This is a genomic window from Tenacibaculum caenipelagi (assembly GCF_004363005.1).
GTDB lineage: Bacteria > Bacteroidota > Bacteroidia > Flavobacteriales > Flavobacteriaceae > Polaribacter > Polaribacter caenipelagi.
Genome location: NZ_SNYH01000005.1, coordinates 115,109 through 230,451 on the forward strand (window position 1 = coordinate 115,109; position 115,343 = coordinate 230,451).

Below are 115,343 nucleotides of genomic sequence, written 5' to 3' on the forward strand. Positions count from 1 at the left end.
TAAGAAATTTCTTAGCGTTTTTTTATACATTCAATAATTTGAAACTTCTTATTCTGTTTTACAATACTTACAGATTCAAACAATAAGCTTAAATGCGTACTATAATTTAAATGTGAGTTAGCTACTAACAAAAATCTACCATTTGTTTTTAAACAGTTTTTCACATCTCTAAAAAGGTTTAGTGCTATTTCTATATTATTTTCATGTTCAAAATGAAAAGGCGGATTTGACACCACTAAATCGAAAGAATTTTCTTTCAGATTTTCTAGAGTATCATCACATAAAAATTCTGCTTTTTTCTCTTGTAAATTAATTTTAGACGATTCTATTGCTAAATTAAAATCGTCCAATAAAGTTACTTCCGCTTGCTGGTTTTGCTCCGCTACTTCATAAGCTATAATTCCATTCCCAGAAGCTACATCTAGTACTTTTAACTCTTCTGGTTTAACTATTAAATCCTCTAAAAAGAATTGCGTTCCAATATCAACACTCCCTGATGAAAACACCCCATAGTATTGTTGCAAAAACTTTTCTTTCCATTGAATTGTATTGATGAATTCTTTTTTCGGAAATGATTCTTTAGGTGATTTTAAAATAAGTAATCGTGCTTTCTTCCATGCTTTTGATTGTGTAACCTCATCAAAATATTGTTCAGCTACTTTTACAAAAGAAGGTGAAAAGTATTTGGTCATGAATCCACAAACCACTTCAGTATCCTTATTGGAAGCTTTATGAATTTGTTGTAAAAACAGCTCGAACAATTCAATAGACTTTGGAATTTTTATCACGGCTAACTCAACTTTTCTCAAATCATCTAGCGGAGTTTTATAGTCAACCTTAACCGGTAACTTATTCAACTCTAAATTTTGACGAATGGCTTTCTGCTGGCTAGCATAGGTCCAAACTGTGGTAAGTTTTTCATTTTGTAATGTACAATTCCACACCCCAAAACGATCATTAAACAAATGTAAATGTTCAATATTTTTACCTGTTATATATTCTAATACCAACAACTCGGCATTACTCCATGCACGCAGACTTTTATCAAAAGTCTTTGGGTAACGCTCTAACTGATATGTCTTTGAATTAATCTCTACAGTAGTTTCCAATCGGCTTGTCTTTATCTTATAAATAGATTTCTTCCTACGTTCTAAATGACTTAGAATTAAATTCTAAATTAACACTTCTTCTTGAACATCATAAATTTTATCTAAAGATGTAATTTCTCCATCTTTTCCTCTTCTAAAAATATGCTTAGACTCAACCTCTGTAATCGATTCTTTTCCCATGGCTGCTATCATTTCTTTAACAGCACTAATAGTTTTGTTATGATAATTTCTTACACGTACATTTTTGTATTCAACCACCAAAGCCTTAACTAAATCTTTATCTTGAGTTGCCACACCAACAGGACAGGTATCTAAATTACATTCACGTGCTTGTATACATCCTAAACTCAACATAAAACTACGTGCCATACCAATAGCGTCTGCACCCAGAGCCAAATATTTCACTACATCAAACGCGTCAATAGCTTTACCACTAGCGATAATTTTAATTTGATTCTTTAATCCATATTTTTTCAACATTCCGTTCACAAACGACAATCCTTCTAATAACGGGGTTCCAATATAGTTTGAAAACTCTAATGGTGCAGAACCTGTACCTCCTTCTCCTCCATCAACAGCAATATAATCTGGGTAATTATTCGCATCCGCAAAAGCTTTAATCATTTCTTCTACTTCGTTATTATCTCCAACACAAAATTTAATTCCAATAGGTTTACCTCCTGATAATTCTCTTAACCTTTGAATAAAGTCAATCATTTCTTCAAAATTAGAAAAGGCATCGTGACTCGGTGGTGAGTCTACTCTAGTAAACGGTTCTACAGAACGAATCTCTGCTATCTCTTTTGTGTTCTTTTTAGCTGGAAGAATTCCCCCGTGACCAGGTTTAGCTCCTTGAGAAAATTTAATTTCTACCATCTTTACTTCTGGACGAGCCGCATTCTTTTTAAAAATTTCTGCATCAAAAACACGCTTACCATTCACACTTTTTCCTGCCCCAAAATATCCAGTTCCTACTTGAAAAATCAAATCCCCACCTTGTAAATGATATGGAGAAATCCCTCCTTCACCAGTGTTATGAGCAAAACCTCCCATCTTTGCTCCTTGATTTAGAGCCATTATTGCATTTTTACTCAAAGAACCAAAAGACATTGCTGAAATATTGATAATTGAAGCATCATATTTTTGCTTGCACTTATCAGAACCAATCAAGACTCTTTCTCCTGTAATTTGATGATGATCTTTAGGAAATAATGAGTGTTTTACAAACTCATAGCCTTTTTTATACACATTGTGTTGCGTACCAAAAGGCACCGTTTCTATTTCTTTTTTTGAACGTTGATAAACAATACTTCTCTTTTCACGATTAATTGGCTTCCCATTTAAATCATCTTCAATAAAGTATTGCTGAATTTTTTCTCGTTCATCTTCAAAAATCCATCGTAAACGAGCCACAACAGGAAACGCTCTCATTAGCGAGTGTTCTTTTTGAATAAAAGCATCATAAATAGCTAACAAGGTTACTGCAGAAGCTATGGTTAATAAAATAACATTCCCCATATCTGGAATAAAATAAACCAGTACCCCACACAAAACGTTAATAACAATAATTATCGACAAAATAGTATCTCTCATCTCTTGTGTTTTTTACAAACTAAAATAAAGGTTTTAAACAAAAAAAACTCTGACGTATAGCCAGAGCTTTTATAATATATTATAAAATACTTAAAATTATTTTTTGAATTTCGCGTATTTGTTTTTGAACTTATCAATACGTCCTGCAGTATCTACTAACTTAGACTTACCAGTGTAGAAAGGATGTGAAGTTCTTGAAATTTCTAATTTGATTAATGGATATTCAACTCCGTCTACTTCTAAAGTTTCTTTTGTATTAGCAGTTGAACGCGTTAAAAAAACATCTCCGTTAGACATATCTTTAAACGCCACCATTCTATAATTTTCTGGATGTATACCTTTTTTCATCTCTTGTAAATTTAAAATCTTTTATTTTTGCTGAAAAATATAAAGTTGGTAAATCTTTATAATCATTTCATTATTCAAAAACCTGCAATGGCTATTTGAGGGTGCAAATTTAACCCTTTTTTTTAATTTGCAAACAAATAATTTGCTTTAATTTGTAGAACAACATTGTTAACTACAAAAATAATATTACATATATGCGTTTTCATAACCTTTTTACTTTAGGATTAGCTACCACTTTATTAGTAACCTCTTGTAGCGAAACTAATTACAAATTTAAACTAAACACTACAAAAAAGACTACTTTAGGAGAAAAAGCTGCTATAAAATTTGAACAACTTAAAGGTGAACAAATAGACTCAGTACAACTATATGTTGATAATAAACGTGTAAACACAAACGAAACAAGTGTTACTATTAATACTGCCGATTTTGGAGTTGGAAAACACGCAGTTACTGCTTTGGCTTTTTACCCAAATAAGTCTAAAAAACTGAATAATTCTATTGAAGTATTAGCTAAAGAAGCTCCAGCAGTATATTCCTACAAAATTATAAATACTTACCCTCACGATAAAGATGCCTATACACAAGGTTTGGAGTACAAAAATGGATACTTATATGAAACTACTGGTCGTAGAGGTCAATCTACTTTAAGAAAAGTAGAACTAAAAACTGGAGAAGTACTTCAAAAATTAGATTTAGACAAAAAATATTTTGGAGAAGGAATGACTATCTTTAATAATAAAATATTTTGGTTAACATGGCAAGCTCGTAAAGGTTTTATCTATGATTTTGAATCTTTCAAACAAGTTGGAAGTTTCAATTACACAAATAGTAACGAAGGTTGGGGATTAACACACAACAGTTCTGAGCTTATTAAAACAGATGGAACAAACAAAGTTTGGTTTTTAGACGCCAATACTCAGAAAGAAAAAAGAAGTATTCAAGTTTATACCAACAAATACCCTGTTGACAACTTAAATGAGATTGAACTTATCAATGGAAAGATTTATGCTAACAAATGGCAACAAAACTCCATAGTAATTATCAATCCAGAAACTGGTGTGGTTGAAGGTGTTGCTAACTTAAATGGACTAAGAGATATTGTTGCTAAAGATCAAACTTTAGAACCTCAAGATGACGTATTAAATGGAATTGCTTACGACGCAGATGCTAATCGTTTATTTGTTACAGGAAAACACTGGGGTAAATTATTCGAAATAGAACTTACTAAAGAATAAACAACCTGTTAAAAAACTAAAAAGCCACTTTCTTACTGTAGAAAGTGGCTTTTTAGTTTCCTTTATTTTTTATAAACCTCACCGTTTTTCATTACAAAAACTACATTTTCCATCGTATGAATATTTTGTCTCGGATCTTCATCTACAGCAATAATATCTGCTAAAAAACCTTTCTTTACTTGCCCCAATTCCTTTTCCATATTTAGCAACTTGGCATTGGTTATCGTCGCAGATTGAATTGCTTCCATAACTGGCATTCCAGCTTCAACCATATACCCAAATTCTTTTCCGTTCTTTCCGTGTTCAAATACTCCTGCATCGGTACCAAATGCAATCTTTACTCCTTTTTTATACGCTTTGCTAAAAGTTCCTTGTATTTGTGGCCCTACCGCTAAAGCTTTAGGTACCACTATTTCAGGATAAAAACCTTTAACCTTCGCTTTCTCTTCCACTTCTTTACCTGCTGTAATTGTTGGTACTAAATACGCATCATACTTTTTCATCAACTCCATAGTTTCATCACTCATATACGTTCCATGTTCAATAGTTTTCACTCCTCCTATAATTGCTCGTTGCATCCCTTCATCTCCATGAGCATGAGCCGCAACATGCATTCCATAATCTTTCGCTGTTTCGCAAATAGCTTTTATCTCTTCAATAGTAAATTGCGGATTGTCTCCTGACTTTGCCACACTCAGCACCCCACCTGTAGCTGTAATTTTAATACAATCAGCTCCATTTTTATAACGTTGTCTAACTGCCTTTCGGGCATCTTCTACCGAATTTACTACTCCTTCTTTTGGACCAGGGTTCCCTATAAGTTCTCTTCTACTTCCATTTGTAGGATCTGCATGTCCTCCTGTTGTTGCTAAAGATTTTCCGGCTGTAAACACTCTTGGACCCACAATTTTACCACCCTTAATTGCTTTTGCTAAAGAAATATTCACCCCTGTTCCTCCTAAATCTCTTACAGTAGTAAAACCATTTAATAAAGTCGTTTTAGCAAAGCTTACAGAATTATAAGCTCTATCTGCATCATTTAAAATATATTTTTCTAACCTTGTTTTGGGACTATGTTCACTTTCAATATGCACGTGCATATCAATCAATCCAGGAATGACTACTTTATCTTTTAAATCTATTATTTCATCATCGGAATTTTCTGGATTAACATAACCTTTCAAAACATCAACAATTTTATTTCCTTTTACAACGATAGTTTGTTCTTCTTTAATTTTACCTTTTTCTGTATCTATTAATTTCCCGCAGAATATGTAAGAACTTTGACTAAATGCTATTGCAGAAATGAATAAAGTCAAGGTTAAAAAAAATCTATTTTTCATAATAATTTAAATACGATTAGGTAATAAATGTAGTGATTTTTATGTAGCTTGCCTTTTTAATTTTACCTATTTTAGATGAAACACATTGTTATTACAGGAACTAGTAGAGGCATTGGTTTTGAATTAGCTCAACAATTTGCTAATCAAGGACATCAAGTACTCGCTTTATCAAGAAACACTAAGCCTTTAGAACAAATAAACCACCCTAACATTACAACTATTTCAATTGATTTATCTAACGAAAATGATGTAAAAAAAGCGGTTGATTTTGTTTCAACTGAATGGAAAAAAGTAGATATTCTTGTTAATAACGCAGGAAAATTGGTTAATAAACCTTTTGAACAATTAACTACGCAAGATTTTGAAGAGGTTTATAAAGTGAATGTTTTTGCAGTTGCTGAATTGACTAAAAACCTCTTACCGTTTATGCAACAAGGGAGTCATGTAGTAACAGTGAGTAGTATGGGTGGAATACAAGGAAGTATGAAGTTTCCTGGTTTAGCTGCTTATAGTTCTGCCAAAGGTGCTGTAATTACCTTATCTGAATTGTTAGCTGAAGAGTACAAAGAACAACAAATAGCTTTTAACGTTTTAGCATTAGGTGCTGTACAAACAGAGATGTTAGAAGAAGCTTTCCCTGGTTATATCGCTCCATTATCAGCTAAAGAAATGGCAAATTATATTTTTGATTTTGCGTTAACAGGCAATAAATATTATAACGGAAAAGTATTGCAAGTTTCTAGTTCTACTCCATAGAGAAATAACGACTGTCACTTCAAGTGATTTTCGTTCAACATAGTTGAAAAGAAAATTGTATTGAGAAGTATTAGCTAGTTCTCGATACAATTTTTATTTTTCCATTTTATTTCAAAATAAAAACCACTCGAACTGACTTTTGAAAAAAACACTGATTAAATACATCCCTGAAGAAGCTATTCCGTTAGTTGAATATTTAATTATTGAGCATAAAATCAACTTAAAAATAGTAAGTGAACGTCAAACCAAACATGGTGATTTTCGTCGCTTACCAAATGGTCACATGCAAATTACGGTGAATAACAACTTGAATCCATATCAGTTTTTATTAACCTTAATTCATGAAATAGCTCATCATGTTACCTATCAAAAATTTGGAAGGGTACAACCTCATGGTAAAGAATGGAAAACCGTATTTCAACATTTAATGTTGCCTTTTTTACAGCCAGAAATCTATCCGAAAGATATGCTACCATATTTAGCCAACTACCTAAAAAATCCGAAAGCCAGTACCGATGCCGATGTAAATTTATCACTAGCTTTACGAAGAGGTGAATCTGAAGACGGAAAGAATTTTATCTTTGAAATTCCAAATGGTAGTGTTTTTCAATTTAAAGACACACTATACAAAAGAGGTAGCAAACGAAGAACACGTTACGAATGCTTAAATTTGAGTAACAAACGTGTGTATTTGTTCAATCAAAACGCAGAAGTAGAGCTAGTAGCTTTAAATAATTAACATATCATTCCGAAGTAAATTCGGAACATCATCAAAATAACCAATATGAATAGCAATTATTATGCAGTAATTATGGCGGGAGGTGTAGGTTCTCGTCTTTGGCCGGTAAGCACCGAAAAGTATCCAAAACAATTTCACGACCTATTAGGAACTGGTGAATCTTTACTGCAAAGAACTTTTAGTAGAATTAATCAATTAGTTCCTTCTGAAAATATTTTAATTGCTACGAATAAGCGTTATGAAGAGTTAGTATTAGAACAACTTCCTAAAATCAGCAGTAAACAAGTGCTACTTGAACCTACAATGCGCAACACTGCTCCTTGTATTTTATATGCTGCATTAAAAATTCGTCAGCAAAATGAAAATGCTGTGATATTGGTAGCTCCATCAGATCACTGGATAGAAAATGAAGCGGAATTTATTAAGAATATTGAGACTTCTTTTAACGCTTGTTCTCAAGAAGATATATTAATGACTCTAGGAATACAACCGAGTCATCCAAATACAGGTTATGGCTATATTCAGTTTGAAGAAAATTCTTCTGAAATAAAAAAAGTAAAAACATTTACCGAAAAACCAAACCTAGAAAAAGCTACTCAGTTTTTAGCGAGTGGTGACTATCTTTGGAATGCAGGGATTTTTGTTTGGTCTGTTTCTAGCATTTTAGATTCCTTTAAAAAACATCTTCCTGAAATGGTAAACATTTTAGAAACCGAAGACAACGTGTACAACACCAATTTTGAAGATGATTTTATTAAACGTAACTATGAAAAATGTGAAAACATTTCTATCGACTTCGGAATCATGGAGCGTTCTGAAAAAGTACATGTACTCCCTGTAGATTTTGGTTGGGATGATTTGGGTACCTGGGGTTCTTTATATAACAAACTAGGTAAAGACACTCATCAAAACGCAACAGTTGGAGCCACAACTATTTTTAAAGATGCCAACGGAAATATGGTCAGCACTAAAAACGGTAAAAAAGTAGTGGTCCAAGGGTTACAAGATTTCATTATTGTAGAAAAAGATGATGTTTTGGTAATTTGTCCACGTAAAGACGAACAAGACATTAAACAACTACGAACTGAAGCAAAAGAGAAATTTTAACAAACTACCTCTCTCTTTATAAGATATTATTGATTAATGGAATATTCTAACATTCTTAACATAGGAATTTTAGCACATGTCGATGCTGGTAAAACTACTTTAACCGAACATTTATTATACCATACAGGAGCTATAAGAAATATCGGAAGTGTAGATAAAGGTTCTACCGTTACTGACAGTTTAGCGCTAGAAAAAGAACGTGGAATTTCCATAAAAGCAGCAACCACTTCTTTTATTTGGAATAACACCAAAGTCAATCTAATAGACACACCAGGACACGTAGATTTTTCTAGTGAAGTTGCAAGAACATTATGTGTCGTAGATGCTGTTGTTTTAGTTGTTTCAGCAGTTGAAGGTGTACAAGCTCACACCTTAACTATTGCTGATGCTTTGCAAAAGCTAAAAATTCCTACGATAATTTTTATCAATAAAATTGACCGACAAGGAGCAGATACTGAAAGTGTTTTAGAACAAATAAAAGATGAGCTTCAAATTAAAACTGTGTCTATCTATACCAGTCATCATGAAGGATTAGATGCTGCTTGTATTAGTCCTGTTTTTCACGATAGTCCCCTGAACAAAGAACAAAAAGAAGCCATAACAGAAGAACTGATTGAAACTGATGAAAGTCTGTTAGAGCAATACTTAAACGGTGTTACTATAACTGATGAGACCTATATAAAATCTATTGTAAAAAACACCTCAAAAGCTTTAATTTCTCCTGTATTTGTTGGAATTGCTAAAAACAACATTGGTGTAAAGGAACTATTAGATGGATTAACAAGTTTCATCAAACCAGATAAGAATATTGCCACACAAGAAACTTCTGCTTATGTATACAAGTTGGAACATCATAAAACTCATGGTGTTATGGCACATGTAAAAGTTTTTTCGGGTGAGCTATCTTCTAAGTCGGTTATTTATAATCATACACAAGCTGTAGAAACTAAAATAAACCAATCGAAGGTTTTTCATCATACCAAACATATTGACACTACTATTAAAACTGGTGATATCGGAATTATTACAGGTGTTGTTGATACAAAAACAGGAGACATTCTTGGCAACCCCGAAGGAATTCCAAAACTACCCGAATTAAACACGCCTGTTTTGAGTGTACAAGTAATACCTGATAACGATAAAGATTACAATGCTTTAGCGCAGGCTTTACAAATCATAGACAGAGAAGATCCAACACTACAATTTAAATGGCATAAACCCGAAAAAGAATTATTATTGTTACTAATGGGAGATATGCAAATTGAAGTGCTTACACATGTTTTATTAGAGCGATTTTCAATACCAGCTACTTTTACAGAGCCTCAAATTGTTTATAAAGAAACCATAAGCAAAGCCGCAGAAGGTTATGTTCGTTATTGGATGCCTAAACCTTGTTGGGCAATCATGACTTTTTTAATTGAACCCGCTCCTCTAAATTCTGGTGTTAGTTACCAATCTATTGTTTCTAAAAATGATATTCATAACAAATATCAAAACGAAATAGCCAGAACGATTCCTAAAGCTTTAGAACAAGGTTTACTTGGCTGGGAAGTAACCGATGTAAAAATAACATTGATTAAAGGAGAGGATCATAATGTGCATTCAAGACCTGGTGATTTTAACTTAGCTACTCCAATGGGAGTCATGAAAGGTTTACAAGCTGGTGGAACACATTTGCTGGAACCTTTAGTTCGCTTTGAAATAAAAACCAATGAAGAGTTTTTAAGTAAAATTATTTCAGAACTTACGACGAGAAGAGCTACTATCAACTCTCCTACTTTTCAAAATGAAATGATGCATCTTACAGGAACGATTCCTGTTGCTACTTCTTTAGATTTAAGTATTAAATTAAATACTCTTTGCAGCGGTCGTATACGTTTGCGAATGGTTTTTCATGGTTATGACGTATGTCCTGAAGGAGAAGGAAAATCAAGATCTTTTAAAGGAGTTAATCCATTAGACGAAGCTCAATGGATTTTACATCGACGAGGTGCTTATAAAGCTGACGAACGAGTGATTTAGTTTATCTTATTTATTTCACCCAACACCAAAGAATTAAAAACTTTCTCTTCACTTATAAAATGACTTTTTATAGAAATATAATAAAGAGGATCAACCTTTCCTTCTAAACGCATATAATCTTTTTCGGTGGTTAGTATGATTTTTTGCTGAGAAGTTAATGTTTCATATGATTTCTTGATATTCTCAATATCTTGATTCGTAAAATTATGATGGTCAGGAAAGTTTAGATGTTTGAAATGTACTTTCTTTTCTTTCAAAAAACTCAATAAAGGAGTCGGATTCGCAATTCCCGTCACTAACAACATTTCTTTATCCTGCAAATCATCAATTGTTAACTCATTTGTTCCTTTTAAATTCTCATCGTAAGCTATTGTTGTAAAAAATACTTTTTGATACGGCTTCAGGTTAAGTTTTCTCACTATTTTTTCTTGCACTACTTCAGATAAATTTTCAGGACATTTCGTAACCACAATCGCCTTTGCTCGTTTAGCCCCTCTCCTACTTTCTCGCAAATTTCCTGTAGGTAATAAAAAATCATCTACAAATAAATCGTTATACTTTGTTAGTAAAATATAACTACTCGCCGTTACTTTTCTATGCTGATAAGCATCATCTAACAATACAATTTCTGGCGGATTATTACGCTGTAACAACTGCTGAATTCCATTCGTTCTATCAGCATCCACAGCTACGGTAACATCTTTTTTAAACTTCTTATAAAACTGTAAAGGTTCATCACCTACATCTTCTGCAGTATGTGTGTCATTTACTAACTGAAATCCTTCTGTTTTACGTTTATATCCACGACTTAAAACAGCAATGTTATAATCATCTTTCAGTAATCGTATCAAATATTCAATTTGTGGAGATTTTCCTGTTCCACCTACACTCAAATTCCCAACAGCAATTACAGGAATATCAAAAGAAGTAGATTTTAAGATACCTATATCGAAAAACCAATTACGAATCCTCGTAATCACATCGTATAAAACAGCAAATGGAAATAATAAAAATCGAAGTAACTTCATTACATCAAAAGTAATAATTAAGCATTAATTAAGCATTAATATAGGAAGATACTTTTATTTTCATTTTTCTACTTTGTAACTTTGCTATATTAATACTTTGAAACTTACTCAAATGCAAATAAAAGACGTTACCAACTATATAGAACAATTAGCTCCACTTTCATATGCTGAAGATTTTGATAATGTTGGCTTATTAATAGGAAACTATAACACTGAAGTAACTGGAGTTTTAGTCACACTAGACACTCTTGAAGAAACTGTAGATGAAGCAATTGCTAACAACTGCAATCTTATTGTAAGCTTTCATCCAATTGTTTTTAGCGGGTTGAAAAAAATTAATGGTAGCAATTATGTGGAACGCGTCGTATTAAAAGCTATTCAACATAACATTGCTATTTATGCTACACATACAGCTTTAGATAATGTTAACAATGGAGTTTCAGCTAAAATGGGAGAAATTTTAGGATTGGAAAATATGAAAACCTTAATTCCTAAAAAAGGAATCATCAAAAAACTAACTACTTATATTCCATTTGCAGAGGCTAACAATCTTCGCAAAAAATTATTTGAAGCTGGTGCTGGCAACATAGGAAACTACGATCATTGTTCTTTTAATGTAGAAGGAAAAGGAAGTTATCGAGGAAATGAAAACTCAAATCCTACCGTAGGAGAAAAAGGAACTTTAATGTTTGAAGAAGAAACCTGTATAACCGTTACCTTCGATTCTTATTTAGAAAGAAAAATACTTGCTGCTCTTTTTAAAAATCATCCGTATGAAGAAGTTGCTTACGAAGTCATTACCTTAGATAACCAAAACCAAAATGTAGGAATGGGAATGATTGGTGAACTTCCTTCGGCGATGAATGAAAAAGACTTTTTGCTGTTTGTAAAAGATACTTTTAAAACAGGATGTGTACGACATTCTGAGTTACTTGGCAAACCTATTAAAAAAGTCGCCGTACTAGGAGGCTCAGGTAGTTTTGCTATTAAAAATGCTATCCGAGCAAATGCTGATGCTTACATAAGTGCAGATTTTAAGTACCATGAATTTTTTAAAGCGGAAAAAAACATCTTACTTACCGATGTTGGACATTATGAAAGCGAACAATTTACAAAAAATCTTTTAGTTGATTATCTTAGCAAAAAATTTAGTACTTTTGCAATTATTTTAAGCGAAAAGAGTACAAATCCAATACACTATATTTAACAGATGGCAAAAAAAGAAGTAACGGTAGAAGAAAAATTAAGAGCGTTATACGATTTACAGTTAATCGATTCTAGAATTGACGAAATTAGAAACGTTCGCGGTGAATTACCTTTAGAAGTTGAAGATTTAGAAGATGAAGTTGCCGGATTAAACACTAGACTTTCTAATTTAGCTGAGGATGTTAAAAATTTAGAAACTGATATTAGTAACAAAAAATTAGCTATTGATGAGTCTAAAACATTAATTGCTAAGTACGAAGAACAACAAAAAAATGTTCGTAATAACCGTGAATTTGATTCTTTAACCAAAGAAGTTGAATATCAAGAACTAGAAATTCAATTATCTGAAAAGAGAATCAAAGAATACAAAGCCAAAATCGCTCAAAAGAACGAGGTTATTGAAAATACTAAAGAGAAATTAGCTCAACAAGAAAGTCATTTAGCTCACAAGAAAAGTGAATTAGACGCTATCTTAAAAGAAACTGAAAAAGAAGAGCAGTTATTAAAAGAAAAATCTGAAGAATTTTCTCAATCTATCGACGATCATTTATTAGCAGCTTATAATAGAATTAGAACTAAAGTAAGAAACGGATTAGCTGTTGTAGCTATTGAACGTGGAGCTGCTGGTGGTTCTTTCTTTACTATTCCACCACAAGTTCAATTAGAAATTGCTAATCGTAAGAAAATTACAATTGATGAGCACAGTGGACGTATTTTAGTAGATGCTGCTTTAGCACAAGAAGAAAAAGAAAAAATTGATAGCTTATTCGCTTAATATTTTTTCTAAAATATATATGTTAAGCCCTCTTTTTAGAGGGCTTTTTTTATCCCTTTAAATTCATATTACTAGTATTTCAAGAAAACTAAACTTTATATGCATGTTACATTTTCGTATCTTGCATTTTGCTTATGATACAATTTATATTAAATAACCAAGTAGTTAAAACATCTGCAAATGTGGGGATGACCCTACTTGATTTCATTCGAGAACATCAACAATTAAAAGGAACTAAAATAGGGTGTCGTGAAGGCGATTGTGGTGCCTGTACCGTATTAGTCGGAGAATTACTAGAGAATAAAATAACTTACCAAAGTATTACTTCGTGTATTTCTCCTTTAGGGAATGCTAACGGAAAACACATCGTTACGGTAGAAGGTATCAATTTACCAAAAGAACTGAATACCGTTCAAAAAGCAATGACCGATAATTATGCGACACAATGTGGTTTTTGTACACCAGGATTTGTGGTATCTATGACTGGTTATGCTCTTGACAGTAAACAAACAACTTCTTGTAACGATGCTGTCAGCGGAAACATTTGTCGTTGTACAGGGTATAAATCGATTGAAAAAGCTGGTTTTGAAATAGAACAAAAACTACAACAAAAAGATAAAAACCATCAAATTGACTGGTTAATCAAAGAAAGGTTTATTCCTAATTATTTTGAAACAATCCCTGAAAAATTAGCACAAATACAACCAAAAGTATTTGAAAAAACAGGAATAAAAGTAGCTAACGGAACAGATATTTATGTACAATATGCTGATAAAATGGCGGAAGAAGATGTACATTTATTAACCGATAAAAATGCTTTAAAAGAAATTTCTTTTACTGAAGGTTTTTGCACACTAGGTGCTAATACAACAGTCACCGAAATAGCAGAAAGTAAACAATTACAAACTCTCTTTCCTAAACTAAAACAATTTTTGAAACTCGTTTCTTCTGAACAAATTAGAAACATGGGAACCATCGGTGGTAACTTTGTAAACGCCTCTCCTATTGGCGATATGTCTATTTTCTTTTTAGCATTAAATTCAATAGTAACCATTCAAAAAGAAGATGGAAACACGCGACAAATTCCATTTCAAGAGTTTCATCAAGACTATAAAAAATACGATTTACAAGAAGGTGAAATCTTACAATCAATACAGTTCAAAGTTCCACAAGCAGAAGACTTTTTTAATTTTGAAAAAGTAAGCAAACGAACACATTTAGATATTGCTAGTGTAAATTCCGCTGGAAAAATTTCTATAGAAAACAATACAATTACGGGTGCTCATTTTTCTTTAGGAGGTGTAGCAGCTATTCCTAAATATTTATCAAATACCAATGCCTTTTTAATAGGAAAAACAATCAGTTCAGAAACTATAAAAAAAGCAGAAGCTGTTTTACAATCAGAAATTTCACCTATTAGCGATGTTCGAGGAACTGCCGAATACAAGCGTTTGCTAGCACGACAATTATTTTTTGCTCACTTTTTAGAGCTTTTCCCTAATCAAGTAGAACTTAAAAAATTGATTGCCTAATGAAAACGATGAAGAACATAGACAGTTATACTCATGTAAGAGGAGAATCGTTATTTGTTGACGATTTAATGCTGAGACAGAACACCTTATTCGGATTGGTTTTTGACTCGCCAAAAGCGCATGGAAAAATTAAATCAGTAGACTATTCAAAAGCCGAAGCACTAGAAGGTGTAGTAAAAATATTCACCTATAAAGATGTCTTAGGAGAAAATCAAATTGGAGGTATCATTCCTGATGAACCTTTATGGGCTGAAGATGAAGTCCATTTTTGGGGACAACCGATTGCCTTTATCGTTGCAAAAAGTGAAGCTATTGCAAAAAAAGCTAGAACTTTAATTACCATAGATATTGAAGAACTTCCTGTAATCACAACCGCTAAAGAAGCTAAAGAAAAAGGAAGTTTTATTAATGCTCCTCGTTCATTTAACTTAGGAAATACTCAAAATACTTTTACCGAATGTGAATATGTATTTGAAGGTGAAACTTTTTCGAACGGACAAGAGCATTTGTACCTCGAAACACAAGGTTGTTATGCGGTTCCTCAAGAAAACGGGAATATAAAAATTACCTCATCAACTCAAGGCCCTACCGCTGTTCAAAAAACAACAGCCAAGGTTTTAGGCATCCCAATGCATAAAATTGAAGTAGATGTAATCCGTTTAGGAGGTGGTTTTGGAGGTAAAGAAGATCAAGCAACTCCTTGGGCTGTTATGGCTGCTGTAGCAGTGCAACACTTAAACCGCCCAGTTAAATACATGCTGAATCGTCATGACGATTTACGCATGACTGGGAAACGTCATCCCTATTCATCATTTTATAAAATAGGACTCACCAAAGACTTTAAAATAAAAGCTTTTGAAGCTGAGTTTTTACAAAATTCTGGTGCTGCCGCTGACTTATCACCTGCTATTGCTGAGAGAACTTTGTTTCATGCTACCAATAGTTATTTTGTTCCAAACGTACATACTACAGTATATAGCTGTAAAACCAACTTACCCCCTAATACCGCTTTTCGTGGTTTTGGTGGTCCGCAAGGAATGTTTGTTATTGAAAGTGCTATTGCAGATGCCGCTGATAAAATCGGAATCAATAAAAGATTAATTCAAGAAGCTAATCTATTAGCTGAAAATGATGAGTTTTCTTACGGACAAATAGCTACCGAAGTACAAGCACAAAATTCGTGGTTTAATGCAAAGGAACAATATCAACTTGAACAGCTAGAACAAGAAGTAGCTGACTTCAATAATAAGAACGACCACTACAAAAAAGGGATTTCATTAATGCCTATTGCTTTTGGTATTTCGTTTACCAATACTCCAATGAACCATGCACGTGCTTTGGTACATATTTATCAAGATGGAAGTGTTGGTGTCTCAACAGGTGCTGTAGAAATGGGACAAAGTGTAAACACCAAAATATTACAAGTAGCACAAAGTGTTTTAGGAATTTCTCCAGATAAGGTTAAACTGGAAACCACGAATACTACACGTGTTGCCAATACCTCACCTTCTGCAGCAAGTTCAACTGCCGACCTTAACGGAAAAGCAACTGAAATGGCTTGTAATTCATTAGTTGAACGACTAACAGAAGTTGCCGCTGACATGCTCTCTACAGAAAAAGAAAATATCTCTTTTCAAGAAGGTGCTGTTTTTGTAAGTGGTAAAAAATCAGATCTAACATGGGAAGCTTTAATTGCTGAAGCTATGCTACGTCGTGTAGCACTCTCTGAAAACGCACATTACGCTACACCTATTATTCATTTTGATAAAACCAAAGAAAAAGGACATCCGTTTGCCTACCATGTGTATGGTACTGCTATAACAACAGTTACTGTAGATTGTATTCGTGGTAATTATGAAATTGACAGCGTAAAAATTGTACACGACTTTGGTAAAAGTATGAATATGGGTATTGATTTAGGACAAGTTGAAGGTGCTTTGGCACAAGGAATTGGTTGGATGACTATGGAAGAAATCTCCTATAACAATGAAGGAAGATTATTATCGAATGCTTTGTCTACCTACAAGGTGCCTGATATTTTTTCAGCTCCCAAAACTGTGGAGACTATTCCTTTAAAAACTGAAGGAAATCAAATGGCAATTAAAAAATCGAAAGCGGTTGGTGAGCCTCCATTAATGTACGGAATTGGAGCTTATTTTGCCATCCAGCAAGCGGTGAAAGCTTTCAACCCTAATTATAAATTAAAATTCCACGCTCCTTTTACACCTGAAAAAGTGTTGATGGGATTGTATGAAAAATAGAAGACCTATCAAACTACAATACACCAAACAGAATATATTTAGGGGTGCGTTAATTTATAGCATTGGAGATACCATTGCATCCTTTTTACTAAACGAGTTTTCAATATATAGACTTCTCGGAATGGTACTTATTGGTGCTACTGTTTATGCTTTTGAAATCCCTAATTATTTTAATTGGATAGAAAAAAAGACAGCCAACAATAGCGGACTCAAAAGAACTATAGCAAAAACAATATTAGCGATTGCGTACTTTAATCCACTTTGGATTTTTAGACATTTGCTGTTTATCAAGTTATTTTCTGGGAATTTTGAACAAATAACCAGTAACTTATTCATTGTTGCTTGTTGGTCGTTTTTAGTGAACATTCCTATTTCATTTATCGCTAATTTTATCATTCAAAATAAAGTAAAACTCGATTGGCGTTTTTTAGCTAGTGCAATCTTTTCTGCACTAATGGCTATTTATTATGCCCTAAGCGAAACCATTTTTAACTAAGCTTTTATGGAATTTTGGCAACAGTTACATACAAAACTTCAAAACAAACAGAAGGTATACCTCCTAACAGTAATTGAAAACCTTGGCAGTTCTCCAGGTCGAAAAGGCTTTAAAATGTTAATTGCTGAAGATGGTTTTATTTTCGGTTCTGTAGGTGGTGGTGTTATGGAGTTTGCGCTCGTTGAAGAAGCAAAACAATTGTTGCAACAAGAGAATCCGCCAACATTCATCAAAAAACAAATTCATAAAGGAAATATCAAAGATGGTTCGGGTATGATTTGTTCTGGTGAACAAACTGTAGCCTTTCATTGCTTAGATGCTAAGCATATTTCAATAATTTCAACTATTATTTCTTCTTTACAACACGGTAAAAAAGGAACATTACATTTATCTCCTATCCAATTTGATTTTACTTCTCATACTCTAGAAAATCAATTTGAATATAACATCAACTCAAAAGAAGATTGGTACTTTAAAGAACATATCGGCTTTAAAGAAACCTTGTACATTGTTGGTGGTGGACATGTAGGCGTTGCAGTTTCTGAACTCTTTGTTAAACTTGGTTTCTATGTAGTTGTTTTTGACAATCGAGAAAACCTCAACACTTTAGAAAATAATCAAACCGCTCATAAAAAACAGGTTATTGATTATAACAATATTGAAAACTACATAGAAAGATCTTCTTCAAGCTATGTAGCCATTATGACCAATAAATACACTGACGACAAATTGGTATTAAGTAAACTCCTTAAAAATAATTATCCCTTTTTAGGCGTTTTAGGCAGCAAAGCAAAACTACAAACGATGTGGGAAGTTTTACAAAATGAAGGATTTACTCAAGAAGAATTAAACAAAGTTCACGCACCTATAGGGCTTTCTATAAAAAGTGAAACCCCTGAGGAAATAGCGGTAAGTATAGCGGCACAGATTATTCAAATTAAAAACACCTAAACGAATAATGAATCAACCTAATGAACATAAAGCCTTTTTAACAAGCGTTTTTAATCGTTATGCTACGGTAAGCGACGACTCCATTTCTTCTTTGTTTTCAGCTGCAAAAATTCATGATTTAAAAAAGGGAACCACCCTATTACCTTTCGGTAAAATATCAAAACACGTTCATGTTCTTTACAAAGGAGCTGTAGTTTCGTGTTTTTTACATAAAAACGGTACGGTATATCATAAAAACATCTTTTTATCAGGTAGTTTTATAGGTTCTGTAGTATCGTCACTTACTAATACACCTTCTCAGTTTTCTTTAGAAGTTATAGAAGACTCAACAGTTATTAGCTTTCCGTATGATGTATACAGACAACTTATTAAGGATAACCAAGATTTACAAAACTTTTACATCGCTTATCTTGAAAAGAACTGGGTAATTGATAAAGAAAAACGAGAAATTGATATTGTTTTAAAAGAAGCTAAAGAACGGTATCTCGATTTTGTAAACGCTAACCCAAACATAGAAAATAGAATACCATTACACTATATTGCCTCTCACTTAGGCATCACTCCCACTCAATTAAGCCGAATTCGTAAGAGCATTAAAAAAACTGTATAGCAATCAACATATGTAAAGTAAAAGATCTTATTTCCTTTTCATCTTTGCAGTATGAAAATATTCTTTTTATACTTTTTGGCCTTTATTGGAGGCGTTTCACTAGCTGTTCAAGCAGGATTCAACACACAATTAGGTGCTATTGTAAAGCAACCTGTTATTGCTGTTATAGCTACCTCTATAGCTAGTGCTGTTTTTGGATGCTTATTCATCTTGCTATTCAAAGAAGAAAGTATTCAATTAACTACAGCACAACAAGTACCTTGGTATTTATGGTTTATTGGCGGACTTTTTAGCATGATTGGTATTTCTCTTTATTTTTACACCATACCAAAGCTAGGGATTTCAAAAATGATTGCTTTTGGCTTATGTGGTCAATTGATTTTTTCGTTATTCGCAGGAAAATTTGGTTGGTTAAACCTGCCTGTTGAGCCTATAACTACCCAAAAATGTATTGGAATTGTTTTCATGGCAATTAGTATTCTTTTAATCAACTCAAAATGAAAAAAATAATATCAAATATTAATAATTTAGCTTCTTTGTGGAAAACTGCTGCGACTCCATATCAAGGCTATCATAAAGAAACATCTTTTGAAAGCGCTTATATTGAAAATGCTCAATGGCCTAATAGAATCTGGACCAACCTCTCTCCTTCTGAAAACCAACTAAAAGAAGTACAGCAACAAATGTTAGAAGAAGGTAACCATTTTACATTTTCTTTATTTACACTACCCAATCAAGAAAACAGTATTAAACTTGACGCTAAAATTCAGTTAAAGTCAACACAATACGGAATGAGTTTAGAGCTAAACGAAAAGTTCGAAACTCAAAGACAGATCAATTTTAAAAGAGTAGAAAACACAGAAGAAGCTGACATTTGGAGCAACGCTTTTTTTAAAGCCTTTAATTACGAAATAAGCACAGCAACCATTTTAAAAACCAAAGAAACCGTGCCCTACTATCTTGTTTATTTTGAACAAGAACTTATAGGCACCGTAATTTTATACACTACTAATACTATTGCTGGCTTGCATAGTTTAGGTATTATTCCTGAAAAAAGGAAACAAGGTTTTGCTACCGAAATTATGCGCCATACATTGAATAAAGCTATTGACCAGAATTTATCGTTAGCTACACTACAAGCCTCAGAAATGGCTAAAGAAATGTATTTAAAACTAGGGTTTTCTTTAGACTTTTTAATGAAAAATTATAGTGTTATCAATCCTTCTTAAAAACACAGCATATTAACATGCATAACTTTTGAACTTAGTAAAAAAATAGTAGGTTTGAAGCTACTAATGAGAGAGGATGAATTATAAAGAAGTCTTTAAAACGATTGAGGAAACTTACACTCCACTATCTACTGAGTGTCAACAAGAATTAATTGCTAGTTCAAAAGTTTGTGTATATAAAAAAGGAGACATTGTTGTACGAGAAGGTCAATTCTCTAAAAAAGTCTTTTTTATTGTACAAGGATGTTCAAGAGCATATTACTTAAAAGATGGTAAAGACATTTCTGATTGGTTTACTTTCGAAAATCAGTTTATGGCTTCCATAGTTAGCTTTTTTAGTAACGAACCAAGTCCACACTATGTTGAATTTATTGAAGATTCAACCGTTTTGGAATTTTCTAAAGATACTGTTGATAAGCTTTCTCAAAAGCATCACGACTTTGAACGCTTAATTAGTAAAATAGTCACTGAGACCATGTTGGGGCTTTGCGAGCGATTATACACCATTCAATTCAACAAAGCAGAAGAAAGGTATAAACACCTGCTAAGTATTTATCCTTTTATAACCAACAGAATTCCCCTTACACATATTGCTTCTTATTTAGGAATAACTCTTGAAACGTTGAGCAGGATAAGAAACCCCAAAAAACGAATTTGATTTATATCAAATGATAAGCCTTCCATTTACAGCAATTTTGCTAACAAATACAATAACAATGGAAGACAACAACAAACAACAACTAAAGTCAATTTGGGGAAAATGGTGGGAACCTATTAGAAAGTGGTTTTATCCTGCTTGGTTAATCTATGAAACCTCAATTCGATTTTATGAATATGCCTTATCGGTTCATATTTACTTTAAGAATCCGCAAAACAATATCACTTCTTATATAGGAGAAGCTAGCACCCAAATTTTAGGCATTTTTTGTAGCCTCAGCACTTTTGTAATTTGTACTGCCTTTTTAACAATACCTACCTGTTTTATACTGTATAAGTTTTTTAAAACAAAAAACTTAACAGGTTCTCAATTTGAAGCAACAATTAAACCTATTTTTTAAGATAAATGAAGAAAATACTCATTATAAACGGACATCCAGATAAGGAAAGTTTTAATTATGCTCTTTCTGAAGCTTATAAAATAGGCGCTAAGAAATCGACTGCTGAAATACAAGAAATAAACATCCGAGAATTGAATTTTAACCCCAACCTTCAATTTGGCTACCGAAAGCGAACAGAACTTGAACCTGACTTATTAGAAGCGCAAGAAAAACTAAAATGGGCAGACCACTTAGTATTGGTATATCCTATTTGGTGGGGCTCTGTACCTGCAATTATGAAAGGTTTTTTAGATCGAGTTTTACTCCCTGGTTTTGCTTTTAAAAAAAGAGAAAAGTCTTTATGGTGGGATAAATGTTTTACAGGAAAAACAGCCAGAATAATTTGCACCTTAGACCAACCTGCTTGGTACTATAAGTGGATATATAGAAGCCCAAGCCATAATGCAATGAAAAAACTAACATTAAACTACATAGGAGTAAAAAAAGTGCGAATTACTACTATTGGTCCTATAAGACTCTCAAAAGAAAAGTTTAGAACTAAATGGTTGAAAAAAGTAGCAACTCTTGGAACAATAAACAAATAATAATACCTCTATTATGTATTCAATATGCTAACTAACATTTTTCTACACAATACGATATGTAATCTTTTTATTGTTTGGTCTCACTCCCCTTAGGCTTCGTGTGTTGACCCGATAAAAAAGTTACACTTTTTTATCTTACTTTTTTTATATTTGAGAGTGTTAATAAAATTGCTAAAAGTTCCACTTATACTATCGTAAAAGGAATATATAAGTAATTTTATTGCGTATATAAACTAGTTACCTGTAATCCCTCTCATCAGTAATAATATTAATTCCTAAGCTAATGAATGGTGTATTGAAGTCTGTAAAAAATAGAATCAAACTTAGTCAATATTAGAAAAATTATGATTTTAGAAAATAGCATTATCGTATTTGACACTAATTCATATAGGAATTTTGTAAAAGATAAAACTACACAAGAGGTCATAGAATCCACATTAAAATTAAAAAAAATAGAAAAAGAACTAAACATTGAATCAAACGCTCCTATTATAGTAATTTTCGAAATGTTAGCTAATTTAGATAACGAAACAACTAATGATAACTTTACAGAGTGTTTAAAAGGTCTTATTTCTGCATCTTATCATTGCTTTAATCGAAATAATTATAGTGTAATTCCTTATTCTGTTCCATTGTTTTGTCATTTTTTACACCAAAAAGTACCTCAAAATATTGAAAACAATATACGAGGGATGTTAGGTGTTTTAGATTTCATAAAAAAAGACACTGAAAAAGCAATTGAAACACATAAAGAAGATTTCAAAAATTACAAGGAATATATATCTGAAATCGAAAGTAATTATTCAAAATTACTAAAATCATTCTTAGAACAAATTAATGATTATATAGAAAAGAAATTCCCTAAACTTCAAAATAAACAAAAACGAATTAAAAAATTAGAATATTTAGATAGTGAAATTTTTCAAAATGATTTTTCATATGGAGTTATAGAATTGATGAACTCTAAATTAGGGAAAACAGTTAAAAAAGAAGAATTAGACAGAATGGTTATTGAGTTTAATTTAACATTTCCTTTTTCAAATAAATTCTATAAGTATGTATTAAATGAATTAATAAGTAAGAACATTAACCTTGACTCGAAAACTTCACTGAAGAAAAGATTAAATTGGATATGGGATTACAACATTGGGATAGTTATAACTAATTCAACTATTAGAGATAAAAAGACCTTTGTGGTAACTCAAGATAAAGACTTATCAGAGGTAATTAAAAATATAGAAGATTCAAGAGTTATGACTTTATACGAATATTACTCTACTATTGGATATAACGAATAATCAAGCAAGTACTTAAATTTAAGTATAAAAACAACTACAGGTAACAATATATAATCGCAATTGCGACAGACTCAATCACGTCCAACTCCACTCAATCAACTCAATAAAAAGATATTAACTACATTACATTTATCAATCAAAACAAGTGAAAATAGACACCGATACACTACCTAAATGCTCATTAGAAGAGAAGAAATTTTCTTGGGGAGAGCCATATTTAGTTGTAACCCCAATATTTGACATGGTAATACCACAAGAATTTTCTGATATTGAATTTTCTGTTGAAATATTTATAAAAAATAACTTCAGGAATCAACTATTAGAATTTTACAATGTTTTGATTAATTATGAAGAAAACAATCGGATTGAAAATTTCGAAGACACCATACCAGAACAGCTTCGTAAAGAAGTGTTAGCAAAAATCAAAAGCTTTCTTGACTCAGAAAAGAAATTAACCCCTTGGGAGAAATACGATGAATATGGAAAAGAACTAGATTTTTTGTATAAGTTTGAAGAAGAGTTTAACCGAAAAATATTATTTATCAACCCGAAATAGAGCCACTTACTGTAATTATTATAAGTAATTCACTAACTCTCGCCTACTTTTTATCCTTTTGAACAATAATATACTATGCTAAAAAAACTCTTCTCTAAATGGAAACACCTCAAATGACACAAGAACTATATCAAAAAGCAATAAAGTTTGCTGGAGAAAAACATAAAGATCAAAAAGTTCCTGGAACAAACTCTAACTATTTGCTACACATCTCTAACGTTGCTATGGAAATAATCATAGCATATAATGCAAATAACAATTTCGATTTGAATTACGCTGTTCAATTAGCGCTACTCCACGATACATTAGAAGATACTGATACCGACTTTTCGGATTTATTGAACATGTTTGGTGAAAAAGTTGCTAATGGAGTTCAAGCATTAACTAAAAATAAAAACATAAGCTCTAAAAAAGAGAAAATGATAGACAGCTTGAACCGAATAAATAAACTTGAAAAAGAAGTTGGAATGGTAAAATTAGCAGATAGAATTACAAACCTTCAAGAACCACCAAAACATTGGAAAAAAGATAAAATTCAAAACTATTTATCTGAAGCTATCGTAATTAATCAAACACTAAATAACAAGAATGAATATTTAAATAAAAGGTTAGAAAATAAAATTGCTGAATACAAAAAGTATATTGAATAAAAACTGCTATAAGTACTTACTTGCTCTCACTACTTCTAAAAATTCTCATAATAAAATGATATAATAATCTGGCGCAACCATAACAATACTTTTGCATCTACATAGTAAATCATTCAAATATTGAGCTATGAAAATTAGAATATCAACTTTACTATTGCTTTTAAGCGCAACGCTTTTTATAAACTGTAATAGCGACAATGAAATACCACAAGCTGAAACTATAAACGGAACTTGGAGCTTAAAAAATGTTAATGGAGGCTTTACTGGTGTTGATGTAACCTATGAAAATGAAACCGTTACTTGGCAGTTTAATGCCAAAACAGAAACCCTTACCGTTAAAAGCACACTAATAAATAACGGTCCGCAAAGCACCTACTTACCTTTACAAAGCGGAACCTACAACTATTATCTTTCGGAAGCTAATGGAAACACTTTTGTTCATATTAAAGACTTTGGAATTCATACAAATGACGAGTACGGAAGCTATAGTATACAAGATGGAGTTTTAATTATTAACCAAGGTGAAAGCTATGAAGGCAGTGCCGTAGATACTTTTGTACTAACTTTTAATTAAAAGCAGTAACCATATTTTAAAAACCATTAAAACAAGCTCTTTAAAAACTACAACACTTCACAAACATTTTTCTACAGGGTAGCCCCATTCCCCTATAAAAACAGCTCCCATTACTGTGGGAGAGTCATTCCCCTTAGACAGGGAGTCTCGCTCCCATTATTATGGGAGTGTCGCTCTCCTTATGCAAAGAGTATCATTTTCCTTACCGCTGAGGTGTCGTCCCGATAATAATTACACATTATTTTTTTACGCTATAAAACAACAAACAAAACTATCCTTTCACACAAAAACACTGTAAAAGAACACATTACTAATACCTTTTAGCCAAACCACTCATAAAAAGTGTATTTTTTTTCATATCTTCTCATGGTGTAACCACTTAATAATAAGCCTTAAACGTAAAAGCCATGAGGAACAAACTAAAAAAAGACTTAGGATTATTTGATGTTTTTGCCATAAGTACTGGAGCTATGTTTAGTTCTGGTTTCTTTTTATTACCAGGAATCGCCTCACATTACACAGGTCCGTCTGTGTTTTTAGCGTATTTACTTGCAGGTGTATTAATACTACCCACCATGTTTAGCATTGCTGAAATATCAACAGCCCTACCGCGATCAGGAGGTGCCTACTTTTTTTTAGATAGAAGCCTAGGTCCACTCATGGGAACCATTGGCGGACTAGGTACTTACTTCGCTTTAATGCTAAAAACGGCCTTTGCTATTATTGGTATTGGTGCTTATGCCGCTATATTTTGGGAAGTTCCTACCAAGATAGTTGCTATCGTAGCCACTCTTTTTTTTATGGCGTTAAACTTAGTAGGTGCTAAAAAAACCTCCGCCTTTCAAAAGGTGTTTGTCATATTTCTATTAGTCATTTTAGTTGGTTTTATTGCGGACGGTCTTTTTTCCATATTCACCTCAGATACTATAACTAACGAATCTATTAACAAACAGTTTACTCCTTTCTTTTCAAATGGATTTGGAGGGATGTTTACAACCATAGGTTTTGTTTTTGTTTCGTATTTAGGGCTTACCCAAATAGTAAGTGTTGCAGAAGAAATTAAAAAACCCGAAAGAAATATTCCTTTAGGAATGATACTCTCATTAGTCGTTACTGGATTAATTTATGGTTTAGGTGTTTTTATTATGGTAACTCTTATTGAGCCTACTGCCTTTGCTAACGAATTGGCACCAGCTGCTACAGCCGCAGAACAACTTTTTAAATGGTTACCCGATAATGTAGGGGTACTATTAATGTCGGTAGCAGCACTTGCCGCTTTTGCTTCTACAGGGAATGCAGGACTATTATCTGCATCACGATACCCTTTTGCCATGGGACGCGATAAACTATTTCCTGCTATTCTAGCTAGAATTGGTAAAAAAGGAAGTCCTGTAGTGGCTATATTTTTAACCACAGCACTAATTATTGTATTCATTCTAGTACTATCAGAAGAAGGTATTGTAAAGCTTGCGAGTACCTTCCAGTTATTAATTTTTATCTTTATTAACTTCTCTGTTATTGTTTTTAGAAAAAGTAAAATAGAATCATACGACCCAGGGTATTTATCTCCACTATATCCGTTTATGCAAGTTATCGGAATTACTATTTCCTTCATTCTTATTATTTATTTAGGATGGATGCCAATACTTTTTACCTCTGGTATTATTGTTATTGGTTTACTTTGGTATCATTTTTATTCCAAAGGAAAAGTAAAACGAGAAGGAGCAATTTTTCATTGGTTTGCGCTTTTAGGGAGACATCAATACGATGAATTGGAAAATGAATTAATGACCATTTTAAAAGAAAAAGGACTTCGTGAAGGTGACCCTTTTGATGAAACCGTTATTAAATCGAAAATAAAAATAATAAAGGATACTACTAACTTTGATGAAATATTAAATAAGGTATCTGATTACTTTTGCAAAGAGTTAGACCTTAACAAAGAAGGAATACTACACAAATTTTTCCAGTCTATACCTGATGAGTCAGTCATAGCTTTACCTGGTATTTTAGTTTTTCATGCTAAGTTCAAGAATCTTTTGCATCCTTCCATGAAAATTGTTATTTCTAAAACCCCTATTAACGGAACACTTCCGTATGATGATTATGAATTTAAAAAACCAATTCAAATCTGTGCTTTTCTTATCAATTCTGATGAAAACCCCAAGCAACAACTACGTATGTTATCAAGGCTTCTTGATATTTTAGAAAGAGAGCAAATTGTAAAAACGTTGCTTAAAATGAATAGCCACAGAGAAATTAAAGAGTTTTTACTACAAAACGAGCGATTTGTAAGCATCAAATTACTAGAAGGAACCCCGCAAGACATCATGATTGGGCAGCAGTTAAAAGATATTCAATTGCCAAAAGATGTTTTAGTAGCCTTGATTGAAAGAAATGATAAAACTTTTACCCCCAACGGTTCAACAGTTTTATTAACGGATGATGTACTCACCATACTTGGAGAAACTAAATCTATAGCAAAATTATACAAGGAATATATGAGTTATGAAATTGAAAAATTAGATACTAAAACATAATTTGCCAAATTCACTCAAAATGAATACCACTTTTCTTAGCCTAAAAATAGTAACTTTAACCCCGTAAAGAATAACTTATAAAAAGCTTTAAGCAACGTTAAATTCAAAGTAGATGGATAAATGTATTTTTTGCGACATCATAAACAACGAATCATCGAACCACAAAATATGGAAAAATAAAGAGCAGGTGGCATTTTCATCAATATTCCCAAATACAGAAGAATCTACTGTTCTCAACAACAACTATAAGTAGTTGCATATTCTCACCTATTCTGAAAAAGAAAACATGTTTCAATTTGATAAAAATTTTGGTCTTTTTGTTGGTGATTTAACCACTAACGAATTTCACAAGCACTACGCTTTACAGATAAGTGTTTCTAAAGAATCTAGTATGAATTTGACCTTAAAAAATGAAACAGAAAAATCAGGAGACTCATTTTTTATTTCATCAAGAATTGAACACAAACTCCTAAGTCCAAAAACTCAACTAACCATTCTAATCAATCCTTTAAGTTCTTTAGGGCACCAACTTTATATAAATTATGGAAAGTTGAAAGTTTCAACACTTGAAACTGGTTTTAAAAATAAGTTGGTTGGTATCCTTTCCAAATTCAATACCTCCGAAATTAATTTTAAAGAGCTTTGTGCATTAGTTACCGATGTTTTAAATGAATACCAATGTTCTTGTAAAATTGAAAACCACTCAAAAGACGATAGAATTATAAAAGCTTTGGAGTTTTTTGATGGTAATTTCGAAAAAGTATACAGTTTAGAGGAGGTTGCTGAAATCTGTTGTTTATCCCCTTCTCGTTTCCTTCATCTATTTAAAGAAAAAACAGGACTCAATTTTAGAAGGTATCAACTTTGGAATAAAATGATAAAATCTTTACCATATTTATCTGTAAACTCTATTACCGACACTGCCCACATGTTTGGGTTTACTGACAGTTCTCATTACACAAGAACATTTAAAGAAACATTTGGACTAACCCCTAAATTTATGGTTCAAAAGAATAGCCAGTTTATACAAGTTTAAGTTTGCTCCTCTTACCAACTTTGCATTGTAATTAAATAACAAGCAAACTAAAAAAGTATGGATAATTATTTAAAGGAAACTAAAATTTTAAACTACTCTGACAATTCCATCCAAAAACTAATAAATGACCGTAATTGGAAACAATTAGATACCATAGAAAGAGTCAAAGCTATTTACAACTATGTTAGAGATGAAATAAAATTTGGATACAATATATCTGATGATATCCCTGCAACCGAAGTTTTGAAAGATGGATACGGGCAATGTAACACGAAAGCTACCTTATTAATGGCACTTTTAAGAGCTACAGGAATCCCTAATAGAATTCACGGATTTACTATTGACAAAGCACTACAAAAAGGAGCTATTAGTGGAATTTGGTATACAATATCTCCTCAAAACATTTTACATAGCTGGGTAGAAATTTATATAAATGATACATGGTATTTTTTGGAAGGTGTTATTCTTGACAAGGAATATTTGAAAAGACTTCAAGAAAAGAACAAAGACTGCAAAACTACATTTTGTGGTTATGGAGCCTATACCGATAACTTTGAAAATCCACCTATTGAATGGAATTTAAATAATACATTTATACAAGACAAAGGGATAAACCAAGATTTCGGACTCTTTGACACGCCTGATGAATTTTACGCTAAACACCAACAAAAGCTAGGCGCTTTTAAAAAGTTTATTTTCCGTAATATTGTTAGACAAAGTATGAACAAGAATGTTAATAAGATAAGAAACAATAAGTAAAATGTATCCTGAGTACTTATCCTTAAAAACTTCCATACTACATTCTAAAATGAACTATGCTATAAAAGTGTCATTTACTTTTACACTCCAATAATCAACAATTAATTTAAAAGTAACTATGAACGCTATCAAAATTATACTATTAAACTTTTCAGAAACAAGAAGAAGAAGTATCAAGTTATGGGAAAACATTCCATACGAGTTTTTAAATTGGAAACCAGATCAAAAAGCTTTCTCCATTATTGAAATGATACGACACACTCTTGAAGGTGAGCATTTATTTCATACGATTATTAAAAACAGAGGTGATTTAGGTAATTATGTATCTCCTTGGGAAAATTTAGCGTACTCAGATTTAAAAAATGAGCTTAATTTTGCTGAAAAATATCGAAACAGTTTTATGGATATGATAAAAACACTTGATGAAACTGATTTAGAGAGCATACGAATAGAACGAAAAGAAGTGGGACAAAGTAAAAAGCTAGGAGATTATTTAAACAGAATTGCTTATCATGAATCAGTTCATACAGGACAAATGTTAGGTTATTTAAGAACACTAGGAGTAAAACGAGCCCAAATATGGGATTAGAAAACTATAAAAAGTTACTATCATCGAAGAATTAGAAAATCAGTTTAGTAAAATCGCTGCTATTTTAGGAGATAAATCTCGCTCTATCATCTTATGGAATTTATTAGATGGTAGAGCATATACCGCTACAGAATTGGCTGCAAGCGCCAATATTTCTTTACAGTCGGCAAGTAATCATTTAAAAAAAATGACTTCAGCTAATCTTTTAACTGTAGAAAAACAAGGAAGACATCGATACTTTAAACTTGCCAACAATGAAGTAGCTCAGGTAATAGAATCCATGGCTAGTTTAATTTCTGTAGACAAAGACTACAAAAAAATTAAATCTCCTCAATTAAACGATTTTACGTATGCCAGAACTTGCTATGACCATTTAGCAGGTAAACTTGGGGTTAAATTAACAACGTCTTTATTAGACAACGAGATAATTAAAATCTCAGGAAAAGATTACAAGGTTACTGAATCAGGACAAGAATGGTTTCAAAAAATCGGAGTAGACATCCATACTATCCAACAGAAAAAACGCTCTTTTGCTCACCAATGTTTAGATTGGAGTGAAAGGAAACACCATATTGCTGGAGCATTGGGTGCTTCACTTCTTCAACTCATGATTGAAAAAGACTGGATTCGTAAAAAAGCCAATTCTAGAGAAGTATTTATTACGTCGGCTGGAAAAATAGAGCTAAAAAATAGATTGAATTTAGAAATATAAAACTACTTTAAACCTACTCTTTATCAAACAACAAACATGTTAACGATCATCTTCTTTACAAATTAAGCAAGATATTACAGAATTATATTATTTGATTTTCATAATTTTATCAAATGAAATTAAAAGAAACAATAGACGACTTTTACGCGCAACACAATCAAAATAATAAAACTAGAGGTCAGTTCAATATATACAAACGTGAAGAATTTGCTTGTGATTCAACTTCACTTCCTACAAACAGAAGAGATTTTTACAAAATCTCGTTAATCTTAAATGGTGAAGGCACTATCTCTTCTGCCGGAAAATCTATAAACATAAAAGGCAATACTATAACTTTTATGAATCCTTTAATTCCGTATTCTTGGGAGCCTACATCCACAAACCAAACAGGTTATTTTTGCCTTTTTACTGAAGATTTTGTAACCCAAAACCTCAAAAGTGAAAGCCTTTCACAATCCCCTTTATTTAAAGTGGGTGGGAATTTTGTTTTTTGCCCAGATGAAAAAAGTATAAATCTATTAGTCGGAATTTTTGAAAGCATATTTAGAGAAATACAGTCCGATTACCCCAATAAATATGATTTGATACGTAGTTATGTTCAAATTATTATGCACGAAGCATTAAGAATGCAACCTCCAGAAACTTTCTATAAACCAACTAACGCTTCTGAAAGAATTTGCTCTTTGTTTATACAATTATTGGAAAGGCAGTTTCCTATTGATTCTCCTAATCAAATTATCAAATTAAAAAACGCCAACGAATTTGCAACCCAACTTAATGTTCATACAAATCATCTTAACCGATCATTAAAAAATATTACCGGAAAAACTACAAGTCAATGGATTTCTGAACGAACGGTTAAAGAAGCAAAAGCACTTTTGCTGAATAGCGATTGGGATATTGCTGAAATAGGCTATTCTTTAGGTTTTGAGCATCCTTCAAACTTTAATATTTTTTTCAAAAATCAAACAGGAAACACTCCTAACACTTTCCGTAAACAAGAGGTTTCTTTTTCATAATACATAGTTTGATTCTCATAATTTAGACCAAAATCAAGATTCTAATTTTGCTTCATAAAACAAAAGATATGAAAGCAATACAATTAGAACAGTTTGGTATAGACCATTTAGAATTAGTAAACATCCCTTTACCAACCATAAATGAAAACGAAGTGCTGGTAAAAACCTCAGCAGTTTCACTTCAGTATTTAGATTTGATAATGGTAGAAGGAAACATAATGCCTAACTTAAATTTTCCTCATATACCTGTTTCAGAAGGTATGGGAATCGTTGAAGAAGTTGGAAAGAATGTAACTCGTTGGAAAAAAGGAGACCGCGTACTTATTCCTTTTATTCCGAGATGGGAATCTGGGAAAATGACATCCTACAATAATGAACTTCGTACTGGAATGCAGTTACCAGGAACACTATCTGAATTTACAGTTCAACCAGAAAACACTTTAGTTTCTGCCCCTCGAAACCTTACCGACGAAGAATCTGCATCACTCTCTGTAGCAGGACTTACTGCTTGGTCTAATTTAGTATCATTAGCAAACATCAAAGCAGGACAAACAATTTTAATTCAAGGTAGCGGAGGAGTTTCGTTATTTGCTCTGCAAATTGCTAAAGCCTTTGGACTTAAAGTCATCGCCACCACAGGTAGTAAAGAAAAAGAAGCTAAGTTAAAAGCTTTAGGGGCTGATGAAGTTATCAACTACAATGAAATAAAAGAATGGAGCAGCGAGGTAATACGATTAAATGATGGAATCGGAGTTGATCTTACTTTAGATGTCGCAGGCAATCAAACTATTAAACAAAGTATTCTTTCTTGTAAAGAAAATGCTTATGTAGGTTTAGTAGGCTTTATGTCGGGAGGTGAAGCAAGCATCGATATTTTCCCTTTGATTATGAATTACATAAGACTTCAAGGGTATTCAGTTGGTAATGCACAAGAATTAACCGAATTGGTACACGCAATTGAGAAAAACAACCTAAAACCTGTGATTGATAGCGTTTTCCCTATAGAAAAAACTAAAGAAGCCTTCTTAAAATTAAAATCAGGGAAATCTTTCGGGAAAATTATCATCAAATTCTAAAAAATGAAAGTAAAACATATTATTACCCTTACCTTCTTACTACTCTGGAAGGTAAGCTTTTCACAACAAATAACTAATGGCTTTTCAATGCCTGAAAGTATAATTTCTAATGGTAAACGATTTTTTGTTTCCAATCAGGGTCAAGATTTTATCAAAAAAGATGCTGATGGTTTTATCAGTGAAATTTCAGCAGAGGGTACAATTTTAACTAAAAAGTTTCTCCCATTAAAAGGTGTATTAAATGCACCAAAAGGAATGACTATTGTAAATAACGTACTCTTTGTTGCTGATTTGGAGAGAATTGTTGGTTTTAATATAAACAATAGAAAAACTGTTTTTGAACTTACAATTCCTGAAGCAAAGCTCTTAAACGACATCTGTCAATTGGAAAACGGTTTTATAGCAGTAACAGAAACCCTTTCTGGTAATATTTATAAAATAGACATCACTAAAAAGACATATGCTATCATTGGAAATATTCCTACGGTTAATGGTATAACATACAACCAAAAAACAAAAGAGTTATTAGTATGTAGTAATGGTAAAAATTATGGAGATGGCAATGTTTATTTGAAATCTGAAAATTCAGAATTTAAAAAACTTCCTAACATTAGCAATGGCTTTTTCGATGGTATCGAATGGATAGACAATGATCACTTATTAATCTCTGACTGGATAACTTTTCCAACAAATGGTTCTGGAAAACTTTGGATTTATGACCTTAAAAATCAACAAGCCGAGTTCAAATTCACAGGAGAAAGTATTGCAGATATCTATTACGACCAAAAAAGTTCAAGTATATATATGCCTCAAATGTTTCATAACCGTGTACTAATTTCTGATTGGAAACAATTAAACAAAAAACAACAAGGTGTCAACAACCTGTACAACTATGGTATTATTGACGGCTTTGTTGGCGGACTTTATCGCGGTACGCTTCCTATTAAAAATTTAAAACTAAAAGGAGATTTTGGAATAGGAGCTCCAGATATGTTAAATGGTGAGATGACTTTAATTAACGGAAAAGCTTACCAAACAAAGTCAACAGGAGAAACAACAGAACTTGATAATAGTCACCTAACATCATTTGCCTCTGTTACATTCTTCAAGTCTGACACTTCTTTTATTCAAACTTCATTAACTGATAAAAATAATTTATTAAGTACTATTAAAAATGTGCTGCCGAGTTCAAATAAAATGTATGCCATAAAAATTTCAGGCACGTTTGATTATATGAAAACTAGAGCCTTTTCTCCTGTTGAAAAAGAACCTTTTCCAAAATTGACAAACATGCTCAATCAACAACATTTTTTTGAATATAAAAACACCGAGGGGACATTGGTTGGTTTTCTATTACCTAATTATTTAGACGGTATCAATGTTAGTGGTTTTCATTTTCACTTTCTATCTAAAAATACGAAACAAGGCGGACATACTTTAGATTTTAAAGGAAATAACCTTAAAATTGAAATTGCTGTTTTAAAAACCTTCGAAATGGATACTCCAAACAATTCTGATTTTCAAAATTTTGAATTCCAAAAAAGTGAGAAAGCAGAACTAAAAATAGTTGAACATGGTAAATAACACACCAAAAACTCTTTATTAATAGTCATTTATAAATACAGTTTTGATACCTAATCAAAACTGTATTTATTTTTCTTTTATATTTACATTTAGCATGAAATTAGAGGTAACAATTATTTCTGTTGAAAAATAGATTGAGGTTAGAAGCTTAAAAATTGTTATTTTTAGCTAGATTAAATGTAATTGCTTTTTGGTTGCTAGTGAAAATTCTTAAAACTTCGTACAACTAAAAAAAACGTGCTATAAATAATACATTTTGGTTAAAAAAACACAGTATAGATGATAAGTGTAGAAAACCTAGAATTAAAAAAACTCAATCAAGATGGTGTAAATACCCTAGTAGATTGGGCAAAAAATGAAGGATGGAATCCTGGGGAAAACGATTCTACCGTGTTTTGGAAAACAGATCCTGATGGTTTTTACGGATTTTATAATGATAAGGAATTAATCGCTGGTGGTGCTGTTGTTTCCTACAACCAAGAGTTTGGTTTTATGGGATTATTCATTGTACACCCTGATTTAAGAGAACAAGGAATTGGAAAGAAACTGTGGTATTTAAGAAGGGATCTTCTTATCAAAAGACTTCATAACAATGCATCTATAGGAATGGATGGTGTTGTTGCCATGCAGCCTTTCTATGAAAAAGGAGGCTTTAACATAGCCTTTCGAGATGAAAGGTATGAGTGCATAGGTAAGAAAATGGATGTCAGTACTAACATATCTCCTATTGAAACAGAAGATTTAGAAAAACTTTTCGAATATGATATTGCTTGTTTTGGTTACAAAAGACAAGAGTTTTTAAAAAGTTGGTTTTCAATGCCACAAAGCAACACTTTTAAATATTCAGAAAATAATGAGGTTTTAGGCTACGCAGTTATTAGAAAAGTTGATAAAGGCTATAAAATAGGTCCTCTATTTGCTAACAACAATCAAATTGCCGAAGAATTGTATAAATCTTGTTTAAACACCGCTTCTGGAGATTCGGTATATCTCGATATTCCTACCATAAATACAAAAGCGGTTGATTTGGTGAACAAATACGACGCAAAATATGTTTTTGAATGTGCAAGAATGTATTATGGTCAAGCCCCTAAGGTAGCTATTGATAAAATATACGGAATTACAACCTTTGAGTTAGGTTAAAGCTAGTTAACAACGAAAAATCTTAATACAAATTAATATGAGCGAAAAAGACAAAATAAGACAATCAATTATAGATTTTGTAAAAGGTGGTGATGACAGCGATGTTGAACTTTTAGACAAAGTGTTACACAAAGATTTCAGAGTCACCAATAACGGGTTTATGGGGACTTCTGGAGTTACCGTTATTGATAAACAAGAGTATTTAAATAATATTCAAAATGGCATTTTTGGGGGGCTACCCAGAAAAATGGTTATCGAAGGAATTGACCATAGTGGAATTATCGCTTCTGTAAAACTGAGAATTGAAAGTGCTGAAAATAATTTTCTTTCTTACAACTCCCTCATTTTGGATATTGATAACAAATGGAAAATCGTCAATAATCTAGCAATTGTAAAAGCTAAAGAATGACAAAAATTGATCCTATCATAGCCGTTAAAGATGTAAACAAAAGCTCACAATGGTATCAAGCTGCTTTTGAGTGTAAAAGAACACACGAAGGAGATAATTTTGCTGTACTGGTTGATAAAAACAATGAAGTCTTACTCTGTCTTCATGTATGGGGAGAACATGAACACCCTACAATGATAAATTCCGATATCACCCCTGGAAATGGACTGATTCTCTATTTTAAAACAGACGACTTACAGGGAATTCGACAAAATATTGAGAAAATGGGCTACCCTATTGAAGAGGATATTAACTTAAACCCAAATTCTATGAAAAAAGAATTTTCATTAAGAGACATCGACGGGTATTTTTGGATTATTACCGAATTCCACAAATACGAAGGCTAACCTCCCTAAGCAGTAAAAACTTACACTTAAAAACAAGGAGTTTTCCTTTTCTAAGAACAGCATTGAAACAAGTAAATTTCAAAAAAAAAATAAATAAAAAAAGTAGATTTATTTTTTTAGTTAGGATTCCTTACTATATTTGTACCGCAATAATGCATCAACTAAAAAATATTAAAAAAATGAACAAATCAATTTTCTATCACGCAGGATGTCCAGTATGTGTAAGCGCAGAACAAGACATTGTTAGTTTAATCGGAGAGCAAAATGTTGAAATTGTAAACATTGGTGAAGACAAAGCTCGTATTTCAGAAGCTGAAAATGCTGGTGTACAATCGGTACCTGCTCTTGTTACCCCAAATGGTAATGCATTGCACATAAACTTTGGTGCTTCCATCTCAGACGTAAAAGGGTAAATCTTTATTTAAAGTAGTTAGGATTCCTATCTTAACTACTTTAATAACTAAAACACAAAAAAATGAAATTAATATTATCTTCAGTAATTATACTTTTAAGCATAACAACATTTTATGCACAAACCAATACGTATAAAAATGATGACTTTTCAATTAAGAAAGTCAACGTAACTCACAAAGCTAAATTAGGAGTAACTGTTTGGGAAATTACCGTTAAAGGAAAAGCAGGAAAAACCACTCCTACAAAAGCAGGAAAATTAGATGGTGCTCCTGTTTTAGGTTATGTTTTTCCAACAAACTTAAAACCTACTGATGTTGGCTTTAACAACACTGAAGGAATTGTTGCACTTGCTTTGACTTCACATCCAGATTTTGATGATACTCCGTTATGGGATGAAAATAACGACAAAATCTATGATAATGATGGTATAATTTGGCATCCACATTGGGTAGTGCTTCATAAAGATGAAAGAGTTGCTGGTGGACTCTCTGTAAAACAATTTAAAAAAGCAGATGAAACGGTAGTATTACCTCCTACAAATCCGGGAATGCCAATGTATATGGACTCTCCAGGTTACCCAGTGACTACCAAAGAAAATAAAATCAAAGTAGTAGTTCCTGATTATAGAATAAACAACCGAACTGATTTTAACTACGATGGAGTAGCCGCTTTTATGAAAGTGAATACAAGTAACAAAGACCTTCCTATGTTAGGAGTTTATGAGGTATTTAGTGTTGCTAGCGGAAATTTATCATTACCTTATAAAGTTAAATAGATGAAAGTAGCAGTTTGGGACACCTATGTAAAAAGAGACGATGGTAAAATAATGCATTTTGATGTTCTTGTACCTAGCGATGTTAAAGAAGAAAACTTTGTGTTTGGTTTTGCTAAACAGTACCTTCAAAAAAAGCCTTTCAAAACCAATCAAATATCTTCTAACGAATGTAAGTTTTGTCATATTGAACAAGCTACACAAGAAATGCTAATCAACATTAAGGCAAATGGTTATTCAATAATTGAAATGGAAAACTGTAATTAAATTAATTAGGATTACTAACTTTGCCTGTCGACCTATTTCGACAGGCTTTTTTTATGAAGGACAGCACATTTAACCCAGAACAACAGCAAAAAGATATTTCAAGTAAAATTGTTGCAGGATTAGAACGCGTTTCTGAAGTATTTAAAATCTTATTGTGGGAAAAAGCAAAATTGGTGGGTTTGAGTCCTATTCAAATTCAAATCCTAATTTTTGTTGCTTTTCATAAAGACAATTTGTGTAATGTTAGTCATTTGGCTAAAGAGTTTAATGTTACAAAACCAACCATAAGTGATGCCATTCGAGTTTTGGATAAAAAAGGAATGATTGAAAAAGATTTTTCATCTTCAGATAATCGTAGTTATTCCATAAAAATTTCAGAACTTGGAAATGATATCATAGCACAAACCTATAACTTCTCAACTCCCTTAAAAAAACAAGTCGATAACTTGTCTCAACCTCAATTAGAAAGTTTATTTGGTACGTTGAGTCAGCTAATATTCAAGCTGCATCAAAGTGGTATCTTAAGCGTACAACGAACTTGCTATGGCTGTAAATTTTATCAAAAAAACCAAGATTCTGATTATTGTAATTTATTGCAACAAGAACTCTTACAACAAGATATCCGTTTAGATTGCCCTGAATATGAAGAAAAACCTAAAGGCTAATTCTATGAAAAAACTCCCTTACTTATTACTATTGATAAGTCTTTCTGTTCAATCTCAAAACATTTTATTTGTAGGGAATAGTTTAACCTACACTAACGATATGCCGAAAATGTTAGAACAAATAGGCAAGCAAAACGATTTGAAAATCAAGACTACTAGTTTATGCTATCCTAACTATGCTATTATAGATCATATAAATGAGGGAAAACTTCAAAAACTACTTCAGAAAAAACAATTCGATTATGTCATTATTCAACAAGGTCCGTCCTCGCAAGAAGAAGGAAAAAGAATGTTGGTCAATGATGGTGCAACCATCAAAGCTCTTTGTGAGCAGTACAATATTCAACTGGGGTATTTTATGGTATGGCCTTCAAAACACTACTATAATACCTTTGATAAAGTTATAGCCAATCATGAATTTGCTGCCAAACAAAATAATGCCTTGTTATTTCCTGTAGGAAAAATTTGGAAACAATATAACGAACATGAAAGTAACACTTCTTCTTTGTATAGTTCTGATAATTTTCATCCCTCAACGGCAGGAAGCTTTTTAGCAGCCTTAACCATTTTTCATCAATTGCACCCTACAAAAAACATCGAGCAGCTTCCGTTTAAAAAATACCAAAAATGGGTAGCTGATAAAGGCTCTTTTGATTTTCTAGTACAACTGGTACAAAAGCAATAACTAGTTAAAACCTCCCCTACTCTTTACCTTTTAGCAAGAAAAATAACAATGTCTTAACAGACCGTTTACGCTCTCTTCACTCATAAAAACAATTAGTTTATAAATTTGATAGTTAATCAATTAACTATTTCTGTAGACTAGATTCTATAAGAATTTATACACCATTAAACTAATTTAACCCCCATGAGAAAAACTATTCTTTTTACCTGCTTCTTATTAGTAGGAAGCCTTATCAAATTACACGCGCAAAGTGTAAACCCTTCAAAAACCACTTATGCTCCTAACGAAACTATTACTATCAATTTTTCTAACGGTCCTGGCAATGCAAAAGACTGGATTGGTATTTACCACCAAGGAGATACTCCTGGTCTTGTAAGTTCTATTGATTGGTTGTATGTAAACGGACAAAAAAGCGCCACCAAAAAACTTAAAAATGGTACGGTTACCTTTTCAGCTGGTTTGCCAAATACAGGAACTTATAAAGTGTACTTTTTACAGAATGACGGATACACGATATTAGCCTCTTCAAGTTTTACGATAGGTACAGAAACTCCAACCTGTACCCCTATTCCACAATCTGGATGGAGTTTACAGTATGTAGACAGTCAGGAAACATCAGGAGAAAATGGAGTAGCTACCAATGCCTTTGATGGCGATACTTCAACTATTTGGCATACCGAATGGAATGCTAGTCAACCTACACACCCGCATGAAATTCAAATTAACTTAAACGGTGTCTACGATGTTTGTGAGCTAAAATACTTACCTCGCCAAACAGGAACCAATGGTACAATTGCCGATTATCAAATTTATGTAAGTGATACCCCTTCTAATTGGGGAACAGCCGTTGCGACTGGAACCTTTGCTTCCAATCAAACAGAAAAAACAGTTGGTTTTCCTAAAAAACAAGGACAATATGTGCGTTTAGTTGCTACTTCTGATATCAACGGTGGAAATTATACCTCTGCTGCGGAGATTAATATTGGAGGAACTTTAATTCAAGCAGGAGCTCCAGTAGCTAACTTCACTTCAAACACCACTTCTATTATTTCAGGACAACAAATTTCTTTTACAGATAGTTCTACGAACAATCCTACCTCTTGGAATTGGGCATTTGAAGGAGGAACGCCTGCTACAAGTACAGCTCAAAATCCAGTAGTAACCTATACTACCGAAGGAACTTATAATGTTACTTTAACAGCAAGCAATACTACGGGTAGCCATACCATTACTAAAACAGGCTATGTTACCGTACGTAACACCAATAGCCTTAAAGTATTGCAATTTAATATTTGGCAAGAAGGAACTTCAGTACCTAACGGAATGACCTACATTAGAGATGTTATTGCCAACGTGAATCCAGATATTGTATGTTTTAGTGAAGTAAGAAACTATACAGGTGATTGGACCACTAAAATTGTAAACAACCTTGCAGCTATTGGCTTAAACTATCACAGAGGTTATGCTTATGGTGATGTTTCTATCATTAGTAAATACCCTATCACCTCATCGGGTACGAACCTTGGAGCAATTTCGATTTTTGAGGTAGATGTTAACGGACAAAGTGTGGTGGTAGCAACTGCACACTTAGATTACACCTATTACGCTAACTATCTTCCAAGAGGATACAACTGTGGAGGTTCTTCACCTTACAGCGGATGGAGTAAAATAGGTGCTGCTAACCAAGATCCGCAACCCGTTACGGATCCTGCTATCATTGCAGAACAAAATTTAGGTTCACGAAGAGATGAGCAAATTGCTGCCTTTATCAATCATGTAAAAAATGAAACTCGCCCAGTAATTTTAGTGGGGGATTTTAACGAACCTTCACACTTAGACTGGACAGCAAGACAAGCCAATATGTTTGACCACCATGGAGTGGTATTTCCTTGGCATACGACCAAAACTTTAGAAAACAACGGTTTTGTAGATGCTTTTAGAGAAGTATATCCTGATGAAGTTGCCAATCCTGGTATCACGTGGCCTTCGGTAGCAACAGGGGTTGGAAGCACTAGCTGGACACCAGAAGCTGACGAAAGAGATCGTATTGACTATATTTTTTACCGAGGAGCTACCCTTTCTGCAACCAGTGCTGCTCTTGTAGGTCCAAAAGCTTCCTATGTTAACAATGTATCGAGTACCGCAAACACCCAAAACGATACCTTTGAAGCTGATCTATTATCGTGGCCTTCTGACCATAAAGGAGTAAGTGCTGTAATTAACCTATCTGCAAATACTGCTGCTAGAACGTTTGAAACAACCGATAACACTTCACAAACCAATAATACCTTTAGCATATATCCAAACCCAACAAAAGGTATGGTGAATATCAAGTGTGAAGACTGTGCTCCTTTTTCGTATACAGTACGAAACTTTTTAGGAGAAACAATTTTACAGCAAACTGCCACACAAAACAACATGAGCATTAACCTAAAATCGGTGCCTAAAGGTTTGTATTTTGTTGCTATAAAAACGAAAGAAAAAACAGTTACCTATAAAATTATAAAAGAATAAAACGTCCCCAAGAAGCTACTACAGAAATAGATTAACATTGATACCATAAAATCCCAAGTTATTGACTTGGGATTTTTTAGTTCATATATAAACAAGTTAGCTCTTATTGGAGAAAAAAATTGTTCTAAAGTTGAACGAATACGGAAACCCGCAAATTCTTTTTTTGAGAAAAGTATAGATTACAACTTTTAAACAAAAAAGGAAAACTATGGTAGGAATTTTAGGATTATTAAACTTTGCTCTATTTATAGCATTAATTGTTGGACTAGTAAAACCATCATTAATATTACGTTGGACAAATAAACCTACTCGACTAAAAGTTCTTGGATATTGGTTTTTAAGTACCATCGTTATAGGGATTCTAGGAGTAACATTTATTGACGACACAATAGATACAAAAGCAAGTATTGAAAATGCGAATAAATTTATAGAGCAACGAAATTATTCAAACGCTATTACAACATTAGAAAGAATAAAAGAAACTGACACTTTATATAATAAAGCTCAATTATTAATAAAAAAGGCTGACAGCTTAAACAATTTATCTGACGAAGAAAAGCTAATAGCACAAAAACTAAAAGAAGAAAACGCTAAAAAGGAAGGACTTTTAAGACAAAAAGAACTACTTGAAAGGGAAATTAAATCAATAGATAAGGGAATAAAATTTGCTAACGGAAACACAATTGATGAACTTCAAATGGATATTGTTCTTTTCGCTACTTGGTCAAAAATAATCAAAGAAGCTGAAGAATCGGAAGAATCGGAGATTAAGGATTTAGGAAAAAAACTTAAATCAAAAGTTTCTCAAATACAAATTAGAGAATTTCCTAATTTAAGGAAACAATATGCGAAAATTGTTGCAAATAAAATGTGGGAAAACGACATTGAAGTCTATGCTAATGGAACAGGAAAAAAATATATAAATTTTACAGGAGGGATTTTTGCTGCTAATAAAAATAAAAAGGATTTTCAAATTCAAGTTCAAGAAATTTTGAAAATTTTTAGGTTTAAACAAGCAAGGTATCGTTGGTACAAAGGAGAAGATGAATATACTTATTACACAATCTACCAAGGAAAAGACTCTGAACCAGTAACATTTTAAGATATAAAAATGTTTGTTAACACCGTATTTATTATAAACTTAACCAAAAGTCATTTCAGTTTTGTTACGCTTAATTATTCTACGGAACTCTCTAACAAACGAAACTATAAACCAGCACCTTAGGAATTTTTACTATATTTAATTCGCAAAAATGAAAAAAGAATATAATTGCTATAACTTCCACTTAGTCTACTGTAAAAAAAGTAATAGTAAGTTTATTCTGCATATAAAAAATTAAGAATATTTGATAGATTCCTTGATTTAAAATTAAAAACTAAACTAAATGAATGGATATGATATAATATATAATAATAAAATTGATGACCATATTACATTTATTCGAATCAACCCTACTGATATAAAAGTAACATTAAGGGAAATTTTTAATTCAATTTCTAATATTGCTTGGATAAGTTCTTTCGATGAAGATTATATTAAGGATGGTTTTAAAGTTAGAGCAGAAGCAACTATTGACTATATATCCAAAAATATAATAAGATCAAATGAAGATGAAGTGACTAAGAATTCTGGAGAATGCCTTGTTTCTGAATTAGCAAGAAAGACGGTTGTTAGTGAAATGAAATATTTAGATATCCCTTTGGGTGAATTAATAAAAGAGAAAGATTTTGGTAATCATGGTTTTGATTTTTTTTCAAAAAACAATGATAACATTTTACTCTTTGGAGAAGCTAAATATGTGGCTGCTCAGAATGCTTATGGTAAAGCTTTGAAGCAAATTGTAAAGTTTATTGGTAAAAAAGATAAATCGGATGTAATAGCTATAGATAAATTTTGTTGTGAAGACTCAAAGCGAAATTTTGCTTCAGGAAATAAAGGATTTATGGCTGCTTTTGCAGCTAAATCTACATCTACAAAAAAAATTATAAAAGGCATTCAAGAAAATACTGATTTTCAGGAGTTAATCAAGTATAATGAGTTAATTTGTATTGCTGTTAATATATGAAGGATATAATAAAGAAAATATTAACAGACAAAGATATTGAAGCTATTTTTGAGTATGTTATAGACCGCCTCTATAAAAATGGACCTGTATCCGTTTGTGATATGGAGATTCTATCTCTTTTGAAACTGTATCACAATGATGTTTTTAAAGAATTTAAAAACTCAATTTTGAACTACATGGCTCTTTTTTATAAGGATATTAAAAGTAACACCTTAAAAGAGGTTGTATTTGGTCAGTACAAAAAGTATTTAGAAGCTAAATATTCAAAGCATTACACGCCTGTACAAGCAAATATTGTAAAAGGTATAGAAAATAATAATTGTTTTAGTTTTTCAGCTCCAACAAGTACAGGAAAATCATTCGTATTTATGAATAAGATTCAAGAAACAAAAAATGATGTAGTTGTAGTTGTTCCATCTCGTGCATTAATTAATGAATACTATTTAAAATTAAACGACAGCATTAAAGACAAGTCTGTCAATGTCTTAACCTTCATAGATAAGATAAACACACGATTTGCCAAGAGAAATGTTTTTATTGTCACTCCAGAAAGGTGCCGTGAACTATTTAAGTTAAAGAATGATTTTAATGTTGACTTATTTCTTTTTGATGAAGCTCAACTTAGTGATGAAAACTCGAAGAGAGGGCTTTATTTTGATAGTATAGTACGTAGATGTTATAAAGCTTTTCCCCAATCAAAATTTGTGTTTGCTCACCCATTCGTCAAAAACCCTGAATCTCAAATTGAAAAAAATCATTTTAAATCGGATAACCTGCATGCAGTTCAGTTTAACCAAAAAAGTGTAGGACAACTGTTTTTATGTACTGATGATTTATGGAATTATTATCATTTTGGGATTGACAAAACAATTATGGGAAAGCAAAAACATCCTTGTCCGTTTGACCCAATTGAACAAACAATCAAAAATAAAGGTTCTGTTTTGTTTTATGTTTCAAAAGCAAAAATCTACAATAAAAAATTTATTAATAGGTTTAGTAAATACATTAATTTGTGTGAAGACATTAAAGACCCTAAAGCAGATTACTATATAGAACAAATTAAAGAATACACTGGCGGTGATACAAACTCCTTAAGAAGCCATTATTCACAGTTAATTTCATTCTTAAAAAAGGGAATTGTTATACATCATGGTTCCTTGCCTCTTCAAATCAGATTACTAATTGAACAATTTACAAAAGATGGTTTATGTCGATTATGCTTTGCTACTTCTACATTAGAGCAAGGAATTAATATGCCTTTTGATGTTGTATTTCTAGATAGGTTAGATGGAAGTAAGCCTTTAGCCGTTAAAAATCTTATTGGACGTGCAGGTCGTTCATCTCTTGATAAAGAGTTTGATTTTGGTTATGTTATTGTAAGTTCTCCAGGTAGAATGTCGAAATTTAGAGAAATAATACAATCAGATGAGATATTAGATAATGTATCCTTATTAGAAAAAGAAGAAACGCAAGATGATGATTACAATGATTTCAAAGAGGCTATTATTAACGATACATATTCTGATGAGTATAACCTTACTGAAAAAGATCTACAAAAGTTAAGTAATAATGCTGTAGATCCTGTTATTAAAGATATCCTTAATTCTGTATTTCACAATGATACTCTAATTCCATTAAAAATTTTAACAAGTACTTCTCAAAATCGTTTGGAATTATATGCCCATTTTCAGAAGTTATATAGCATTTATCTTGGTAGAAATCTTGAACGAGGTGAGCAGAATGTATTTAATACAGCAATTAAAATAATTCTATGGCAAGTACATGGAAAAACATTCAAAAACATATGTTGGTATCGATATGCATATGCAAGTAAATCACATGAGAGAGATATTCAAAAGAAGTTGGGGCAAAACACCGACCGATTAGAAGCTGCATTCTTTACTGAATACAAAGATTTACCTGACAAAAGGATTAATGTATATAATAAACTTGATGGTGTTAAAGCTAAAAATGTAGACTATGATTTAATTATGTTTGATACTTATGATTATATAGATAAATTAATTGGTTTTAAACTGAGTGATATTTTATATGCTACTTTCTATAAATATTATGAACGTAAAACTGATTCAAGAGCATTAAAATTAGCTAAATTTATTAAATACGGAACAGATAATGAAAAGCATATCTGGATGTTGAGATATGGAATGTCCTTTGAAGATATTGAACTTTTAGAAAAATATATTGACGATATTAATTCAACACAGATTGTTTTTAAAAATTCTATTTATACTATACCTGATGAAGATAAGAAATCGATTTTGAGATTCCTAAACTAAGAGAATAGTTTGAATACCAAACTCTAGCAACAATCATTACCCACAACAATGTATAATGTCGATTATGGCAGATTCGCCTATTTCTCCCCCTTTGATTCTTTCCTTTTTTAGTAAATAGTTGTTTAAACGACAACTACTCTTATATAAATTATACCAACAAACTCAAAAAGATCTCTTTTAAAACCTACCTCACCTAAAAGGATATTACTTTTTCAAAACAAAACGCAGTTAACTGCGTTTTTTATCTATCTTTGACCAAAATAGTCAAATGAACAATGATTTAGTAAGAGAAATGGGATATATCGCTTTAGCAACACGACTAAAGCGAATTAGTGATAAAATGACCCATAGTACACGGTTAATGTATCGAAACTTAAATATTGATATAGAACCTAACTGGTATTTAGTTTTAATAATAGTACAACAAAACCCAAACATTTCAGTAATGGAGATTGCAGAAAGCTTAGGGTTTACGCATCAGTCGGTAATTACAATGACCAACAAAATGATAAAAAAAGAGTACTTACAAGCTTCTAAAGACGAAAAAGATAAAAGAAAAACAGTTTTCAACTTAAACCAAAAAGCGATCGAAATTCTACCTAAAATAGAACAAATATGGGGCTATGGTAAAGAAGTAATCTATGAGTTACTCAATGAAGATATATCCATTATTGAGCATTTAGAGGTATTAGAATCCAATCTCGAAAAAGCATCCTTTGGCGAAAGAATACTAGAAAAAAACAACTAACAATTCATATGAAAAAACACAACTACCAAATAAAAGTTGAATGGACAGGAAATGAAGGTAACGGAACCTTAAATTATAAGTCGTATAATAGAAACCATAAAATTATAGCACCCGGAAAATATGACGAAATAAAGGGTTCATCTGATCCTTCCTTTTTAGGAGACCAAACAAGATATAACCCAGAAGACCTTTTTTTATCTTCCTTATCTGCTTGTCATATGCTTTGGTATTTGCACTTATGTTCTGTTCACAAAATCACCGTAACTGACTATGTAGATAATGCTACAGGAATTATGGAAGAAACTGAAAATGGAAGTGGAAAATTCACGGAAGTTACCCTCAATCCAATCGTGAAAATCATTGACGAAAATATGATTCCTAAAGCGAACGAACTACACAAAGAAGCAAATAAAATGTGTTTTATTGCTAATTCTTGTAACTTCAAAATAGGACATAATCCAAACACATTGGTGGGATAAAAACCAACTAGTAACAATGTATAACTGTAATTCCGAATAGATTCGACCACGTCCGAATTTATTCGGAATTTTTATACTAGCACCAAACCAAAAATTAAAGTATCTTTAATCCGCTAACTGAAGTTATATGAAATCGCTATCATAAAAAGAAAAAGCAACCTTATGAACACGCCTATTTTAATCGCTAATATCCTAACCTTATTGGCTTTTCTAATCCATACTTTTATGGGTGACAGAGAATTGAAAATAATTGAGCCCGAAGACGATCCAAAACATTTAAAACGAGAAAAATGGACCATGGCGAGAAGTGGTTGGCATTGGATTTCGTTTGATTTATTGTTTGCCTCAATTGGGCTTGGATTTATCAATTTTACCGACTATTTAGAAAATGAAACGCAGTTACTTCAACTATTAGCCATTTACTTTTTTGGATATGGGATTGCTTGGTTGATTGGAATAACAATTTCTAAAAAGTTTCCAAAGAACTATTTAAAATTAGGGCAATGGATGTTGTTGTGGCTAATAAGCGGACTCATTTATTGGGGAATACACTAAATAGCTACGCTAAGTTCAGCAGATATATAAACTTGTCATTAAAACTTCAAAAAAGACATTAAATAAAAATTATGAAAAAAGTAATTCTATTTCTCTCATTAATAACTATTGTTTCTCTCACTAACGCTGTTACCGCACAAGAAATCAATTCCTCTGAAATTGACGCGCTTGTAAATAGAGCATTAACATCAACTCCTTCAGTAGGAATTGCAGTCGCTGTGGTGAAAGATGGAAAAGTGATTCATTCAAAAGGATATGGGGTTAAATCCGTCGAAAACAAAGAAAAGGTAGATGAAAACACTTTATTTGCCATTGCTTCAAACTCAAAAGCATTTACAGCTGCTACTCTAGCAATATTGGTTGATGAAGGAAAACTAAAATGGGAAGACAAAGTAATTACGTACATTCCTGAGTTTAAAATGTACAACGATTATGTAACCGCTAATTTTACTATTCTCGATCTTTTAACTCACAGAAGTGGTTTAGGACTGGGCGCAGGAGATTTAATGTTTTTTCCTGATGGTTCCAATTTCACAATCAAAGATGTAGTAAGTAGTTTTCAATATCAAAAACCAGTTTCTGCATTCCGTACTAAATACGATTACGACAATCTTCTGTATATAGTAGCTGGTGAAGTCGTAGCACGAGTTAGTGGTATGAGTTGGGCAGATTTTGTACAGTCAAGAATATTTAATCCGTTAGGAATGAAAAATTCTGCTCCTGTAAGTTCTAAATTATCTAAAAATGCAAACCTAGCATTCCCGCATGATTCCGAAGGTGAAAAAATAAAACAATTGGCTACTTACGATAACGATTTGATTGCAGCTGCTGGTGGTATTTATACAAGTGTACATGATTTAACCCAATGGATGCTCGTGCAACTAAACAATGGGAAATATGGCAAAGAGTTATCCAATAAATTGTTTTCTGAGAAACAGCAAAGACAAATGTGGAAGCCTCATACGAACTTAGGATTCTCCACGAAACCTAACCCTAGAACCCAGCAACATTTTGCTGCTTATGGTTTAGGGTGGTTTATTGCAGATAAGCAAGGAAAAATTGTCATTAGTCATACAGGTGGTTTACCAGGTATGCTATCAAAAACGGTGTTAGTTCCTGAACTTAACTTGGGAATTGTGGTTTTGACAAACTCCTTACCTGGAGGAAAAGCATACAGTGCTATTCCTGAAACAATCCTTGATTCATATTTAAAGATTGAAGAACGAGATTGGGTTAAAATATTAGCAGATCAAGCAAAAGCTACTGGGCAAAAGTCAGATTCTGTTACTACCAAAGTTTGGAAAACTGTTAAAAAAAACAAATCGTCAATCATAAATACCAATAACTACCTTGGAACCTATAAAGATGATTGGTTTGGTGAGGTAACAATATCTTTAAAGAATGAAAAGCTTTGGTTTACTTCTAAACGTTCACCTAAGTTGAATGGACAGATGTTCTACTACAAAGCGACTACTTTTGCAATTAAATGGGAATATACAGATATGAATGCCGATGCGTTTGCTACATTTAATTTAGATGAAGAAGGTAAAGCAATGGGTATAAAAATGAAAGGCATATCTCCTAACATTGATTTCAGTTTTGACTTTCAAGATTTAAACTTAAAACGAGTTGAGAAATAACTAGTTTTTACCTACCCCCTATAAAAGCCCCCCGATTACTATGAAAAACAATAGATCAACTAAGCTAGACCAAACCTTTTTAACGGAGTATAAATTATCTACTGCTCCTCCACCAACAGATACTTTGTTCTGGAAAATGTGGAATGCCTGCCAAGACATTGCTAATGAAACGTTGAATACTCAATTTATTCAAGAGATTAAATCGGGAACGCTCAACCCTGTACATTATGGAGGGTTTAATATTAGTGACGCCTACTACTGTTTTAAAGGAGCGCAAGATTATCTAAATGCAATGGACAGAGCTTCAAATCCAACTCTTAAGGCATTTTTACACAAAAAATACAATAGCTATCAAAAATACAATGATACGTTTCCAAAAACATGGCGTATTAAAGATGCGGAGGGGATTATACCTAGTGAGGTTTGTAAATTGTATTCTAAATTTGAGTCTATGGTAGCCTCTCATCAAGATCCCATTTACGCGCTTATAGTCATGATACCTTGTGAATATTTATGGGCTTGGTTAGCCGCACAGCTATCTCCTACTTCTTCAAAAAATCTTTATGCTCCATGGATTACTGGCAACAATGACCCTAATGGTGCTTATGCGATGGGGAACTTTTTAGAGGAGTACCAGAAAGAAAATCCTGTAGATGAAAAATTAGCAACACAGCTCTATACCCAAGCAATAACCTACGAATATCAAAATTTTAATACTGCATTAAGCAGTTAAAAAAAACTTCCTTACTAAATAGTAAGGAAGTTTTTTGAAAACAGATATCTCTTTATCTAGACACTATTTAAGTAAATTTTAATATCAATACTCTTCAAATTCCGTAACAAAAAAGTAATCGGCATCTTTATTATTTACAAAGTAAATACCTTCACCAAAAATATACTCCACATATTTTTTGTTAACTTCCACGTTAAACCCTCTCTTTGTAGGTTTAAGTTTAAAGCTATCATTTGGGTCTTTTTTGTATCTTAAAACAATGTAAGTATCATAAATATTATCAACATCTTTATCAACATAAATTAGCTTTGTTACATATTGTGGACTATAAGCTCTAGCTTGATTAAGCTTCATTTTATCTTTTGATGCAAATTTTATTCTAGATCTTCTAGTTTCGTTTACTCTAATTTTATAAGGAATGGTCTTTCCATCCATGGTTTCAACATTTACGATATAAACATTAGTTGTTTCCATTCTTTGCTTATTTTCTTGTGCATTTATGCTCGTTACTATTAAAAACGGCAACAGCATTACCGCTATTTTAATTGCTTTACTAATTGATGTAAAGCATGTTGGAAGTAAATTTTTCATCTTTATTGTTTTTAAAGTTAATTATTATTAAAACTGGTATCTAATACCAATTGCTATATCAAAGTCTAAATCATTGTTATCATAAATCTCATTACCAAAACCTATTTCAGGTCTAAAATCTAATGAAAGCAATAGTGGAATATCAAAATTATATTCAATCCCTATATCACCTGCTGCAAACACAAAAGTGTCTGTAAAATCATTCCCATTGTTATTATTAAAGCTATAGGATCCTAAACCACCACCAAGACCAACATACCAATTAAAACCTGCATCAATATTCCAAACCCATTGATATAAACCAGCTAGCTTAAATCCATCATAATTTTTACCATCTCTCCAACCTAAGTCAAACTCCAATCGATTGTTTTCACTTAAACCTCTTTGATAAGATACTTCTGCTCCAAAACCATCACTATCTCCTAATCTTAATCCTAAAGCATTTTTTGAAATATCTTGAGCATTCATGGTGAATCCAATTATCAACATTATACTAGCAATTATTGTATTTTTCATGTTCTTCTAATTTATATTATTGTTTTGTTTTCGCTTTTTTTTGATTTTGTCCCCATTCTATTTAGGGCGTACATAGGTGCAAACTTTTGTTTTAATCTAGCTAACTCTTCAAATTTTTGAGTTGCTTCTTCTATATCTCTTTTTTAAGATTCTTTAAGTTTTGTTGGCAGTATTTTGGGAGTCGTGTAAGGTTTTCAATATTTTCCAATTAGAATTGGCTCGTGCAAAATCTAAATTAGACATCAAATCTACATAGCTTGTATATTCATCTACGTTTTGTTTGGCTACTTCCCTTTTTTCATCTCTACAAGATGTGAATAGTAAACTTAATATGCATATGAGGACTTTAATTTTATTGTTCTCATGATTTTAATCTTTAATCTCTTTTATTATTAAATTCTTTTCCCTCCTATTAATCTAAACAGAACTGCTATGACTGCTATGACTAATAAAATGTGTATTATTTCGCCAGCATTATATACAAAAAAACCTAATAACCAACCTATTACAAGTATAACTGCAATGATGTATAATAAATTTCTCATTTCTTTATGTTTTTAATTGTTAAAATCTTAACCTACTTTTTATAGAGATATTAAAAAGCAGACTTAATAAGTCTGCTCTATACAGCCAAATAATATTATTCATCTGGAACCAAACCCATATAACTCACTTAAAAACAAATAGTTAATCATATAAAGATAGTTAATTAAACAGCTATTTACTTACATAATGTTGAATTAGATTTACATATATCACAGGTTCTCTAAATTTGCTTTTCTTTTTCGTTTATACTTTTACGAAAGGAAGGAGATTATCCCCTTACTTTTTTTGAATTGATTGGACGAACCTTACATATTTTTGAAGATTGTCTATATTCTTTTTTCTTTCTGATTTTTAATGCTAAAGTAGGGTACTTAATCAACGTAAAAAATCTTATACGAACCGTTACCAAACATTAAAAACCTTGGTAGTTTACAAAAATTCAGCGCTATACCAACACCGCCAAATCGTAAGATTACTCTTGCGGGGTAATCTTACGATTTGGCTTTTAGGAATAACTAAATTAAAACAAACTACTTTCTACTGCCCTACTTTTCTATACCTTTAATCCGAAACAGAAGTTGTATGTAATTTAAGGATTCATACACTTTTTTAGCACCCCTTCCGCTCTTTGTACATTAAACTTTGGGTAAAATTTTTCAGTTATTTTCTCTTCTTTTCCTAACTCAATTGCCTTCTTGATATTATTACAAAAAGGTTCTGTAGACTGACCAAAAAAACGAGCGGCTCCCATATCTGACTCTGCTTTACTTAACACAACTCTTGGATTGTTAGGAGCTAATTTTAATGCTTTCTCATACAATGTTGCATTTTTCATGGACATGGTCATTCCATATTTTTGACCATCAAAAACCATATAAGCGATGTTTAATAAAGCCTGCGTAATTAAAATTTCTGGATTCTCTGGAGATATTGACTTCGCCGTATCTAAAAACCCTTGTGCCTTGGTTAACTTCGTAGTCAACGTTGCCTCGTCTTTAATTTGAAAACTCTCTATAATTTCAATAGTAGCTGCATAATACGGAGGTAACCAGTTGTTCTTTTCAGCTTTTGATATTCTTTCAAACAACTGAGCTGCTTCGGTTGTTTTGTTGGTTTTCCATAGCTCAAATGCTTTGGTCATTCCTTTTTCGTATTGACTTTGTGCTGATACATTTATAGCGAATACTATTGCTAAAAGGGTAATAATTTTTTTCATTTTTGATTGATTTTAATTGATAGTTCAAATATCTTATGATTGTTATTGTTTATATAAAATACTATACCGAGTTGTTATTTTTTATGACTGAATTGTTATAAAGAGCAGATTTCTCACTATGTTCGAAATGACAAGCTATGTCTACATCCGTCATTTCGAAAGAATGAGGAACGAGTGATGAGAAATCTAACTAAATGTATCCTTATACTTTTTTAAAAACTCTTATAAATTGTTTAGTTGGTTATCTTTTTTATTATCGCTAATCGTCCAAAAGAACCCGACAAAAAAGAAACGATCTGCTGAAGGCGTAACTGCTTGTCGCTCGTAAACACCTGTTGAATTTGGAGTGTTTTTATAATCATATCCAAATACATTTTGGGTGCCTAACACATTGTTTACCGAGAAATACAAGATTTTTTGTTGACTGATTAAATACGCCCAGTTCACACTTACAGAATTGTAGTTTTTAGTTTTTTTATTTAAAAATCCGCTGGTATTAGGATTGGTATAACTTCTTCCCGAAGCAAAAGTATAGCTCATTCCTACTTGACTTTTCCAATCGGTTATCCAATGCTTTGCTACTACCGATACATTGTGTTTTGAAGCGAAGTTAGGTGTCGCCTTTGTTGTGTAATTTTTATAATCTCTTTTGGTATCTAAAAACGAATACGACACCCAATAATCTGTATTTTTTATGTTCTTGTTATCTCTCCAAAAAACATCAATCCCTTTAGAAAAACCTTCCCCTAAATTTGAATAATTCGAATTGGGTTCGGTAAAATCAGTATCGTACTTTACCAAATCTTGATATTTTTTATAGTAGCCTTCTATTCTTAAAATCTGCTTGTCTTTTACATATTGATAATTGGCAATAAAATGCGACGTATTCTCTGCTTTAAATTCCGTGTTGAATTTTAAATACTCATTCTTCGGATTTTGATAAAAGCGTCCATACGCTAATGAAAACTGAGCATTGTCTCCAGATTTATATGCTATCGATGCTCTAGGAGATACCGTAAACTCATTTAATAACTCAGAATACTCACCACGAACTCCTACTTTAGATCCTAGCTTTTTAGAGAAGAAAATATCCACTTCGGCAAAACCTCCTAAAATGTTATTGTTAAATTCGTAAGTGGCATTCCCGTTGGTTTCATTTTGATAATCTTCAGTGAAATTGGTTACAAAATATTCTGTCCCAAAATTGAGTTTAAATCGATTAGATAATCGCTTTTTCAAAACCACTTTAAAGTGCGCTGAATTTTCATCGTCATTAATCTTACTTTCAGAAATTCCTACCTTAGAATGGTCGTTAGCAAATGATACTCCACCAGAAACAGTCCAATTGTTTGCTAAATGTCGTTTATACGATCCGTTGAAATACAGGTTTCTATTCTGTAAAGCAAAGTGAAAACCATTTTCGTAATTGATATTATCTTGAATCATATCAAAGTCTGTATAGCTATAAGCTCCATATAATTTTAATAGTGATTCATCGTCAAACTTAAATCGATACACAGCTTCTCCACTTAACGATTGTACTGGCTTATTCCACTCATTTCTATCTGGAAACAATTTTTGATACGGTGCTAAATTGATATACGATGCATTCACACTTAATGAACTTTTGCCAAACACTTGTGTATTACCCACTCCCAAACCTACCGTCATCAGCGATATATCTGTTTTTTCTTTTACTGACTCATCATTCGTATTTAACAACAAAACACTTGACAATGCTTGTCCATACTCTGCCGAATACCCTCCTGTAGAGAATGTAATTCCTTTAAACAAAAATGGAGAAAAGCGACCACGTGTTGGAATATTTGGAGCGGTAGGCGTATACGGAGAAAACACACGCATTCCATCAACAAAAATTTGTGTTTCATCAGCTTCACCACCACGCACAAACAAACGTCCATCCTCACTCACCGATGATGTTCCTGGTAAGGTTTGTAAGGCTCCAACAAAATCTCCCAAAGCACTTGCTGTTGTTACTACATCTAAAGGTTTTAATGCAGTTACTTTTGCATTATCTCCCGCTTCAAAAGTCCCTGCATTAATCGTTACGGCATCTAAAGTGGTTACATCTTCACGAAGAACAATTTTCATGTTTATGAATGTGGAAACATCTCCAGTTTTAATACAAGTTTCAAAAGAAATAAAAGATACAACCAACGTTTGCTTTCCTGTTTCAGAAGTAGTAAACGAAAAATTCCCTTTTGCATTAGACGAAGTTCCGTCATAGGTTCCATCTAAATATACATTCGCTCCTTCTATTGGGTTTCCTTGCTTATCTGTTATTTTTCCTGAAATAGTGGTTTGAGCAATTAATATTACATGAACAAAAAGACATATAATAAGTAAAAAGTGTTTCATTGTTTTTTATTTTTTTGATGCTACAAAACTGCTCCCTTTTTCTTTTTTTGCACAAAAAGAAATACTCAACTGTATAATTTTGCTGACGAACTGTTTTGAATACCAAAACTAGCATTGAATAGCTCTTTCAAATTTTACCTTTCTTGCTTTTAATTATTCAAATCTTGCTAAATTTTAAAGTATAAAAGCAATGATGCATTTGATAAAATTGTACTTTTACCTAGCATAAATTAACAGTAATGGCACACGATTTAAGTGACTATAGAAAATCTTACGAAAAGAGAGAATTACTAGAAAGTAATTGCCCAGAAAATCCAATTGAGTTATTTAGAGATTGGTTTTTTGTTGCCGATGAATCAGAAATGGTAGATGAAGCCAATGCTATGACTATAGCCTCTATAGGATTAGATGGTTTTCCAAAAAGTAGAGTGGTTTTATTAAAAAGATATACTTGGGAAGGATTTATTTTTTACACCAATTACAATTCAGAAAAAGGAAAGGCTATTTTAAATAATAACCGCGTGTGTTTATCTTTCTTTTGGTCTGGTTTAGAACAACAAATAATTATTAAAGGTACTGCTGAAAAATTAGCAGAAAATCTTTCTGATGGTTATTTTGAATCGAGACCTGATGGCAGTAAATTAGGGGCTTGGGCTTCTGAACAAAGTGAAGTGATTACTTCACGAGAAGAGCTAGACCAAAGATTAGCTTCCTTTGAAAAACAATTTGAAAATAAAGAAATCCCAAGACCAAAACACTGGGGTGGTTTTATCGTAAAACCTGTTTCAATTGAGTTTTGGCAGGGGCGTCCAAATCGTATGCACGACCGCATTCGATACACTTTGCAAAAAGATTTTTCTTGGAAACTTGAACGTTTAGCTCCTTAGTTTTATATTTACATAGTATTTATATTTGAATGAAAACACTATATATCGTTCGTCACGCTAAATCATCTTGGGAATATGATAGCGTTAAAGATATTGATAGACCATTAAAAGAACGTGGTATTAACGATGCCCATCTTTTGTCTAAATACCTAGCTAAAGAAATAAAAAAACCTGATGTTTTTCTTTCTAGTAGTGCCAATAGGGCATTGCATACAGCAGTTATTTTTTGTGAGAATTTTGGATACCCATTGTCCAACCTCAAAATAAAACGTCAACTATATAATTTTAGCGATGGCTATTTGGTAAAAACAGTAAAAGCACTTGATGATAGTTTTGACAGTGCTATTGTATTTAGTCATGACCACGGTATTAATAGTTTTGTAAATAAATTTGGAAGCAAACCAATTGCCCATGTAACTACCTGTGGAGTTATAGGAATTCGGTTTGATATAAAACATTGGAAGGATATTAAAAAAGGAAATACAATATTGGTAGAATTTCCTAAAAACCATAGATAAATCTATATATTTTGAAGATAAAGAAGTACGGCGCTATTGATATTGGATCTAATGCAGTAAGGTTATTAGTAGCTAACGTTATTGAAGAAAGAGATAGAGAACCACAATTTAAAAAATCATCATTAGTTCGTGTACCTATTCGTTTAGGAGCTGATACTTTCGTTTCTGGACGCATTTCTGAAGCAAATACACAACGAATGATTGATGCTATGCAGGCTTTTAAGCTTATCATGAAAATTCATGGAGTAGAACGATATAAAGCTTGTGCTACCTCAGCAATGAGAGAAGCTGGAAATGGTGAAGAAGTAGCTAATTCTATTTTACAAGGCACTGATATTGAAATTGATATTATTGATGGTAAAAAAGAAGCTGCCATTATTTTTTCTACAGATTTAAACCAATTAATAGAATCTGACTCAACTTATCTGTATGTAGATGTAGGTGGTGGTAGTACTGAGTTTACTTTGTTTTCAAAAGGAAAAATAATCAACTCTAAATCCTTTAAAATAGGAACCGTACGTTTACTAAACAATAAAAAATCAGAAAATAAACTTCTTTTTAAAAAAGTACAAAACTGGATTGAAGAAAACACCAGCGAATATAAACGCATTTCTTTAATTGGATCGGGAGGTAACATTAACAAGATCTTTAAAATGTCTGGTAGAGATCTGGGTAAGCCAATCTCTTATATTTACCTAAATGCGCAATATCAGTTCTTAAAAAAAATGAGTTATCAAGAACGAATTTCAGAATTGGGGTTAAACCCTGATAGAGCCGATGTTATTGTTCCTGCTACAAAAATTTACTTATCTGCTATGAAGTGGAGCGGTGCTAGAAAAATTTATGTTCCAAAGATTGGACTTTCTGACGGAATTATTAAAAGCTTGTATTTTAATAAGCTTTAAACAATATTAAGATATAATCAAAAATAAAAACCGAGGAATTTCCTCGGTTTTTATTTTACATATGATTTTAAATTTTCAGCACTCATTAATGGCGTAAACTCAGTTAAACTATATTCTGCTACTCCTTCAACTATTAATGGGTCTTTTTTCAAAACTTCGATAATTTCTTCTTTCTTTTTCATGTCAGAAATTACAATACCTCCGCTTCTTGGTTCTAGTGGACCTCCTATTATAAATCTTCCCTCTTCATATTGTTTTGCTACATAGTTTCTATGTTGCTCGGTATATCTATTGACTTCTTCAATAGGTTTTATAAAATTGAAATTGATAATAAACATATGCTATTTTTTAATTAAACTTTTTTGACCACTCCCTCGACCAGTTTCTTAAAGGTTCAAACAATAGAAATAATTCCTCTCCTATTTCTGTTAATTGATACCCTCCTACTATTTTCTCTATAATAAAGGTTTTTTGAAGTTCTTTTAATCTTGTATTTAGCGTAGTTGGCGATATATCATCACAAAGCTTTTCTAAATCACTAAATGATTTTGGCGAATCATTCAAATGCCAAATGATACTCATTGTCCAACTACGTCCTAACAAATCAAAAAGTGCCATAATTGGTTTTCCTGATTTTGAACCTCTAACTGATTTTCCTGGGGTTGGTATATTCATAATAACACAAAACTACAATTTTTGTAGTTAACTACAAAAATTGTAGTAATTTATTTAAAATAAAAGCTGATTAAATATTTTTATCAGCTTTTATCATTATTTATTTCCTTCTAATTTGAAGATTTGTTGTTTTTAACTCCTTTTCTATCCAACTTTTAAGTTCTTTCTCGTTTTTTACAACAATAGAATCGGCTAATTTTTTATTCCATTTAATAGAAATCACAGTAGAAGTATCTGTTTTAATAAAATCACTAGACGATAATACTTTTGCTAAACTTATTTCTTTGATATCATTATACCTGATTTTTGCCTCTTTACTAATTTTGTTAAAAGGTATCGAGTTCTTATCTTTATCTAATGCATCTTTCTCTATTCGTTGATTTAAACTAGCTATCGTTTTCTTCAAATCATCAATTTCCATATGTAATCCTTTAATGATATTATCTTTTTCATCTAACTCCGATACAGCCCTATCATATGCATCTACTACCCTATCAACACTTCGTGCTTTATTTTCATTAATTACAAGATGATACGAATCTATTCTCGAAAAACTTTTCAATTCATTCTTTAAAAAGGACTCTGTTGCATCACTCACATCCCCATTAAAAAACAAGTTTATTGTTTTCTCTTTAACATTAATATTCTCGCGCTGTAACCATAAATTAGGGTTATCATACACCTTTGTCTTTAAGAACTTTTTATAGTTTGCATCGACAACACTTTCATTATACACACCTACAAAAGTAAATACAGCTGGTACCATTACTAAAAAAGCTATAGAAGATGCTATTTGAGCTATTCTTTTACGTTTGGCAGAATTTACATAGCGAATCATCGTAAACCCTAATAACTTCAACACTAAAAAAGTTGCTAAAGCAATAAAAATAGTGTTGATTGTAAATAAATACATTGCGCCTAAGAAATAATCAAAATTTCCTATAGCTAAACCATATCCCGCTGTACACAATGGAGGCATTAAAGCCGTTGCAATAGCTACCCCAAATATTACAGACGCAATAGTACCTTTTTTGGTTCGAGCGATAATCAATGCCAAACCACCAAAAAAAGCGATTAATACATCACGTATATCGGGTCTAACCCTACCTAACAGTTCTGAAGTTTCTTCACGAAGTGGAAATAAAAAGAAAAATAAAAAAGCCGTTAATAAACTAAGCACAATCATTGTTGCTAAGTTGGTTAACGATTTTCTTAAAGTATCAATATCATTAATAGCTATCGACATTCCTACCCCCAAAATAGGCCCCATTAAAGGAGATATTAACATGGCTCCAATTACTACTGCCGTTGAATTTGCGTTTAATCCAATAGATGCTACAAATATAGAACACACTAAAATCCATGCGGTGGCTCCTTTAATAGAAATATCACTTTTTATTGCTTCAATTGTAGCACTATGATCTGTATCATCTCTAAAATCTAGTAACTCTAGTATAAATTTTTTAATCTTTTCCCATAAGCCTTTCGCATCTTCTTGTATTGCTTGCTTTGATTGCTCTACAACTTCTTCATGCTTATTTTCTTCCATACACTTTGTTTTTGTTATCTCGGGAAAGATACAAATTTCTCTAAATAGGCAGAAAATAAAAAGCTTGAAGTCTACAACCTCAAGCTTTTTATAATTTCTAAACTCTTTTTATTAAATATTTAATTTCTTTTTTAATGACGATGATAAAGCATCCTTATGTAATAAAACTGAAATTGTTTTCAGCTTAAAATAAGGAACTGACATGTATACATATCCTTTATTTCCTTGGTTAGCTCCCCATGAATTCTTTACCTTAAAATAGGCATTTCCTTTTTGATCTTTAACCAAACCAACAATATGCATCAAATGATCATCGGTAGTATTAAAGTTCTCAAATTCTGCTTGACGTAAACTTGGTGTTATCTTTCTTTCTTGAACAATTTCGGTTAATGCCTTTTGGTTTTCTGAACTACTCGCAGGAATTACTGCTACTCCCGATTTTGACGAAAATGTTTTTTCTGACACATCACAATCTAATTCTACTGTATATCCATTTTTAATAGCATTCTCTGTTGTCGAAACTAATTCGTCTAACGAAACATTATAAAACGCTCCATTTGAAAAGTTATCAGGAATATTTAAAATAAATTTATCATATTTCTTAGCATGCTCAAACGAAGTTATCGTTACATAATTTGATGGGTTTATCTTTACATGTTCTCTAAACGTTTTTGGAGTATATGTTTTTCCTTCAAAAACAAATTCTTCTTTATTCTTTCCTAAATAAACATCTAAAACACCTTCTGTTGCTTGTTTCCATTTCGGACTCAATTCTCCTGCTGGATTCTTAATATAAGCGTCTAACATTGATTTTAACACCGAAACCATTTCAGCATGATTATGTTTATCCTGTCCTAAATCTAACCCCGTAAAAACCTGCTCTGGTACTAAACCGTACTTCGCTACAGAATTGATAACATCATGTGCTAAACCTCCCTCACTAAACTGTGCTTTTCCTTGGCGGTATAAATAATTATTTGCTTTATCTGAATACGTATTCCTTACAGTATACATTTCTGATAAATCAATATTCTTACCAGTTAATCTAATAATTTCAGATTCTAAAAAAGAAGTAGTAGAAAAACTCCAACAGGTTCCTGTTCTTCCTTGACTTTTTACTTCAGTATCTTCAATATCTTTTACTGTTTTAAACTGATATTCTTGCGCAATAATGGAGTTCATAGCAAAAAAGCTAAATGCTGCACCTATTAGGAATTTCTTCATTTTATTGAATCTTTTATAAATTAAACGAGCAATTTACTCTTTTTAATAAGACTACTAAAATTGAATGTCGTTAAATATTGACAAAAGCTTGTTCTACTTTTTAACAACAAAAAAACCTCAATCGTTATGATTGAGGTTTTTTGTGGGGAGAGCAGGATTCGAACCTGCGAAGTCGTAAGACAACGGAGTTACAGTCCGTCCCATTTGGCCGCTCTGGAATCTCCCCAAAGCTTTTAAAAAAAGCTTCTCTTTTATCGAGAAGCTTTACTAGTGACCGGGCTGGGGCTCGAACCCAGGACCCTCTCCTTAAAAGGGAGATGCTCTACCAACTGAGCTACCCGGTCATTTTATCGCTTTTGCTTTTCTGCGTTTGCGGGTGCAAATATAGAAGGTTTTATTGTTTCAGCAAACATTTTTTTGAATTTATTTTCAAAAAAAAACAACCTTTTTCATTACTCATTAAAACACAGAAAGTTACCTAAATATCATTTAAGTAAGCCTGCCTAACTTTTTTAAATAAGTTAGATGAATACACAAAATCTACTACTGCTTCGTTATCAGTTTTGAAGATTTCTTTGTGTGACCCCTCCCAAGCTTTTACTCCGTTTTTAAGAAAAACTATCTTATCTCCTATTTCCATCACCGAATTCATATCGTGTGTATTGATTACCGTGGTTATTTTATATTCATCGGTAATCTCTTTAATTAAGTTGTCGATAACAATAGCAGTTTGCGGATCTAATCCTGAATTTGGCTCATCACAAAACAAAAATTTTGGATTCATTACAATAGCACGTGCTATAGCAACACGCTTTTGCATTCCTCCTGATAATTCTGCTGGAAATTTTTTATTAGAATTTTCTAAGTTTACTCTATTTAAAACAAAGTTCACTCTATCTAACATTTCGTCTTCTGGCTTTTTGGTGAACATTTTTAGCGGAAACATCACATTTTCTTCAACTGTTTGTGAATCAAACAAAGCACTTCCTTGAAAAACCATTCCTAATTCTTGACGGAATTGACGTCTATCTTCTATCGTCATATCTACATTTGCTAATCCATCATATACAATCGTTCCTTCTTCAGGAGTATGCAAACCTATCAATGATTTTAAAAATACTGTTTTACCTGAACCACTTTGACCAATAATCAAACTTGTTTCCCCTGGTTTAAACGAAGTGGTTATTCCTTTTAAAATCTCAACACCGTTAAATCCTTTACGTAAATTATTTACTTCTATCATTAGGTTAATAACATTTGAGTTAAGAAATAATTGGCTATTACAATAAGCACAGTAGTCCACACTACCGATTGGGTACTTGCTTTACCTACTTCTAGCGACCCTCCTTTTACATAATATCCGTGGTACGAAGGTACAGTAGCAATTAAGAAAGCAAAAACCACTGTTTTTATTAAGGCATAGGTAATCAAAAACGGATCAAAATCCATTTGAACACCAGTAACAAAATCCATCCCTGAAAATAATCCTGAGATAACACCAGCTATCCATCCTCCAAAAATTCCTAAAAACATTCCTAGTATTATTAAGAACGGATAAAAAAACACGGTTGCAATTATTTTAGGTAATACTAAATAGTTTAAAGAATTGATTCCCATTACCTCTAACGCATCAATTTGCTCTGTAACCCTCATAGTACCTATACTTGAGGTTATATATGAACCAACCTTTCCTGCTAAAATAATAGAACAAAAAGTAGGTGCAAACTCTAAAATTACTGAACGCTTAGCCGCAAAACCAATTAAAGATTTGGGTATAAACGGACTTTCTAAATTTAAGGCTGTTTGTAATGCGATTACTCCTCCAATAAAAAATGAAATAAAAGCTATAATTCCAATTGATTTATGCCCCAACTCATCAATTTCTCTAAATAAGGCTTCACGAAATACTCTGGCTCTTTGAGGTTTAGTAAAAACCTGTTTAAGCATTGTAACGTATTTACCTATATGCTCAATGTAGTTCATTAAATGAATTCTATTTTCTTTTTTGCTAAAGTATTAAAAAACCATTAACTCATCATCCTATTTATAAGTTTTAGCTTCCTTTTTATGTACCTTTGACATTAAATTTTTTAAAATTTAACATGAAAAAAATAGCATTTTTAGCAGCTATAATATACTTAACTAGCTGTGTTACTAATACAAAAACTAAGGCTCAAAAACCGAAACTAATGGTTGGAGTTGTTGTTGACCAAATGCGCTACGACTACCTCATTCGCTTTGCTAATAAGTATGGAAACGATGGCTTTAAACGTTTATTAAATAATGGATTTTCTTTAGAAAATGCTCACTATAACTATATTCCTACTTACACTGCTGTTGGACATACTTCAATATACACTGGTACAACTCCAACCAACCACGGAATAATTAGTAATCATTGGTATGATAAATATGAAAAGAAGACTATTTATTGTGTAGATGACAACAACTATAAAACTGTAGGAAATGATGGTGAGGGAGGTAAAAAGTCTCCTTATAGAATGATGACAACTACGATGACCGATCAATTAAGATTAGCGCAAAATATGAATGGAAAAACTATTGGTATTGCACTTAAAGATCGTTCTGCAATTTTACCTACTGGTCATACTGCAAATGCTGCATATTGGTTCGATGGAGGTGAAAAAGGGCAATGGGTTTCTTCATCTTTTTACTTGAATGAATTACCTGCTTGGGTACAAGATTTTAATAAATCTGGTAAAGTGGATGAATATTTAAATAAACCTTGGGAAACATTGTACGACATTAATACTTATACAGAAAGTATTGAGGATGATAACAATTTTGAAGTTACATTTGAAGGAGAAGAAAGACCTGTTTTCCCTCACGATATTCCTTCTTTAAGAAGCAAGAATAACAACTATAGTATTATTAAAGCTACACCTGCAGGAAACTCACTTACAACCGATTTTGCTAAAGCAGCTATTGTTAATGAAAAACTAGGAAAATCTGAGTATACTGATTTTATCGCTATCAGTTATTCTTCTACTGATTATGTGGGACATCAATTTGGAGTTGCATCTAAAGAAATTGAAGACACTTATTTACGTTTAGATCAAGATTTAGCTGATTTATTTAAATTTTTAGACACACAACTAGGAAAAGACAACTACACATTGTTCTTAACTGCTGATCATGCTGCGGTTCAGGTTCCTTCCTATTTACAGTCGATAAAAATTCCTGCAAACTACATTAAACCTGTTGCTTTTAAAAACTTTTTAAATGAGGTTACTTTAAAATATTTCAAGTCTGATGAAATCATTGAAAATGTTTCTAATTTTCAAGTTTTCTTAGCTAAAGATAAAATTCAAGATTTAAAACTTGACTATGAAACCGTAGCACAAACCATTGCTGATGAAGCCATCAATTATAAAGGAATTTATAAGGCTGTTACTGCTAAAACTTTACAAACTACCACATTTACCAATGGAGTATTAAACTCTTTACAAAACGGTTATAATCAAAAGTTTTCTGGAGATGTTATGTTAATCCCTACTCCATCAACAATTAGTAGCAGTTCTAAAAAAGGAACCACACATGGTTCAGGATATACATATGACACCCATATTCCTATGATTTTTTACGGAAACGGAATCAAACAAGGTTCTTCAAAAAAGAAATATGAAATTGTAGATATTGCTCCTACAATCTCTAATTTATTACAAATTCAGTTTCCAAATGGATGTTCTGGTAAAATTATAGATGAAGTATTTAAGTAGAGAATTTAGAAAAGAAATACTAGATTATAGAAAAACTCCAATTTGATAAAATCAAGTTGGAGTTTTTTAATTAATTCATTTTCAAATTACCGAATTACCACATTGCTTATTTAGGATTATTCAGTATCACTAATGCTCCAATAACTCCTGGCACCCATCCGCAAAGGGTCAATAAAAATACAATCACCACCGACCCACATCCTTTTCCTAGTACTGCCAAAGGAGGAAAGAAAATTGCTAATAAAACTCTTAGTAAACTCATAGTCTTTTTTTGGTTAATACACTTAAAAGACGATTTTCACTGAAAAATGTTACAGTTGCTCCATTATTACTAAAGTTTTTTATTTCTATTTTTTTCCTACATCAACTTTCCAAAGAAAATTGCATTCATCAATAACTTGTTAGTTCCATACCAAAAAGCTCTAAAATTAGTATTATCAGTGAAAATGATTACTCTCCCGCTTCCTAATTTTTCTGCTTTAAATGGAACCGTATTTTTTAATGCTTTTAAATTTTCTTTTGAGATATAACCACTCAATAGCGGGTTACTTGTATATTGAATAGGATTATTATAACTCTTAGCATCTGGCTGTATAAACTGTTTGGTGTTTCTAAACAAAGCTATTCTGTCGTTTTTATAACCAAAGTTAATTGGATGTGAACGGTCTAACTTTGCTTCAAAAATGGCTCCTCCAATTACTTGCGCTCCCGATTGTAATGAACGATTTTCAAACGATACATTGCTAATCGTATCTATTTTTACCTTATTAAATTTTACATCAATAAATCCTTTGTTTGATAACCAATCCACTGCATTTCGGTATCCGATTAACATTCCTCCATTACGTACCCATACTTTTAACTTTTCTTCCAAATTCTTATCAATAGGTTGACTATTGGGAACAATAATCGCTGTGTATTTTGCTAAATTTATTCTTGAAGCATAATCTGTATCTAGCTTTGTTACTTTCATATTATAACGTTGATCAAACAAATGCCAAATCTCTCCAGCATCACTACTTGTAATCTTGTTTCCTACCAACATCGCTACTTTTTGTTTCTTGATAGCTTCAAAATTTCTACTTCCTAAATCAATTCCTTCATTTAAACCTGTAGCTACTCCTTTAATCTCTATATGATTTTCATTTGCAACTTTACCCAAGAAGTCAAATAGTTCACTTCCGTTTAATTCTTGATTTTGAGCTGGAATGAAAATGGTTCCGTAATCGTAAGAATCGTTACCATTTACAAAGTTCTTCATCGCAACTTTTGCGCGCAATCCTTTTTCTAAAATAGCATTCAATGCTCTTGGTGTATTATACTCATTCCAAGAAAATAAATATCCTACACTACTTTTCTGCTGAATTGTTCCTAGCTTTGATCCTAATTCAGTTACCTCTACTCCAGCTTTTGACAACGATACGTTATCAACAAAATCAACTCCAAACGCATAATTAAAAGTCCAAGCAGACACATCATAAAACAAGCTATCTTTAAACGTAGTTCGTACGTCAAACATTGCTTTTATCAATCGATGATTTTTCTGATTCATTGGCACTACATAACTATATCCTTTTTTGAAATTTTTCCCTTTAGAAGTAAAATTTTCTTTTAGCTCGTGAAGTTTAATTTGATGACGTTGCAAAACCTCTGCCAAACGATTTGTTTTTGTTGCATCCTTTTCATCCCCAAAAACGATGGCTTTATTAGTTGTTGTATTTCTTGAATTTTTATAAAAATCTTGTTGATATTGCAAAATTTTAGTTCTCATTTTTTTAGCAGCATCCAAAGTTGATAAAGCTGCAGTAAACTGATTACGAATTGTAAACGGAAAAGTTAACACCCCATTCTCACTTTCTTGTGCATGTCCGCGAGAACTTCCTTGCTCAAACAAAATCCCAATACCTCCATTAATATCTGGAAAAGTTGAACCTTTTCCGTAATAAAAATCATCAAAACTTTCTTCTGAATAATAAGTCGAACCAATTTTATCTAGCGCTTTTGCATGGTAGGCAGCAATTTCTTTCGTCAATTCCTGATTCATTTTTGGTGTAAATGGATTGGTTCTACTAGGAATTCCCGGTTGAAAAAAGAACGTTGAATTGGTTCCCATTTCATGATGATCGGTTAAAATATTTGGTAACCAATGGTGAAATGTTTTAATTCTCGCTTTGCTTTCAGGTAATTGAACTGGTAACCAATCACGATTCATATCAAACCAATAGTGATTTGTTCTTCCCCCAGGCCAGACCTCATGATACTCTCTATCATTTGGATCAGGGTTGATGTTATTTGCTTTATTCGTGTTTACCCAATAGGCAAATCGCTGTAAACCATCTGGATTCAACGACGGGTCAAATAAAATCACTGTCTTCTCTAATAATTTTTCTATTTTCTCTCCTTCTCCTGCCGCTAAGTAATATGCTACAGCTAAAGCTGCGTTAGATCCACTAGCCTCATTACCGTGAATTGAAAACCCTTGATATACCACAATCGGACTATTAGTTATATTAACCGAAGCATCTTCCGTTGCTTTGATGTGATTTTTTCTTATTAGTTCTAAATTCTGGTGATTTTTAGGTGATGTAATTGTCAATAATAATAAAGGTCTTCCTTCATATGTTCTCCCTCTATTTTCAAGTGTTACTCTATCTGAAAATTTTGCTAAAGCCTTCATGTACTCCACTAATTTATCATGTGTTACATGCCACTCTCCTACTTCATGCCCTAAAACTGATTTAGGTGTAGGAATATTTTCGTTATAAGAAATATCTTTAGGTAAATAATAACTCAAATCGATTGTTTGAGCAGATAATGTTGTACAGATAAATAATAATAGTGTAGATAATCTCTTCATTAGTGAGTTCATTAATTTAATTAGGTTTATAAAAATAGATATTTCTCAGGTATTTGGAATTCTCTCTTTCGTATAAGAACAAAATCCCACATTGGCGTGGGACTTTATTCAATGATTTTTTATGTATGTAGCTACCTTCTTCTCTTATCCTTTATAGAACATCCAATAGCTCTGGTATCAGTTTTTGTAGGTTTTTCTCCTTTTAATAAAGCATCTACTGCATTTTCAACAAAACGCTCCTTTACATTGTTCTCATCACGAGAACTATCATCTATAGCTCCTATGTATTCTACAATTAACTTGTCATTTTTTTTGTTTAAAATGAATACATGAGGTGTTTTAGTTGCTCCGTATTTCGGGTACACTTCTTGTCCTTCATCAAACAAATACGGAAATGTAAATCCTTTTTCTTTGGCACGTACTTTCATTGCTTCAAAACTATCCCCTTTTGATACCTCTGAATCATTTGAATTAATAGCAATTACCGGAAAACCTTTCTTTTTATATTTTTTATCCAAAGCAATTAATCGATTTTCATTTGCTTTTGAATATGGACACATATTGCACGTAAATACCACTATAAAACCTTTTGCATCTTTATAGTCTGCCAAAGAAACCATAGTATCATCAATATTCTTTAGTTTAAAATCTGAAGCTTCGTCTCCCACTTTATACCCTTTGGAACTGTTTACTGTAAATGCTGATATGCTAGCAACTACAAGTAACATCAATATAATTTTAAATGTTTTCATGCTATCTAGTTTAAAAAGGTTTGTAATTCGTTTTGCAATTCTTCATAGCTAAATGATTGTTCATAAAACTTTCTTTTTTGCGCATTGTAAATTAGTGTAGCAGGTATAGAGCCTGACCAATTTTCTGCAATATCTCTAATCCAAAACTGTTCATTTGAATCTTCAAAATGAAGCACTTTTGATTGTATCTTCTTTTCTTTTATAAACGGTTTTAAGTCACTTTCAATTTGTCTCAAAAAATCTAAGCTCACCAAAACAACTTCTACATTTTTATCTTTAAACTTTTCATTTAATTTCTCGAAAGCAGGTAGCTCCTTTACACAAGGCATACACCATGTTGCCCAGAAGTTGAATACATATGTTTTATCGTCTTTTTTATGTAGCAACGGTTTTAATTGTTCGTAATTTAGTGTAGTGATAGTTACTTCTTTACTTTCTGTGCTTTCTTTTGGCATTTTCTTACAAGAAAACAATACTAAAACAATTAAAAGAAAGAATTGTGCTTTATACATTATATGATATCATTTCTCTCAAAATTAACCATTTAAAATATTCAAAAAATAGAATTAACTAAAGATTAACAAGAAAAAAAGCTCGGAAAAAATTCCCGAGCTTTTTAGTTTTTTTGTTCTGCTGATTAAGTTTAATCAAAAATTTCATTCAATAATTTAGCTAAACGTAATCCTCCTTTTTGTAATTGTTCTCTCACTACAGGAAAGTATACATACGAATAACGGTAACGTAAGTTCTCTCCTGCCTCAGCAGACTTATATACTTCTTTTGTCAATTGATGTGTGTCTTGTAACCAATCTATTACACTTCCTTTTTGAATAACTTTTATTTGTTCTTTTGATAAATTTTTAGCGTTCTCTGCTAATTCTATATAGCTCATATCATATTTATCAATCAAGTTCTCATCCCAAACTCTGTGTAAATTAGATCCTTTACCATGCCATTGAACCTGTATTGTATTTCCTCCTTTATCTTCTTTTTGACCTATATGCATTGGTTGATGTAAGTCTCCTATTAAGTGTATTAACATCTTCAAATAAAAACGTTTATCTTCTACCGAGCTACTAGCATCCTTTAATACTTTCACGCATTCTCCTATACCTGTTACTAAATCACCATCCGGATTTTTCTCAGTATCTTCATAACGGGTATCTAATGGCATATTCACATAATGCCAAGTATAAAACTTTCCGTATTTTTTTCTATCAGATTTGATTTCATCAGCATAGGTTGATACAAACGCTAAACTCTCCCCTTGTAATAATTTTTCTATTTTCTTTTTAGCTCTTTTAGTTAAATGCTTCTCTGCAATTTTTCCTGTAGCTCTATGACCTGTAGATCCCCAAATATCTTCATTATTAGCAGCAAAAGAAACACTGATAAATAAAATAGATACTAATAGTAAAAGCTTTGTTCTCATCTATAATTTATAATTAAAATTGAGTGCTAAATTATAAAATATTTGCTCAAAAACTTGGGTTCAATAAAATTACCCCATGTCTTTTTAAGATCACTTTAATTTAAAAAAAATAGTTTTAAAATAACACATGGTAAAAAAGAACGCATTTGCATTGCGTATCAATGAAGATATATTAAAAGCCTTTGAAAAATGGGCTTCTAATGAATTTCGATCTACCAATGGTCAGATCGAATGGATGCTTATGCAAACTCTTAAAGAAGCCAAACGAGAACCAAAAAAGAAAGAAGACTAAGGATAACAAATTAGAAATAAGCTCAAATAACTTTAACAATATAACTTTTAGTAAGAGTTCTTTAGTTTATATTTTTGTCAATATAACACACAAATCTCCCACATAGCTATTACATGGGGGATTTTTAATATCACAAAGAACCACTAAAATTATTATGAGAAAACTATCTTTATTAATTATTACTTTAATTTCATTAAACAGTTTCGCACAACAAGTAGCCGAATCAAATCCTGCAAAAGAATTAGGTGTTTGGTATATGTACAACGGATCACATCAAATTTCTAATAAGTTTAGCTTAAAAACCATGGCACATTTTCGCTTTTTTGAAATTGGAGACGATATGCAGCAATTTATTGGACGTTTGGGAGGTAATTATAAATTCAACAAAAATATAAGTGCAACTCTAGGATATGCTTTCTTAAATACTGATCGAACTTTTGAAATTAATAATGGAGACTTTAACGAACATCGTATTTATGAAGATTTAAATGTAAACCATAAAATAGCGAGTTTAAGTTTAGCACATCGTTTTAGAGCTGAACAACGTTTTTTCGAATCTACTACAGGTAATTTTTTTCGTTATCAATTAGCATTAAGCCATCCCATTAATAAGAAATGGTCTACTTACTTATACAACGAAACCTTTTTTGACTTTGACGGTGAAGCTTACAATCAAAACTGGTTTGGCGGAGGCTTTAAATACAAAATATCAGACATTATAAAACTTCAAGTAGGATATCAACTAATTAATGTAAATGAGGTTAATAATTTTAATAGAATTCAACTAGGTGTTGCTATCAGTACTGACCATAAAAAATAGAACTAACTATTATTTCATACTTTAGCAAAAATTAAATTTTAAAATGGGAGCACCTCTTTTTACTAACGATGCAATTGTATTTGGTATTCTAATGATTTCTTTAGGTTTTGTGTTTTATACAGAATCGAAAACTTCAGGATTTTGGCACAAGTTTTATAAAATAGTTCCAGGTTTATTCATGGCATATTTTATTCCTGCAATATTCACCACTTTAGGTGTGATTTCTCCCGAATGGGAAATTACAAATACTGCAGGTGAAGTTGTAAAAAACGAATCTCAGTTATATTATGTATCTAGTCGATTTTTATTACCTGCTGCCTTAGTTTTAATGACATTAAGTATCGATTTAAAAGCTATTTTTAACTTAGGTTCTAAAGCATTAATCATGTTCTTTACAGGAACTGTTGGTATCATAATTGGTGGTCCTCTTGCTATTTTATTAATCTCTATTTTTTCACCAAAAACTGTAGGTGGCTCAGGATTTGATGCTGTATGGAGAGGTTTATCAACCCTTGCAGGAAGCTGGATTGGTGGTGGAGCCAACCAAACAGCTATGCTTGAAATTTACCAATATAATCCTGCAAAATATGGAGGAATGGTAATTGTCGATATCGTTGTTGCCAATATATGGATGGCTATTTTACTAATAGGAATTGGTAAAAAAGATAAAATCGACAAATGGTTAAAAGCTGATAATTCTGCTATTGAAGATTTAAAAGAACGTGTTTCGAAATTTACCTTAAGTGTTAAGAAGAATCCTACTTTAACCGATTTCATGATTATGCTAGCTATAGGTTTTGGTACTGTAGGTTTTGGACACTTTACTTCAAAATTTTTAGCTGATTTTTTTAGTAATATAGTTGCTAATATTTCGTCTCAAACATGGAGAAATATCTTTTCTTTCTTAGGCTCAAGTTTCTTTTGGTTAATTAGCATCTCTACTATTGTAGCTATTTTATTATCATTTACCAAAGCAAAAAATTACGAGGGTGCAGGAGCTAGTAAACTGGGAAGTGTATTTATATACATATTAGTTGCAACCATCGGTATGAAAATGGATTTAAACCAAGCTTTTGAAAACCCTGGATTAATTGCTATCGGATTAGTATGGATGTCTATACATGCAGGTTTATTAATCTTAGTAGCTAAATTAATTCGTGCACCGTACTTTTTCTTAGCTGTAGGTAGTCAAGCTAATGTAGGAGGTGCCGCATCTGCTCCTATCGTAGCACAAGCTTTTCATCCTTCGCTAGCAACAGTAGGTGTTTTGTTAGCCGTTTTTGGCTATGCTATTGGAACTGTTGGTGCGATAGTATGTACAATTTTAATGGAAATAGCCTCTAAAGTTTAAGAGAAATCTGCATATTTGCATCTTATAAATTTTGAACTCAATGAAGAAAATTATTACTCTTTTCGCAATTGCCCTAGTAGCTTTTGCTTGTTCCTCTAAGAAAGAAGGAAATATGATTGTTAAAGGTCAGATTAAAGGATTAAAAAAAGGTACTTTATATCTTCAAAAAATGAAAGATACAGCTTTAGTATCTGTAGATTCAATGGCTTTGTTAGGTGATGATAAATTTACATTGACTGATGACGTTCAATCTCCTGTAGTATATTATTTAACTTTTGATGGTAATACAACTGATAAGCATATTATGTTTTTTGGTGAAGAAGGTGAAATTACTATTAACGATAATGTTGAAGAGTTTGGTTTTAAACCTGAAATAAAAGGTTCTAAAAACCAAGAAGTAATGGACAAATACCGTGAAATAAATCAAAAATTTACAGATCAACGTTTAGATTTCTTCAAAAAAGAAGTAGAAGCCCGCCAAGCTAAAGATGATGAATTACTTAAACAAATAGAGGCTGATTATAAAAAAATGATTCGTCGTCGTTTTTTATTCACAACAAACTTTGCTATTGCAAATGCAGACTATGAAGCAGCTCCATTCATTGCTTTATCTGAATTATATGATGCTAATATTCAATTGTTAGATACTATCAATAATAGTTTAACTGATAGGGTTAAAAATTCTGATTACGGTAAACGTTTACAAAAATTCATAAGTGATATTAAAACTAAAGAAGGTAAATAAATATCTTATCTAGAGAAAACAAAAAAGCTCATTCAAATTGAATGAGCTTTTTTGTTTTAGATTTTGAATGACATTACTGGTAGTTCACTATGGTTAGCAATATCTTCGGAAATACTACCTTCAAAAAAGTGCGATATTCCTTTTCTGCCATGAGTAGCCACCACCAAAACATCTGAATTTACTTTATCAGCATAGTAAAAGATTCCTTTTTCTACTGAAAAGTCAGAAATAATCTTCACATTTTTCATGTGCTCCTCACTTTCATCCGCTTGATAAAAAAAGCGTAACATTTTTTCTTCTAATTGTTGAGTACTTCTAAACTTAGAAGTAGGTGTACTTATATATACCAACTCAATATTACAGCCTAATTTCTTAAAAAAATCTTTGGCTCTTATGTAGGGTTTAACATCATCATCCGAAAAATCGCAGGCAAAAATTACCTTCTCTATTTTTTGAGTTATCGGTTTTTCTTTGATTACAAGTACAGGAGTATGTGCATAACGAATTACCTTTTCTGTATTAGAACCAATAAACATTTCTTTTAAACCTTCTACTCCTTTTGATCCCATGACTATTAAATCTGCATTTTCTTCTCTGGCCAACTTATCTAACTCACTAAAAATTTTAAAATGCTTTACCACGGGAGTTACTTTTATATCTGATAAATAATCTTTCTGCAAAAAATCGGTAAACTTTTTTTCTGTCAGTTTTAAATAAAATAACATTTCTTGCTGAATGTAACTTTCTGACTGACTAATTACAGCATTCGATAATTCTAACATATGTACTGCTACTACTTCTGCTCCTGTTTGTTTTGCTAAAAAAGCAGCAGTTTTTAAAGCGTTTTCTGAATGCAATGAAAAATCAACGGGTACTATTATTTTTTTCATAATCTGAACATTTAAGAGTGTTTATAACCTTTCCCATAAAGTTACCTAAATTTTAGCATTAAAACTATGATAATAATCATCAAAATTCTTTAATGACAACCTTCTACAGAATTGTGAAGCTCAGTTACTGGTAATGGAGATACATATGGAATTCCTAAACCTAAACCACGTAAAACAAATAAAATCCCTATAAATATTACTACATAGGGTATAGCTTGTTGAATTTTCTTTCGTAGCAATCCATTAGCAAAATTACCTACATAAACAACCGTCGTCATTAACGGAATGGTTCCTAAACCAAAAAGAAACATGTACAGACTACCTGATAATACATTGGTAGTACTTAACGCACCAAAAACCGCCATATACACCAATCCGCAAGGTAAAAATCCATTTAAAAAACCAATTGTAAAAAAAGTATCATTTCTTCTATTCTTAAGCTCTTTTCCAAGAGAAGATTTTACTTTAATTACCAACTTGTTTATTGGTTTTGACAAATTATATTTTTGAAATGTTTTAGGCAGAAGAATTATCAAAATCATTAAAACTCCCACTATGATTGAAAGTTGCTGCTGAAATCCGAAAAAATAAAATCCTTTCCCTAAGGCTCCAAATAACAGCCCGATTAAACTATAAGTAAATAAACGTCCTAAATGATAACTAGTAATTTGAAAAAACTGTTTTACTTTGTTAGTCCTATCTACAGGTAACATAAAAGCTATAGGACCGCACATGCCTATGCAGTGAAAACTTCCTAATAACCCAAATATGATTGCTGAAAGAAACATTAGTAAACTAATTCTTCTTGATATAAATAATCTTTATTTTTGTAGTTCCAAGAAACTGTGATGTTCCAGCGACCACCCAACAAACGATTCTCAGGCACGAGCAAATATGTATTGGAAAGTGAAATAGGTATTTCAAAATCCAGTTGTTTATCAGATGGTCTGTATAGGAACACTTTTCCTTTAATATCTTTAAGGTTAAAATCCGTTGGAAAGTGGACTTTTACCCCTTCATTAGTTCTTTCTATTTTAATTTTCTCTTTTAAAGTATTCGCGTTTTTAGTAGCATCAATTTTATGCTGAAATTCTAATTCTTGTTGATAATATTTTTCAGTTACTAAATCGTGATTATAGTTTTTATCTGTACTCATGGCTATTACAAAATACATGATAAACCCTATAAACCCTATAATTGCGATTACTATGCCCGTGCCCCAGTTTAGTTTCATTTTATTTAGTTTTAGGTTAGGTCGAATACAGTCGATACCTTTATATTTTTATTTCTCTACTGTACTAGAGACGATTCTTTTTATCTATAACTTCTTGGCCCTAAAAAATTGGTTGTAGTGGTTTCTATTAGTTTATCTCCACTGTACACACCTATTTTTAAACTTACTTTTTCTTTTTTCATTTCTGATTGATGCAGTTCTATAAACAATGTACCTTCAGCTAATCCTTGTTTTGGTACTTCAAAATTATGGTGTGTTACCATTTCTATTTTCCCTTTATGAGACAACAATTTATAACTTACATCATCTATTTGTTTCGTTGTTTTATTAATTACTTTATAAGTATAAATATTACTAATAATTCCGTTTTCTTTATGCTGATACAATTGTCCTGGTAATCTTAAAATTGTTGCCTCTACATCATTTCTTAAAAATAGCATTCCAACTAAAATTCCTATCAAGATGAACAGCACTGCTGAATATCCTTTCATTCTAGCTGTAAACTTAAAAGGAGCCTTCTTTACAATGTTTTCTTCACTTGCATAACGAATCAATCCTTTAGGTAACCCTACCTTTTCCATCATATGATCACACTCATCAATACAAGCTGTGCAATTTACACACTCTAACTGCGTTCCATTACGAATGTCTATTCCTGTAGGACATACATGTACACATTGAAAACAATCAATACAATCTCCTTTACCTGACGCTGCTCTATCTTCTTTTTTATTAAACTTTCCTCTTCCTACTTTACCTTCTCCTCGTACATGATCATAAGCTACATTAATTGTTTTATTATCAAGTAATACTCCTTGTAACCTTCCATAAGGACAAGCAATGATACATACTTGTTCTCTAAACCAAGCGAACACAAAATAGAATACTCCTGTAAAAATTAACAATGAGATTAGTGTACTTGTATGATCTAACGGGTTTGTTGTTATATAGCTAATCAGTTCATCGCTTCCTATTAGATATGCTAAAAAAACATTGGCTATGATAAACGAGATTATAAAAAAGATACTCCATTTTAAAACCCTCTTTTTAATCTTTTCAGTATTCCATGATTGTTTTGCTAAACGAATTTGTTTTCCTCTATCCCCTTCTATTGCATATTCTATTTTTCTAAAAACCATTTCTAAGAAAATAGTTTGCGGACAAATCCATCCACAAAAAATTCGCCCAAAAACAACGGTAAACAGGATGATAAATACCACACCTATAATCATCGAAATTACCATCAAATGAAAATCTTGTGGCCAAAAGGGAAATCCGAAAATATTAAACTTGCGTTCTAAAACATTAAACAGTAAAAACTGGTTTCCGTTAATTTTTATAAAAGGCGCTGATAATAAAAAGGCCAGTAAAAAGTAACTTACATAGCTACGGTATTTATAAAATTTACCACTGGGTTTTTTAGGAAACACCCAAGCACGTTTCCCTTCTTCGTTTATCGTACCTATGCTATCTCTAAACTGTTCGTTATTGGGTGTTTCCATATCAACTATTAAAAACTAATCTGTAACAAAAATGATTATTAATTACCTTCTTTTGTTATTTTTTGCTTACTCTTTATATATTTCTCCTTGAGGAGCTTTAGGTTTTGCAGGAGTTGTACCTTGTAAAGACATAATATAACTAGCCACCTTTTGAATGTCTTTAGGTTTTAAGGTTTTATTCCAAGCTACCATTCCTTTTCCATCTCTACCTCCATTAGAAATGGTATTGAAAACATTTTTTATTCCTCCTCCTAAAATCCAATATTCATCGGTTAAGTTTGGTCCAATACCACCTCCACCATCAGCAATGTGGCAGGCTGCACAGTTTAAGTTATATACTGCTTTACCTCTACTTAAATCAGCTTCAGATGTTAAAACGGTAACCGTTTCTGCATCAATAACTGCTTCTTTTGAAGTTGATTTAAACACAGCCAGTTCTCTTTTTGCTTTCTCAACTGCTTGTGCATACTCCATATCTTGATTATCTGCACCTAACACATGATATCTTACTAAATATACTGCTGCAAAAATTATAGTCGCGTAGAACATGTATAACCACCATGGCGGTAAGTTATTATCTAACTCTTTTATTCCATCATAGTTATGATCTAAAATAATTTCATCCTCTTCTTCAACAGCTTTAGCTGCTGTCCATTTACTAATGATTTTTTTAGCCCAAGCCCAGTTATCAACTTCTTCAGGTTGAATACCGTCTTTCTCCATTTGAAGTTGCTCTGCTTTTTGTTGCGCTACGATGTTTAATGTTTCTTTTAAAACAACAACCATTACCAACGCTACAATTGCTATCCACACTAAAGGATGCTCGTACAAGCTAAATGGATTTTTGTATGATTTAATTGCAATAGCGATAGTAAAAAAAGTTACTGCAACAAAAATGATATATGCTATAGATTGAAAATACTTTTTCATCTTGTTTAATTTTACTAGTTATCTAATGGTAAATTACTTACCCTACTTATATACTCTTTTTTGGCTGTGAACACCCACCAAAACAACACTACAAAAAATGTAAAGAATATGGTTAGTGATATTATTGGGTATATTTCTATACCTGCAATAGTTTCCATATGATTTTTTACGAACTTTAACATAATTTCTAGTCTTTAGCGCTTAGTTGGTCTTGAACATCTTTAATCTTAATATCAGTACCTAATCGTTGTAAGTAAGCAATTAGGGCTACGATTTCTCTATCTTTCATTTCAATGAAAGTTTGTCCGTTTTCTTGAGCGTACTTTTTATCTGCCTCATAATTTGTTGCAAAATCAGGGTCAGCATATAAGCTCTCTTGAATTTTAGCTCCTTGCTCTTCCATATTTGCCTGTGCATTAGCAATATCTTCTTCTGTATAAGGAACACCTAAACTTACCATTGCTTTCATTTTTCCTTCGGTATCGTTCTTATCTAATTTATTTTTTACCAACCATTGATACGATGGCATGATAGAACCTGGTGAAGTACTTTGTGGATCATACATATGATTTAAGTGCCAACTATCGTTATACTTACCTCCAACTCTAAGTAAGTCTGGTCCTGTACGTTTAGATCCCCATAAAAATGGGTGATCGTATACAAATTCTCCTGCCTTAGCATATTCTCCATAACGCTCTACCTCAGATCTAAATGGACGTACCATTTGCGAGTGACATCCTACACATCCTTCACGGATATAAATATCTCGTCCTTCTAATTCTAGTGGAGTATAAGGTTGTACGCTTGTAATTGTTGGAATATTAGATTTCACTAATAAAGTTGGTATAATTTGAACAACACCTCCAATTAAAATGGCTATAGTGGCATAAATTGTTAATTTGATTGGTCTTCTTTCTAACCATGTATGCCAACCTTCTTTCCTTGTTCTATATTTAGAAACTTTTGTTAATGCTGCTGCTTCTGCTAATTCATCAGTTACTTCACTACCTGATCTCACAGTTTTAACAATGTTATATAACATTACGAATGCTCCAAGGATAAATAAACTTCCTCCAATAGCACGCATCCAATACATTGGAATAATCTCGTTTACTGTTTCTAAGAAGTTACCGTATGTTAAAGTTCCATCCGGATTAAACTGTTTCCACATTGAAGCTTGTACAAATCCTGCAACATACATAGGCAATGCATACATGATGATACCTAAGGTTCCTATCCAGAAATGGAAGTTCGCTAATGCTGTTGAGTATAATTTTGTTTTAAACATTCTAGGCACTAACCAGTATAACATACCAAAGGTTAAGAAACCATTCCATGCTAAGGCTCCTACGTGTACGTGAGCAATAATCCAATCACTAAAGTGTGCTATTGCGTTTACATTTTTTAACGATAACATTGGACCTTCAAAAGTTGCCATACCATAACCTGTAATGGCTACTACCATGAATTTTAATACAGGATCAACTCTTACTTTATCCCAAGCTCCACGAAGTGTTAACAATCCGTTAATCATACCTCCCCAAGAAGGTGCAATTAGCATTACAGAAAATGCAACTCCTAAGTTTTGAGCCCAATCTGGTAATGAAGTATACAATAAGTGGTGAGGTCCTGCCCAGATATAGATAAAAATTAACGACCAGAAGTGTACAATAGATAATCTATACGAATATACTGGACGGTTAGCCGCTTTAGGAACAAAATAATACATCAGTCCTAAAAACGGGGTCGTTAAGAAGAATGCAACGGCATTATGCCCGTACCACCATTGTACCAATGCATCTTGTACTCCTGCATATACTGAGTAACTTTTTAAGAAGCTTACAGGTAACTCCAAACTATTAAAAATGTGTAATACTGCTACCGTAACAAAAGTTCCTAGGTAGAACCAGATAGCTACATATAAATGGCGTTGTCTTCTTTGTAAGATTGTCCAAATCATATTAACTCCAAAAGCCACCCAAACCAAGGCAATAGCAATATCAATTGGCCACTCTAATTCGGCGTATTCTTTTGATGTAGTATAACCTAATGGAAGTGTTATGGCTGCTGCAACAATGATTAATTGCCATCCCCAAAAATTGAAATTACTTAAAAAATTACTTGCCATACGTGCTTTAAGTAGTCGCTGTAACGAGTAATAAACTCCAGCAAAAATAGCATTCCCTACAAATGCAAAAATCACTGCATTGGTATGTAATGGTCTTAAACGACCAAAGCTTAACCACGAAATTCCGCTAGTTAAATTTGGGAATAAAAACATAAAAGCTAGTAACAGTCCTACTGAGAACCCTACTATTCCCCATAGTAAGGTTGCGTAGATGAATTTTTTTACGATCTTATTATCGTAATAAAATTGTTGCATTTCCATAATCTATTTGAATTTAATATCTATTGTTAGTTCTTTAATTATTTATAGTTTCCTTATTCTTTAAGTAACTTATATATTGCTTAAAAAATTTGTTTTTTTATATGAACAGTCTATGACTTTTTTGTTTCTTCTTTTACCAGTTCATCATCAAACAACATACGAACTGATGGCGTGTACGAATCATCGTACTGTCCATTTTTTACTGAAACAATAAATGCTATAAAGAAAATAATAGCCACTAAAATACTTAGTGTAAGTAGTAAGTAAATAACGCTCATATCTTGCCTGATAATTATAGTTCAAAAGTAGGTGTGAAGACTTTCTTAAAATATGACTTTTGTCATGTTTCAAAATTTGTTTTGAAATTTTTTAGTCATAAAAAAAGGGTTTTATATTAATTAATATAAAACCCTTTTTTTTATTAAACATCTCTAAAGCTTAACTCAAAACTCTTTTTAACCCTGTCATTAAATTTCTTTCCAAAATCTCATATTTCCCATCTGATAAAAACAACTCTTTTATTTCTTCAAATAGGCTATTTATTTCTTCTTTGTCGTAGTTTAAATTTTTAAGTGATTCATTAATTTTCTGAATACTTGCATAGTCATTATCTTTTTCAAACTCATCGTGCATTTTTTTATATGTTTCTTTGTTTGTTTTTAACGAAATAGCTTCAAGTTCTTCTTTTGTTTCTTTATAATCTGCATTTATACAATAGATAAAAAGATAGGTTTGTAACTCTTCCTTTGACCAATTTACTTCAATATTTTTCATGACATACGGTTTTAGGTTTACTCAAATTTAATTATTTTTTAGGTAGACACACAATGATATTTATCATAAACCATTAATTAACAAAAAGTTAAATCGTCATTGAAAACAATTTTGTTTCGGGTTGTTTTTGGTGGAGTTTTTTATCAAATGCCATGCAAATATTTCGCACATAAGGTCTCGCTTTTTCTGGTACAGTTAACTTATTTCCTTGTAAAGAGACTAACCCATCCGCTATCATTTCTTCTAACTTTTCTAAATGATTTTCTACATTTTCAATTAGCATCGCTTCTTCTTCCCACGAAGTGGTAAAATGACACATAATATTCAAAATATGTTTTCTAATGATTAAATCTTCTTCGGATAATATATGCCCTCTAAAAACAGGGATTTCCCCTTCATTAACTATCTTTTCGTATTCTTTTACTGTTTTTACATTCTGCGCAAATCCGTACCACGAGTCTGAAATTGCAGACATCCCTAAACCAATCATTAATTGAGTTTTGTTTGCGGTATATCCCATAAAATTACGGTGTAATGTTTTTTCTTGGGTTGCCTTATATAAACTATCAGAAGGTAATGCAAAATGATCCATTCCTATTTCTACATACCCCATTTCAGCAAACAACTCCTTTCCTATTTCGTACAACTCACGTTTCTCTTCATTTTTGGGTAAATCATCTTCATTAAATCCACGTTGTCCCACACCCTTTACCCACGGTACATGTGCATAACTATAAAATGAAATTCTGTCTGGTTGTAATTCTTTTGTTTTATCAATGGTATAGATTACATTTTCTTTAGTTTGAAAAGGAAGTCCAAACACTAAATCATGACTAATAGATGTGTATCCTATTTCTTTAGCCCAGTTATGTGCTTTTTGTACATTTTCAAAAGGCTGAATTCGATGAATTGCTTCTTGTACTTTTGGGTTGTAATCTTGCACCCCAAAACTCACTCTAGTAAATCCTAAATCATATAAAGTTTGTAAGTGTTCTTTCGAAGTATTATTAGGGTGTCCCTCAAAACTAAACTCATGATTTGGATGTTTTTTTGCGTTGACAAAAATTCCGTCAATTAATTTTTTTAATTGTGTTGTAGAAAAAAAAGTTGGTGTTCCGCCACCTAAATGAATTTCTTTAATTACTGGTATTTCATCAGCCAAATCCACATACAGCTTCCATTCTTTTAAAACCGTTGTTATATATGGGTCTTCAACTTCATGACGTTTTGTAATATGCTTATGACAAGCACAAAACGTACATAAGCTTTCACAAAATGGTAAATGAATATACAAACTGATTCCTTCTGACGAATTGCTTTCTATAAACGATTGCTTAAAGGTTTTTATCCATTTTTCTTTTGAAAATGTTTCATTATCCCAATACGGAACAGTTGGATAACTCGTATATCTTGGTCCTGGAATGTTATATTTTTGTATTAATGAATTTTTCATATGTATATTTTATTTACGAGAAATTTAGCTTCGCTGAACTTTAGGGTTTCTCGCTATCGCTAAAAATGACAATTATGCCAATTCTAAAGCAATTTCTATCATTTCTTTAAAAGTTTGCTCTCTTTCATCGGCTGTGGTTCTTTCTCCAGTAACTAAACTATCAGAAATAGTTAAGATTGATAGTGCGTTTATTTTATGCTTTGCTGCTACTGTATATAAGCCATTCGTTTCCATTTCAACACATAACACACCATAATCTGCCCATTTTTTATAACTTTCAAAATCATCTGCATAAAACTCATCTGAACTTAATACATTACCTGCTTTTATCGGTATGTTTTTTTCTTTAGCTGCCTCTATTGCTTTTTGAAATAACTTAAAACTCGCAGTAGGCGCATAATCAGCCCCATTAAAACGAATTGTATTCAGCCCAGAATTGGTTGAAGCCGCCATAGCAATAACGATGTCACGTATTTCTATCTCTTTTTGATACGATCCTGCAGAACCTACTCGAATTAAGTTTTTCACTCCATATTCGGTAATCAACTCATGACAATAAATTAATGTAGACGGAATCCCCATACCTGTACCTTGTACTGAGATTCGTTTTCCTTTATAGCTTCCTGTAAAGCCTAACATTCCTCTAACGTCATTATAACAAGCAACGTCCTCTAAAAAAGTGTCTGCAATCCATTTGGCTCTCAAAGGGTCGCCTGGTAATAAAATGGTCTCTGCGATCTCTCCTTCTTTAGCTTCAATATGTATACTCATTTTTGGGATATTTTGGTTACTAAACTTTTGTTCATTTTGGGTTTTAATATTGATTTTGGTCTGAAACTCCTTCATTAATTAAAGAGACTCCTGAGGAGGTTCCTAAGCGAGTAACGCCCATTTTTATATACTCTAATGCTGTTTGTAAATCTCTAATACCTCCTGCTGCTTTTATCTGAGCTTTACCATCAACTACATTGTTCATAATAACAATATCCTCAAAAGTCGCTCCTCCTGTAGCAAATCCAGTTGAAGTTTTCACAAAATCTGCTCCTGCATTTACGGCCAACTGACTTACTTTTTTTATTTGCTCTTTAGATAGGTAACAATTTTCAAAAATTACTTTTAATGTATTTTCTCCGATAGTTTCTTTAATCAATCGGATTTCATTTTCTACATAATTTTCTTCTCCATCTAACAATCTTCCTATATTTATAACCATATCTATTTCTGATGCTCCTTTGTTAATACAATCTCTAGCTTCAAAAATTTTAGCTTCTGTAGTCATTGCCCCAAGTGGAAACCCTATTACAGCAGCTACTTTTACATCTGTATTTTGTAATTCTTTCGCTGCTAATTCAACATAACTCCCATTTACACAAACTGCATAAAATTTATATTCTTTTGCCTCATCACACAACTTCATAATATCAGCTTCCGTTGCTGTGGCTTTTAATAGGGTGTGATCTATATATTTATTAATTCGCATCTTTTATTTTATTTTTCTTCCTAACATATTTGTGGCTATTGTAGTAAATATCACCACACTTATTGAACTTAACGGCATTAAAATTGCTGCTATTACAGGCATCAATTGCCCGGTTACTGCAAAATAAAGTCCTATAACATTGTATCCTAAAGATAGTAAAAAACAATATTTAATAATTTGTATTGCCTTTTTAGAAGCTTTAATATAATTACCTATTTGATTAAATTTTGTTGCGTCTAAAATAGCATCACAAGCTGGTGAAAAGACATTGATGTTTTCTGATAAGGCTACTCCAACATTACTTTGAGCTAAAGCCCCAGCATCGTTTAATCCATCACCTATCATCAATACATTCCTTCCTCGCTCTTGTAGTTCTTCTACATAGTGCAATTTATCTTGTGGTTTTTGATTGAATAAAAATTTGGTTTGTTTGGGTAGCTCCCCTTCTAAAAACTTCTTCTCCCCTTCATTATCTCCTGAAACAACTGACAGTTCATATTTCTTTTGTAAATCCGAGAACAACTTTTTTACTCCTTTTCTATAGGCATTTTTAAAAATATACTTTCCTTTATATTTGTCATTTATACCAATATGTACAGAAGTGTCTAAGTTTGTTTGCTTTTTCGTATTTTTAACAAAAGACGAAGATCCTATTTTTAACATTGTTTGTTGATAATGAGCTTCAATTCCTTTTCCTATATATTCTTGATAATCTTCTATGGGTACCATTTCTTCTTCAGCTAAAGAAGTATATAACATTCTACTCAGCGGATGGTTGGATGCTCGTAACGAGCTTTTTAATATCGATTTTTGAGTTTTATTTAATGTTTCTCCTTCGTATGTTATTGTATTTTCTTTATTGGTAGTTAGTGTTCCTGTCTTATCAAAAATAACAGAGTTAACCGCTGCCAACTGCTCTACTACTGTTGCGTTTTTTAAATAAAATTTCTTTCTGCCAAAAATTCGTAATATGTTTCCTAAAGTAAAAGGTCCTGCTAACGCAATAGCACATGGACATGCAATGATTAGTACCGAAGTAAATACATTTAAAGCTTTACTTGAATCGTAATACAACCAAAAAGTAGTTGATAAAAAGGCTATAGACAATACTATAATGGTAAAATTTTTACTGATTTTATCAGTCAATGTTTTAAAAGAAGAACTTTTATCTTTTTGAAACACATCATTACTCCACAATTGTGTTAAATAACTTTGCGAAACCGATGCCAGTACCTCCATTTCTATACTTCCTGATAACTGTTTACCACCAGCAAATAATTTATCTCCTGATTGTTTATTTACTGGTATTTCTTCTCCAGTAACAAAACTGTAATCTATTTGGGCATTCCCATTAATTAAAATTCCATCAACAGGTATTAATTCTTGATTTCTAATAAGTAATCTATCCCCTTTATTAACATCATATATTTGTGTGTTTTCCTCTTTTTTATCAGTGGTTATTTTAGTCACTGAAATAGGAAAATATGACTTATAATCTCGTTCAAACGATAGAAAATTATAGGTTTTTTGTTGAAAAAACTTCCCTAGTAACAAAAAGAAAACCAACCCTGTTAAACTATCGAAGAAACCTGTTCCTAAATCGAACATGATTTCGGTTGTGCTTCGAACAAATAATACTAAAATCCCCAATGCTATAGGGACATCAATATTTAAAATTTTAGAACGGAGCCCTTTATAAGCTGAAATGAAATAATCTATTCCTGCATAAAATACTACCGGAAGAGAAAAAGCAAACATTAACCAGCGGAACAAATTCTTATATTGCTCTAACCAATATTCTGACACTTCAAAATACTCTGGAAATGATAAAAACATTACATTTCCGAAAGCAAAACCTGCTATTCCTAATTTGTAAATTAAGCTACGATCTACTTTCTTTTTGCCCACTTCATAATCTTCCAAACTAATATAAGGTTCATAACATATAGAGCTAAGCAACAATATTATTTCCTTTAAAGATGTTTTGCCTGAATTATAAGTAACCCGCACTGTTTTCTTAGGAAAATTAACTTGTGATGATGATATGTTGTTCTGCAGTTTATGCAAGTTTTCCAATACCCAAATACAGGAACTACAATGTATATGTGGAATATATAAATTAATCACTTGCATATTACCATCATTAAACTCTAAGAGTTTTTCAACGATGGATTGATTATCTAAGAAATCGTACTTTCCTTGGATTTCTTCAGGAATAGCTCCTGGATTATTTTGAAAATCGTAGTAACAAGTTAAATCGTTCTCTGAAAAAATTTCATACACTGTCTTACAACCACTACAACAAAAATATTTGTCTTGTATAGTAATTGTTTTAGTGTCGCACTCGTTACCACAATGAAAACAAATTGTGCTTTTCATATTTACTCTTTTGCCTAGTACAAATGTCTTATAACATCTCCGTTAAAAACATGATAATTGTCAGCTTTTTCTTATATTTGAATAGGTAAAAAATGGCATGGTATGAGCAAATGCGAACAATGTATTATTCGCGAATTCAATTCTTTAAAAGCTTTAACAAAAGAAGAATTAATTAGAATTACTGGATGTAAGACTTCTAAAACAATTAAAAAAGGAGAGCTTCTTTTTGACGAAGGCGAATATATTAATGGCGTTTTTTGTATTAAAGACGGGATTTGTAAAGTTTCTAAGATGAGTGATAATGGTAGAGACCAAATTATTCATTTAATAAAAAAGGGAGATATTTTAGGTGAGCGTAGCTTAATAAACAATGAAGCTTCAAATTTAAAGGCTGTTGCTGTTAATGACATGGAAGTTTGCTTTATTCCTAAAGAAGAGATTATTAGAGATTTAGAAAATAACACTAATTTTTCTATGGATATTTTAAAGAAAATGGCAAATTCTTTAAAAAAAGCAGATGATGTTATTGTGGATATGGCTCAAAAAACAGTAAAACAGCGTTTAGCCGCCACTCTTTTATTACTAGATTCAAAGTTTGAAAAGAATGCCAACGGTTCCTTAGATATTAACTTGTCTAGAGAAGATATTGCCAATATAATAGGTACCGCAACAGAAAGTGCTATTCGATTACTTTCAGAGTTTAAAAAGAAAAAATTAATCGATTTAAAAGGGAAAGAAATTTTCATTACAGATATACAAGCTCTTAGAGATTTATCTGATGGCTTTTAAAAATACGTTATAAAAAAAAATCGTCTAATTCATTAGACGATTTTTTTTTATGCTTCTCCTGTTGTACCTCCGAAATTTAAAGGTATAGGTGGTTGCTCGTAATCTTTAATTTCTCCGTGTGCTTGTTCAAATTTATGAACATTATCAGAAAGTGCTTTTGCTAGTCGCTTCGCATGTTGCGGAGTTAAAATAATTCTCGATTTTACTTTAGCTTTTGGTACTCCTGGCAAAATCCTAACAAAATCCACGATAAACTCTGAAACGGAGTGATTTATAACCGCTAAATTACTATAAACTCCTTCCGCTACTTCTTGATCCAATTCAATATTTAATTGTGGTTCTTTATTATCTTCCATATTTAAAATGTTTCTTATGTAAATTTAGTAAAAAAATAAGGGTTTATCGTTCAATGAACGCTAAACCCTTATTAAAATTTATAAACAATAGTTTCTTATAAACTTTGTTCTATTTCATCTTTAGGACCAACTATTTGATCTTCATACATTCTCATTCCTGTACCTGCAGGTATACGTTTACCTACAATTACATTTTCTTTTAATCCTTCTAACTCATCAACTTTACCGTTTACTGCGGCTTCGTTTAATACTTTAGTAGTTTCCTGGAACGATGCAGCTGAGATAAATGACTTCGTTTGTAATGAAGCTCTTGTAATACCTTGTAATACTTGTTCAGCTGTTGCTGGTTGAGCATCACGCGCTACTACTAAGTTTTTATCTGCTCTACGTAAAAGAGAGTTTTCATCTCTTAATTGACGAGCTGAAATGATTTGTCCTGGTTTTAAGTTTTCTGAATCTCCAGCATCTTCAACAACCTTCATTCCGTAAATCGCATCATTCTCTTTGATAAAGTCAATTTTATGAACTAATTGATTTTCTAAGAACAATGTATCTCCAGAATCAATAATTCTAACTTTACGCATCATTTGACGTACTACAACTTCGAAATGCTTGTCATTAATCTTTACTCCTTGTAAACGATATACTTCTTGAATTTCATTTACCAAGTATTCTTGTACTGCTGAAGGTCCTTTGATATTTAAAATATCAATTGGAGTAATCGCTCCGTCAGATAATGGCATACCTGCTTTGATAAAGTCATTCTCTTGAACTAAGATTTGGTTAGATAACTTAATTAAGTATTTCTTAACCTCTCCAGTTTTAGATTCGATAATGATTTCACGGTTACCACGCTTAATTTTACCAAACGATACAACTCCATCAATTTGTGCTACTACAGCTGGGTTAGAAGGGTTACGCGCTTCGAATAACTCAGTTACACGTGGTAAACCTCCTGTAATATCTCCTGCTTTACCTGACTTACGAGGAATCTTAACTAATGTTTTACCTGATTCTACTTTATCTCCATCATTTACCATTAAGTGTGCTCCTACTGGTAAACTGTACGAACGTAATGCATTACCATCAGCATCTTCAATAATTAAAGAAGGAATAATTTTCTTATTCTTAGAATCAGTAATTACTTTCTCTTGGAAACCAGTTTGTTCATCAATCTCTACAGAGTAGTTGATTCCTTGCTCTAAGTTATCAAATTTCACTTTTCCTGCGAATTCTGATACAATAACTCCGTTAAATGGATCCCATTGACATACTGCATCTCCTTTTTTAACCGTCTTTCTATCTTTATCAAAAATGATAGAACCGTAAGGAATAATATTGGTACTCAATACTACATCTGTCTTCTTATCAGTTATCTTGATTTCTGCTGTACGAGAAATTACAATATCAACTTCTTCACCATTAGCATCCTTACCTTTTACAGTACGTAAATCATCAATCGTTACATTTCCGTCAAATTTAGCAATCAACTTGTTCTCTTCAGAAATGTTTCCTGCAACCCCACCTACGTGGAATGTACGTAATGTTAACTGAGTACCTGGCTCTCCAATAGACTGTGCTGCAATTACACCAACTGCTTCACCTCTTTGAACTTTTTTACCTGTAGATAAACTTTGTCCGTAACATTTTTCACAAATACCTCTTTCAGACTCACAAGTTAATGGAGATCGAACTTCTACCATATCAACTCCTGCCTCTTGAATTTTATCTGCTAAAACAGGTGTTATTAATTCACCCGAAGCAACTAATAAGGTATCAGTATTTGGTATATACACATCATGTAATGCAGTACGACCAGAAATTCTATCACTTAAAGATTCAACGATTTCGTCATTTTTCTTTAATGGACTTACTTCTAATCCTCTTAATGTACCACAATCTTCTTCGTTTACGATAACATCCTGAGATACATCTACTAAACGACGTGTTAAGTAACCAGCATCTGCTGTTTTTAATGCTGTATCGGCAAGACCTTTACGAGCACCGTGTGTAGAGATAAAGTATTCTAAGATTGATAATCCTTCTTTAAAGTTTGATAAAATCGGGTTTTCAATAATTTCTCCACCACTAGCAGTCGATTTTTTAGGTTTTGCCATCAGACCACGCATACCTGTTAACTGACGAATCTGCTCCTTCGATCCACGTGCTCCAGAATCTAACATCATATATACTGAGTTAAACCCTTGTTGATCTTCACGTAAACGCTTCATCGATAATTCAGTTAATCGGTTGTTGGTAGATCCCCAAACATCAATTACCTGGTTATAACGTTCTTTTTGGGTTAACATACCCATGTTATAGTTCATAATGATTCCATCCACTTCTTTATTAGCTTCATCAATCATTGCTTGCTTTTCTTCTGGAATAATGATATCTCCTAATGAGAATGATAAACCTCCTTCGAAGGCATATTTATATCCCATATTCTTAATTTCATCTAAGAATTTTCCTACCGAAGGAATATTTGTAACTTTTAAAATGTTACCAATAATTCCTCTTAATGATTTCTTAGTTAAAACTTCATTGATATACCCTGCAGCTTCTGGTACAACTTCGTTAAATAAAACTCTACCTACTGTAGTTTCGATAATCTTAGTAACTTGTTTACCTTCTTCTACGTCTTGAGTACGTACTTTTATACCAGCATTTAAGTCTACTTTATCTTCGTTTAAAGCAATAATAACTTCTTCTGGTGAATAGAAAGTTAACCCTTCTCCTTTAATAGGTACTTCAGGAGTTGACTTTCTTTCTTTAGTCATATAGTATAACCCTAAAACCATATCCTGAGACGGTACCGTAATTGGTGCTCCGTTTGCAGGGTTTAAGATATTATGAGAAGCTAACATTAATAATTGTGCTTCTAAAATAGCTTCTGGTCCTAATGGTAAGTGGACTGCCATTTGATCCCCATCGAAATCGGCGTTAAAGGCTGTACACACTAATGGGTGTAAACGAATTGCTTTACCTTCAATTAATTTCGGTTGGAATGCTTGAATACCTAAACGGTGTAAGGTAGGGGCACGGTTTAATAAAACTGGGTGTCCTTTAATTACATTTTCTAAAATATCCCAAACAACTGGTTCTTTTCTATCTATAATCTTCTTTGCAGATTTTACTGTCTTAACAATTCCTCTTTCGATTAACTTACGAATTACGAAAGGTTTGTATAATTCAGCCGCCATATCTTTTGGCAATCCACATTCGTATAATTTTAATTCAGGTCCTACAACAATAACCGAACGTGCAGAATAATCAACACGCTTTCCTAATAAGTTTTGACGGAAACGTCCTTGTTTTCCTTTTAAACTATCAGATAATGATTTTAATGGTCTGTTTGACTCTGTTTTTACTGCAGATGATTTACGTGTGTTATCAAATAATGAATCTACCGATTCTTGTAACATACGTTTTTCGTTACGTAAAATTACCTCTGGTGCTTTAATTTCCATTAATCGCTTTAAACGATTGTTACGGATAATTACACGACGATATAAATCATTTAAATCAGAAGTAGCGAAACGACCTCCATCTAATGGAACTAATGGACGTAATTCTGGTGGAATTACCGGAATTACTTTCATAATCATCCACTCTGGATTGTTTTCTCTATTCTTTTGAGAATCTCTAAATGCTTCAACAACATTTAAACGCTTTAATGCTTCGTTTTTACGTTGTTTTGAAGTTTCAGTATTTGCTTTATGACGTAACTCATATGACAATGTGTCTAAATCGATTCTTTCTAATAAATCAATTAAACACTCTGCTCCCATCTTAGCAATAAACTTATTAGGATCAGAATCTTCTAAGTACATATTTTCTTGCGGAAGTGTATCTAAAATATCTAAATACTCTTCTTCTGTTAAGAAATCCATTTTTTGTAATGGTTCCCCTTCAGCATTTTTTGCAATACCTGGTTGAATTACTACATAACGCTCGTAGTAAATAATCATATCTAACTTTTTAGATGGTAAACCTAAAAGGTATCCCATTTTGTTAGGTAATGATCTAAAATACCAAATATGTGCTACAGGTACTACTAAGTTAATATGACCTACTCTATCTCTACGTACTTTTTTCTCAGTAACTTCTACCCCACAACGGTCACAAACGATCCCTTTATATCGAATTCTTTTGTATTTACCACACGCACACTCGTAATCTTTTACAGGACCAAAGATACGCTCACAAAATAACCCATCTCTTTCTGGTTTGTGTGTACGGTAGTTAATCGTTTCTGGTTTTAACACCTCTCCTTTAGAAGCCTCTAAAATAGACTCAGGTGATGCTAAACCTATTGAAATTTTGTTAAACTTCTTAACAGTGTATTTTTCGTTTTTTCTTGCCATGATAATGGATTCGAATTAAAAATAAATGTCTTATATAAAAAGACTGATATTGAAAAAATGATTTGCCTCAGAGCTTTCGATCTGAGACATTTCACTGTGATTATTCTTCTAATTTAACGTCTAATCCTAAACCTTTAAGTTCGTGCATTAATACGTTAAATGATTCTGGTAAACCTGGCTCTGGCATAGCCTCACCTTTTACAATACTTTCGTAAGTTTTAGCTCTACCTAATACGTCATCAGACTTAACAGTTAAGATTTCACGTAAGATACTTGATGCTCCATATGCTTCAAGTGCCCAAACTTCCATCTCTCCAAAACGCTGACCTCCAAACTGAGCTTTACCTCCTAATGGTTGTTGTGTAATTAATGAGTAAGGTCCGATAGAACGCGCATGCATCTTATCTTCAATCATGTGACCTAACTTAATCATATAAATTACCCCTACAGTTGCAGGTTGATCGAAACGTTTACCTGTACCTCCATCATATAAATATGTATGTCCGTAACGTGGAATTCCAGCTTCATCAGTTAAAGCATTAATTTCCTCAATTTTTGCACCATCAAAAATTGGAGTCGCATATTTTTGACCTAATTTTTGACCTGCCCATCCAAGAACAGTTTCATAAATCTGACCAATGTTCATACGTGATGGTACCCCTAATGGGTTTAATACGATATCTACTGGTGTTCCGTCTTCTAAGAAAGGCATATCTTCTTGACGTACAATACGAGCAACAATACCTTTGTTTCCGTGACGTCCTGCCATCTTATCTCCTACTTTTAATTTACGTTTTTTAGCTACATAAATTTTAGCAAGTTTTAAGATTCCTGCTGGTAATTCGTCTCCTACAGAAATTGTAAATTTCTCACGACGTAAAACTCCTTGTAAGTCGTTTACTTTAATCTTATAGTTGTGAACTAATTCTACAACTAAATCGTTTAACTCTTTATCGGTAGTCCAAGTTCCATTTAAATGTGTAAAATCTTCAACAGAATTTAACATTTTTTGAGTGAACTTCTTACCTTTTGGTAATACTTCTTCTCCTAAGTCATTATAGACTCCTTGAGAAGTTTTACCTGATACTAAGTTGAATAATTTTTCTACTAAAGTATCTTTTAACGTTTCAAATTTAGAGATATAAGATGCTTCTAAAGCTGCAATTGCTTCTTTATCACGAGCACGTTTGTTCTTATCTTTTACAGCACGTTTAAATAATTTCTTGTTGATTACAACACCTCTTAACGATGGAGAAGCTTTTAATGATGCATCTTTCACATCACCTGCTTTATCACCAAAGATAGCACGTAATAACTTTTCTTCAGGAGTTGGATCAGACTCTCCTTTAGGTGTAATCTTACCAATTAAGATATCACCAGGATTTACCTCTGCTCCGATACGAATCATACCGTTTTCATCTAAGTCTTTAGTAGCCTCTTCTGAAACGTTAGGAATATCGTTTGTTAATTCTTCTGCTCCTAACTTTGTATCACGAACATCTAATGAATATTCATCGATATGAATAGAAGTAAAGATATCTTCACGAACAACTTTTTCAGAAATTACGATTGCATCCTCAAAGTTATACCCTTTCCAAGGCATAAAGGCAACTTTCATGTTTCTTCCTAAAGCTAATTCACCTTTTTGTGTTGCATAACCTTCACAAAGTACTTGACCTTCTTCAACTCTATCACCTACTTTTACAATTGGCTTTAGGTTAATGTTAGTACCTTGGTTAGTTTTTCTAAACTTAATTAAGTCATACGATTTTTCATCCGGTTCAAAGCTTACCATTCGCTCTTCTTCAGTTCTATCGTACTTAATTGTAATTTTGTTAGCATCTACATACTCAACAACTCCAGCTCCTTCAGCATTGATTAAGATACGAGAGTCTTTTGCTACTCTACGCTCTAAACCTGTACCTACGATAGGAGACTCTGGACGTAATAATGGAACTGCTTGACGCATCATGTTAGATCCCATCAATGCACGGTTCGCATCATCATGTTCTAAGAAAGGAATTAACGATGCTGAAATCGAAGCGATTTGGTTTGGAGCAACGTCCATATAGTTAATTGCTTCTGGGCTTTCCACAGGGAAATCACCTTCTTCACGAGCAATAACTCTTTCGCTTTCTATCTTACCGTCTTTAGCAACTGGTAAGTTAGATTGTGCAATCTTCATTCCTTCTTCCTCTTCAGCACTTAAATAGATAGGATCTTCTGGAGAAACTGAACCATTATCTACTTTCTTATATGGTGTTTCAATGAATCCCATACTATTTACTTTAGCATAAACTGCTAAAGAAGAAATAAGTCCAATGTTTGGTCCTTCAGGTGTTTCAATCGGACATAAACGACCATAGTGCGTATAGTGAACGTCACGAACCTCGAACCCTGCTCTTTCACGTGATAAACCTCCAGGTCCTAATGCCGATAAACGACGCTTGTGAGTAATCTCTGCTAATGGATTTGTTTGATCCATGAACTGAGATAACTGGTTGGTACCAAAGAAAGAGTTAATTACTGAAGATAACGTCTTAGCGTTAATTAAGTCGATTGGAGTAAATACTTCGTTGTCACGAACATTCATTCTTTCACGAATAGTACGTGCCATACGAGCTAAACCTACACCAAACTGACCTGCTAATTGTTCTCCTACAGTTCTAACACGACGGTTAGATAAGTGATCGATATCATCTACTTCAGCTTTCGAATTGATTAACTCAATTAAATACTTAATAATAGTAATGATATCATTCTTAGTTAATACTTTTTGATCTAAATCTTCATCTAAACCAAGTTTAGTATTCATTCTAAAACGTCCTACTTCACCTAAACTATAACGTTGCTCTGAGAAGAATAATTTTTCAATAATTCCTCTTGCAGTTTCCTCGTCTGGCGGTTCAGCGTTACGTAATTGTCTATAAATATGCTCTACAGCCTCTTTTTCAGAGTTTGTAGGATCTTTTTGTAATGTATTGTGGATGATTGCGTAATCTGCTTGCTGATTATCTTCTTTGTGTAATAAGATAGTTTTAGCTCCAGATTCGATTATTTCATCAATATGTTCTTTTTCAATAATGGTATCACGATCGAAAATAATTTCGTTACGCTCAATCGATACTACTTCTCCTGTATCCTCATCAACGAAATCTTCATGCCAAGTTTTTAAAACTCTCGCGGCTAATTTACGCCCTAATACCTTCTTTAATCCTGCTTTAGAAACTTTTATTTCTTCAGCTAAATCAAAGATTTCTAATATATCTTTATCTCTTTCAAAACCAATGGCTCTGAATAATGTTGTTACTGGTAATTTTTTCTTTCTATCAATATAAGCATACATTACTTGATTGATATCGGTAGCAAATTCAATCCAAGAACCTTTAAATGGAATTACTCTTGCAGAGTATAATTTAGTTCCGTTTGCGTGGAAAGATTGCCCAAAGAATACACCTGGTGAACGGTGTAATTGTGACACAACAACTCTTTCTGCACCATTAATAATAAAGGTACCAGAGTTTGTCATATAAGGAATTGTACCTAAATATACATCTTGAACAATAGTTTCGAAATCTTCGTGTTCAGGATCGGTACAATATAATTTTAAACGAGCTTTTAAAGGTACACTGTAGGTTAAACCACGTTCGATACATTCTTGAATACTGTATCTTGGTGGATCTACAAAGTAGTCTAAAAATTCTAATACAAATTGGTTACGTGTATCAGTAATTGGAAAGTTATCCATGAAAGTTTTATACAAACCTTCTTCTCCTCGCTCATCAGCTTTAGTTTGCAGTTGGAAAAAATCTTGGAATGATTTCACCTGAATATCTAAAAAATCTGGATAATCAGTTCCTAACTGCGATGATGCGAAGTTAATTCTTTCAGTAGTATTTATCGTTGCCAAAAGAGATGCTATTTTTAATTAAAAATATTATTTTTGAAACTTGACTGTTTCAATACTGCAATTTTAATTGCTTTTACTGATTAAAAATCAGCACTTTATAATCGTAAAATCACAATGGTAATTATTGTGAAAAATAAAGAACGAATATATACACAAAATGGTTTAGGCCTAAAAACATGTGTTTTTAGTACCTAAACCTTAATTGTTTTTTCCCTTTTAAAATCGGGAGTATAGCTTACTTAAGCTCTACCTCAGCTCCTGCTTCTTCTAAAGATTTTTTAAGACCTTCTGCCTCATCTTTAGATACAGCTTCTTTTACTGGTGCTGGTGCGCTATCAACGATTGCTTTAGCTTCTTTTAATCCTAATCCAGTTAATTCCTTAACTAACTTTACAACTGCTAATTTAGAACCTCCTGCTGCTTTTAAGATTACATCAAATTCAGTTTTTTCCTCTGCTGCATCTCCTCCACCTGCTACTGGTCCTGCTACTGCTACTGCAGCTGCTGCTGGCTCAATACCATACTCTTCTTTTAAAATATCAGCTAATTCATTAACTTCTTTTACTGTTAAGTTAACTAATTGTTCTGCGAAATCTTTTAAATCTGCCATTTTAATTGTTTTTAAAAATTTTATTATTTTAGTTTATTAGTGCGCGAAATTATTTTTCTGATAATGTCTTTAAGATACCTGATAACTTACCACCACCTGATTGTAATGCTGAAACAACATTCTTAGCAGGAGATTGTAATAAGGTAATAATATCTCCAATAAGTTCTTCTCTAGATTTGATGTTAACAAGAGCGTCTAATTGGTCATCTCCAATATAAACTGCCTCTTCAACATATGCTCCTTTTAATAAAGGACGATCTTTTGATTTTTTTCTGAACTCTTTGATAACTTTTGCTGGTGCATTTGCAGCCTCAGCAATTAATATTGAAGTATTTCCTTTTAATACGTCTGGTAACTCTCCGAAATCTTTATCAGAAGCTTCCATTGCTTTTGAAAGCAATGTGTTTTTAACAACAGCCAATTGTACGTTAGCTTTAAAACAAGCTCTACGTAAGTTAGATGTAGTTGCAGCATCTAAACCAGAAATATCTGCTAAATAGATGGTACTTGTATCTGCTAATTGTGCTGTTAAATCTTGTATTACTTGTGATTTTTCCTCTCTAGTCATAATTAAAAAGTTTTAACTGCCTTATGATACAGATTTTACATCTACAGCAACACTAGGACTCATAGTTGAAGACATAAAGATGCTTTTGATATAAGCTCCTTTAGCCGCTGTTGGCTTTAATTTAATTAATGTTTGTATTAACTCATTTGCATTTTCTTCAATCTTAGCAGCATCAAAAGATGCTTTTCCGATTGCAGCGTGTACAATACCAGTTTTATCTACTTTAAAGTCAATTTTACCAGCTTTTACTTCTTGTACTGCTTTTGCAACATCCATAGTTACTGTACCAGTTTTTGGGTTTGGCATTAAACCACGAGGACCTAATACACGTCCTAAAGGACCTAATTTACCCATTACACTAGGCATAGTAATAATAACGTCAACATCAGTCCAACCTCCTTTAATTTTTTGAAGGTACTCATCTAATCCAACATAATCAGCACCAGCTTCTTTAGCTTCTGCTTCTTTATCTGGAGTAACTAATGCTAAAACTTTTACATCTTTACCAGTTCCGTGAGGTAATGTTACAACTCCACGTACCATTTGATTAGCTTTACGAGGATCTACTCCTAAACGTACTGCTAAATCAACAGATGCATCAAATTTTACGTTTGTAATTTCTTTAACTAAAGCTGATGCTTCACTTAAATTATAAACTTTAGAGCTATCTACTTTAGCACGAGCCTCTTTTTGTTTTTTAGTCAATCTTGCCATTTTCTAAATCTCTTTTAAGTTTATGCAGGAGCATCACCTGTTACTGTTAATCCCATAGAACGAGCTGTTCCGGCGATCATTCTCATTGCAGACTCTAATTCAAAGGCATTCATATCTACCATTTTGTCTTCTGCAATTCCACGAATTTGATCCCAAGAAACGCTTGCTACTTTTTTCCTATTAGGCTCACCTGAACCTTTCTTAATTTTGGCCGCTTCTAATAATTGTACTGCAGCTGGTGGTGTTTTTACAACAAACTCAAATGATTTGTCTGTATAAACAGTAATAACAACAGGTAATACTTTACCTTGTTTGTCCTGTGTACGAGCATTAAACTGCTTACAGAACTCCATGATGTTAACACCGGCAGCACCTAAAGCGGGTCCAACTGGTGGCGACGGATTCGCTGCACCTCCCCTAACTTGTAGTTTTACTAATTTACTTACTTCTTTTGCCATTGTTTAAGATTTAACGATGTGTTTAAATTGGAAGCTTAAACCCATCAAAATATAGGTGTAACAATTATATTTTCTCTACTTGCATATAGTTTAGTTCTAATGGTGTTTTTCTTCCAAAAATCTTCACCATTACTTCTAATTTACGCTTTTCTTCATTAACCTTTTCAACTGTTCCATCGAATCCATTAAAAGGTCCATCAATTACTTTTACAGTTTCACCAACTGAATAAGGAATTGCTATGTTTTCATCTTTAACAGAAAGTTCGTCTACTTTTCCTAACATTCTGTTTACTTCTGATTTACGCATTGGTACAGGCTCTCCTCCTTTAGTTTCACCCAAAAAACCAATAACTCCTGTTACTGATTTAATTACGTGAGGAACTTCACCTGCCAAATTAGCCTCAATCATTACGTAACCAGGAAAATAAACTCTTTCTCTGTTTATCTTCTTTCCGTTTCGTACTTGAATAACTTTTTCTGTTGGAACGATTACTTGGTTTACATAATCAGACAACCCATGACGAGCAATCTCAGTCTCGATATAAGTTTTTACCTTATTTTCTTGACCTCCAATAGCTCTAACCACATACCATTTCATCACCGACTCAGCCATCATTAAAACATTTTAAAGAAGTTATCTAACCCCGTTTGAAAAACTTTATCTATAGCAGCTACGGCTAATGCAAAAACAATTGTAAATGCTGCAACTACTACAGTAGACTTCTGTGCTTCTTCACGAGAAATCCAAGTCATATTAGTGCTTAATTCTTCAAAAGAATCTTTAATGTATTGTATAAAGTTATTCATATTTTATCCTTTTAACGAGTTGCGGTAAAACCACAACTCGTTTTAGTTTTTTTGCACGGGTTGAGAGACTCGAACTCCCGACACCTGGTTTTGGAGACCAGTGCTCTACCAACTGAGCTAAACCCGTATTTATAAAGGAGTCTCACTAATAAGGAGACTCCTTATAATTTATAATTAAACTATAATTAGTCTAAAATTTCAGTTACCTGACCAGCTCCTACAGTTCTACCTCCTTCACGGATAGCGAATTGTAAACCAACGTTTAATGCGATTGGTTGGATTAAGTCTACAGTAATAGTTAAGTTATCACCTGGCATTACCATTTCTACTCCATCAGGTAAGTTAATGTTACCAGTTACGTCAGTTGTACGTACGTAGAACTGTGGACGGTAGTTATTATGGAATGGAGTGTGACGTCCACCTTCTTCTTTCTTTAAGATATACACCTCAGCTTTAAACTTAGCGTGTGGAGTAATTGAACCTGGCTTACAGATTACCATACCTCTCTTAATATCAGCTTTATCAATACCTCTTAATAAGATACCAGCGTTATCTCCAGCCTCTCCTCTATCTAAGATTTGACGGAACATTTCGATACCAGTTACAGTAGAAGTTAATTTCTCATCTCCCATACCGATGATCTCTACAGGATCTCCTGTATTGATGATACCAGTTTCGATACGTCCTGTTGCAACAGTACCACGACCAGTAATAGAGAATACATCTTCGATTGGCATTAAGAATGGCTTTTCAGTATCTCTTGGTGGCTCTTCAATCCAAGTATCAACAGCTTCCATTAATTCTAAAACTGTATCAACCCACTTTTGCTCTCCGTTTAATGCACCTAAAGCAGAACCAGCAATAACAGGACCATTATCTCCATCATACTCATAGAAAGATAATAAATCTCTTACTTCCATCTCTACTAACTCTAATAACTCCTCATCATCAACCATATCAACTTTGTTTAAGAAAACAACGATACGTGGAATACCTACCTGACGACCTAATAAGATGTGCTCACGAGTTTGTGGCATTGGACCATCCGTAGCAGCTACTACTAAGATAGCACCATCCATTTGTGCAGCACCAGTTACCATGTTCTTTACGTAATCGGCGTGACCTGGACAGTCAACGTGCGCGTAGTGACGGTTAGCTGTTGCATATTCTACGTGAGAAGAGTTAATTGTAATACCTCTTTCTTTTTCTTCTGGAGCGTTATCGATTTGATCAAAAGCTCTTTGCTCAGAATATCCTGCATCTGCTAAAACTTTTGTAATTGCAGCTGTTAAAGTAGTTTTACCGTGATCTACGTGACCAATAGTACCTACGTTTAAGTGCGGTTTCGAACGATCATAAGTTCCTTTTGCCATGATTATTAATTTTAATTCTTAGTTAAATATATTTAGTGTTATTTCAAAACTCTTGTCAAATAAACTCTAAAATAGAGCCAACAACGGGATTTGAACCCGTGACCTCATCCCTACCAAGGATGCGCTCTACCAACTGAGCTATGTCGGCAACGAATTTAGAGCGGGAGACCGGGTTCGAACCGGCGACATTCAGCTTGGAAGGCTGACGCTCTACCAACTGAGCTACTCCCGCTTTTTTTTGCTGTTAAGATTTTTTGTGGGGAGAGCAGGATTCGAACCTGCGAAGTCGTAAGACAACGGAGTTACAGTCCGTCCCATTTGGCCGCTCTGGAATCTCCCCAAAAATCTTAAATCAAAATTTTAATGAACTTTTATTCTTTTAGAGCCGATGGAGGGACTCGAACCCACGACCTGCTGATTACAAATCAGCTGCTCTAGCCAGCTGAGCTACATCGGCTTTTGCCATAAAAAAACAATCCGCTATTTCTAACGGACTGCAAATGTAAAAAGTAATTTTTAATTTTTAAAACTTTTTTCAATTATTTTTTATTGTTTTTACGATACCAAAGCATCCTTTATTTTTTCTTTTGATTTTCGCAACTGCCTCTTAAGCGACTCTGCACATGTACTCAACCCTTCTTCAAAGGTCTTACATTGTTTTTTTACAATCAATTCATTCCCTGGAATATTGATTTTCACCTCCGTAATTTTGTTTTCCTTTTCACTTGTGTTCTGCACCTTTAAAAACACTTCTGCATCAACAATCTTGTCATGAAACTTTTCCAATCCCCCTACTTTTTTCTCAATGAAGTTTATTAATTTTTTGTCCGCTGAGAAATTTACTGACTGTGTGAATACCTTCATAATTCTTCAATCTTTAGGTAGACTCTCTAGGGTGAGCCTTATTATACACTTTTTTTATTTGCTCCAAGCTACTATGCGTATATACTTGGGTGGAGGCTAAACTTGAATGCCCTAGTAATTCTTTAACCGAATTTAACGACGCACCGTTATTAAGTAGATGTGTCGCAAAAGCATGCCTTAATATATGTGGGCTTTTTTTTACTTTTGTTGACACCCTACTAAAGTACAAATTTATTATTCGGTAAACAAGAGTTTCGTAAATTTTAACTCCTTTTTCGGTTATCAATAACTCTTCAATATCTTCTTTTTCATATGCTTTTTTCAACTCTAAATACTCCTCTAATGTTTTACATACAGAAGGCAATATTGTTACATACCTTTCTTTATTTCTTTTTCCTAATACCTTTATCGCTTTTTTTCTAAAATCAATATCTTTTTCTTTAATGTTTATTAACTCGATCCTTCTAATCCCTGTTGAATATAATATTTCAACTATTAAACGATTTCTTACCGAGACAAAATCTGAATCACCCTTAATTAACTTTAACACTTCTTCAATTTCATTTTGATCAAATGGTGTTTGAAATTTTTTTTGAGTTTTTAAGGCTTTATGACTTGACAAAGGATTAATAGTTACTTCTTCTATTTTTTGTAAAAACTTATAAAACGATTTTAAAGAACTAATCTTTCTATTTACACTTCTATTTGAAACTCCACTATTTATCAAACTAACAATCCATGTTCTTATTTGATTATAATGAATCTCAGCTAGTTCCTCTTGATCAAACTCAACTATACAAAAATCTTTAAACGCGATTAAATCCGTCTTATATGCTTGTATCGTATGTTTAGAATAGTTTTTTTCAAACTCTAAATATTGTAAAAAAGCTTCTATAAGCATTTATCTTTTTTTTATTAAAATGAAGGTACAAAAAAAACCTGTATTGGATTCAATACAGGTTTTTACATTTTTAAGGACAACTACTATCCTACTTCTTCTTGAGTTCTTAATCTCTGAACGTAAGATGCTTTAATCATTTGAGCACGTTTAGCTACAGACGGTTTAGTAAATTGCTTTCTGTTACGTAATTGCTTCATCGTTTTTGTACGATCAAATTTACGCTTATAACGTTTTAACGCTCTATCGATATTCTCTCCTTCTTTAACTGGAATGATTAACATGTTTTTGCACCTCCTTTCATTGTAGTTTTCTATATTTTAAAAACAACCGATAAAACACAGTTAATCAGTTGATTATATTGTTTTTAATTTATTTGGACGGCAAAGATACAAAGTATTATTTAAATTTAAATTATTTTTTAATTGCTTTTTAACCAAAAAAGTAAGCTAAATAAAAAAATCCTGTTTTAGCAACAGGATTTTTTTATTCATTTTTTCAACAAATTATGTCGCAGGCTTGTACTCTTTTTTATCAATTATCATTTTTGCAATAATCTCTTTAAGAATCTCTGATGTACCTCCACCGATTGGTCCTAAACGACTATCACGTAGTAAACGCGCCATAGGATACTCTTCCATATAACCATAACCACCTAACAACTGTAATGCTTCATAAATTACTTCGTCTGCCATTTTAGTAGACAATAACTTACTCATACTCGCTTCTTTCACTACATATTGTCCGTCATTAAGCCTTTTTGCTATAGAATAATTATATTCTTTACACATATCTACCCTACTAGCCATTTCAGCTACTTTATGTCGCAAGGCTTGAAACTTATCTAATGTTTTTCCGAATGCTTGACGTTCGCTCATATACTGTACTGCATAGTCAACAGCATATTCAGCACGTGCATGTGCATTGATTCCCATAACCAAACGCTCTAACGCAAAATGCTGCATAATATATGGAAATCCTTTTCCTTCTTCTCCCATTAAATTTTCAGCTGGAATCACCACATTATCAAAAGCTATTTCAGCAGTATCTGATGCTCGCCATCCTAACTTATCTAATTTAGTTGATGAAATTCCTGGTGTATCTCTATCTACAATAAAAATACTCATTCCTCTATGCTTGTCTTCTGGGTTAGTTTTTGCAGCTACCACTAAGTAATCAGAATACACCCCATTCGTAATAAATGTTTTTGAGCCATTTATTACATAAGTATCTCCCTTTTTAATTGCTGTCGTTCGCATTCCTGCCACATCACTACCTCCAAAAGGTTCTGTAATACATAAGCACCCTATTTTATCTCCATCGATACTTGGTGTTAAATATTCTCTTTTAATACGATCATCTCCTTCTTTATTAACATGCGTCATTGCCAAGTAAGCATGAGCCCACATATTTGCTGCAAATCCACCTGAATTTATCTTCTGTAACTCTTCTAAAAAGATTACCGTGTAAAAAAGATCTAATCCTAACCCACCATATTCTTCTGGTTGGTTTAAACCAAAGTATCCCATTTCACCGAACTTCTTCCAAATAAAACGTTCTACAGTCCCTTCTTTTTCCCATTTATCTATGTGTGGAACAACTTCTTTCTGTAAAAAATCTCTAAAACTTTGACGAAAAGACTCGTGCTCTTCAGTAAAATACATACTGTTCATTGGTGCTCTAATTGTTTGTTGTTTGTTATTTTGCTTCCAAATATATAACTATTCTATCGTATTTATCTAACGGAAAATCCTTAATATTTCTTAATTCTGAAATATTTTGAAGTTCTGCCACTTCATCTCGGTATTCAAAAATCTTTTTACATAACTCATAATCGATATACGGATTTTTCAACACCTCTTTAAATACAGCTGTATTTATATTTATTTTTTTAACAATAGGTTTTTCTACTATTTTAAAGACTTGTAAAACTTCATTTGCGGTTTCTTTATCCAAACCCCACACTTCATATAACTGAGAAGGATGTGAATACCCTTGAAGTTTACTTCGGTATTTTATAATTCTGGCAGAAAGCACCTCTCCTATTCCGCTTACAGTTTCAAAATCTTGTCTAGTAGCTTTATTTATATTATTTGTTGAAACTTTTTGTACCTTTATATATATATACTTTTCTACAGAGTTCGAAGTAGCCTCTTTACTCTTCTTCTGTTTTTCTCTTTTGTTTACCCAATCTGGAAATTTAAAGTATGGTGATATTTCCGCTAAAAGACTATCCGAAATTTTTGTAACGCTTTGAAATTCTTTTGCTGAATTAACATACTTATTCTGTTTTCTAAAATAATGAAGCCTATCTATTTCAGCAACAGACATCCCTAATCGATACCCCTTAAAATCCGTTATGTAATTAGGATTGAATGGATAAAGTTTTGGGGTTCTTTTTTCAAGCTCAATTATTTTTAAACTGTCTATCTGATTTTGAAACGCAATCAATTCACTAGTCTTTACATTTTGCTCTTCTTCCGAAGAAAAATCAACATAAGTATATATAAATTGTAACGCTATTATTACTACTATTAAAAAGAAAATCCCATTTCTTTGGCGTTTGTAATACCAGAAATGGGATTTAAATATTTTCATTATAATTTTGTTTATTATTCTACCGCTTCCTTTTTAAGATTAATAGCGTCCAAATACCTTTTTAGTTGCTTTTTAACCACTGGCATCAATAAGTATAAACCTACCATGTTTGGGAATACCATCGCAAAAATCATTGCATCTGAAAAATCCCAAATAGACTTCATACTTGCAGCTGCTCCAATTACTACGAAAGTTAAGAATAAAATTTTATATGTTAAATCTGCTTTTTTACCTCTACCGAATAAGAATTTCCATGATTGTAATCCGTAATATGACCATGAAATCATTGTAGACACAGCAAACAATACTACAGCCACTGTTAAAAATACATTTGAAAATGGAATATATGCTGCAAATGCTTTTGAAGTAATTCCCGCTCCCTCATATGCTACTCCATCAATAAATACAGATCCTGTACCATCACCTCCATATTCAAAAGCTCCTCCGAAGTTAAATATAATGATTACTAAGGCTGTCATTGTACATATTAATACTGTATCGATAAATGGCTCTAATAACGCCACTAACCCTTCTGATGCAGAGTATTTTGTTTTTACTGCCGAGTGCGCAATAGATGCTGAACCTGCCCCTGCTTCGTTTGAAAATGCTGCTCTTTTAAATCCAACTAATAAAACACCTATCAGTCCTCCAACTCCTATAGCAGTTGGTTTGAATGCTTCACTAAAAATTAAAGAAATCGCATCATCAATTAATGAAAAGTTAATTCCTAAAATATATAAACATGCTAATAAATATAGTAAAGCCATAAATGGAACTACTTTTTCTGTTACTGAAGCTATTCTTTTAATCCCTCCAATAATAATAATTCCTACTAATGCTGCCAATACAACTCCAATAATAGCTCCAGCTGCAGTACTTTCTAAACCTAGCAATTCTTTTATTACAATTGTTGCTTGGTTAGATTGTGCTGCGTTACCACCACCAAAAGAACCTCCAATACAAAAAACTGCAAATGCTGCTGCTGCTAATTTACCTAAAGTTTTAAATCCTTTTTCTTTTAAACCTTTTGTTAAATAATACATAGGCCCTCCGTACACAGTACCATCTTCACCTACATCACGATAATGAACCCCTAATGTACATTCAACAAATTTTGTTGACATACCCAACAAACCACAAACTATCATCCAAAAAGTTGCCCCAGGACCTCCTAATGCAATTGCCAAGGCTACCCCTGCAATATTACCATTTCCTACTGTACCTGAAACTGCTGTAGCCAAGGCCTGAAAGTGAGATACTTCTCCATCATGGCTTTCATCTCTAATAGTCTCTTTTATATCTCCATCGATTTCTAAATCACTATGTATCTGCTCTAAGTTTTCTATATGCTCTTCAATATCATCTACACTATTCATGTCTACTCCTTTCGCTATTCCTTCCTCTCCGTATAATATTTGAGCTCCGTGTTTTTCTATGTCTTCATATTTCCCTCTAACTACATTGATAGCTGTAATGAAGTAACGGAAATTTGGAAACCCAAAATAAATCGTAAAAAAAGCAGCACTTGCCACTAACAAAATCAACACAAAAGGAGTATCAAATACGGTAAAGAAGATCAAACTGCTAAAGAAGTCAGAAACTGGTTTAAAAGCTTCGTCTATTTGTTGATCCAAACCCTTTTCTTGTGCGAAAGAGAATATCGGTGCTATTAACAACAGCATCGTAAGTAGTCTTTTATTCATAATGATATGCTAGATTTTTGAATTTATAGCCCGCAATATCATAAAAAAATGTACTCTCGACAAGTTTTAGTTGTTAAATATAATTTTTATGTTAGTTTTTCTTTAAATCTTTGTAAATCATCTTTAAATGATTTTGGACACAACCCTAACTCCTCCCTCGTTTTCGTTAAATCGAATCCTGTTTTTGAAGGACGTGGTGCTTTTTGATTTAAAGCAGTTGTAGAAATGGGTTTGATTAAATTTTTATCTAACCCAAAAGTTACTGCTATTTGTTGTGCTATTTCATAAATACTTAACAACATATTTGACGAAATATTAAAAATTCCTTTTGCCCTTTTATCTATAGCTAGCTTACAAGCTAAGGCTAAATCTTCAACATAGGTTGGCATGCGAAATTGGTCATTGACAATCGTTATTTCTTTACCATCTTCTAAAGATTTTTTCACCCATAACACAATATTATTGCGTGACATATCATATACCTTACCATACACCAAGATGGTACGAAAAATGGCATAATTAATAGTAGATTCTGTAAGAATCTCTTCAGACTTTAACTTAGACCATCCATAGTGACTTAAAGGATTAGGGGTGTCTGTTTCTTTATACAGCCCTTTTTTTCCATCAAAAATAAAATCGGTAGATATATGAATTAAATGTGTTTTATTTTCTTCTGAATAATCTTTTAAATACTGAACTACATCAATATTCAACTTATTACAAATTTCCTTATCAGCCTCACAGGCATCAACATTTGTCATTGCTGCTGTGTTTACAATAACATCTGGATTGTGTTCTGATAATTTTTCGCGGAGCAATAATTCATCAGTAATATCAATTGAAACATATTCAAAATCATTTCTCCCACTTCTATTCTTTCCTCTTGAAAAACCTAGCACCTGATACTTACTTTTTTCCTCCAATAGTAAATTCACTAGAGTTTGCCCCAACAAACCATTACTTCCCGTTACTACTACCTTCTTCATTAAAATAACTTTCTAAGCGTATTTATTTGTTCAGGACGCCCTAAAACAATAAGATTACCTCCGGCCTCTAATTTTACCGAAGCTTCTGGGTTAATAATATATTCTTTATCCGGAGTACGATACCCTATAACCGTACATCCTGTTTTTTTTCGCAAGTCTAAATCTAATATTGTTTTATCAATATATTTTCCAGGCAAATCATTTATAGCCACTTCTTCTAAGTTAGCTGTTGTATCTCCTTCAATTGTTAACCTATCTACAAATTCAATTACATCAGGAGTTACTACCAAAGATGCCATATGAGCTCCTCCTAACTTATCTGGCATAATTACATTATCGGCCCCTGCTATTTTAAGTTTACTATACGATGTTTCCTTTGATGCTCTACTAATAATTTTACAATTATTATTCAACTGTTTTGCTGTTAACACCACAAATAAATTATCTGCATCTGATGGTAATGCTGTAATTAAATTTTCAGCTTTTAAAATCCCAGCTTTTAATAACGTCTCATCAATAGTAGCATCTCCTTCAATGTTTAGCATCTCTAATTCATCAAGAAGTTTGATAATTTTTGTATCATTTTCTACTACAACAAACTCTTTTTTATAGCTCTTTAATTTAGCAAGGGCTTGTTTACCATTTCTACCATACCCACAAACAATAGTATGACCTTGTAATTGTTCTATTTTTTTTTGCACTTTTTTTACTTTTAATTGGCGAAAAAATTGCCCACTGATTAAATATTCTGAGAATGAAGACACCGCATATCCAAAAACAAATAAACTAGATAAAATAAGTCCTATTGTAAACAGTTTTTCTCCTGTACCAAACGGATGCACCTCACCAAAACCTATTGTACTGATAGTAATTACCGTCATATACAAGGCATCTATTAGAGAATATCCAAACAACAGTAAATACCCTAATACTCCAATACTAACAATAAGTATTGAATAAGTAATCGCTCTATATAACCTTGATTGGAGTACCGTATTTATAATCATAAATCGAAAACAGACGTTCGTTTTGTATAAATCATGTCTTTTAAACGCAATAAAAATGCTAAGGTTAGATACAACCCAAACGATAAACCAACCGTAACAAAGGATATATAAATAAAAAACAACCGTACATTAGTTGCTCTCATACCTAAACGGTCTGCAAATCGAGAGGACACATTAAACCCATGGCGCTCAAAAAAATGTCTTACAGAATGGATTAGTTTCATTAAACTATTTTTTTCAAGATATAAAATTTCTCGTTTAAAATTAAATCTTTTTCTAATTTCACTTGATTATTGTACTTTTTTGAAAGACTGAAATAATCTTGATGATTCTCTAAACTATAGTTTTTATTTTTAGTATAAAAATCATCTTCTATCGTTTGCCAATCTGATGCTTCAGTCTTTATCATTTCATTATTGCAAAAATCGAGTAATTTTTTAAACCCTTGTGTGTTTTTTAAATCATTTTGAAAAGAAGCACTTCCTACATAGTCTCCTTCTTCTTGTAATTTTGAAAACAGCTCAAAAAGTTTATCTGTGTCTTTTCTTGATAAAAAAAACAACACCCCTTCTATTAAAATAAAAGAAGATTTACTTCCCTTTATTGTCTTGAGTGTTTCCAACAATACATCAACATAATCTTTACTAAAATCTACTCCTATAAAATAGATTGTTCTTTTGGGTAATTTTCCCTCTTTTTGAAACTCTTTAATTTTTTCCTCTTTATAAAGTATTACTTCTTTTTTATCTATCTCAACATTAATCATGTGTTCGTTCAATAAAAAAGGATACATACTAAAACCACTCCCGAAATTAATAAGCACTTCTGGTTTTAATCTTTCAATCTCTTCAAGAAAAAATCGATTTCTTAAACAATGTGCCGAAACTTCTTCTTCACAAACTTGATTAAGATACTTTTCTACTAAAACATTTGTTCTAGAATTACCCCAAAGTTTAGCGTATACATCTCTACTCAAATCTTCATTTAAAGACCTGAATGTTGATGTAACAAAAGCTGTTTCGTGTATTTCAATACTCTTTTTATGCATTACTATTATACAGATAACATGCAAGATACCAATTTCATATCATTTGTTAAACACCCTTGTTTAAAATAAATTTGGTTTTGGTAACTTTGCCTTTTTTGGTAAAATCCTCACTTTGAAAGAACAAGAATACATAGAAGTTTACGGAGCAAGAGCTCATAATTTAAAAAACATTGATGTTAAGATTCCTCGTGAAAAACTAGTTGTTATTACTGGTTTAAGCGGTAGCGGAAAATCTTCACTGGCATTTGATACTATTTATGCTGAGGGACAACGTCGCTACATTGAAACCTTTTCAGCCTACGCTCGTCAATTTTTAGGCGGGCTGGAACGCCCCGATGTTGATAAAATCGACGGACTTTCTCCTGTTATTTCTATTGAACAAAAAACTACGAATAAAAGTCCGCGTTCTACAGTAGGTACTATTACTGAAATTTATGATTTTCTTCGTCTGTTATTTTCTCGTGCAGCTGATGCTTATTCTTACAATACTGGCGAAAAAATGGTCAGTTATTCAGATGAACAAATCAAAGAATTAATTTTAAAAGATTTTGACGGAAAGCGTATTGCTATACTTGCTCCAATAATTAAATCCAGAAAAGGACATTATCGCGAATTGTTCGAACAAATTTCTAAACAAGGTTTTGTTCGTGTTCGAGTTGATGGTGAAATTCGTGAGATTGAAAAAGGTATGAAACTCGACCGCTACAAAACTCACGATATTGAAGTGGTTATTGATCGTTTAGTTGTGAATGACACTGCCGAAAAACGTTTGGATGAAACCATTAAAACAGCCTTATATACAGGTGATAATATTTTAATGGTAATTGATGTTGACAATGAGAAACCGCGCTACTTTAGTCGTGAACTCATGTGTCCTACTACTGGAATTGCATATCCTAACCCAGAACCAAACACTTTCTCGTTCAACTCACCTAAAGGTGCCTGTACACATTGTAACGGATTAGGAATTACCAATGAAATAAACCATCAAAAAATAATTCCAGACAACAGTATCTCTATTAAAAATGGAGGAATTGTTCCGTTAGGGGAACAAAAAAATAGTTGGATTTTCAAACAACTACAAACCATTGCAGAACGCTATAATTTTAAACTAAATGATCCCATAAAAAGCATTCCAAAAGAAGCTATGGAGGTTATTCTAAATGGTGGAAAGGAAAAATTTGAAATCCAATCAAAAGTAGCCGGGGTAACTAGAAATTATGAAATTGATTTTGAAGGAATTGTTGCTTTTATTGAAAATCAATACAAAAACTCAGAAAGTACATCAATTAAACGTTGGGCAAAAGACTTTATGGATGAAGTTACTTGTTCAGTTTGTGATGGAAAACGACTAAAAAAAGAAGCGCTTCATTTTAAAATCACCGATAAAAATATAAGTGATTTAGCTCAAATGGACGTATTGGAATTAGCTGGCTGGTTTCAAAAAATTGACAATAAACTATCAGAAAAACAATTAACCATTGCCTTTGAGATTTTAAAAGAAATCAGAACTCGAATTCAGTTTTTATTAGATGTCGGATTAGATTACTTAACTCTAGACAGAACCTCTAAATCACTTTCTGGTGGTGAAGCACAGCGCATTCGATTGGCAACACAAATTGGATCTCAATTAGTAGGAGTTCTTTATATTTTGGATGAACCTAGTATTGGTTTACACCAACGAGACAATCAAAAATTAATCGATTCACTTATCAAATTACGTGATGTTGGAAATTCTGTTTTAGTAGTTGAACATGATGAAGACATGATTAAAAATGCTGATTTTGTCTTAGATATTGGCCCTGGCGCAGGACGTCATGGAGGTGAAATTGTAAGTGAAGGAAGTTTTGACGATTTAAAGGCTCACGATACGCTAACTGCTGATTATTTATCCAAAAGAAAAGAAATTGAAGTACCTAAAAAACGTCGTGAAGGAAATGGTAATAGCATTAAGTTATCAGGAGCTTCTGGAAATAATTTAAAAAATATTTCTGTTGAGTTTCCTTTAGGAAAAATGATTTGTGTAACGGGTGTTTCGGGTAGTGGAAAATCTACTTTGATTAACGAAACTTTATACCCTATTTTAAATACACATATTTATCGCGCGGTAAAAAAACCTATGCCATATAAAAAAGTTGAGGGATTAGAACATATAGATAAAGTGATTGACATTGACCAATCTCCTATTGGAAGAACTCCACGCTCTAACCCAGCAACGTACACAGGTGTGTTTAGTGAAATCCGTAGTCTATTTGCCAAAACCCCAGAAGCATCTATTCGCGGTTACAAACCTGGTCGATTTAGCTTTAACGTTAAAGGCGGACGTTGTGAAACTTGTCAAGGTGGCGGAGTTCGTGTCATTGAAATGAACTTTTTACCAGATGTTCATGTGGAATGTGAAACATGCCAAGGAAAACGTTTTAACAGAGAAACTTTAGAAATCCGTTACAAAGGAAAATCAATTTCTGATGTATTAGACATGACCATTAATGAAGCAACCGAATTCTTTGAGCACATTCCTAAAATACATCGAAAGTTAAAAACCATTAAAGATGTTGGATTGGGCTATATTACACTCGGGCAACAATCTACCACGCTTTCAGGTGGTGAAGCGCAACGTATTAAGTTAGCTTCAGAATTATCCAAAAGAGATACAGGTAATACTTTTTACATTTTAGATGAACCTACTACAGGATTACATTTTGAAGATATTCGTGTCTTAATGGAGGTATTAAATAAGTTAGCTAACAAAGGAAACACTGTATTAATTATAGAGCATAATTTAGATGTAATTAAACTAGCTGATTATATTATTGATATTGGTATGGAAGGAGGTAAAAAAGGAGGAAAAGTATTAACTTTTGGAACTCCTGAAGAAGTTGCTAATCATAAAAAAAGTTACACAGCTAAATTTTTAAAGAAGGAATTAAGAAACTAAAAACATACTTTCATAATTAAATAGTTTTGTTAAAACTATCTTATTTTTTTTATTTTAATTTACTTTATATAAATTTATACGCTATTTATTTTAAGTAATAGTTAAAATAATAAGATAATGTTCCCCCCGAAACTATATAAATATGAAAAAAGAAAAACAATCTGCTTTAATAGCAGATAATTGTCCTCTTATATGTGAAACATATAAGAGTATAATATCAAAAGTAGCTAACCTAACATCTAATTTTAATTTTAATACCGACATTACTTACAATTGTAATGGAGCTTATGAGATTATAAAAAGAACAATAGAAAAGGAAACTTCATTAAATTTTGTTTTGTTAGACTTAAAACTAACACCTTCAACTAATAGAAAAATTTTATCTGGTGAAGATTTAGGACTTTTAATTAGAAAACTACTTCCCAGTACAAAAATTATTGTATCTACAGATTGTAATGACAATTATAGAATTCATAATATTATTAAAAGCTTAAATCCTGAAGGGTTTTTAATAAAAAATGATTTAACGTCAGAAGAACTAAAAAATGCTATTAGAAATGTAGTAAGTAACACACCTTATTACAGCAAAACTGTATTAAAGCTTATACGAAAAGAGATAGCTAATAACTTTATAATAGATTCAATAGACCGAAAAATTCTTTACGAACTATCAATCGGTTCTAAGATGAAAGATATGCCTATCTATATTCCTCTTTCTGCGGCAAGTATTGAAAAGAGAAAACGACATTTAAAAAAGATTTTTAATGTAAAAGATAAAGGTGATAGAGAGTTAATTTTAATAGCCAAAGAGAAAGGATACATATAGAAAACAAAAAAGTAAGGAAAAACCTTACTTTTTTTACGTCTTTTTTTACACTTTTTAAATTACGACAAGATAGATTTGGGAAAATCAAAAAATTAGCTATTCACAAAAAAACATATACCATTGAAAGACACGCTGATAACTTTAGTACAAAAATTACTTAAGAAAAATAAAATTCCTTTTGACAAAGAAGAACTTGCTTTTCAAATTCAAAGCCATCCTTCTTACCCTAGTTTACATGCAATAACAGGAGTCTTAGATCACTTTAATATTGAAAATGTTGCTGCTGACGTTCCTGTAAATTCAGAAACCCTTTCACAATTACCTAATTGTTTTATTGCTCAAATAAATAAGGAGCATGGTCAAGACTTAATTGTCGTTGAAAGAAAAGGGTTAGATTATGTAATACACGATTCTGAAAACAAAAAAAACACCTTAACAGAAACAGAATTTCTTGACCTATTTACAGGTATTATTGTTGCTGTTGAACAGACTGAAGCTAATGAACAAATCAACACAAAATCCAATACCATAAAAACTGTCGGGTTTACCTTCTTGACCATTTTAGCTTCCTATTATCTTTACCAAAGCTCAACATCATGGCAAAATGTTGCATACTTTATTCTATCTATTATTGGAATAATAGTTAGTGTTGCTATTGTAAAACAAGAATTAGGCTTAAAAACTTCTATTGGTGATGCCTTTTGTTCTGGAGCTGACGATAAAAAAGATTGCGATGCTGTTTTAACTTCTAAAGGAGCAGAGATAATAAAAGGTTACAAACTAAGCGACTTAAGTATTTTATATTTTACGGGACTATCAATCATTACTTTTATTCAAATAGCTAACCCTGTAATTTCATACACTATTAGTTTATTAGCTATTCCTGCTACTATTTACTCTCTTTACTACCAGTATGCAGTAATAAAAAAATGGTGCCTTTTATGTTTGAGTATTGTCGGTGTTTTATGGATACAGGCATCTGTACCTATTTTAACTAAAACTTATATTGATATTTTTGTTAGTAACGATTTTGTTATTTTTGGATTAGTAACATTCTCTTCTTGGATAGCTTGGAACTATATCAAACCATTAGTTACAAACGTACATGAACTTAGAAAAGAGAAAATTGAAAATGTTAAATTTAAAAGAAACTATACCTTATTTGACAACCTTCTTCAAAAATCGCCTCAACTAGACACTCAATTAAATAATAGCAAAGAGATTATTTTCGGGAATCTAAATTCAAACCTAGAGATAGTAATTGTAACCAATCCTTTCTGCGGGCATTGTAAACCTGTTCATGCTCATGTTGATGAAATTCTAAAAAGATATCACAACAATGTAAAGATAACAGTTCGCTTCAATATCAACCCAGAAGACAAAGAAAGTGATGCTGTAAAAATTACTAGTAGGTTATTGGAGTTATACGAGCTAAAAGGAGAAAAAGAATGTTTAGCTGCTATGGACGCTATTTATGGAGATGAAAAGCCTACTAATTGGTTAAAGAAATGGGGAGAATGCAAACAAAAAGAGCTTTATATTTCTGAACTAGAAAAAGAAAAAGCTTGGTGTAAAGAAAATGCTATCAATTTTACTCCCGAAATTCTAATCAACGGAAGGTCCTTCCCTAAAGAATACAATAGAACTGATTTAATTTTATTTATTGAAGACCTAGAAGAAAACTGTCAAGTTTCAACTACTTCCTTAAAAACAGCATAATAAAAAAACAAAGCCCTGAAAAGGGCTTTGCATTTTGAACAATATTCTCTCGCGAAGAATAGACACAATGGTGAGTGTCTTTAAATGTTCGCCGCAAAAGTAACTTTAAAATTTCAATTATGAAAAAACAAATTTTAACATTAGGTAAAGTTTTAAACAAAGCGGAACAAATCCATATTAATGGAGGTAGAAAAATGTGTGATACCAACAAAGATGGTAAGTGTGAAGATAATGGCCCACACTGTGCCGAAGTGTATTGTAGCTTTGAAATTGATTTCTAATATATTTAAAAAAAAGTAAGATGAAAAAATCAATTTTAAACTTAGGAAAAGCTTTAAACAAAACGGAAAAAATTCAAATTAACGGAGGAAAGAGGCAATGTATTACTCCATGGAGTAATGGTGAATGTACAGAATTTGGTTTACAGTGTGCTGAAATTGAATGTCAATTAGGCCCATTCTAAAGTTAAGTTTAATATAACAACCATTGTCAAATAACCTTGACAGTGGTTTTATACTTCTATATATCATGAAAAAATCAATTTTAAACTTAGGCAAAGCCTTAAACATAGTAGAACAAAAACAAATTAATGGAGGAGTAAAACCAAAACCATCTTTATGCTGT

Annotated in this window: 115 protein-coding genes and 7 tRNA genes (1 of these 122 cut by a window edge); 61 read left to right on the plus strand and 61 right to left on the minus strand. The window is 32.3% G+C overall.

Annotated elements, in window-relative coordinates:
* Positions 1-11: 11 nt before the first annotated feature.
* The 3 genes from DFQ07_RS11535 to DFQ07_RS11545 form a co-directional block, all read right to left on the minus strand.
* Positions 12-1,109: a class I SAM-dependent methyltransferase gene (locus DFQ07_RS11535; protein ID WP_133537015.1), complete on the minus strand. Its 1,098-nt coding sequence runs from the start codon at positions 1,107-1,109 to the stop codon at positions 12-14.
* Between the two features lie 63 nt (positions 1,110-1,172).
* Complete coding sequence (locus DFQ07_RS11540) at positions 1,173-2,702, minus strand: FMN-binding glutamate synthase family protein (protein ID WP_133537017.1); 1,530 nt, start codon at positions 2,700-2,702, stop codon at positions 1,173-1,175.
* 96 nt (positions 2,703-2,798) lie between these two features.
* On the minus strand, positions 2,799-3,050 hold the full coding sequence (locus DFQ07_RS11545) for a type B 50S ribosomal protein L31 (RefSeq protein WP_133537019.1): 252 nt from the start codon (positions 3,048-3,050) through the stop codon (positions 2,799-2,801).
* 194 nt (positions 3,051-3,244) lie between these two features.
* Between DFQ07_RS11545 and DFQ07_RS11550 the strand changes: the two genes are divergently transcribed.
* Positions 3,245-4,288, plus strand: coding sequence for a glutaminyl-peptide cyclotransferase (locus DFQ07_RS11550; protein WP_133537021.1), 1,044 nt, complete (start codon positions 3,245-3,247; stop codon positions 4,286-4,288).
* 62 nt (positions 4,289-4,350) lie between these two features.
* Here DFQ07_RS11550 and DFQ07_RS11555 read toward each other — a convergent pair whose 3' ends face one another.
* Positions 4,351-5,631, minus strand: coding sequence for a metal-dependent hydrolase family protein (locus DFQ07_RS11555; protein WP_133537023.1), 1,281 nt, complete (start codon positions 5,629-5,631; stop codon positions 4,351-4,353).
* A gap of 75 nt (positions 5,632-5,706) precedes the next feature.
* Between DFQ07_RS11555 and DFQ07_RS11560 the strand changes: the two genes are divergently transcribed.
* The 4 genes from DFQ07_RS11560 (at position 5,707) to DFQ07_RS11575 (ending at position 10,255) form a co-directional block, all read left to right on the plus strand.
* Positions 5,707-6,387 carry an SDR family NAD(P)-dependent oxidoreductase gene (locus DFQ07_RS11560; protein ID WP_133537025.1) on the plus strand — a complete coding sequence of 227 codons (681 nt, stop codon included), beginning with the start codon at positions 5,707-5,709 and terminating at the stop codon, positions 6,385-6,387.
* A gap of 139 nt (positions 6,388-6,526) precedes the next feature.
* The gene (locus DFQ07_RS11565; protein WP_133537027.1) at positions 6,527-7,126 is read left to right on the plus strand and encodes a SprT-like domain-containing protein; all 600 of its coding nucleotides are present in this window, start codon (positions 6,527-6,529) and stop codon (positions 7,124-7,126) included.
* Positions 7,127-7,171: 45 nt separating this feature from the next.
* Complete coding sequence (locus tag DFQ07_RS11570; protein ID WP_133537029.1) at positions 7,172-8,233, plus strand: mannose-1-phosphate guanylyltransferase; 1,062 nt, start codon at positions 7,172-7,174, stop codon at positions 8,231-8,233.
* A gap of 36 nt (positions 8,234-8,269) precedes the next feature.
* On the plus strand, positions 8,270-10,255 hold the full coding sequence (locus tag DFQ07_RS11575; protein ID WP_133537031.1) for a GTP-binding protein: 1,986 nt from the start codon (positions 8,270-8,272) through the stop codon (positions 10,253-10,255).
* Here DFQ07_RS11575 and lpxK read toward each other — a convergent pair.
* Positions 10,252-11,283 carry a tetraacyldisaccharide 4'-kinase gene (gene lpxK / locus DFQ07_RS11580; RefSeq protein ID WP_133537033.1) on the minus strand — a complete coding sequence of 344 codons (1,032 nt, stop codon included), beginning with the start codon at positions 11,281-11,283 and terminating at the stop codon, positions 10,252-10,254. The two genes, DFQ07_RS11575 and lpxK, sit on opposite strands and share 4 nt — an antisense overlap.
* A 112-nt stretch (positions 11,284-11,395) precedes the next feature.
* Between lpxK and DFQ07_RS11585 the strand changes: the two genes are divergently transcribed.
* The 41 genes from DFQ07_RS11585 (at position 11,396) to DFQ07_RS11785 (ending at position 50,154) form a co-directional block, all read left to right on the plus strand.
* Positions 11,396-12,490, plus strand: coding sequence for a Nif3-like dinuclear metal center hexameric protein (locus DFQ07_RS11585; RefSeq protein ID WP_133537035.1), 1,095 nt, complete (start codon positions 11,396-11,398; stop codon positions 12,488-12,490).
* A gap of 3 nt (positions 12,491-12,493) precedes the next feature.
* Positions 12,494-13,264: a zinc ribbon domain-containing protein gene (locus DFQ07_RS11590; protein WP_133537037.1), complete on the plus strand. Its 771-nt coding sequence runs from the start codon at positions 12,494-12,496 to the stop codon at positions 13,262-13,264.
* Positions 13,265-13,398: 134 nt separating this feature from the next.
* Positions 13,399-14,796: an FAD binding domain-containing protein gene (locus DFQ07_RS11595; RefSeq protein WP_133537039.1), complete on the plus strand. Its 1,398-nt coding sequence runs from the start codon at positions 13,399-13,401 to the stop codon at positions 14,794-14,796.
* 8 nt (positions 14,797-14,804) lie between these two features.
* Positions 14,805-17,057: a xanthine dehydrogenase molybdopterin binding subunit gene (locus DFQ07_RS11600; RefSeq protein ID WP_133537041.1), complete on the plus strand. Its 2,253-nt coding sequence runs from the start codon at positions 14,805-14,807 to the stop codon at positions 17,055-17,057.
* Positions 17,047-17,553 (plus strand): hypothetical protein, encoded by a 507-nt coding sequence (locus tag DFQ07_RS11605; RefSeq protein WP_133537043.1) that lies wholly within the window; start codon positions 17,047-17,049, stop codon positions 17,551-17,553. Before DFQ07_RS11600 ends, DFQ07_RS11605 begins: the two co-directional genes overlap by 11 nt.
* Positions 17,554-17,559: 6 nt before the next feature.
* A complete protein-coding gene (locus DFQ07_RS11610) occupies positions 17,560-18,504 on the plus strand; it encodes an XdhC family protein (RefSeq protein ID WP_133537045.1) in 945 nt (314 codons plus the stop codon).
* Positions 18,505-18,511: 7 nt separating this feature from the next.
* Positions 18,512-19,114 carry a Crp/Fnr family transcriptional regulator gene (locus DFQ07_RS11615; protein WP_133537047.1) on the plus strand — a complete coding sequence of 201 codons (603 nt, stop codon included), beginning with the start codon at positions 18,512-18,514 and terminating at the stop codon, positions 19,112-19,114.
* Between the two features lie 51 nt (positions 19,115-19,165).
* A complete protein-coding gene (locus DFQ07_RS11620; RefSeq protein WP_133537049.1) occupies positions 19,166-19,615 on the plus strand; it encodes a DMT family transporter in 450 nt (149 codons plus the stop codon).
* Positions 19,612-20,343: a GNAT family N-acetyltransferase gene (locus DFQ07_RS11625; protein WP_133537051.1), complete on the plus strand. Its 732-nt coding sequence runs from the start codon at positions 19,612-19,614 to the stop codon at positions 20,341-20,343. Before DFQ07_RS11620 ends, DFQ07_RS11625 begins: the two co-directional genes overlap by 4 nt.
* 76 nt (positions 20,344-20,419) lie before the next feature.
* Positions 20,420-21,001, plus strand: a complete 582-nt coding sequence (locus DFQ07_RS11630) for a Crp/Fnr family transcriptional regulator (protein ID WP_133537053.1) — start codon at positions 20,420-20,422, stop codon at positions 20,999-21,001.
* Positions 21,002-21,059: 58 nt separating this feature from the next.
* Complete coding sequence (locus DFQ07_RS11635) at positions 21,060-21,401, plus strand: hypothetical protein (protein WP_133537055.1); 342 nt, start codon at positions 21,060-21,062, stop codon at positions 21,399-21,401.
* Between the two features lie 5 nt (positions 21,402-21,406).
* Complete coding sequence (locus DFQ07_RS11640) at positions 21,407-21,985, plus strand: NAD(P)H-dependent oxidoreductase (RefSeq protein ID WP_133537057.1); 579 nt, start codon at positions 21,407-21,409, stop codon at positions 21,983-21,985.
* 344 nt (positions 21,986-22,329) lie between these two features.
* Positions 22,330-23,283: a hypothetical protein gene (locus DFQ07_RS11645; protein ID WP_133537059.1), complete on the plus strand. Its 954-nt coding sequence runs from the start codon at positions 22,330-22,332 to the stop codon at positions 23,281-23,283.
* A 145-nt stretch (positions 23,284-23,428) separates the two neighbouring features.
* Positions 23,429-23,839, plus strand: a complete 411-nt coding sequence (locus DFQ07_RS11650; RefSeq protein ID WP_133537061.1) for a hypothetical protein — start codon at positions 23,429-23,431, stop codon at positions 23,837-23,839.
* A gap of 98 nt (positions 23,840-23,937) precedes the next feature.
* Positions 23,938-24,489: an HD domain-containing protein gene (locus DFQ07_RS11655; protein WP_243743975.1), complete on the plus strand. Its 552-nt coding sequence runs from the start codon at positions 23,938-23,940 to the stop codon at positions 24,487-24,489.
* A gap of 127 nt (positions 24,490-24,616) precedes the next feature.
* Complete coding sequence (locus DFQ07_RS11660) at positions 24,617-25,063, plus strand: hypothetical protein (protein WP_133537063.1); 447 nt, start codon at positions 24,617-24,619, stop codon at positions 25,061-25,063.
* Between the two features lie 407 nt (positions 25,064-25,470).
* Positions 25,471-27,603: an amino acid permease gene (locus DFQ07_RS11665; RefSeq protein ID WP_133537065.1), complete on the plus strand. Its 2,133-nt coding sequence runs from the start codon at positions 25,471-25,473 to the stop codon at positions 27,601-27,603.
* Between the two features lie 286 nt (positions 27,604-27,889).
* On the plus strand, positions 27,890-28,639 hold the full coding sequence (locus DFQ07_RS11670; protein ID WP_133537067.1) for a helix-turn-helix domain-containing protein: 750 nt from the start codon (positions 27,890-27,892) through the stop codon (positions 28,637-28,639).
* 57 nt (positions 28,640-28,696) lie between these two features.
* On the plus strand, positions 28,697-29,398 hold the full coding sequence (locus tag DFQ07_RS11675) for a transglutaminase-like domain-containing protein (RefSeq protein WP_133537069.1): 702 nt from the start codon (positions 28,697-28,699) through the stop codon (positions 29,396-29,398).
* Between the two features lie 118 nt (positions 29,399-29,516).
* Complete coding sequence (locus tag DFQ07_RS11680) at positions 29,517-29,987, plus strand: DinB family protein (protein ID WP_133537071.1); 471 nt, start codon at positions 29,517-29,519, stop codon at positions 29,985-29,987.
* Between the two features lie 61 nt (positions 29,988-30,048).
* On the plus strand, positions 30,049-30,699 hold the full coding sequence (locus DFQ07_RS11685) for an ArsR/SmtB family transcription factor (protein WP_262708964.1): 651 nt from the start codon (positions 30,049-30,051) through the stop codon (positions 30,697-30,699).
* A 113-nt stretch (positions 30,700-30,812) separates the two neighbouring features.
* Positions 30,813-31,718, plus strand: coding sequence for an AraC family transcriptional regulator (locus tag DFQ07_RS11690; protein ID WP_133537074.1), 906 nt, complete (start codon positions 30,813-30,815; stop codon positions 31,716-31,718).
* A 68-nt stretch (positions 31,719-31,786) separates the two neighbouring features.
* The gene (locus DFQ07_RS11695) at positions 31,787-32,794 is read left to right on the plus strand and encodes a zinc-dependent alcohol dehydrogenase family protein (RefSeq protein WP_133537076.1); all 1,008 of its coding nucleotides are present in this window, start codon (positions 31,787-31,789) and stop codon (positions 32,792-32,794) included.
* 3 nt (positions 32,795-32,797) lie between these two features.
* Complete coding sequence (gene budA, locus DFQ07_RS15800) at positions 32,798-34,378, plus strand: acetolactate decarboxylase (RefSeq protein WP_243743976.1); 1,581 nt, start codon at positions 32,798-32,800, stop codon at positions 34,376-34,378.
* Between the two features lie 279 nt (positions 34,379-34,657).
* Positions 34,658-35,521: a GNAT family N-acetyltransferase gene (locus DFQ07_RS11705; RefSeq protein ID WP_133537078.1), complete on the plus strand. Its 864-nt coding sequence runs from the start codon at positions 34,658-34,660 to the stop codon at positions 35,519-35,521.
* A 37-nt stretch (positions 35,522-35,558) separates the two neighbouring features.
* A complete protein-coding gene (locus DFQ07_RS11710) occupies positions 35,559-35,930 on the plus strand; it encodes a nuclear transport factor 2 family protein (RefSeq protein ID WP_133537079.1) in 372 nt (123 codons plus the stop codon).
* Positions 35,927-36,316, plus strand: coding sequence for a VOC family protein (locus tag DFQ07_RS11715; protein ID WP_133537081.1), 390 nt, complete (start codon positions 35,927-35,929; stop codon positions 36,314-36,316). The genes DFQ07_RS11710 and DFQ07_RS11715 overlap by 4 nt, the downstream gene beginning before the upstream one ends.
* Before the next feature lie 179 nt (positions 36,317-36,495).
* Positions 36,496-36,729: a thioredoxin family protein gene (locus tag DFQ07_RS11720; protein WP_133537083.1), complete on the plus strand. Its 234-nt coding sequence runs from the start codon at positions 36,496-36,498 to the stop codon at positions 36,727-36,729.
* Between the two features lie 62 nt (positions 36,730-36,791).
* Positions 36,792-37,505 carry a hypothetical protein gene (locus DFQ07_RS11725; RefSeq protein ID WP_133537085.1) on the plus strand — a complete coding sequence of 238 codons (714 nt, stop codon included), beginning with the start codon at positions 36,792-36,794 and terminating at the stop codon, positions 37,503-37,505.
* Positions 37,506-37,769, plus strand: a complete 264-nt coding sequence (locus DFQ07_RS11730) for a DUF2024 family protein (RefSeq protein WP_133537087.1) — start codon at positions 37,506-37,508, stop codon at positions 37,767-37,769. It abuts the gene before it with no gap.
* Between the two features lie 53 nt (positions 37,770-37,822).
* Positions 37,823-38,434, plus strand: a complete 612-nt coding sequence (locus tag DFQ07_RS11735; RefSeq protein WP_133537089.1) for a MarR family winged helix-turn-helix transcriptional regulator — start codon at positions 37,823-37,825, stop codon at positions 38,432-38,434.
* Positions 38,412-39,119, plus strand: a complete 708-nt coding sequence (locus tag DFQ07_RS11740) for an SGNH/GDSL hydrolase family protein (protein WP_243743977.1) — start codon at positions 38,412-38,414, stop codon at positions 39,117-39,119. Before DFQ07_RS11735 ends, DFQ07_RS11740 begins: the two co-directional genes overlap by 23 nt.
* 183 nt (positions 39,120-39,302) lie before the next feature.
* On the plus strand, positions 39,303-41,633 hold the full coding sequence (locus DFQ07_RS11745) for a discoidin domain-containing protein (protein WP_133537093.1): 2,331 nt from the start codon (positions 39,303-39,305) through the stop codon (positions 41,631-41,633).
* A 208-nt stretch (positions 41,634-41,841) separates the two neighbouring features.
* On the plus strand, positions 41,842-42,735 hold the full coding sequence (locus DFQ07_RS11750) for a hypothetical protein (RefSeq protein WP_133537095.1): 894 nt from the start codon (positions 41,842-41,844) through the stop codon (positions 42,733-42,735).
* Positions 42,736-43,018: 283 nt separating this feature from the next.
* Complete coding sequence (locus DFQ07_RS11755) at positions 43,019-43,699, plus strand: hypothetical protein (protein ID WP_133537097.1); 681 nt, start codon at positions 43,019-43,021, stop codon at positions 43,697-43,699.
* Positions 43,696-45,999 carry a DEAD/DEAH box helicase gene (locus DFQ07_RS11760; protein ID WP_133537099.1) on the plus strand — a complete coding sequence of 768 codons (2,304 nt, stop codon included), beginning with the start codon at positions 43,696-43,698 and terminating at the stop codon, positions 45,997-45,999. Before DFQ07_RS11755 ends, DFQ07_RS11760 begins: the two co-directional genes overlap by 4 nt.
* A 268-nt stretch (positions 46,000-46,267) precedes the next feature.
* Positions 46,268-46,747, plus strand: a complete 480-nt coding sequence (locus DFQ07_RS11765; protein WP_133537101.1) for a MarR family transcriptional regulator — start codon at positions 46,268-46,270, stop codon at positions 46,745-46,747.
* Between the two features lie 8 nt (positions 46,748-46,755).
* Positions 46,756-47,226, plus strand: a complete 471-nt coding sequence (locus tag DFQ07_RS11770; RefSeq protein ID WP_133537103.1) for an OsmC family protein — start codon at positions 46,756-46,758, stop codon at positions 47,224-47,226.
* Between the two features lie 162 nt (positions 47,227-47,388).
* Positions 47,389-47,781 carry a hypothetical protein gene (locus DFQ07_RS11775; protein WP_133537105.1) on the plus strand — a complete coding sequence of 131 codons (393 nt, stop codon included), beginning with the start codon at positions 47,389-47,391 and terminating at the stop codon, positions 47,779-47,781.
* A 71-nt stretch (positions 47,782-47,852) separates the two neighbouring features.
* Positions 47,853-49,421 carry a serine hydrolase gene (locus tag DFQ07_RS11780; protein ID WP_133537107.1) on the plus strand — a complete coding sequence of 523 codons (1,569 nt, stop codon included), beginning with the start codon at positions 47,853-47,855 and terminating at the stop codon, positions 49,419-49,421.
* A 40-nt stretch (positions 49,422-49,461) separates the two neighbouring features.
* Complete coding sequence (locus DFQ07_RS11785; protein ID WP_133537109.1) at positions 49,462-50,154, plus strand: TenA family transcriptional regulator; 693 nt, start codon at positions 49,462-49,464, stop codon at positions 50,152-50,154.
* An 84-nt stretch (positions 50,155-50,238) separates the two neighbouring features.
* On the opposite strand, the gene DFQ07_RS11790 is transcribed toward DFQ07_RS11785, so the two are convergent.
* From DFQ07_RS11790 to DFQ07_RS11810, 5 genes are all read right to left on the minus strand, one after another.
* Positions 50,239-50,745 (minus strand): hypothetical protein, encoded by a 507-nt coding sequence (locus DFQ07_RS11790; RefSeq protein ID WP_133537111.1) that lies wholly within the window; start codon positions 50,743-50,745, stop codon positions 50,239-50,241.
* Positions 50,746-50,772: 27 nt separating this feature from the next.
* Positions 50,773-51,261, minus strand: a complete 489-nt coding sequence (locus DFQ07_RS11795; RefSeq protein WP_133537113.1) for a hypothetical protein — start codon at positions 51,259-51,261, stop codon at positions 50,773-50,775.
* Positions 51,262-51,653: 392 nt separating this feature from the next.
* The gene (locus DFQ07_RS11800; protein ID WP_133537115.1) at positions 51,654-51,806 is read right to left on the minus strand and encodes a lmo0937 family membrane protein; all 153 of its coding nucleotides are present in this window, start codon (positions 51,804-51,806) and stop codon (positions 51,654-51,656) included.
* Positions 51,807-52,396: 590 nt separating this feature from the next.
* On the minus strand, positions 52,397-53,023 hold the full coding sequence (locus tag DFQ07_RS11805; RefSeq protein WP_133537117.1) for a tetratricopeptide repeat protein: 627 nt from the start codon (positions 53,021-53,023) through the stop codon (positions 52,397-52,399).
* A gap of 222 nt (positions 53,024-53,245) precedes the next feature.
* A complete protein-coding gene (locus DFQ07_RS11810; protein WP_133537119.1) occupies positions 53,246-55,402 on the minus strand; it encodes a TonB-dependent receptor in 2,157 nt (718 codons plus the stop codon).
* 239 nt (positions 55,403-55,641) lie between these two features.
* Between DFQ07_RS11810 and pdxH the strand changes: the two genes are divergently transcribed.
* Genes pdxH through DFQ07_RS11825 form a run of 3 tightly spaced genes read left to right on the plus strand, consistent with a single transcriptional unit; the run spans position 55,642 to position 57,712 of the window.
* Positions 55,642-56,289: a pyridoxamine 5'-phosphate oxidase gene (pdxH, locus tag DFQ07_RS11815; protein ID WP_133537121.1), complete on the plus strand. Its 648-nt coding sequence runs from the start codon at positions 55,642-55,644 to the stop codon at positions 56,287-56,289.
* Between the two features lie 29 nt (positions 56,290-56,318).
* Positions 56,319-56,807 (plus strand): SixA phosphatase family protein, encoded by a 489-nt coding sequence (locus tag DFQ07_RS11820; RefSeq protein ID WP_133537123.1) that lies wholly within the window; start codon positions 56,319-56,321, stop codon positions 56,805-56,807.
* A gap of 8 nt (positions 56,808-56,815) precedes the next feature.
* Positions 56,816-57,712, plus strand: a complete 897-nt coding sequence (locus DFQ07_RS11825) for a Ppx/GppA phosphatase family protein (RefSeq protein WP_133537125.1) — start codon at positions 56,816-56,818, stop codon at positions 57,710-57,712.
* A gap of 50 nt (positions 57,713-57,762) precedes the next feature.
* Here DFQ07_RS11825 and DFQ07_RS11830 read toward each other — a convergent pair whose 3' ends face one another.
* From DFQ07_RS11830 to DFQ07_RS11865, 8 genes are all read right to left on the minus strand, one after another.
* Positions 57,763-58,050, minus strand: a complete 288-nt coding sequence (locus DFQ07_RS11830) for a YciI family protein (RefSeq protein ID WP_133537127.1) — start codon at positions 58,048-58,050, stop codon at positions 57,763-57,765.
* A gap of 10 nt (positions 58,051-58,060) precedes the next feature.
* Positions 58,061-58,387 (minus strand): winged helix-turn-helix transcriptional regulator, encoded by a 327-nt coding sequence (locus tag DFQ07_RS11835; RefSeq protein ID WP_133537129.1) that lies wholly within the window; start codon positions 58,385-58,387, stop codon positions 58,061-58,063.
* 100 nt (positions 58,388-58,487) lie between these two features.
* Positions 58,488-59,936: a DUF389 domain-containing protein gene (locus DFQ07_RS11840; protein WP_133537131.1), complete on the minus strand. Its 1,449-nt coding sequence runs from the start codon at positions 59,934-59,936 to the stop codon at positions 58,488-58,490.
* 111 nt (positions 59,937-60,047) lie between these two features.
* Positions 60,048-61,160: a C1 family peptidase gene (locus tag DFQ07_RS11845; RefSeq protein ID WP_133537133.1), complete on the minus strand. Its 1,113-nt coding sequence runs from the start codon at positions 61,158-61,160 to the stop codon at positions 60,048-60,050.
* Between the two features lie 143 nt (positions 61,161-61,303).
* Positions 61,304-61,386: transfer RNA gene (locus DFQ07_RS11850), tRNA-Tyr, on the minus strand.
* A 45-nt stretch (positions 61,387-61,431) separates the two neighbouring features.
* Positions 61,432-61,504: transfer RNA gene (locus DFQ07_RS11855), tRNA-Lys, on the minus strand.
* Between the two features lie 134 nt (positions 61,505-61,638).
* Positions 61,639-62,403, minus strand: a complete 765-nt coding sequence (locus DFQ07_RS11860) for an ABC transporter ATP-binding protein (RefSeq protein WP_133537135.1) — start codon at positions 62,401-62,403, stop codon at positions 61,639-61,641.
* Complete coding sequence (locus DFQ07_RS11865; RefSeq protein WP_133537137.1) at positions 62,403-63,143, minus strand: MlaE family ABC transporter permease; 741 nt, start codon at positions 63,141-63,143, stop codon at positions 62,403-62,405. Before DFQ07_RS11865 ends, DFQ07_RS11860 begins: the two co-directional genes overlap by 1 nt.
* A 119-nt stretch (positions 63,144-63,262) precedes the next feature.
* Between DFQ07_RS11865 and pafA the strand changes: the two genes are divergently transcribed.
* Positions 63,263-64,900, plus strand: a complete 1,638-nt coding sequence (pafA, locus tag DFQ07_RS11870) for an alkaline phosphatase PafA (protein WP_133537139.1) — start codon at positions 63,263-63,265, stop codon at positions 64,898-64,900.
* Positions 64,901-65,006: 106 nt separating this feature from the next.
* Here pafA and DFQ07_RS11875 read toward each other — a convergent pair whose 3' ends face one another.
* The 5 genes from DFQ07_RS11875 to DFQ07_RS11895 all read right to left on the minus strand — a co-directional run bounded on the left by DFQ07_RS11875 (position 65,007) and on the right by DFQ07_RS11895 (position 69,941).
* Positions 65,007-65,162 carry a YqaE/Pmp3 family membrane protein gene (locus DFQ07_RS11875; protein ID WP_133537141.1) on the minus strand — a complete coding sequence of 52 codons (156 nt, stop codon included), beginning with the start codon at positions 65,160-65,162 and terminating at the stop codon, positions 65,007-65,009.
* Positions 65,163-65,258: 96 nt separating this feature from the next.
* Complete coding sequence (locus tag DFQ07_RS11880) at positions 65,259-67,757, minus strand: M14 family metallopeptidase (RefSeq protein WP_133537143.1); 2,499 nt, start codon at positions 67,755-67,757, stop codon at positions 65,259-65,261.
* A gap of 131 nt (positions 67,758-67,888) precedes the next feature.
* The gene (locus tag DFQ07_RS11885; protein ID WP_133537145.1) at positions 67,889-68,509 is read right to left on the minus strand and encodes a thioredoxin family protein; all 621 of its coding nucleotides are present in this window, start codon (positions 68,507-68,509) and stop codon (positions 67,889-67,891) included.
* A 5-nt stretch (positions 68,510-68,514) separates the two neighbouring features.
* Positions 68,515-68,964 (minus strand): TlpA disulfide reductase family protein, encoded by a 450-nt coding sequence (locus DFQ07_RS11890; RefSeq protein ID WP_243743978.1) that lies wholly within the window; start codon positions 68,962-68,964, stop codon positions 68,515-68,517.
* 188 nt (positions 68,965-69,152) lie between these two features.
* On the minus strand, positions 69,153-69,941 hold the full coding sequence (locus tag DFQ07_RS11895; protein ID WP_133537149.1) for a S1/P1 nuclease: 789 nt from the start codon (positions 69,939-69,941) through the stop codon (positions 69,153-69,155).
* Positions 69,942-70,068: 127 nt separating this feature from the next.
* Here DFQ07_RS11895 and DFQ07_RS11900 point away from each other — a divergent pair, with 127 nt between their 5' ends.
* The 4 genes from DFQ07_RS11900 to DFQ07_RS11915 all read left to right on the plus strand — a co-directional run bounded on the left by DFQ07_RS11900 (position 70,069) and on the right by DFQ07_RS11915 (position 73,149).
* Positions 70,069-70,233 (plus strand): Arc family DNA binding domain-containing protein, encoded by a 165-nt coding sequence (locus DFQ07_RS11900; RefSeq protein ID WP_133537151.1) that lies wholly within the window; start codon positions 70,069-70,071, stop codon positions 70,231-70,233.
* A 154-nt stretch (positions 70,234-70,387) separates the two neighbouring features.
* Complete coding sequence (locus tag DFQ07_RS11905) at positions 70,388-71,053, plus strand: DUF2490 domain-containing protein (RefSeq protein ID WP_133537153.1); 666 nt, start codon at positions 70,388-70,390, stop codon at positions 71,051-71,053.
* 43 nt (positions 71,054-71,096) lie between these two features.
* A complete protein-coding gene (locus DFQ07_RS11910; protein WP_133537155.1) occupies positions 71,097-72,404 on the plus strand; it encodes a DUF819 family protein in 1,308 nt (435 codons plus the stop codon).
* Between the two features lie 40 nt (positions 72,405-72,444).
* Positions 72,445-73,149, plus strand: a complete 705-nt coding sequence (locus DFQ07_RS11915; RefSeq protein WP_133537157.1) for a DUF4369 domain-containing protein — start codon at positions 72,445-72,447, stop codon at positions 73,147-73,149.
* A gap of 56 nt (positions 73,150-73,205) precedes the next feature.
* Here the strand turns inward: DFQ07_RS11915 and DFQ07_RS11920 are convergent, their stop codons facing one another.
* The 13 genes from DFQ07_RS11920 to DFQ07_RS11980 form a co-directional block, all read right to left on the minus strand.
* A complete protein-coding gene (locus DFQ07_RS11920) occupies positions 73,206-74,039 on the minus strand; it encodes a universal stress protein (protein WP_133537159.1) in 834 nt (277 codons plus the stop codon).
* An 89-nt stretch (positions 74,040-74,128) separates the two neighbouring features.
* The gene (locus tag DFQ07_RS11925) at positions 74,129-74,827 is read right to left on the minus strand and encodes a sulfite exporter TauE/SafE family protein (protein ID WP_133537161.1); all 699 of its coding nucleotides are present in this window, start codon (positions 74,825-74,827) and stop codon (positions 74,129-74,131) included.
* Entirely contained in the window at positions 74,827-75,273 is a 447-nt protein-coding gene (locus DFQ07_RS11930) for a FixH family protein (protein WP_133537163.1), read from the minus strand. The genes DFQ07_RS11925 and DFQ07_RS11930 overlap by 1 nt, the downstream gene beginning before the upstream one ends.
* Positions 75,274-75,353: 80 nt before the next feature.
* The gene (ccoG, locus tag DFQ07_RS11935) at positions 75,354-76,775 is read right to left on the minus strand and encodes a cytochrome c oxidase accessory protein CcoG (protein WP_133537165.1); all 1,422 of its coding nucleotides are present in this window, start codon (positions 76,773-76,775) and stop codon (positions 75,354-75,356) included.
* A gap of 66 nt (positions 76,776-76,841) precedes the next feature.
* A complete protein-coding gene (locus DFQ07_RS11940) occupies positions 76,842-77,705 on the minus strand; it encodes a cbb3-type cytochrome c oxidase N-terminal domain-containing protein (protein ID WP_133537167.1) in 864 nt (287 codons plus the stop codon).
* Between the two features lie 14 nt (positions 77,706-77,719).
* Positions 77,720-77,887, minus strand: a complete 168-nt coding sequence (locus DFQ07_RS15805; protein ID WP_125066974.1) for a CcoQ/FixQ family Cbb3-type cytochrome c oxidase assembly chaperone — start codon at positions 77,885-77,887, stop codon at positions 77,720-77,722.
* Between the two features lie 5 nt (positions 77,888-77,892).
* On the minus strand, positions 77,893-80,094 hold the full coding sequence (gene ccoN, locus DFQ07_RS11950; protein ID WP_133537169.1) for a cytochrome-c oxidase, cbb3-type subunit I: 2,202 nt from the start codon (positions 80,092-80,094) through the stop codon (positions 77,893-77,895).
* 110 nt (positions 80,095-80,204) lie between these two features.
* Entirely contained in the window at positions 80,205-80,372 is a 168-nt protein-coding gene (ccoS, locus tag DFQ07_RS11955) for a cbb3-type cytochrome oxidase assembly protein CcoS (RefSeq protein WP_133537171.1), read from the minus strand.
* 160 nt (positions 80,373-80,532) lie between these two features.
* Positions 80,533-80,868, minus strand: a complete 336-nt coding sequence (locus tag DFQ07_RS11960; protein ID WP_133537173.1) for a hypothetical protein — start codon at positions 80,866-80,868, stop codon at positions 80,533-80,535.
* 88 nt (positions 80,869-80,956) lie between these two features.
* Entirely contained in the window at positions 80,957-82,321 is a 1,365-nt protein-coding gene (gene hemN, locus DFQ07_RS11965) for an oxygen-independent coproporphyrinogen III oxidase (RefSeq protein WP_133537175.1), read from the minus strand.
* 72 nt (positions 82,322-82,393) lie between these two features.
* On the minus strand, positions 82,394-83,092 hold the full coding sequence (gene deoD / locus DFQ07_RS11970) for a purine-nucleoside phosphorylase (RefSeq protein ID WP_133537177.1): 699 nt from the start codon (positions 83,090-83,092) through the stop codon (positions 82,394-82,396).
* Positions 83,093-83,135: 43 nt separating this feature from the next.
* Entirely contained in the window at positions 83,136-83,801 is a 666-nt protein-coding gene (gene deoC / locus DFQ07_RS11975; protein ID WP_133537179.1) for a deoxyribose-phosphate aldolase, read from the minus strand.
* A 3-nt stretch (positions 83,802-83,804) separates the two neighbouring features.
* Complete coding sequence (locus tag DFQ07_RS11980) at positions 83,805-86,180, minus strand: heavy metal translocating P-type ATPase (RefSeq protein WP_133537181.1); 2,376 nt, start codon at positions 86,178-86,180, stop codon at positions 83,805-83,807.
* 102 nt (positions 86,181-86,282) lie between these two features.
* Between DFQ07_RS11980 and DFQ07_RS11985 the strand changes: the two genes are divergently transcribed.
* Positions 86,283-86,969 (plus strand): Crp/Fnr family transcriptional regulator, encoded by a 687-nt coding sequence (locus tag DFQ07_RS11985; protein ID WP_133537183.1) that lies wholly within the window; start codon positions 86,283-86,285, stop codon positions 86,967-86,969.
* Between the two features lie 47 nt (positions 86,970-87,016).
* On the opposite strand, the gene DFQ07_RS11990 is transcribed toward DFQ07_RS11985, so the two are convergent.
* The 25 genes from DFQ07_RS11990 to DFQ07_RS12110 form a co-directional block, all read right to left on the minus strand.
* On the minus strand, positions 87,017-87,325 hold the full coding sequence (locus DFQ07_RS11990; RefSeq protein WP_133537185.1) for a DUF3467 domain-containing protein: 309 nt from the start codon (positions 87,323-87,325) through the stop codon (positions 87,017-87,019).
* Positions 87,326-87,420: 95 nt separating this feature from the next.
* Entirely contained in the window at positions 87,421-91,692 is a 4,272-nt protein-coding gene (gene rpoC, locus DFQ07_RS11995) for a DNA-directed RNA polymerase subunit beta' (protein ID WP_133537187.1), read from the minus strand.
* Positions 91,693-91,792: 100 nt separating this feature from the next.
* Positions 91,793-95,602 (minus strand): DNA-directed RNA polymerase subunit beta, encoded by a 3,810-nt coding sequence (rpoB, locus tag DFQ07_RS12000; RefSeq protein ID WP_133537189.1) that lies wholly within the window; start codon positions 95,600-95,602, stop codon positions 91,793-91,795.
* Between the two features lie 235 nt (positions 95,603-95,837).
* Complete coding sequence (rplL, locus tag DFQ07_RS12005; protein WP_133537191.1) at positions 95,838-96,212, minus strand: 50S ribosomal protein L7/L12; 375 nt, start codon at positions 96,210-96,212, stop codon at positions 95,838-95,840.
* 49 nt (positions 96,213-96,261) lie between these two features.
* Entirely contained in the window at positions 96,262-96,780 is a 519-nt protein-coding gene (rplJ, locus tag DFQ07_RS12010; protein ID WP_133537193.1) for a 50S ribosomal protein L10, read from the minus strand.
* A 21-nt stretch (positions 96,781-96,801) separates the two neighbouring features.
* On the minus strand, positions 96,802-97,494 hold the full coding sequence (gene rplA / locus DFQ07_RS12015) for a 50S ribosomal protein L1 (RefSeq protein ID WP_133537195.1): 693 nt from the start codon (positions 97,492-97,494) through the stop codon (positions 96,802-96,804).
* Positions 97,495-97,514: 20 nt separating this feature from the next.
* Positions 97,515-97,952 carry a 50S ribosomal protein L11 gene (rplK, locus tag DFQ07_RS12020; protein WP_133537197.1) on the minus strand — a complete coding sequence of 146 codons (438 nt, stop codon included), beginning with the start codon at positions 97,950-97,952 and terminating at the stop codon, positions 97,515-97,517.
* A gap of 64 nt (positions 97,953-98,016) precedes the next feature.
* Complete coding sequence (gene nusG, locus DFQ07_RS12025; RefSeq protein ID WP_133537536.1) at positions 98,017-98,565, minus strand: transcription termination/antitermination protein NusG; 549 nt, start codon at positions 98,563-98,565, stop codon at positions 98,017-98,019.
* Between the two features lie 2 nt (positions 98,566-98,567).
* Positions 98,568-98,759 (minus strand): preprotein translocase subunit SecE, encoded by a 192-nt coding sequence (secE, locus tag DFQ07_RS12030; protein WP_133537199.1) that lies wholly within the window; start codon positions 98,757-98,759, stop codon positions 98,568-98,570.
* A gap of 54 nt (positions 98,760-98,813) precedes the next feature.
* A tRNA-Trp gene (locus DFQ07_RS12035) sits at positions 98,814-98,886 on the minus strand.
* Positions 98,887-98,944: 58 nt separating this feature from the next.
* Positions 98,945-100,132 (minus strand): elongation factor Tu, encoded by a 1,188-nt coding sequence (gene tuf, locus DFQ07_RS12040; RefSeq protein WP_133537201.1) that lies wholly within the window; start codon positions 100,130-100,132, stop codon positions 98,945-98,947.
* Positions 100,133-100,207: 75 nt separating this feature from the next.
* Positions 100,208-100,280, minus strand: a tRNA-Thr gene (locus tag DFQ07_RS12045).
* A gap of 11 nt (positions 100,281-100,291) precedes the next feature.
* Positions 100,292-100,364 (minus strand) — tRNA-Gly (locus DFQ07_RS12050).
* A 25-nt stretch (positions 100,365-100,389) separates the two neighbouring features.
* A tRNA-Tyr gene (locus tag DFQ07_RS12055) sits at positions 100,390-100,472 on the minus strand.
* A 43-nt stretch (positions 100,473-100,515) separates the two neighbouring features.
* Positions 100,516-100,589, minus strand: a tRNA-Thr gene (locus DFQ07_RS12060).
* A gap of 98 nt (positions 100,590-100,687) precedes the next feature.
* Positions 100,688-100,996: a ribosome hibernation-promoting factor, HPF/YfiA family gene (gene hpf / locus DFQ07_RS12065; protein WP_133537203.1), complete on the minus strand. Its 309-nt coding sequence runs from the start codon at positions 100,994-100,996 to the stop codon at positions 100,688-100,690.
* Between the two features lie 13 nt (positions 100,997-101,009).
* Complete coding sequence (locus DFQ07_RS12070) at positions 101,010-101,897, minus strand: tyrosine-type recombinase/integrase (protein WP_133537205.1); 888 nt, start codon at positions 101,895-101,897, stop codon at positions 101,010-101,012.
* 83 nt (positions 101,898-101,980) lie between these two features.
* Positions 101,981-102,178, minus strand: coding sequence for a 30S ribosomal protein S21 (gene rpsU / locus DFQ07_RS12075; RefSeq protein ID WP_028892869.1), 198 nt, complete (start codon positions 102,176-102,178; stop codon positions 101,981-101,983).
* Positions 102,179-102,400: 222 nt separating this feature from the next.
* Positions 102,401-103,567: an acyl-CoA dehydrogenase family protein gene (locus tag DFQ07_RS12080; protein ID WP_133537207.1), complete on the minus strand. Its 1,167-nt coding sequence runs from the start codon at positions 103,565-103,567 to the stop codon at positions 102,401-102,403.
* Positions 103,568-103,592: 25 nt separating this feature from the next.
* Positions 103,593-104,492, minus strand: coding sequence for a helix-hairpin-helix domain-containing protein (locus DFQ07_RS12085; protein ID WP_133537209.1), 900 nt, complete (start codon positions 104,490-104,492; stop codon positions 103,593-103,595).
* A gap of 14 nt (positions 104,493-104,506) precedes the next feature.
* Positions 104,507-106,195: an alanine/glycine:cation symporter family protein gene (locus tag DFQ07_RS12090; RefSeq protein WP_133537211.1), complete on the minus strand. Its 1,689-nt coding sequence runs from the start codon at positions 106,193-106,195 to the stop codon at positions 104,507-104,509.
* An 86-nt stretch (positions 106,196-106,281) separates the two neighbouring features.
* Positions 106,282-107,181, minus strand: coding sequence for an SDR family oxidoreductase (locus DFQ07_RS12095; RefSeq protein ID WP_133537213.1), 900 nt, complete (start codon positions 107,179-107,181; stop codon positions 106,282-106,284).
* Positions 107,181-108,188: a potassium channel family protein gene (locus DFQ07_RS12100; RefSeq protein ID WP_133537215.1), complete on the minus strand. Its 1,008-nt coding sequence runs from the start codon at positions 108,186-108,188 to the stop codon at positions 107,181-107,183. Before DFQ07_RS12100 ends, DFQ07_RS12095 begins: the two co-directional genes overlap by 1 nt.
* Positions 108,185-108,412, minus strand: coding sequence for a PspC domain-containing protein (locus DFQ07_RS12105; RefSeq protein WP_133537217.1), 228 nt, complete (start codon positions 108,410-108,412; stop codon positions 108,185-108,187). Before DFQ07_RS12105 ends, DFQ07_RS12100 begins: the two co-directional genes overlap by 4 nt.
* The gene (locus DFQ07_RS12110) at positions 108,412-109,236 is read right to left on the minus strand and encodes a class I SAM-dependent methyltransferase (protein ID WP_133537219.1); all 825 of its coding nucleotides are present in this window, start codon (positions 109,234-109,236) and stop codon (positions 108,412-108,414) included. Before DFQ07_RS12110 ends, DFQ07_RS12105 begins: the two co-directional genes overlap by 1 nt.
* 112 nt (positions 109,237-109,348) lie before the next feature.
* Here DFQ07_RS12110 and uvrA point away from each other — a divergent pair, with 112 nt between their 5' ends.
* The 6 genes from uvrA to DFQ07_RS12130 all read left to right on the plus strand — a co-directional run.
* Positions 109,349-112,174, plus strand: a complete 2,826-nt coding sequence (gene uvrA / locus DFQ07_RS12115; RefSeq protein ID WP_133537221.1) for an excinuclease ABC subunit UvrA — start codon at positions 109,349-109,351, stop codon at positions 112,172-112,174.
* A 142-nt stretch (positions 112,175-112,316) separates the two neighbouring features.
* Positions 112,317-113,000, plus strand: a complete 684-nt coding sequence (locus DFQ07_RS12120; protein WP_133537223.1) for a response regulator — start codon at positions 112,317-112,319, stop codon at positions 112,998-113,000.
* A gap of 120 nt (positions 113,001-113,120) precedes the next feature.
* Positions 113,121-114,719: a vitamin K epoxide reductase family protein gene (locus DFQ07_RS12125; protein ID WP_133537225.1), complete on the plus strand. Its 1,599-nt coding sequence runs from the start codon at positions 113,121-113,123 to the stop codon at positions 114,717-114,719.
* Positions 114,720-114,838: 119 nt separating this feature from the next.
* A complete protein-coding gene (locus DFQ07_RS15615; RefSeq protein ID WP_166627776.1) occupies positions 114,839-115,000 on the plus strand; it encodes a hypothetical protein in 162 nt (53 codons plus the stop codon).
* A gap of 20 nt (positions 115,001-115,020) precedes the next feature.
* Complete coding sequence (locus DFQ07_RS15620; RefSeq protein ID WP_166627777.1) at positions 115,021-115,182, plus strand: hypothetical protein; 162 nt, start codon at positions 115,021-115,023, stop codon at positions 115,180-115,182.
* Positions 115,183-115,247: 65 nt separating this feature from the next.
* On the plus strand, positions 115,248-115,343 hold the 5' portion of the coding sequence (locus DFQ07_RS12130; protein ID WP_133537227.1) for a hypothetical protein. 114 nt of this gene lie beyond the right edge of the window; 96 of the gene's 210 nt are visible here — the first part of the coding sequence; its start codon is at positions 115,248-115,250; its stop codon lies off the right edge, out of view.

Excerpts from the sequence above, each read along its gene's own strand:
- ccoN (WP_133537169.1), bottom strand. The coding sequence starts at position 80,094 with ATGGAAATGCAACAATTTTATTACGATAATAAGATCGTAAAAAAATTC.
- DFQ07_RS11990 (WP_133537185.1), bottom strand. The coding sequence starts at position 87,325 with ATGGAAGATAATAAAGAACCACAATTAAATATTGAATTGGATCAAGAA.
- DFQ07_RS11895 (WP_133537149.1), bottom strand. The coding sequence starts at position 69,941 with ATGAGAACAAAGCTTTTACTATTAGTATCTATTTTATTTATCAGTGTT.
- nusG (WP_133537536.1), bottom strand. The coding sequence starts at position 98,565 with ATGGCTGAGTCGGTGATGAAATGGTATGTGGTTAGAGCTATTGGAGGT.
- DFQ07_RS11810 (WP_133537119.1), bottom strand. The coding sequence starts at position 55,402 with ATGAAACACTTTTTACTTATTATATGTCTTTTTGTTCATGTAATATTA.
- DFQ07_RS11800 (WP_133537115.1), bottom strand. The coding sequence starts at position 51,806 with ATGAGAAATTTATTATACATCATTGCAGTTATACTTGTAATAGGTTGG.
- DFQ07_RS11865 (WP_133537137.1), bottom strand. The coding sequence starts at position 63,143 with ATGAACTACATTGAGCATATAGGTAAATACGTTACAATGCTTAAACAG.
- DFQ07_RS12090 (WP_133537211.1), bottom strand. The coding sequence starts at position 106,195 with ATGAATAAAAGACTACTTACGATGCTGTTGTTAATAGCACCGATATTC.
- DFQ07_RS11595 (WP_133537039.1), top strand. The coding sequence starts at position 13,399 with ATGATACAATTTATATTAAATAACCAAGTAGTTAAAACATCTGCAAAT.
- DFQ07_RS11880 (WP_133537143.1), bottom strand. The coding sequence starts at position 67,757 with ATGAAGAGATTATCTACACTATTATTATTTATCTGTACAACATTATCT.
- DFQ07_RS11920 (WP_133537159.1), bottom strand. The coding sequence starts at position 74,039 with ATGAAAAAAATAATAGTACCCGTTGATTTTTCATTGCATTCAGAAAAC.
- DFQ07_RS11675 (WP_133537069.1), top strand. The coding sequence starts at position 28,697 with ATGGATAATTATTTAAAGGAAACTAAAATTTTAAACTACTCTGACAAT.
- DFQ07_RS11790 (WP_133537111.1), bottom strand. The coding sequence starts at position 50,745 with ATGAAAAATTTACTTCCAACATGCTTTACATCAATTAGTAAAGCAATT.
- DFQ07_RS12095 (WP_133537213.1), bottom strand. The coding sequence starts at position 107,181 with ATGAAGAAGGTAGTAGTAACGGGAAGTAATGGTTTGTTGGGGCAAACT.
- DFQ07_RS11765 (WP_133537101.1), top strand. The coding sequence starts at position 46,268 with ATGAACAATGATTTAGTAAGAGAAATGGGATATATCGCTTTAGCAACA.
- DFQ07_RS11720 (WP_133537083.1), top strand. The coding sequence starts at position 36,496 with ATGAACAAATCAATTTTCTATCACGCAGGATGTCCAGTATGTGTAAGC.
- DFQ07_RS15615 (WP_166627776.1), top strand. The coding sequence starts at position 114,839 with ATGAAAAAACAAATTTTAACATTAGGTAAAGTTTTAAACAAAGCGGAA.
- rplK (WP_133537197.1), bottom strand. The coding sequence starts at position 97,952 with ATGGCAAAAGAAGTAAGTAAATTAGTAAAACTACAAGTTAGGGGAGGT.
- pdxH (WP_133537121.1), top strand. The coding sequence starts at position 55,642 with ATGGCACACGATTTAAGTGACTATAGAAAATCTTACGAAAAGAGAGAA.
- DFQ07_RS11695 (WP_133537076.1), top strand. The coding sequence starts at position 31,787 with ATGAAAGCAATACAATTAGAACAGTTTGGTATAGACCATTTAGAATTA.
- DFQ07_RS11555 (WP_133537023.1), bottom strand. The coding sequence starts at position 5,631 with ATGAAAAATAGATTTTTTTTAACCTTGACTTTATTCATTTCTGCAATA.
- DFQ07_RS11750 (WP_133537095.1), top strand. The coding sequence starts at position 41,842 with ATGGTAGGAATTTTAGGATTATTAAACTTTGCTCTATTTATAGCATTA.
- DFQ07_RS11835 (WP_133537129.1), bottom strand. The coding sequence starts at position 58,387 with ATGAATATACCAACCCCAGGAAAATCAGTTAGAGGTTCAAAATCAGGA.
- DFQ07_RS11780 (WP_133537107.1), top strand. The coding sequence starts at position 47,853 with ATGAAAAAAGTAATTCTATTTCTCTCATTAATAACTATTGTTTCTCTC.
- DFQ07_RS11605 (WP_133537043.1), top strand. The coding sequence starts at position 17,047 with ATGAAAAATAGAAGACCTATCAAACTACAATACACCAAACAGAATATA.
- DFQ07_RS11740 (WP_243743977.1), top strand. The coding sequence starts at position 38,412 with ATGAAGAAAAACCTAAAGGCTAATTCTATGAAAAAACTCCCTTACTTA.
- DFQ07_RS11715 (WP_133537081.1), top strand. The coding sequence starts at position 35,927 with ATGACAAAAATTGATCCTATCATAGCCGTTAAAGATGTAAACAAAAGC.
- DFQ07_RS11690 (WP_133537074.1), top strand. The coding sequence starts at position 30,813 with ATGAAATTAAAAGAAACAATAGACGACTTTTACGCGCAACACAATCAA.
- DFQ07_RS11670 (WP_133537067.1), top strand. The coding sequence starts at position 27,890 with ATGTTTCAATTTGATAAAAATTTTGGTCTTTTTGTTGGTGATTTAACC.
- deoD (WP_133537177.1), bottom strand. The coding sequence starts at position 83,092 with ATGAGTATACATATTGAAGCTAAAGAAGGAGAGATCGCAGAGACCATT.
- rplJ (WP_133537193.1), bottom strand. The coding sequence starts at position 96,780 with ATGACTAGAGAGGAAAAATCACAAGTAATACAAGATTTAACAGCACAA.
- budA (WP_243743976.1), top strand. The coding sequence starts at position 32,798 with ATGAAAGTAAAACATATTATTACCCTTACCTTCTTACTACTCTGGAAG.
- DFQ07_RS11710 (WP_133537079.1), top strand. The coding sequence starts at position 35,559 with ATGAGCGAAAAAGACAAAATAAGACAATCAATTATAGATTTTGTAAAA.
- DFQ07_RS11560 (WP_133537025.1), top strand. The coding sequence starts at position 5,707 with ATGAAACACATTGTTATTACAGGAACTAGTAGAGGCATTGGTTTTGAA.
- DFQ07_RS11660 (WP_133537063.1), top strand. The coding sequence starts at position 24,617 with ATGAAAATTAGAATATCAACTTTACTATTGCTTTTAAGCGCAACGCTT.
- DFQ07_RS11725 (WP_133537085.1), top strand. The coding sequence starts at position 36,792 with ATGAAATTAATATTATCTTCAGTAATTATACTTTTAAGCATAACAACA.
- DFQ07_RS11925 (WP_133537161.1), bottom strand. The coding sequence starts at position 74,827 with ATGTTTCTTTCAGCAATCATATTTGGGTTATTAGGAAGTTTTCACTGC.
- DFQ07_RS12105 (WP_133537217.1), bottom strand. The coding sequence starts at position 108,412 with ATGAAACTAATCCATTCTGTAAGACATTTTTTTGAGCGCCATGGGTTT.
- DFQ07_RS11930 (WP_133537163.1), bottom strand. The coding sequence starts at position 75,273 with ATGAAACTAAACTGGGGCACGGGCATAGTAATCGCAATTATAGGGTTT.
- DFQ07_RS12120 (WP_133537223.1), top strand. The coding sequence starts at position 112,317 with ATGAAAAAAGAAAAACAATCTGCTTTAATAGCAGATAATTGTCCTCTT.
- DFQ07_RS11760 (WP_133537099.1), top strand. The coding sequence starts at position 43,696 with ATGAAGGATATAATAAAGAAAATATTAACAGACAAAGATATTGAAGCT.
- DFQ07_RS12085 (WP_133537209.1), bottom strand. The coding sequence starts at position 104,492 with ATGAAAATATTTAAATCCCATTTCTGGTATTACAAACGCCAAAGAAAT.
- DFQ07_RS11905 (WP_133537153.1), top strand. The coding sequence starts at position 70,388 with ATGAGAAAACTATCTTTATTAATTATTACTTTAATTTCATTAAACAGT.
- DFQ07_RS12070 (WP_133537205.1), bottom strand. The coding sequence starts at position 101,897 with ATGCTTATAGAAGCTTTTTTACAATATTTAGAGTTTGAAAAAAACTAT.
- DFQ07_RS11830 (WP_133537127.1), bottom strand. The coding sequence starts at position 58,050 with ATGTTTATTATCAATTTCAATTTTATAAAACCTATTGAAGAAGTCAAT.
- DFQ07_RS11600 (WP_133537041.1), top strand. The coding sequence starts at position 14,805 with ATGAAGAACATAGACAGTTATACTCATGTAAGAGGAGAATCGTTATTT.
- DFQ07_RS11585 (WP_133537035.1), top strand. The coding sequence starts at position 11,396 with ATGCAAATAAAAGACGTTACCAACTATATAGAACAATTAGCTCCACTT.
- rpsU (WP_028892869.1), bottom strand. The coding sequence starts at position 102,178 with ATGTTAATCATTCCAGTTAAAGAAGGAGAGAATATCGATAGAGCGTTA.
- DFQ07_RS11875 (WP_133537141.1), bottom strand. The coding sequence starts at position 65,162 with ATGAGTTTACTAAGAGTTTTATTAGCAATTTTCTTTCCTCCTTTGGCA.
- DFQ07_RS11705 (WP_133537078.1), top strand. The coding sequence starts at position 34,658 with ATGATAAGTGTAGAAAACCTAGAATTAAAAAAACTCAATCAAGATGGT.
- DFQ07_RS11820 (WP_133537123.1), top strand. The coding sequence starts at position 56,319 with ATGAAAACACTATATATCGTTCGTCACGCTAAATCATCTTGGGAATAT.
- DFQ07_RS11910 (WP_133537155.1), top strand. The coding sequence starts at position 71,097 with ATGGGAGCACCTCTTTTTACTAACGATGCAATTGTATTTGGTATTCTA.
- DFQ07_RS11545 (WP_133537019.1), bottom strand. The coding sequence starts at position 3,050 with ATGAAAAAAGGTATACATCCAGAAAATTATAGAATGGTGGCGTTTAAA.
- DFQ07_RS11730 (WP_133537087.1), top strand. The coding sequence starts at position 37,506 with ATGAAAGTAGCAGTTTGGGACACCTATGTAAAAAGAGACGATGGTAAA.
- secE (WP_133537199.1), bottom strand. The coding sequence starts at position 98,759 with ATGAATAACTTTATACAATACATTAAAGATTCTTTTGAAGAATTAAGC.
- pafA (WP_133537139.1), top strand. The coding sequence starts at position 63,263 with ATGAAAAAAATAGCATTTTTAGCAGCTATAATATACTTAACTAGCTGT.
- DFQ07_RS12100 (WP_133537215.1), bottom strand. The coding sequence starts at position 108,188 with ATGATTATAAATACGGTACTCCAATCAAGGTTATATAGAGCGATTACT.
- DFQ07_RS11575 (WP_133537031.1), top strand. The coding sequence starts at position 8,270 with ATGGAATATTCTAACATTCTTAACATAGGAATTTTAGCACATGTCGAT.
- DFQ07_RS11795 (WP_133537113.1), bottom strand. The coding sequence starts at position 51,261 with ATGAAAAATACAATAATTGCTAGTATAATGTTGATAATTGGATTCACC.
- DFQ07_RS11745 (WP_133537093.1), top strand. The coding sequence starts at position 39,303 with ATGAGAAAAACTATTCTTTTTACCTGCTTCTTATTAGTAGGAAGCCTT.
- DFQ07_RS11940 (WP_133537167.1), bottom strand. The coding sequence starts at position 77,705 with ATGAAAAAGTATTTTCAATCTATAGCATATATCATTTTTGTTGCAGTA.
- DFQ07_RS11665 (WP_133537065.1), top strand. The coding sequence starts at position 25,471 with ATGAGGAACAAACTAAAAAAAGACTTAGGATTATTTGATGTTTTTGCC.
- DFQ07_RS11860 (WP_133537135.1), bottom strand. The coding sequence starts at position 62,403 with ATGATAGAAGTAAATAATTTACGTAAAGGATTTAACGGTGTTGAGATT.
- DFQ07_RS11980 (WP_133537181.1), bottom strand. The coding sequence starts at position 86,180 with ATGAAAAGCACAATTTGTTTTCATTGTGGTAACGAGTGCGACACTAAA.
- lpxK (WP_133537033.1), bottom strand. The coding sequence starts at position 11,283 with ATGAAGTTACTTCGATTTTTATTATTTCCATTTGCTGTTTTATACGAT.
- DFQ07_RS15805 (WP_125066974.1), bottom strand. The coding sequence starts at position 77,887 with ATGTTAAAGTTCGTAAAAAATCATATGGAAACTATTGCAGGTATAGAA.
- DFQ07_RS11840 (WP_133537131.1), bottom strand. The coding sequence starts at position 59,936 with ATGGAAGAAAATAAGCATGAAGAAGTTGTAGAGCAATCAAAGCAAGCA.
- DFQ07_RS11785 (WP_133537109.1), top strand. The coding sequence starts at position 49,462 with ATGAAAAACAATAGATCAACTAAGCTAGACCAAACCTTTTTAACGGAG.
- ccoS (WP_133537171.1), bottom strand. The coding sequence starts at position 80,372 with ATGAGCGTTATTTACTTACTACTTACACTAAGTATTTTAGTGGCTATT.
- DFQ07_RS11985 (WP_133537183.1), top strand. The coding sequence starts at position 86,283 with ATGAGCAAATGCGAACAATGTATTATTCGCGAATTCAATTCTTTAAAA.
- ccoG (WP_133537165.1), bottom strand. The coding sequence starts at position 76,775 with ATGGAAACACCCAATAACGAACAGTTTAGAGATAGCATAGGTACGATA.
- DFQ07_RS11590 (WP_133537037.1), top strand. The coding sequence starts at position 12,494 with ATGGCAAAAAAAGAAGTAACGGTAGAAGAAAAATTAAGAGCGTTATAC.
- DFQ07_RS11570 (WP_133537029.1), top strand. The coding sequence starts at position 7,172 with ATGAATAGCAATTATTATGCAGTAATTATGGCGGGAGGTGTAGGTTCT.
- DFQ07_RS11615 (WP_133537047.1), top strand. The coding sequence starts at position 18,512 with ATGAATCAACCTAATGAACATAAAGCCTTTTTAACAAGCGTTTTTAAT.
- DFQ07_RS11680 (WP_133537071.1), top strand. The coding sequence starts at position 29,517 with ATGAACGCTATCAAAATTATACTATTAAACTTTTCAGAAACAAGAAGA.
- tuf (WP_133537201.1), bottom strand. The coding sequence starts at position 100,132 with ATGGCAAAAGGAACTTATGATCGTTCGAAACCGCACTTAAACGTAGGT.
- DFQ07_RS11890 (WP_243743978.1), bottom strand. The coding sequence starts at position 68,964 with ATGCCAAAAGAAAGCACAGAAAGTAAAGAAGTAACTATCACTACACTA.
- DFQ07_RS11885 (WP_133537145.1), bottom strand. The coding sequence starts at position 68,509 with ATGAAAACATTTAAAATTATATTGATGTTACTTGTAGTTGCTAGCATA.
- DFQ07_RS12110 (WP_133537219.1), bottom strand. The coding sequence starts at position 109,236 with ATGCATAAAAAGAGTATTGAAATACACGAAACAGCTTTTGTTACATCA.
- DFQ07_RS11550 (WP_133537021.1), top strand. The coding sequence starts at position 3,245 with ATGCGTTTTCATAACCTTTTTACTTTAGGATTAGCTACCACTTTATTA.
- DFQ07_RS11770 (WP_133537103.1), top strand. The coding sequence starts at position 46,756 with ATGAAAAAACACAACTACCAAATAAAAGTTGAATGGACAGGAAATGAA.
- deoC (WP_133537179.1), bottom strand. The coding sequence starts at position 83,801 with ATGCGAATTAATAAATATATAGATCACACCCTATTAAAAGCCACAGCA.
- DFQ07_RS11630 (WP_133537053.1), top strand. The coding sequence starts at position 20,420 with ATGAATTATAAAGAAGTCTTTAAAACGATTGAGGAAACTTACACTCCA.
- rplL (WP_133537191.1), bottom strand. The coding sequence starts at position 96,212 with ATGGCAGATTTAAAAGATTTCGCAGAACAATTAGTTAACTTAACAGTA.
- DFQ07_RS11635 (WP_133537055.1), top strand. The coding sequence starts at position 21,060 with ATGGAAGACAACAACAAACAACAACTAAAGTCAATTTGGGGAAAATGG.
- DFQ07_RS11805 (WP_133537117.1), bottom strand. The coding sequence starts at position 53,023 with ATGAAAAAAATTATTACCCTTTTAGCAATAGTATTCGCTATAAATGTA.
- rplA (WP_133537195.1), bottom strand. The coding sequence starts at position 97,494 with ATGGCAAGATTGACTAAAAAACAAAAAGAGGCTCGTGCTAAAGTAGAT.
- DFQ07_RS11900 (WP_133537151.1), top strand. The coding sequence starts at position 70,069 with ATGGTAAAAAAGAACGCATTTGCATTGCGTATCAATGAAGATATATTA.
- DFQ07_RS11775 (WP_133537105.1), top strand. The coding sequence starts at position 47,389 with ATGAACACGCCTATTTTAATCGCTAATATCCTAACCTTATTGGCTTTT.
- DFQ07_RS11540 (WP_133537017.1), bottom strand. The coding sequence starts at position 2,702 with ATGAGAGATACTATTTTGTCGATAATTATTGTTATTAACGTTTTGTGT.
- DFQ07_RS11640 (WP_133537057.1), top strand. The coding sequence starts at position 21,407 with ATGAAGAAAATACTCATTATAAACGGACATCCAGATAAGGAAAGTTTT.
- DFQ07_RS11915 (WP_133537157.1), top strand. The coding sequence starts at position 72,445 with ATGAAGAAAATTATTACTCTTTTCGCAATTGCCCTAGTAGCTTTTGCT.
- DFQ07_RS12080 (WP_133537207.1), bottom strand. The coding sequence starts at position 103,567 with ATGAACAGTATGTATTTTACTGAAGAGCACGAGTCTTTTCGTCAAAGT.
- DFQ07_RS11645 (WP_133537059.1), top strand. The coding sequence starts at position 22,330 with ATGATTTTAGAAAATAGCATTATCGTATTTGACACTAATTCATATAGG.
- DFQ07_RS11735 (WP_133537089.1), top strand. The coding sequence starts at position 37,823 with ATGAAGGACAGCACATTTAACCCAGAACAACAGCAAAAAGATATTTCA.
- DFQ07_RS11755 (WP_133537097.1), top strand. The coding sequence starts at position 43,019 with ATGAATGGATATGATATAATATATAATAATAAAATTGATGACCATATT.
- hemN (WP_133537175.1), bottom strand. The coding sequence starts at position 82,321 with ATGAAAAATTCATTAATACAAAAATATAACATTCCAGGACCAAGATAT.
- DFQ07_RS11655 (WP_243743975.1), top strand. The coding sequence starts at position 23,938 with ATGGAAACACCTCAAATGACACAAGAACTATATCAAAAAGCAATAAAG.
- DFQ07_RS15620 (WP_166627777.1), top strand. The coding sequence starts at position 115,021 with ATGAAAAAATCAATTTTAAACTTAGGAAAAGCTTTAAACAAAACGGAA.
- DFQ07_RS11610 (WP_133537045.1), top strand. The coding sequence starts at position 17,560 with ATGGAATTTTGGCAACAGTTACATACAAAACTTCAAAACAAACAGAAG.
- DFQ07_RS11625 (WP_133537051.1), top strand. The coding sequence starts at position 19,612 with ATGAAAAAAATAATATCAAATATTAATAATTTAGCTTCTTTGTGGAAA.
- DFQ07_RS11960 (WP_133537173.1), bottom strand. The coding sequence starts at position 80,868 with ATGAAAAATATTGAAGTAAATTGGTCAAAGGAAGAGTTACAAACCTAT.
- DFQ07_RS11620 (WP_133537049.1), top strand. The coding sequence starts at position 19,166 with ATGAAAATATTCTTTTTATACTTTTTGGCCTTTATTGGAGGCGTTTCA.
- rpoC (WP_133537187.1), bottom strand. The coding sequence starts at position 91,692 with ATGGCAAGAAAAAACGAAAAATACACTGTTAAGAAGTTTAACAAAATT.
- hpf (WP_133537203.1), bottom strand. The coding sequence starts at position 100,996 with ATGAAGGTATTCACACAGTCAGTAAATTTCTCAGCGGACAAAAAATTA.
- DFQ07_RS11845 (WP_133537133.1), bottom strand. The coding sequence starts at position 61,160 with ATGAAGAAATTCCTAATAGGTGCAGCATTTAGCTTTTTTGCTATGAAC.